Below are 115343 nucleotides of genomic sequence, written 5' to 3' on the forward strand. Positions count from 1 at the left end.
CCGCTGGACCGCCGCGCCCGCGCCGTGGCCATCAACGACTCGCTCCGCGTGATCTCCCGCGTCATCGTCCATCCCGCCTACCGCGGGCGCGGCATCGCGCGACGGCTCGTCCGGACCTACCTCGACCACCCGCTCACGCCCCGCACCGAGTCGCTCGCGGCGATGGGCTGCGCGTGCCCCTTCTTCCGCGCCGCGGGCATGCGCGAACTGGACCCGGGTGAGTCACGCCGGGACCGGTCGCTGCGACACACGCTCGCGGCGGTGGGAATCGAGCCATGGCGGCTCTCCGACGCCGGCGCGATCGATGCCGGCCAACTCGACCACCCCAGCGTGGAGCGGGCGCTCCGCGCCTGGGCCCGCGACTCGCGCGCGACCTCGCGCCACGCCGCGGCGGACCCGCGCTCACTTCTCCGCCTGGCAGGCGAATCACTGGAACGGGGCATGAGGGTCTACGTCAGCGGCTGAAAGCCGCATTTCAAACCAAAGGGGGGAACCAATGACCAGCCAGCCGATGCTTGAACCCGTCGATACCGACCTCGGGCCGCCGCCCGCGACGCCAGACGCTCTGCACGAATGGCTCGAAGTGCACGCGGGCGTGAGCGTGCCGCGCCGGGCCCTGCTCGCCGCGAGCGACGCCCCCTTCGACTACCTGCTGCACACGTACTTCGAGGGACGGACGTTCCCGTCCGAATCCGGCCCGTCCGACGCGGACGGCGCGAGCCACCTCACCGAGCCCGCCCCCGCTCGCGGCCCGGCGGACTGCGTCGTCTGGGCCAGCCGCGGCGGGGGCAAGACCTTCCTCGGTGCCGTCGCGACGATGCTCGACCTCGTGCACAAGCCCAGCATCCAGGTCCGCATCCTCGCGGGGAGCGTGGAGCAGGCCCAGCGGATGCACACCCACCTGCGTGCCCTCTTCGAACGCCCCGCCCTCGCCCGCCTCGTGGAGGGCAAACTCACCTCCCGGCGCATCGCCCTGACCAACGGCTCGTGCGCCGAGGTGATGGCCTCGTCGCAGGCCTCCGTGCGTGGCACCCGCGTGCAGAAGGTCCGGTGCGACGAGGTAGACCTGTTCGACCGCGACGTCTGGACCGCCGCCCAGTTGACGACCATGTCCAAGGCCATCCCCGGCCCCTGGGGCCGGCGCGTCCGGGGCTCCGTCGAAGCCCTCAGCACCATGCACATCCCGATGGGGCTCATGTGGCACGTCGTGGCCGACGCCGCCCGCGCGGGCGACACCCCGCACCGCCAGCGCCGGCTGCTTCGCTGGGGTGTGGTAGACGTGCTGGAGCACTGCGGCGACGAGCACCGCTGCGAGTCCTGCCCGCTCTTCGAGGAGTGCGGCGGCGCGGCCAAGCCCGGGCGAGGCGTCGGCCGCGGGTCCGGACACCTGCCGGTGCACGATGCGATCGTGATGAAGTCCCGCGTCAGCCGGGAGACCTGGGAAGCAGAGATGCTCTGCCTCCGCCCCTGCCGCTCCGGCTGCGTCTACGAGGAGTTCGATCCCGAGGCGCACACCTACGACGACGGCGCTCCCGCGCCCGGGCCCGTCGAGTCCGCGACGACGATCGTCGCCGGCATGGATTTCGGTTTCCGCGCCCCCACGGTGGTCCTGCTCGGCGCCGTCGATCAAGCCGGCGTGCTGCGCATCTTCGATGAACACATCGCCGCGGGCCTGACGCTGGACCGTCACATCGATCTGCTGCGGGGCGGCCGCTGGCCCCGGATCGACTGGATCGGCGCCGACCCGGCGGGCAACCAGACCAACGACCAGACCGGCGTCAGCAACGTCTCGCTCCTTCGGCGCGCCGGGCTGCGCATCCGGGCCCGGCGCTCCGGCCTCCACGAGGGGCTCCTGCTCGTCAAGGCCCGCCTCAGGCCCGCCCTGGGCCCAGCCCGCCTGCTCGTCCACCGCCGCTGCACCGGCCTGATCGAGTCGCTCGCGAAGTACCACTACCCGCCCGACCGGCCCGAGGCGACCGCGCCGGAAAAGGACGGCAGCGACCACGCGGCCGATGCGCTGCGGTACCTCGTCCTCAACCTCGATGCGCCCTTCAGGACCACCGTGCGGAGTTACCTGTGAGCCAGACCACTCCGGTGCCAGCGCCAGCCCGCGGGCTCAGCCCTCGAGTTTCGCGTCCAGCGAGATCTTGGTGTTCAGCACCTTCGAGACCGGGCAGTTCGCCTTCGCCTCGCTCGCGATCGCCTGGAACTTCGCCTGGTCGATCTTCGGAATCGAGGCCGTCAGGTCGAGGTGGATCGCCGTGATCGCCCACCCGCCGCCCACCTGGTCCAGCGACAGGTTCGCCGTGGTGGCGAGCTTCGTCGGCGTGAAGCCGGTGCCCGACAGCGCATGGGCCAGCGCCATCGTGAAGCACCCCGCGTGCGCGGCGGCGATCAACTCCTCCGGGTTCGTGCCCGCGCCCGACTCGAACCGGCTCGAGAACGAATACGGCGTCGACTTGAGGACCCCGCCCGGGGCGGAGAGGGTGCCGGATCCCGACTTGAGGTCGCCCGACCACTGTGCGGAAGCGGTGCGCTTCATGGCTGTCTCCTGTGTTGAATGCGGCCGACCGCAGTCTATGCGACCCCCTACACGAGTAGCGCACAGATCGAGACAAGCCGCGAGCCATACCGTTCCGCATGGACTGGGCCAAGTGGATTGCGATCCAGGTCTTGGTGGCCCTTGCTTGCATTGTGCTCGGGACGGTCGTGTTGAAGTGGCACCGGCGCGGGTTCTACCGGCGCTGGAATCGAGACTGATCCCGGCAGCAGCGTTCAAAGCACGGCACCATCGTCGGCCTCCCACCACCAGCCAACCGTCTCCCTTCCATACCATCCCGCGTGGCGACCCACGACCATACAACAATCCCCAACCCCGGCGAGCCGCGCCGCACCGGCCCGCGCGCCGCGGAGCCGATCGACTCGCTCGTGGGCCAGACGATCGGCGTCTACCACGTCATCGGAGCCCTCGGCGAGGGTGGTTTCGGCGCCGTCTACCTCGCGGAACAGAGCCAGCCCGTGCGCCGGCGCGTGGCGCTCAAGGTGATCCGCGCCGGCATGGACAGCCGCTCGGTCCTCGCGCGGTTCGAGGCCGAGCAGCAGGCCCTCGCCCTCATGGACCACTCCGGCGTGGCCAAGGTCTTCGACGCCGGCGTCACCCCCCCGTCCCTCGGCGCCCGCCCCTTCTTCGTCATGGAGTACGTGAAGGGCGTCCCCATCACCGCCTTCTGCGCCAGCGAGCACCTCGGCCTCGACGAGCGCGTCGCCCTCATGATCCAGGTCTGCGCCGCGGTGCAGCACGCCCACATGAAGGGCGTCATCCACCGCGACCTCAAGCCCAGCAACATCCTCGTCGAGCTCGAGGACGACCGCCCCCACGCGACGATCATCGACTTCGGCGTCGCCAAGGCCCTCAGCCACCGGCTCTCCGATACCACGCTCTACACCGAGCAGGGGCAGATGATCGGCACGCTGGAGTACATGGCCCCCGAGCAGGCCCGCGGCACGGCCGTCGATGTGGACACGCGCTCGGACGTCTACTCCCTCGGCGCGATCCTCTACGAACTCCTCTCCGGCCACACCCCCCTCGACAGCGCCGCCCTCCGGTCCGCCGGCTACCGCGAGGCCCAGCGCCTGATCGAGGAGCAGCAGCCCGCCCGCCCCAGCGAGCGCGTCACCCGTGCCGCCACCGTCGCCCCCGGCGCCACCCTCCCCGGCGACAGCCAGGCCCTCTCCCGCTCGCTCCGCGGCGACCTGGACTGGATCGTCATGAAGTGCCTTGAGAAGGAGCGATCCCGCCGCTACGACTCCGCCAGCGCCCTCGCCCGCGACCTGGAACGCTTCCTCCGCAACGAGCCCGTCGAGGCCGGCCCACCCAGCGCGGCATACCGCGCCTCCAAGTTCATCCGCCGCCACCGCGCCGCCGTCGCCACGGCGCTGATCGTCGCGGGCGCCGTGCTCGCCGCGGTCGCGGGCACGTCGTGGGGCCTTGCCTGGGCCCTGCGTGAACGCGAACGCGCGGAGACGCAGGCTGCCGCGGCGGAAAAAGCCCGCGACGAGGCCGAGGCCGTCACCGCCTTCCTCTCGAACATGCTCGATTCGGTCGACCCCGCGCAGCACGGCAAGGACGTCCGCGTCCGCGAGGTGCTCGACAAGGCCTCCCTGACGATCGGCACGGAAATGGCGGACCGGCCCCTGGTCGAGTCCCGCCTGCGCCAGACCATCGGGAACTCCTACCGCTCCCTGGGGATGTACGACCAGGCCGAACTGCACCTCCCTATCGCCGCGGAAATCCGCAAGCGGGAACTCGGCGAGAGCGACCCCGCGACGGTGCAGGTGATCGCGAACGTCGCCGGGCTGCGGCACCAGCAGGGCAACTACGCCGAGGCCGAGGCCGTCAGCCTGCGGGCCCTCGACGCCCTCAAGCGCGCCGGCCGCGAGAACGACCCCGTCGCCCTGGGCCTGATGAACAACCTCGCCCAGACCTACTCAAGACAGGGGCGGCTCGCGGAGGCGATGGAACTCCAGCAGCGGACGGCCCAGTTGTACGAGGAGACCCGTGGCCCCGACCACGCGGACACCCTCGGCGCCATGGTGAACCTGGCGCTGCTGCACGAATCGCTGGGCCAATCCGCCCGGGCCGAGGCCGTCTTGCTCAAGGCAGTCGAGGGCTGGACCCGCGCCTTTGGCCCCAGCCACCCGGGAACACTGCTGGCGCAGAACAACCTGGGCACGCTGTACATGGCGACCCGCCGCCCGGACAAGGCCGAGCCGCTGCTGCGCCTCGTCGTACGCGAACGCGCCCGCGTCCTGGGTGAGGAGCACCCGGACACCGCCAGGGCGATGATCAACCTCGGCCTCGCGCTCTGGCGGCTGAGCCGCGTCGACGAATCCGCGCGGGTGTACGAGCAGGCGTGGGACGCCGCGGCCAAGTCCCTCGGCGAGACGCACGAGGACACGCTGACGGTCGCGCTCAACCTGATGTCCGCCTACGAGACCCAGGGGTGGCCCGCCTCGACCGCCGCCCGCTCCGCCCGGCTGGTGGCGGCGCTCAAGGCGGTGATCAAGCGTCCGGACGCAACCCCGGCGCAGTTCAACAGCTGCGCATGGATCCTGCTCACCGTCCAACCCGAGTCGCTCCGCGACCCCGCGGCCGCGCTGCATGCCTCAAAGCGGGCCTGCGACGGCGAGCGGGCCGCGGGCGGGCCCGACCTCTGGCAGTACCTGGACACGCGCGCCCTGGCCCAGTCGCGAACGGGCGACCACGCCGGCGCCGCGACGACGCAGCGTGAAGCCATCAGCCTCATCCCCGAGCAGGGGGAGGCGTACCGGGCCGAGATGCAGGAACGTCTGGAGCAGTTCGAGGCCGCGGCTGGCAAGCGGGACTAGCTCTTCCGGCCGATCGCCCAGCCGATGAGTCCGCACACCAGGATGATCGCCGCGCTCCCGCCGATCCACACCAGCGGGAAGTTGCTCGTCAACGCCTCGACCAGCGGGCTGTTGTGCATCCCGACCAGCCCGAGGATCGCCACCGCGATCGACACCATCGCCACGGCGACCACGCCCAGCGCCAGACCGCCGGAAAGACCGGACCACGTGCCGTCGAAGGGCTCCGCGGCGACCATCATCATGCCCGCCCCGGCCATGGCCGAGGAGGAGACATCGCTCGCCGCGCCGGTGGTCTCGAACAGGCCGGAGGTGCCGCCGGTCTCGGCCGGGGCGCCCTCGCCGCCCGCCACGCCCTCCAGCAGGTCGGCGCCCAGCGAGGTGTCGTCGGCCTCGCGAGTGAGGTCCAGCAGACCCGACCCCGAGCCCACGGACTCGACCGTGATATCACCCGCCCCGCCCGCGCCTGTGGTGACCTGCGTCACGGCGGAGGGGTCGGCCTCTTCCAACTGGTCGGAATCGAAGATGCTGATGCCCGAGCGCTCCTTGGGGCTCTCGGTGATGGGGCTCTCGGCCGGACCCGAATCGTCCTTGGCCAGGCCGAGCCCGGAACCCGAGCCGCCGATGTCGGCCAGCGGGATCATGCTCGAACCGCCCAGTTCGGCCTCGCTGCCGCCGGAGATGAGTTCGACCTGCTCGACCTTGAACATCAGGCGGTCGCGGTCGCGGAACTCCTGCAGGCGGCCCTGCGTCACCATGTCGCGGACTTCGGAGGGAGTCACGCCCAGCTTCTGGGCCGTTTCCTCGAGGCTGTAGAACATCTTGGCCATCACGCACCTTCCCTTCAGCGGACACTTCGCGCCGGGGCCTTCGTGCCCCCGGGCGGGATCAACCGGCGTTTCCGAATCCTTGGCCTGAATCCTTGCGGAATCAGGACTTGCGGTTCGGGGACGAAGGATACCACGAACCCGCCCCTCCCGCACCCCCCCTCCCCCCCCCTCCTTCCCCCGGGAGGCATTCCATATACACACCCTGCCGGCCTGTTCGCTAGCCTCTGGACGGCTGTTCCCGTGGGCCGGCCAACGGGATCCCGGGCTTCTGGAGGGTGCGATGAGTCCATCCGGCATCAGGACAGGGCGGGCAACGGGCGAGGCGGCGACCGCCTTCCGCCGGCCGATCGCCCCCTGGCCGATCGAGCGGTACGAGATCCCCCACCCGGCCCTGCCGCCCGCCCTGGACGGGCTCACCGTGCTGCACCTCTCCGACCTGCACGCCCGGAGCCACCCGCACGCGAGGCTGCCGTTCACCTTCGGATCCCTGCTGGCGGCGATGTGCACGGTCACGGTCGACGTCGTCGCGCTGACCGGCGACTTCATGCACGCGCCGGGCCACGAGCGGGGCGCGATCAAGGCGCTGGAGCTCATCGCGGGGGTGCTGGCGGAGCGGCCGGCGCGGATCGGGGCGTACGGCGTGTTCGGCAACCACGACACCCCGGGGCTGATCCGCGAGGCGGTGCGGATCGCGGGGATCACATGGCTGGCGAAGGCGGACCGGCCGCACCAGCCGCGGATCGTGGATGAGCCGAGCAACGGCCTGCGCGTGATCGGGCTGAACTGGCCGGAGGACACGGCCGGACTCGGGCTCCAACTCCAGGAGGGGCCGGCGCGGCCGGGGGTGTTCCCGCTCACGCTCGCGCACATGCCGACGACGATCGTCAGCGCGGCGCAGCTCGGACTGCCGCTGATCCTCGCCGGGCACACGCACGCCGGACAGGTAAGGCTGCACGCGCGGCACGCGCCCTACACCTCGTCGGACCTGCCGCCGGACAAGGCGTCGGGGGTGCTGCGGCTGCGGGAGACGCTCTGCTGCATCTCGCGCGGGCTGGGGGACTCGGTCTTCCCCGGGCTGCGGTTCAACTGTCGGCACCACGCGCCGCTGTACACGCTGCGGTCGGCGCCGCTGCCGGCGCTGGGCTTCGGCGCGGACCCGCGGTACATCTCGCAGGTCATTCCGTGGTAGAGCTCGGTCAGTTCAGTCGCTGGCGCCAGGCGATGAGCCGGGCGCCAACGGCGATCGCGAGCGCGGCCTTGAGAACATCACCGACGGCGTAGGGCCAGACCATCATCGCGGCGGCGTCCGCGAGGCTCATCCCGGCGACGGCCACGAGGCCCGCGAGGCCGAGCAGGTGGATCGTGGCGTGGGCCGCGACAACGCCCAGCGCGATCCGGCCCGTGCCGGCGCGGGGCGCCGAACCGATGACCGCGCCCATGACCATCGGCGCCGCGGCGAACCCGAGCAGGTAGCCCACCGTGGCGCCGGCGAAGACCTGCGCTCCGCCCGAAAGGTCGGCAAAGACGGGCAGCCCCGCCAGACCCGCAAGGAGGTACACCCCCATCGAGGCCGCTCCGAGGCGCGGACCAAGCGCGAGGCCGCAGAGCACCACGGCGAGCGTCTGGAGTGTGATGGGAACCGGCGAGCCGGGGACGGGGATCGCGACCTGCGCCGCCGCGGCGGTGAGGACCGCGAAGAAGAGGACCGCGCCGAGGCGCCGGGCGGCCGGGGTGGAGAGGATCGTTGCTGCTGGTGATGCGGCGGTCGCGGTGTTGGGGTCGGTGGGGATCATGGCAATGGACTCCGGGTCACGGCTGAGTGTTCGGCCGCATGGTACCCGATGATGGCAGGGTGCGACGCCCTGTACGATCCTTGCCGAAGGAGCGCCGTATGCCCTTGGTGCTTGATCCTCCCACCCGAGCCTTCCTTGAGGCTCTCGCGGCGCTTCCACCCATCGAGCAAGTCTCTGTGGATTATGCCCGTGCCGGAACCCGCCTGGGGCAGGCGGGTGGGGCGCGTGCGCCGGCCGAGATCGCCGATCGCGTCATCCCTGCCGGGCCGCACGGAGAGTTGAAGATCCGCGTCATCCGTCCGGTTGGCGCCGTTGGGCCGCTGCCGGGCGTGGTGTATTTCCATGGCGGCGGGTGGGTTGTTGGGGATGCGGAGTCGTACGACCGCTTCGCACGGGAGATCGCCGTGGGCTCAGGCGCGGCGGTGGTCTTCGTGGACTACAAGCGGGCGCCCGAGGCTCGCTTCCCCGCGATCCACGAGGAGGCCTACGCCGCCGTGGAATGGGTCCGCGACAACGGGGCAGAGATCGGCGTGCGCGGCGACCGGCTGGCGCTGGCGGGTGACAGCGCCGGCGGGAACATCGCCGCGAGCGTGGCTCGCCTGTGCGGGATCAGGGCCGGGCCGCGGCTGCTCCTTCAGGTTTTGTTGTGCCCGAACACCAGCGCCTCGTTCGACTTTCCTTCGCACCGGGAGTTCGCGAAGGGACCGTTCGTAACTCGCGCGGCGATGGACTGGTTTCTCGACCATTACCAGCCGGATGTGTCCGCGCGGGCGGACCCCATCCTGTCGCCGCTGGAGTCGCCCCTCGCCGACCTGCGCGGCCTTGCGCCGGCGTTGGTGGTCACGGCGGAGTACGACGCGCTCCGCGACGAGGGGGAGGCGTACGCCCGCCGGCTCGTCGAGGCCGGTGTTCCGGTGACAGCGACCCGTTACCTGAGCACCATCCACACGTTCATGGTGGAGAACCAACTGGCCGGCACCACGCCGAGCCGCGCGGCGACGGAGCAGATCTGCTCGGCGTTGCGGGCCGCGCTGGCGGACGATCATGGCGCCCAGACCGCCACAGCGCCACGTCACGCCCCACTCGGATTCATGGCCAGCGATGCCGAGTTCCTGCGCGAGTTTGAGTCCCAGCGGTGGCCGCTGGAGAGGTGGCGACACCGCGACCACGTGCGGCTGGCGTATCTCTGCCTCCGCGCGGGAACGTTTGCGGCCGCCGCGGACCGGGTCCGATCAGGGATCAAGGCTCACAACGCGGCGCACGGCGTACCGGATGGGCCGGTATCGGGGTACCACGAGACGATGACGATCGCGTGGCTGCGGCTCGTCGAGGTGGCGTTGGCGGAGTACGGCCCCGAGGCCACCGCCGATGCGTTCTGCGACGCCCATCCGGAGCTGATGGAAAAGAAGTCCCTGCGGCTGTTCTATTCGCGGGACCTGTTCATGTCCGAGCAGGCCAAGCGGGAGTTCGTCGAGCCCGACCTGGCGCCGCTGCCCGTAGCGAGGGCCCTGAGGCGTGCTGCGCAGCACGATTCACGCGAGGGCGCCCGGTAGATCAGGCCCCGGCGCCGGCCTGCTGCATCCGCGGCATGTGCCGCCCGATCAGGTCGAGCACGGTTGGCCGCACCATGCGGGCCGCATCGTCGCGATCGTGGACCTGGCGGAGCACCAGCGTCCCCTCGACCAGGATGGTGAACTGATCGGCGAACGTATCGGGGTCCGTGGCTCCGGCCCGCGTGGCGAGTTCGCGGAAGTGGTCCCGGCTCTTGCGCTTGTGTTCGGCGGCGGCGCGGTGGATGGGATCGCGGGGATCGGAGAACTCCGCCGCGGCATTGATGAACATGCAGCCGCGGAACTCGGCGTCGTTGAACCAGGTGTCGAGCACATCGAAGAACGCGACCAGCTGGGCCCGCGGATCATCGCCGGCGAGCAGCCGGACGGCCCGGTCCCACGCCTGCTTCTCCCAGGCGTCGCGGGTCTCGACGCAGGCGAGAACGAAGTCGTCCTTCCCTTCGAAGTGCTTGTAGAACGTCGTCTTCGTCACGCCGGCGTGCTCGATGACCCGGTCCAGGCCGATGGCCTGGAAGCCGTGGCGGTAGAACAGGTCGATGCCGGCGGCGACGAGACGGTCGCGCCCGGTCTGCGGCGGGGGCGGGTTCCCGAAGAGTTCACTGACCGACTTGGGCTTCATGCATGCTGCTCCGCGGCGGAGGGCGGGTGCACCTCGAGTACACCGGGGGTGCACCGCAAGTCAACTGTTCGCGTGTTCCGACGAGGGCATCATAAACCCGTGCGAGCCAACGGGGCTCGCCGAGCACCGGATTCTCAAGGAGAACTCTCATGTCGACTCTCACTACTCGTTCCAAGCCCACGCCCGCCGCGTCGTCCTCCGTCGTCAACGGCATCGACGTGGCGCACCTGCAGGCCTCGATCGAGGCGATCAAGGCCGAGCCAGCCAAGGGCAAGACCACGTGGCACATCAACAGCTCCTGGGTCGGGGGCACGAGGACGGACCACCACGTCAAGGGCTTCAGCATCGGCGGCGACTTTGTCGAAAGGGCGTTCGTCATCAACATCGACGAGCCGCGCGAGCTGGAGGGGACCAACCGGTTCGCCAACCCGCAGGAGCACCTGCTGGCCGCGCTCAACGCGTGCATGATGGTCGGATACTCCGCCGTCGCCGCGCTGATGGGGATCACGCTCACCAAGCTGGAGGTGGAAACCACGGGGGACATCGATCTCCGTGGTTTCCTCGGGATCAGCGACCGCGTCGCGCCGGGGTACGTCGAACTGGACCAGGTGGTGCGGATCGCGGGGAACGCCACCGCCGAACAGTTCACACGGCTGCACGAGATCGTGCGGTCGACGAGCCCGAACTTCTTCAACATCACGCGGGCGATCCCGACGAACTCGCGGATGATCGTTGAGTGAGATCACGCGGGGTGCGCGGGCATCCCTCGATGGGCAGGCCGTCGTGCGTGTATCCGCACGGCGGCCTGTCCGTTTCCGGTTCGCACGGTGCGGTCACAGGTCCCGGTGCATCACGTGCAGGTCCACCAGCCGGCCGTCGGCGTGCCGGAACGCGCGCGGCAGCGTGCCGATGATCGTGAAACCCAGCCCCTGCCAGAGCGCCACGGCATGCGTGTTGGTACCGACCACCGCGTTGAACTGCATCGCGGCAAAGCCGAGGCGCCGGGCTTCCGCCAGCGAGTGCTCCCCCAGGCGCCGGCCCAGGCCGAGCCCACGCGAGTCGGGAGCGACCATGTACGCGGCGTTGGCGGTGTGCGAGCCGCGGCCGGGCTGGTTCGGCCGCAGCACATAGCCGCCGACCACGCGGCCGTCGTGCACGGCGACGTACGCAGCCGTGAACGCGGCGAGATAGCCCGCAAAGTCGGATGCGGAGAGCGGCGCGTCGTAGACAAACGCGTCGCCGCGATCGACGATGTGGTTGAAGATCGCCCGCAGCGGCTCACGATCGGAGTCGAGATAAGGGCGGATCTCGATCATCGGCGAAAGGGTACGGGGCCGCGCGGGCTCAGCCGGGAACTTCGGGGCCGCGGCCGCCCTTCTCGACGGCCCGGCCGCCGACGGTCAGCGTCGCGCGGCGCTCGCCGCGGCGCCGCCTGAGGCGCTTGCTCAGCCACGGAACGGGGATCACCTCGCGGAACAGCCACCAGAGAGCCACGCCAAAGACCGCGGTGGCGGCCCAGAACTGCCAATCGCCGACCGGGAGCCAGAACCCCCTTGTGGGGGGCGGCGCGGCGGACAGGCTAAGGCACAGCGAACACAGCACACCGGCTCCCGGGGTTACCCCTCCCGCCGCAGCGTTCATCCCTCGCGCCTCACGACGCGACCCAGAACGCTATCAGCGCCGCCGCGTACGCGACCGCGCTCATCCAGGCCAACTGCAGCCACGCCCACCTGGCCCCTCCCGCCTCCTTGGCGGTGACGGCCAGCGTCGGGAGGCACTGCATCGCGAGGACGTAGAAGACCAGCAACGACCACGCGGTGGGCTTGTTGAAGATCGCTCCGCCGTCGTCCCGCCTGGCCTGCGCAACCTGTTCGAGCACGCCCTCGTCCTCCGGCTCGTCGCGGCCGGTGGTGACCACCGCCATCGTCGACACGAAGACCTCCCGCGCGGCGAACGACGAGAGGACGCCGATCGTGAGTTGCCAGTCGAACCCCAACGGGCGGAAGACCGGCTCGAGGGCCCGGCCGGCCATGCCCGCAAAGGAGTTGGCCCGGGCGTGGCGGTGCTCGATGCTGTCGGCCTGCGCCAGGAGTTCGGCGGCCTCGGCCTCGCCGGCTTCCCCGGCGGAGGAATGCTCGACCAGGGCGGCGCGGGCCCGGAGGTCCACGGACTCCTGCGGCGGGGGGACGTGCGGGTAGGCGCTGAGCCACCAGAGCACGATGCAGATGACCAGGATGTTTGTGCCCGCGTTCCTCACGAAGACCATGGCGCGGTCGTAGGTGGTGATCGCCGCGGTCCGCAGGCTGGGCCGCTTGTAGGAGGGAAGTTCCAGGGCCATGGCGCGACTGGCACCCTTGAGGATCGTCCGGCGGGCCAGCAGCGCCGAGCCCACGCCCGCGGCGATGCCCAGCGCGTAGCACCCGACGAACGCGAGCGCCCCCCGCACGGGCTGGTCGCGGAAGAGGATGGAGATGAGCAGCACGTAGACGGGCAGGCGTGCCGAGCAGGTCATGAAGGGGGCGACGAGGATCGTCGCGAGCCGCTCCCGGCGATCGGGGATCGTGCGCGTCGCCATGATCCCGGGCAGGGCGCACGCGTGGCTGGAGAGCAGCGGCACGAAGGAGTGGCCCGGGAGGCCGAAGGGGCGCAGCACGCGGTCCATGACGAACGCCGCGCGGGCGAGGTAGCCAGTGTCCTCCAGCAGTGCGATGAGGAAGAAGAGCAGGCAGATCTGCGGCAGGAAGATCACGGTGGCGCCGACGCCGCGGACGATCCCGTCGGCGAGCAGTTCCCGCAGCACGCCGCCGGGGATCACGCGCTTGAGCCAGTCGCCCAGGCCGGTAAAGAGCCAGTCGATGCCGTCCATCGGGTACTTGGCGAGGGCGAAGAGGGCGTAGAACACCACGCCCATGATCAGCGCGAACGCGATCGACCCGAGCACCGGGTGGGTGAACGCGCGGTCCATCCGGTCCGAGAGGCTCTCGGCGCTCGCAGACCGCTGCTCGCCCGCGGGGAGCGTCGCCGCGGCGATGAAGGCGCGGTCGGCCCACTCGCGCAGGGCGGCGTCATTGGCCCCGGGGGTGATGTTGGGGATCCGGGCGCGGGCGAGCGCGGCGCGGAGATCGCCCAGGCCCTCGCCGGTGCGGGCCGAGACGTTGACCACCTCGCATCCCACGGCCTCGCCGAGCCGGGCCGGGTCGATCCGAAGACCCTGGCGGTGGGCGAGGTCGATCATGTTCACCGCGACGACCGTCGGCAGGCGGCGGCGGAGCACCTCGCCCACGAGCAGCAGGTTGCGGGCCAGGTTCGTCGCATCGATGACGACGCAGATCGCCTCCGGCGGCGCCGCGCGATCGCCCTTGGCGGCCGCCGCGCCCGCGAGGACATCGCGACAGAGCGTGGATTCGAGTTGCTCCAACTCCAGCGAGTAGACGCCGGGGAGATCGATCAGCGCGGCGTCGTGCGCGGCGGAGGGAGCCTGCCGCGGCGAAGGGTCGCAGCAGTCCGGCGACGAGGTGTCGTGCTCGATCGGATCCGACGGCGCGGGCATCGCGCGGCCGCTCCCGATCGACAGCCGCCCGAAGCGGGCCTCGACGGTCGTGCCCGGGAAGTTCGCCGTGCGGTGCCGGAGCCCGGTCAGGCGGTTGAAGAGCGTGGTCTTGCCGGTGTTGGGATTGCCGACGAGCGCGATGCGCTGCAGGCCCGTGCGGCCGGTCAGGGGATCGACGCGGGCGGGAGTGGCTGAGCCGGCTTGAGTCATGGTGGGTCAGTGACGGCCGAGCGTCGGGGGCGAGTGCCCCGCGTGGCCGCGGGCCGGGCCGGTTCAGGCATCGAGGAGCACGATGATCCGCTCGGCCAGCGGGCGGGCCAGGCCAATCCGGCCTCCCCCCCACAGGTCGCGGAGGGTTCCTCCCTCGCCGTCCGCCGCGTGCTCGCGGCAAACGCAGCCGAGGGCGACAATGCACGGCTGCCCGGCGCGGCAGAGCCGGATGCGGGCGGCGATCCCCAGGCCCATCGCGCGGAGCATCGAGGCGTCGTCATCGCTCAAGGCGCACTCGCAAATCGTGCCCGTCTGCCCCGGCGTGAGCGAGGCCAGCGGGGCCTGCCGACGAACGGGCCGCGCGTCAGCCTGGCCAGTGCACGCGGCGGGATTCCCGCAGCAGCCGGCGGCGGGGCTGGCTTTGTCCGAGTTTGCGGTCGCCGAGGGGTCGAGAATCAAAGGGAACCTCCGGGTGCGATCGTACCCCTATTGAGACTCAATCGCAAAGGAGAGCCGTGCGGGCCTATACAGGACTATATTGTCCAGTATATCGCGGAGGTGACGCGGTGCAAGGCGGCAAGCGGGACGGCGAGCCGGTGGATAACTGGACGCAGGTCGGACGCCCGGATCGCCGCGCACCCGGAGGTTCGGTAATGCCGTGGTTCCCGGCGAGCGGGATCGGCCCAGCCCCGACAACCGGGCGGGTCGGTGGGTTCGGTCGAGTCGGGACGTGGCGGGTGGCGGTCGCAGTTCGCATCTTCTTCCGTGCTGGTCCGCGGCGGCTTGGCCGTGGGGTGGCGGTTCGGGCGGGTGGGGGCCGGTGTCCACGGAGGGACGCCGAACAGGAGGCCGAATGGTGGGTGACTTTCTACCGCAAAGCGTGGTCGAGGATGCCCTTGTCTTTGCTGAGGAGGACCAGGGGGTGATGGTGGCGAGCATCGGATGCCAGACGGTGCGGGAGTGGCAGGCGGCGATGATCCGCGGGCGGCTTGAGCAGGTGGCGGGGGCATGCGCGGGGCGCGTCGCGCTCTCGCTGGCGGGGGTCACCGGGGTGGGCTCGGCGTTCGTGCGGGACCTCATCAGGCTGACGGATCACTGCAGCACCCTCGGGGGGAGACTGGTTCTGTACTCGCTCTCGAGCGAGGTGCAGGCCCTGTTCAAGACCGCGGGGTTTGATCAGAAGTTGCACATGGCCCAGACGCGCGAGGAGGCGATCAGCGCCGTGACGAGCGGCGCCCGCCGGCGCGGGTTCTTCGGGAGATTGATGGGGCGTCACGCCGCGTGATGATCGCGCCGGCGGCGCGCAGCGCCCAGGAGCATGGCGGCCCCGAGGGCCGCGGCGGCGCCCGGCGCCGGGACGAGGGTGAACGCTCCGCCCGGCTGCCCGCTGGCGTCCGCGGCGGAGGCGTACTGCCAGACCACCGATGCATGAAGGGGGCGGGCCGTCAAGCCGGCGCTGGAAGTCACCTGCGTCCACACCGACGTGTCGACTCCGGTGTGCAGCAGCGTGATGGCGCGCCCGGTGCAGATCGCGAAGGCGAACTCCGCGGGGAGGTCGGAGTCAGGGCGGCTCAGCACGGGGGGCTCGGCGGGTGCTTGTGTTGCCGGCTGCACCGAGGCGCCGTCATCGCCGTTCAGGCCGGCGGGTTCGAGAAGCTCGGGAGCGAGCCAGCGGCTGGTTGGCGCGGGCGCGGAGGCCGCGACGAGCGGTGGAGTCGTGGCGGACGACTGCGGCGCGGCGAGGACCAGCGTTGCGATGACAAGCGTTGCCATGAGAGCCTCCTTCGAGGGGTCGGCCGCGTCGGAGCGCGCCGGCCCGCACGAGTTGTCTCTCTGCCCGTCTCTCTCTGGCGTGGTGAGCGGTCGCGCGATGGTTGCATGGCGCGATGCGGCTCGCTCCATGCTACCCGCGGGCGGAGGGAACACAAGGCCCTGGCTGGGGATTGAGGAGGCGAACCGGGGTCCGAAAACCTCGATTCAGCCGGCAGAGCCGACGAGGGCGGCATTGGTGGGGAACCGCTGGAGCGCGGCGAGGAGCTGCTCGACCTGCATCGGCGGCGGCATGGCCATCAGGCGGCGCCGCAGGGCGGAGACGGTCTTGAGTTCCGTCTCCTCCATCAGCAGGTTCTCCTTGCGGGTGCCGCTGGCGGCGAGGTTGATCGCCGGGAAGAGGCGCCGCTCGGAGATCTTGCGGTCGAGGATCAGCTCCATGTTGCCCGTGCCCTTGAACTCCTCGAAAATCAACTGGTCGCCCTGCGAGCCGGTGTCGACCAGGCACGAGGCGATGATCGTCAGGCTGCCGGCCTCCTCGGTATTGCGGGCGGCGCCGAAGATCTGCTTGGGGACTTCGAGGGCTCGGGAATCGATGCCGCCCGACATGGTTCGGCCGCTGGAGGCATGACGGCGCGAGCGGTTGAACGCCCGGCCCAGCCGCGTGAGCGAGTCGAGCATCATCACCACGTGGCGCCCCGCCTCGACCGCCCGCTTGCAGCGGTCGATCGTGGTGGTCGCGATGGCGATGTGCTGCTCGACATCGTTGTCGTTGCTCGAGGCGACCACCTGGCAGCGCGACGGGGCGACCGTCGCCGTCAGACCCGGCGGATCGTCGCCGCCGGCCGACGCGGCGGAGGTGGACGCCAGCACTTCGTCGAACGTCCGCCGGAAGTCGGTGACCTCCTCCGGTCGCTCGTCCACCAGCAGCAGCACGACCTCGACGTCGTGGTGGTTCCGCAGGATCGCGGTCGCGATGTCCTTGAGCAGCGTCGTCTTGCCCGCCTTGGGGGGCGAGACGATGAGCCCGCGCTGGCCGCGGCCAATGGGGCAGAACAGGTCGATGAGCCGGCAGGAGGGCGGGCAGCCGGGGTACTCAAGGGTGAGGCGGGGCTGAGGATCGATCGAGGTCAGGTCGCCGAACGCCTTGCAGGAGGAGAACTCGCCGGGGGCCATCCCCTCGATCTCGATGAACTGCTCAACGACGGGTCGGGGCGGGCCCTGCTGCCCGCGGTTGCGGCCGCGCCGGCGGCGGCGCGATCGTCGCACCGCGACCTCGACCTTCACCCGCAGACCGTCGCGGAGCTTGTACCGCTCGCCCCAGACCAGCGGAACGAAGGGGTCGTCGTCGCGCGTGACCACCCGGGACCCGTTGAGTTGCCGCACTCGGCCCTCGGCGCGCACCGGCCACTCCAGGATGCCCGACAACGTCACCACGCTGTTCGTGTCGTTCAGATGCATGCGCACGACGGCGGCAAGGCGCAGCCGTCCGATCCGAGATCGATGTCGTCCACCCCGCCTCCCCAGGACCCCGTCCCCCGATTCCTCCTTGAATCCGGTCCAGAAACCCCATGGGCCCGGGCGCCACTGGCCCGGCCTTCCCCTCCTCCCGTGTCCTCATCATACGCGATGAACGGGCCCGCGGCAGGTGGGGATCAAGGGCCGTTTGGCTATCATCGACCCGAGGGGATTGCCGCGTGCATCGCTCGTGCGGGTACCGGCGGTCTGCCCCCGTGCGGGAAACCCCCAGCCCGCCTGGATCTGCGTTGTCGTATGCGCCCGGTGCAGGCGTGTCTGACCGGGCCGGAGACGGAATGGAGTCGATCAAGGGCATCGCGGTTTCGCCCGGCGTGATTATCGGGCGGGTGTTCATCCTCGACGACGAGCACGCCCGGATTGCGCGCCGGACCGTCCCGCCGGAGGCGACAGGCCGGGAGATCCAGCGGCTCGACGCCGCGATGGACCGGTCGGTGGTCGAGCTGGCCCAGCTCAAGGACCAGACGCGGGTCGAACTCGGCGAGGAAGCGGCCAAGATCTTCGCGTTCCACCTCGGGATGCTCTGCGACCCATCGCTGACCACGCCGATGAAGGCGATGATCCAGACCCAGCGCGTCACCGCGGAATACGCGGCGTGGCGGACGATGGCGGATCTGGCCCACCGGTTCGAGTCGATGCCCAACGTGGCGTTCAAGACCAAGGTCGACGACGTGCGGGACCTCTCGTCCCGCGTGCTGCGGCACCTGATCGGCGAGCACTCGAGCCGCCTCAAGGACCTGGACCACCGGGCGGTGGTGGTGGCCCGCGACCTGACGCCGTCGCAGGCGGCGATGTTCGACCGCAGCCACGTGATCGGGTTCGCGACCGACTTCGGCGGGCCGACGTCGCACACCGCGATCTTCGCCCGGGCCCTGGGCATCCCCGCCGTGGTGGGGTGCGGCACCATCACGGACCTGGCCTCGGATGGCACCCCGATCGTCATCGACGGCGACCGGGGCGTGGTGATCCTCGACCCGACCGAGGAGCAGATCGCCGAGTACACCTCGACGATCGAGCAGCAGAAGCTCTTCCGGCTTACGCTGGCGGACCTGTCGTCGCTCCCTTCCGTCACCCGGGACGGGGTGGACATCGAGCTGCTGGCCAACATCGAGTTCCCCGAGGAGGTCCCGATCGCGGTCGATTGCGGCGCGACGGGCGTGGGGCTGTACCGCACGGAATACCTGTACCTGACGTCCACCCGCGAGCCCACGGAGACCGACCACTACGAGGCGTACGCCAAGGCGGTGTCGCTGCTCGGCGGACGGACGCTGACCATCCGAACCGTGGACCTGGGGGCGGACAAGTACACCCAGCAGCGGGCCCAGACCCCCGAGCGGAACCCCTTCCTGGGCCTGCGGTCGATCCGCTACTGCCTCCAGTCACTGCCCATGTTCCGCACGCAGCTGCGGGCGATTCTGCGGGCTTCGGCGCACGGGCCGATCAAGATCATGTTCCCGCTGATCACGACGGTGGGCGAGCTGCGGCAGGCCAAGTTCCTGCTCAACGACGTGATGGAGGACCTGGACGAGGAGGGCATCGCCTACGACCGCAACGTGCCGGTGGGGATGATGGTCGAGGTGCCCGCCGCGGCCCTGATGGCCGACACGTTCGCCCGCGAGTCGGAGTTCTTCTCGATCGGGACCAACGACCTGGTGCAGTACACCCTGGCGGTGGACCGGACCAACGAGCGAGTCGCCGCGATGTACAACCCGGCCCACCCGGCGGTGATCCAGTTGATCCAGATGGTGGTCAAGGCCGCCCGGAGCGCCCGCGGGCACGCCCACCAGGGGTCGGGCCCTGGGATCCCGGTCTCCTGCTGCGGTGAATCGGCCGGGGACCTGGGCTTTGCAATGTTGCTGATCGGGCTGGGTTTGCGTACGCTGTCGGTGACCAGTTCCAGCATCCCGCCCCTGAAGCGGCTGGTGCGGTCGGTCACGGTGGCGAACTGCGAGGAGATCGCCGAGAAGGCGTTGTCGCTCGATTCGGATACAGCGGTTGCCGCGTTCCTGCGGAACCAGGCACGAAAGACACTTCCCGAGGCGTTCGACGGGCGTTCCGCCGAGTACTAGGCCACGGGAAACAAGACGATCGGTCGGCGCCCAGGGCGGCTGGCCGGAACGAACCTCGGGCTCCGCGGATCCGCGGCGCGCGGATCAGCCGCATGGCTGCTCCCGCCGCGGGCCGGTATTCGGAGCCAGCATCGAGCGCCCCCGGGCCGTGCCGCGCGACTTTCGCGGCGGGCGGGCGGGAGCGGGACCGCACCCCGAACGGGCGCTGGTCCGGGCGCACGAGGGCGAGGCCTTCCGCCGTCAACCAATCGGGGCGCCGCCCGGGACTTTCCCCGGACAGCGGTTGACTACCTCCGTCCAGAACGATCCTTCAACAGCCGCCGCGACGCGGGTGCGATCTCATCGCCCGCCGGCGCACCATTGCGGGATCTCCAGGCGGGCCGCGGGCCCGCCGAAAGGTGACCATGGCCAAGTGTGAGATGGTGATTAACTACGTGCCCGGCGACGAGTGCCGGGTCGCGGTTCTTGAAGACGGCGTGCTGGAAGAGTTCCACCTGGAGCGCGCCGACGCGGTGAGCCACGTCGGCAACATCTATCTGGGCACGGTGGTGAACGTCGAGCCGGCGATCCAGGCGGCGTTCGTCGACTTCGGGCTCGACTCGTCGGGGTTCCTGCACGTCTCGGACCTGCACCCCCGCTACTTCCCCGGCGAGGACTCCGAGACGACCGAGATGGTCGGCAAGAAGACGCCGCGGCGCGAACGCCCGCCGATCCAGCAGTGCCTCCGGCGCGGGCAGGAGATCGCGGTGCAGGTGCTGAAGGAGGGCGTCGGCACCAAGGGCCCGACGGTCACCTCGTACCTCTCGATCCCCGGCCGCTTCCTGGTGATGATGCCCCTGATGGACAAGGTGGGGGTGTCGCGGAAGGTCGAGGACGAGGACACGCGCCGCCAGATGCGGGAGATCCTTGACCAGCTCGACCTTCCCGAGGGCTTCGGCTTCATCCTCCGCACCGCCGGCCTGGAACGGACCAAGGCGGAACTCAAGCGGGACCTGGCCTACCTGCTGCGCCTGTGGCGGGACATGGAGAAACGCTGGAAGCAGGGCGCCCGGCCCCGCCTGCTCTACAGCGAGTCGGACCTGCTCGTCCGCGCCCTGCGCGACATGCTCTCCGGGGAGATCGACCGGATCATCATCGACAACGAGGCCGCGCTGAACCGCGCGGCGAGGTTCCTCAAGATCGTCGCCCCCCGGTCCGCCGCCAACCTGGTGCACTACACCGGCAAGACCCCGGTCTTCCACGCCATGGGCGTCGAGCCGCAGATCCACACGATCCACTCGCGCGAGGTGCCCCTCAAATCCGGCGGCCGGCTCGTGATCGACGAGACCGAGGCTCTGGTCGCGATCGACGTGAACTCGGGCAAGTCGCGCGAGGCCCGCGACGCCGAGACGAACGCCTACGAGACCAACCTCGAGGCGGTCGACGAGATCTGCCGCCAGCTCCGCCTGCGCGACGTCGGCGGCATCATCGTCAACGACCTCATCGATATGCGATCGGCCAAGCACCGGCGCGACGTCGAGACGCGGATGAAGGACAACCTCAAGAAGGACCGCGCCCGCACCACCCTCGCGCCCATCTCCCCGTTCGGGATCCTGGAGATGACGCGCCAGCGGATGCGCGGCAGCCAGGAGAGCCAGCACTTTGCCGACTGCCCCGTCTGCCGCGGGCGGGGCCTGGTGCAGAAGCCCGACTCGGTCGCCGACGATGCGATCCGCGAACTGGCGACCGTGCTGCAGAACAGCCGCGTGCACCGCGTCGAGATGGTCGTCGCCCCGCGTCTGGCGGGCGAACTGCTCTCCGACAAGCGGCACACGCTCTCGCGCCTGGAACGCACCGCGGGGAAGAACGTGCACGTGCGGGTCTCCGAGGCGATCCCGGTCGACCGCATCTCGTTCTACGCCTACGACGACCGCGGCGCGGACATCGATGTCGCCCGCCTGCCGGCGCCCAAGGCCAACACCGAGGATCTCGTTCCGTTTGTCGACACCACCCAGCCCGGCCAGGACTGGGCCGTGGACACCGAGGAGGAGGCCAAGGCGGTCGCGGCGAGCGAGGCCGCCGAGGAGCCCGCAGCGCCGGAGGACACCGGCCCGGACTTCCTCTCCTCCGACGACTCCGACAGCACCGACGACATCACCAACCCTGCCGAACTGGCCGGCTCCCCCGCGAGCAAGCGACGCCGACGACGACGCGGGCGCGGCGGCCGCGACCGCGCTCAGGACTCCGAAGGCCAGGGTCGGGGAGAGGCGCAGGAGCAGGGCAGCGGCCAGCGACGCTCGGGCCGTTCTTCCAACGGCGACGACCGGCGATCCCGGCCGGATGCCGACGCGCCCTCACGATCCTCCCGCGGCGAAGAGGGCGAGCAGCCTCCCGCACACGCCGACGCCGCGGGTGAATCCGCTCCCGAAAGCGATGGCGAGGGTGGGCGGCGCCGACGACGCCGGCGCCGACGACGCGGCGGGCGCGGCCGCGGCGAACAGGGCGGCGCCGAGAACGGCCAGCCGGCCGAGGGCGAGGCCACCGAAGCAGCGCCGGAGGCCTCGCCGGATTCCAGCGTTCACGCGCACGCCCGCGGCGGAACCTATGAGATCCTGGGCACACCAGAGGGCGGCGCGGAGAGTGAGCCACCAGCAGCCGAGCCCGGCGGCGACGATCCCGAATCCGCCGAGCACCCCGACACGGCCGAGGGCGGCGCCCCCGGCGAGCAAGGAGAAGGCGCCGGGCGGCGGCGGCGGCGGCGGCGCCGACGCGGCCGCGGCGGTCGTGGCGGCGGCGGATCGGGCGAGGGTGAAGGAAACGGCGGCGGCGGGAATGCCGGCGGCCAGGGCGAGGCCCCGAGGCCGCGCCAGCAGCAACAGCAGCGCCGCGAACCGGATCGCCCGCCAGCGCCCCCGGCCTCGGCGCCGCCCAAGCCGGCCCTGCCGCGCACGCTCTATGCCTTCCGCCGCAAGCTCTCCCCGAGCGAACGGGCCAGGATCAAGCCGGAGTGATTTCCACGCCGCTGCGGCGGCACCGCGTCCAGCGCCAAGGAACAATCGTCCATGCCATCGGGTGACCCCAACGAGTGCCGCGTGATCCTGCTCGGATCGACGGGGTCGATCGGGACGCAGACGCTCGACGTGATCGAGCACCTCAATCGCCTGCACGAGCAGCGGCTGTATCCCATGCGCTTCCGCGTCGTCGGCCTCGCCGCCGGCCGCAACGGCGCGGCGCTGGCGGACCAGGCCAGGAGGTTCGATTCCGCCGCGATCGCCCTCGCCGACGAGAACGCGGACGACTGCCCGCCGCGGGCGATGCGCGGCGGCGACTCGGCCCTGCGCCTCGTGCAGAGCGTGGAGTGCGATGTCGTGCTCGCCGCGATGGTGGGCGCGGCGGGCCTCCCGGCCACGCTGGAGGCCGCGCGCCTGGGGCGGAACATCGCCCTGGCGAACAAGGAGACGCTGGTCGCCGCCGGGGAGCTCGTCGTGCCGGCCGCCGTGGAATCCGGCTCGCGGCTGCTGCCGGTGGATTCCGAGCACGCCGCGCTGTGGCAGTGCCTGCAGGGGCTCTCTCCGGACGGCGGGGCGTCGGCGTGCCCGCCGCTCGCCGAGCCCCCGGCCATCGCACGGGCCGTGATCACCGCCTCGGGCGGTTCATTCCGCACGTGGACTCGCGAGGAGACCTACCACGCGACCGTGGAGCAGGCCCTCAAGCACCCGACGTGGTCGATGGGGCCGAAGGTCACGATCGATTCGGCCTCGCTCACCAACAAAGCCCTGGAGGTGATCGAGGCCCACTGGCTCTTCAACCTCCCTGGGGAGAAGATCGGGGTCCTCGTCCACCCGCAGTCGATCGTCCACGCCATGGTCGAGCACCACGACGGCTCGATCATTGCCCAGCTCGCCGCACCGGACATGCGCAACCCGATCCAGTACGCCCTGACGTGGCCGCACCGCCCGCCCGGCGTCGCCCGCCGCATGGATTTCAGGGCGTTTGCCTCGCTGGAGTTCAGCGAGCCCGACACCGACCGCTTCCCCGCGCTGAAACTCGCCTACCAGGTCATCGAACGCGGCGGCACCACCGGCGCCACCTTCAACGCCGCCAACGAGGCGGCCGTCGAAGCGTTCCTCGCGCGGCGCATCCCCTTTGGCCGCATCCCCGAACTCTCCGGGCAGGCCCTGCTCGACCTCGGCTCCTCGCCCGTTCGCGACCTCGCCGACGTCCAGGCCGCGGACCGCGAGGCGCGGCGCTACGTCGCCTCGAAACTCGGGGCCTGATGCGAACGGGCCGCAGGGCGGGGAGCGCCGCTATTCTCCTCTCGTGCACGCCCCGAACCCAGTCATCGCCGACACGGTTCACGCCCGCACGAGCCCGCTCCGCGCCGGGGTGAGGCATGGCTGACGCCGCGTCCATCGCGACCCAGGCCCGCGGCATGGCCGCGACCGGCCGCGTGGACCAGGCCCGCGCCCTCCTCGCCCGCGCGCTGGCCAAGCAGGGCGGCAACGCCGAGCTCAACCTTGCGATGAGCGCGGTATGCCTCGCCGCCGGCCAGCGCGACCAGGCCGCGTTCTACTCGGACCGCGCCGCCAAGGCCCGGCCGGACAACGCCCCGACCCTGCTCGAACACGCCGGGGTGCTGATCGCCGCCTCCCGCCTCGCCGATGCGGAGGCCGCTTATGCCCGCGCCGTCGCCCTCGCGCCCCGCCACCCGCAGGCCCTGGCAAACTACGCCGCGTGCCTGGTGCTGCGCGAGAAGTACGCCACCGCGATGGCCCAGTGCCGCGCCGCCGCCCGGGCCGGCCTGGAGCACCCCAACCTCACGGCGACGCACGCCTCGGCCCTCCGCTGCATGGGGCTCGTCGAGGAGGCCGTCGGCGTGATCCGCGACGGCGCCCGCCGGTGGCCCGACGACCTCACGCTCGCCGAGGCGCACGCCACCGTGCTCAACTACGTGCCCGACGCGGAGCTGCCCGAACTGCTCGCGGCGCACAAGCGCTGGGCCATGATGGTGGAGCGCGCCGCTCTGGCCCAGGGCGGACGCCTTCCCGAGGTCGTCCTCTCCGCCGCCGACGCCGGGCGCGGGCTGCGCGTCGGCGCGATGTCGCCGGACTTCCGCGAGCACGCCGTGGTCTCGTTCTGCGAGGCCGTGCTCACGCACCTCCCGCGCGACCGCTTCGAGGTCACCGCCTACTTCACCACCAACACCCACGACCACGAGAGCGACCGCCTCGCCCGTCTCGTCGACCGTTGGCGCGAGTGCGGCTCTCTCGACAACCGCGCCCTCGCCAAGCAGATCCGCGCCGACGGCATCGACATCCTCATCGAACTCAGCGGCCTCACCCGCGGCCAGCGACTCGGCGCCGTCGCCCTCCGCCCCGCCCCGGTCCAGGTGACCTACATCGGCTACCCCAACACCACCGGCCTCGCCGCGATCGACTGGCGGCTCATCGACGCCCACACCGACCCGCCGGGCGCCGAACGCTGGTGCGTCGAGCGTCTCGCCCGTCTTGACCCCTGCTTCCTCTGCTACACCGCGCCGCAGAGCACCCCCGCGGAGTTCTCCCGCATCGACGACGGCGACGACACGATCGTCTTCGGATCGTTCAACAACCTCCAGAAGATCACCAGCCGCGTCATGGCCGTCTGGGCGAGCCTCCTCAAGGAGGTCCCGCGATCCCGGCTCATGCTCAAGAGCCCCGGGCTGCGCGAGGAGGAGGTCCGCTCCGAGGTGCTCGCCCGCTTCGAGCACCTCGGCGTCGATCGCTCCCGCATCGAGACTATGCCCCCCACCGATCGCATCGCCGACCACCTCCAGCAGTATCGCCGCATGGACATCGCCCTCGACACCTTCCCCTACAACGGCACCACGACCACCGGCGAGGCCCTGTACATGAGCGTCCCTGTCGTCACGCTCGAGGGCGTCGGCCACCCGGCCCGCGTCGGCGAGAGCATGCTCCGGGCCGCCGGGCTCCCGGAACTCGTCGCCGCCGACGAGGCCGGCTACGTCCGCGTCGCCGCGGCCCTCGCGGCGGACCGCCCACGACTCGCCGACCTGCGGGCCAATCTCCGGGACCGCGTCCGCCGCAGCCCCCTCTGCGATGGCCCCCGATACGGCGCCCAGCTCGGTGCCGCCCTGGAAAAGATGTGGGCCCAGCGCTGCGAGACCCCCCCGCCGCCACCCCACGGGGACATCGCGTGAGCCGCGCCAGCATCAACCCCGCGGCGATCGATGCGATGCTCCGCGCCGGGCAGGCGGAGGCCGCGCGGGCCCAGCTCGCCCGCCACCTCCAGCGCCACCCGGCTGACGCCGACGCCGCCGCGATGATGAGCGGCGCCCTCGCACGGCTCAAGCAGGAGCAGCAGGCCGCGTTCTACGCCCAGCGCGCCGTCGAGATCGCGGGCAACGACCCCGCCCGCCTCGTCGGCGTCGGCGCCATCCTCGCCGGCCTGCGACGCACCGCCGATGCCGCGGTCGCCTACCAGCGAGCCGCCCGCGCACGCCCGCAGGATCTTGATATCCGTCTCGCGCTGCTCAACCACCTCTACCTCACCGGCGCCCTGGCCGATGCCGCCTCGAGCGCCGAGCAGGCCCAGGGCGAGATCGACCGGCCCCAGATCCCCCTCCTGCGTTCCTTCGCCCTCTCCGCCATGGGCCGCGCCGACGAGGCCGAGCGCGTCCTCGCCGAATCACTCGCCCGATTCCCGGGCGACCAGCCCCTCACGACCGCTCGCGCGGCGAACGCGAACTACTGCGAGCACCTCGCCGCTCCCGAGGTCTTCCAGCGACACGCGGACTACGGCCGGCTCCTGCAGACCGCCCACCCCACAACGCCACCCCCGTTCCGCAACAGCCGCGAGCCCGATCGTCGCCTGCGCATCGGCATCGTCTCGGCCGACCTTAGGACGCACTCGATCACGTTCTACATCGAGGCCTTCATGCGGCACGCCGACCGCGCAGCGGTCGAGATCGTCTGCTACTCCACGCTCAACGTCGAGGACTCCATCACCGCCCGCCTGAAGACCTATGCCTCTCTCTGGCGCGACGCCTCGTCCATGAACGACCGCGAACTCGCCGAGCAGATGCGCCGCGACAACATCGACATCGCCCTCGACCTCATGGGCCACTGCTACCGCCACTCGCTCCGCGCCTTTCACCTCCACGCCGCCCCGGTCCAGGCCTCCTACATGGGCTACCCCAACACCACGGGCGTCCCCGCCGTCGACGCCCGCATCGTCGACTCCCTCACCGACCCGCCCGGCGCCGAGGCCCTCGCCACCGAGCGGCTCATCCGCATCGACCCCTGTTTCCTCTGCTACACGCCGCCCCCCGCGGCCCCGCCCGTCTCCGATCGGCCCGGCGATGCGCCGGTCGTCTTCGGCTCGTTCAACAACCTCGCGAAGATCGGCGACCGCGCGATCGCCCTGTGGACCCGCGTGCTCGACGCTGTCCCCGCCTCACGCCTGGTCATCAAAAACCTCTCGCTCCGCGACGCCGGTGTCCGCGAGATGCTCCGCGAGCGCCTCGCCGGCCACGGCGTGCCAATGGACCGCCTCGAACTCCTCGAACCCCCCGAGATCGTCGAGGACCACCTCAAGGTCTACTCGCAGGTCGATATTGCCCTCGACACCTTCCCCTACAACGGCACCACCACCACCTGCGAAGCCCTGTGGATGGGCGTCCCCGTCGTCGCGCTCGAAGGCCCGCCGGCCCCCGATGGGGGCCACGCCGGCCGCGTCGGGCTCACCCTCCTGAGCGCCGTCGGCCGGCGCGAGTGGGTCGGCGCAACCCCCGACGACTACGCCGCCATCGCCGCGGCCCTCGCCTCCGACCGCGGCTCGCTCGCCTCGATCCGCCGATCGCTCCGCGCCCAGGTCGCCGCCAGCGTGCTCTGCGACGGCCCCGCCTTCGCCCAGCGGTTCAGCGGCGCCCTCCGTGCCCTGTGGCGAGACTGGTGCGCCGGCCCGCCCCAATCATGATGAGGTAGGCTTACCCGACGATGGACCAGACCCGTGAAAGGCTCCGATCCGCCGAAGACCTCGCGCGCCAGGGCCGGCTCGCCGAGGCGAGGTCCATGGCCGCCGAGATCCTCCGCGCCCACCCCGCGAACGCCGACGCCCACTGCCTCCTCTGCTTCATCCTCACCAAGCTTGGCGACTACCCCGCCGCCATCTCCCACATCCGCGAGGCCCTCGCCCACGCCCCCGACGACGCCAACTACCTCTCCAACCTCGGCAAACTCCTGCTGCTCACCAGCGACAAGCCCCAGGCCGAGCAGGTCCTCCGCCGCACCCTCTCACTCCAGCCCGCCAGCGTCAACGCCAGCATCGACCTCGGTCACCTCCTCGAGGGTCTGCGCCGCTACGCCGACCAGCGCGAGGCCCTCCGCCGCGGCCTTGTCTACAACCCCAACCACCCGCTGCTCACTTCCAACTACGCCCTGGGCGCCATCGCCATGGGCGATGTCGACCACGCCGTCCGCGTCCTCCGGCGCTGCGCCACGGAAAACCCCGACCACCTGAACGTCGCCACCTCCCTCGCCAGCGCCCTCAACTACGCCGCCGGCGTCCCGCGCGAAGAACTCTTCGCCGCCCACACCCGCATCGGCGCCCTCTCCGACCGCTACGTCCGCGGCACCCTTGGCCCATTCTCCAACGATCGCACCCCGGACCGCCGCATCCGTCTCGGCTTGGTCTCACCGGACTTCCGCGAGCATTCCGTCGCCCACTTCGTCGAGCCGCTCCTGGCGAACCTCGACCGCTCCGACCCTGGCGGCTTCGAGGTCTTCTGCTACGACACCCTCGCCCGACGCGACTCAACTACCGACCGCCTGGAGCGCCTCGCCGACCACTGGCGCGATGCCTCCACCATCGGCGACCTGGACCTGGCCACCTCCATCCGGCGCGACGGCGTCGACGTCCTTGTCGACCTCGCGGGCCTCACCCTCGGCAACCGCCTCCCCGCGTTCCACGTCCGTGCCGCCCCGGTCCAGGTCACCTGGTGCGGCTACCCGAACACCACCGGCCTGCGGGAGATGGACTACCGCATCGTCGATGCCACCACCGACCCCGCGGGCAGCGAGCCGTGGTCCGTCGAGTCGCTCCTGCGCCTCGACCCTTGCTTCCTCTGCTTCCGCCCCCCCACCCAGGCCCCCGAGCCCGCCTCGCCGCCCCCCGACCTCCCGCCGACGTTCGTCTCCTTCAACGCGCTCCAGAAGATGAACGACCACGTCGTGGACCTCTGGGCACGCCTGCTCGACCGCGTCCCCGGCTCGCGCCTCCTGCTCAAGAACCTCGCCCTCAAGGACTCCCCCGTCCGCGAAGCCACCCTCGCCCGCTTCGTGCGTGCCGGCGTCTCCCCCGACCGGCTCGAACTCATCGGCTGGACCGACTCGCTCGCCGACCACCTCGCCCTCTACTCCCGCGCCCACGTCGCCCTCGACACCTTCCCCTACAACGGCACCACCACCACCTGCGAGGCCCTCTGGATGGGCGTCCCCGTCGTCACGCTCCGCGGCGACCGCCACGCGGGCCGCGTCGGCGAGAGCCTCCTGCTCGCCGCGGGCGCCCCCGCCGGCGATAACCCGCTCGGCTGGCTCGTCGCCGACACCGAAGAGGCATACCTCCAGATCGCCGCGGACCTCGCGACCGACCGCGCCCGCCTGAAGTCGCTCCGCGCCTCACTCCGCGCCGCGATGCAGTCATCACCCCTGCGGGATGAAGCCGGCTTCGCCGCCCGCTTCGGCGCCGCGCTCCGCAGCGCCTGGCACGCCTGGTGCGCCGGCACGCAGCGCGTCCTTCCCCCCGGCCCACCTGCCCCATCCCCGCGCCCCGCGCCCCCGCCGTCGCGCCCGGAGATCAGCGCCGCTCTCCGCGACGCCCAGGCGAGCATCAACTCCGGCCGATTCGATGCCGCGAAGGCAACGCTGCTGCGCGCCGCCCAGCGATTCCCGAAGGAAGGAGCGCTGCTCAACTCCCTCTCGGGCCTCCTGCTGCACATGGGCGAATCCGGCCCCGCCCTGTACTACGCCGAGCAGGGCGTCGCCCTCTTCCCCGATGACCCCGGCCTGCTCGCGACCCTTGGCCACGCCTTCACGCTCACCGGCAAAGGCGAACGGGCCATCGCCACGCTCCGGCGCGCCGTCGCGCTCGACCCCGGACTCCCCGAAGCCGCCGGCGCTCTCGTGGAACTCCTCCTCCTTTCGTCCTCCCCCGCCAGCGCCGCCCGTGTCTGCCGGCACGCGCTCGACGCCCACAACGGCCCCGGCCACCGCGAACTCACGATCGCATACGCCACGGCGCTGCTCGCCACCGGACGCCCCGCCGCCGCGCGGGCCCGCCTCCGCCCCATCGCCGATGCGAGCCACGCCGACCCCAAGACCATGGAGATCTGGGCCTCGACGCTCAACTACGACCCCACGGCCACCGCCGAAGAAAAAGCCGGCGCCCACTTCCAGTTCGGTGAGTCGCTCACGAACGCCCTCGCGGGCATCCGCATGCCCCCGCCGCCGGCGCCCAAGCCCGCCGACGCCGCGCGCCGCCTCCGCATCGGCCTCCTCTCCCCCGACTTCCGCGCCCACGCCGTCGCCACCTTCATCGAGCCCTGGCTCACCCACCACGACCGCGAGCAGTTCGAGATCACCTGCTACTCCAGCGGCGGCGCCGAGGACGACGTCACCGCGCGATTCAAGAAACTCGCCGCGCGGTGGCGCCCCGCGACCGAGCCCGACCACGCCGCCCTCGCCCGCAGGATCCGCGCCGACGGCATCGACATCCTCTTCGAACTCAGCGGCCTGACCCAGCTCAACCGCCTCGCCTCCATCGCCCTCCGCGCGGCGCCAATGCAGATCTCCGCGATCGGCTACCCCAACACCACCGGCCTGCGCCAGGTCGACTACCGCCTCGTCGATTCCCTCACCGACCCCGCCGGCGCCGAACTGCTGCACACCGAGCGGCTGCTCCGCCTCGATCCCTGCTTCACCTGCTTCCGGCCGCCGGATTCCCCGCCCGACGTCGCCGACCGCTCCGCCGCCGGAGCGGTGGTCTTCGGCTGCTTCGGCTCCATGCTCAAGATCAACGACCAGATGGTCCGCCTCTGGTCCCGCGTGCTCGAGGCCACGCCCGGCTCCCGCCTGCTCATCAAGAACCACGCCCTCTCCGAGCCCGCGATGCGCGACGAACTCGCCGAACGGTTCGAGATGCTCGGCGTGGGCCGCGACCGCCTCTCCCTGGTTCCCCCCGCCCCGGGCTACTCCGGCCACCTCGCGGCGTACTCCGAGGTGGACATCGCCCTCGACACCTTCCCCTACAACGGCACCACCACCACCTGCGAGGCCTCCCTCATGGGCGTCCCGACGGTCACCCTCGTGGGCGACGTCCACGCCGCCCGCGTCGGCCTCACCCTGCTCGCCTCCCTGCGACAGCGCGACCTCGCGGCGGCCAGCGAAGACCAGTACATCGCGCTCGCATCAGCCCTCGCCGCGGACGGTCCGCGCCGGGCCGATCTGCGCCGCTCGCTCCGCGGCGCGCTCCTCGCCAGCCCCCTGTGCAACGGCGAGGCCTACTCCAAACGCCTCGAATCGGCCCTGCGGAGCGCCTGGGCCGAGCTGTGCGGATCCACGGTGCAGCCATGCCCTCCCCACGCGTAGAACAGGCTCTGGCGCAGTTCAACGCCGGCAAGCGCGAGCAGGCGCGGGCCTCGCTCCTCGCCCTGGTCCAGCGATCGCCGACCGACTTCGCCGCCCAGCGTGCCCTCGCGTGGGTGCTCCTCCAACTCGGCCAGCCCGGTCAGGCCGCGTTCATCGGCGAGCGCGTCCGCGCCCTGGCCAAGCCCACCCGCGACGACCTCGCCGGGCTCATCGAGATCGGCTGGACCTTCCACGACGGCGGCCGCAGAGCCGACGGCGAAGCGTGCGCCCGGCGCGCCTGCACGCTCGCCCCCTCCGATCCCGCCGCACTCGAGGCGCTCCTGCTGATGCTCCAGGCCCGCTTTGCCTACCCCGAGATGGAGGCCCACTGCCGCGCCATGATCGCCGCCACCGGCCCCACGCCCCTCCTCCAGACCCACCTCGCCAACGCCCTCCTTGCCATGGGCGAGTCCGAGGCCGCGGCTGCCCTCGCCCGTGAAGTCCTCGCCGCAGACCCCGCCAGCGTCGCCGCCGCGCACGCCCTCGCCGCCACCCTCAACTACGTCGACAGCGCCACCCCCGACCAGATCCTCGAGTCCCACACCCACTTCGGCCGCCTGCTCACGGCGGGCATCAAGCCCCTTGCCCCACGCCCACCGGGCCCCTCCGACGCCGATCGCCCCCCGCGCCTCGGCCTGGTCTCCCCCGACTTCCGCGCCCATTCCGTCGCCTCGTTCGTCGAGTCATTCCTGCCGCACCTCAAGGGCCGCCTCGACGTCGTGTGCTACTACACCGGATTCACCGTCGACGACTCCACCCGCCGCATCGCCGCCGCTGCGGGCCTCTGGCATCACGTCAACACCCTCGGCGACGCCGACCTCGCCTCGCTCATCCGCGAAGACCGCATCGACGTCCTCATCGACCTCTGCGGCCTCTTCGCCCGCGGCCGCCTCCGCGTCTTCCAGATGCGCCCCGCCCCGGTGCAGGCGACCTACATCGGATACCCCAACACCACCGGGCTCACCGCCATCGACTACCGCCTCGTCGATTCCCACACCGACCCGCCCGGCTCCGAGCGTCTCGCGACCGAGTCCCTCCGACGCCTCGATCCCTGCTTCCTCTGCTACGCCCCCCCGGCCAATCCGCCCCCCGTGGAACGCCTCACCACCGACGACCCCGGCGGCGTCGTCTTCGGCTCGTTCAACAACCTGCAGAAGTTCACCGACTCCACTCTCGCGATGTGGAGCCGCGTGATCGCCGCCGTCCCGGGCTCCCGGCTCCTTCTGAAAAACAACGCCTTCACTGATGAGAGCGTCCGCGCCCGCATCCGCGCGGCCCTCGACCGGCACGGCCTCCGCCTCGAGAGCATCGAGATCCTCGGCCGCATCGACGATCCCATGCAGCACCTGACCGCCTACCGCCGAATCGACATCGCCCTCGACACCTTCCCCTACAACGGCACCACCACCACCTGCGAGGCCCTGCTGATGGGCGTCCCCGTCGTCACCCTCGCCGGCGACCGCCACGCCGCCCGCGTCGGCGTCAGCCTCCTCGCGGCCGTCGGTCTCGACTCCCTCGTCGCCGCCACCCCCGATCAGTTCGTCGCCATCGCGACCGCTCTCGCCGCCGACACCGACCGCCGCCGCGCCTTCCGCAGCTCCCTCCGCCCCACTCTCCTCGCCTCCCCGCTCTGCGACGCCGCCGGCTTCGCCCGCCGGTTCGAAGAGGCCGTCACGGCGATGTGGCGCCAGGCCGTCGCCGCCCGCGCCCCGGCGGCGGCCCCGCCCAGCCCCCAATAGAAAACGGGACGCCCCTTCAAGGGAGCGTCCCGTCGTCATTCACTCATTCAGCACGCGGCCGACCGCGGCTTGCGTGCCTACTTGTTCAGGTAGTCATCCGGCTGCCTCTCGACCGGGCTCTGCCGCCCTCCGTCGGGCTCGCGGAAGTAGAACCCGCCGAACATCCCGCCGAAACTCGGCGCGTTGTACACGTACGAGGCCTCCAGCGCCTTGTCGATGCGCACCGCCGCCTCGGCCAGGTGGGCGCTCGTGTATGGATCAATCCGTGAGGCCCCGTCGCCCTCGTTCACGGACTTGATCTTCCCGCGGATCTCCTTGAGTTTCGCCACCGCAAGGTTCGAGATCGGCTTGCTCGAAGCCCCGTACATCGTGCCGGGGAAGGTCAGGTCGATCAGCCGGTCCAGGTGCTCGCGCTGCAGGTTCCGCCGCAGCGACGACACCATCGGCTGGCGCGAGGTGAACTTGCCCGACGGCTTCGTGTACACCTCCGTCCAGATCGCCGACGACACCGCGTCCATCAGCTCCGGCAGCGTCAGCGCGTCCTGGTCCGCCGGGATCCGGAACTCGTTGTCGTACACCCGCTTGAGCGTCGTCGGGTTCAGCATCATCGTCAGCACCGACGCCTGAATGCCCATCACGCGGTCGTGCACCGGCCACGTCGCGTCCTCCATGATCGAGCCCATGCCGCCGTCGTCCCACCACTTGTCCACGGTCATGTACTTCAGCAGGTCCGCGTTCAGCCCGAACGCCTCGTCTGTGAACGTGTTCTCGATCAGGAACTTCATCGCCGCCCGCTGCTTCGCCGCGGGGACCACGTCGATCGGGGCGCGGCCGTTCGGGTCGCCCTTCTTGTCGCGGTACACGTGCGCCCCGCCCACCCAGCGCGACATCATCGCCAGCATCTGGGTCTGCGTGCTCAGCGAGATCGCGTACCCGCGCCGGGCCTTCGACCACGACTGCCCTTCCTTCACGAACTTGTCCGTGATCTTCGCCCGCAGCGCCTTCACCAGCTTCATCCGCGACGCCGCGAAGTCCAGTGGGTCCGCCGAGAAGTCGTACCGCTGCGCCAGCGGGTCGGGCCCGAACGTGTCTTCGTCCGTCCCGAACTGGTGCTCCGGGTCCGCCACCGTCTCCAGCACCTTCTTCGGGTCGCCCGACGTGTAGCCGTACTCGATCGCCCAGAAGTCGTACGGGCCGATGTTCGACATGTTGTAGTCGCCCTGGATCGGGCCGTCGTCCATGTTGATGTTCACCGGCGTGTAGTCCATCACCGACGTCGTGAACGGCTTCTTCCCCTTGAACTCGTCGGAGTTGATCTGCTTGAGCGTGTACGCCGACGACGCCTTGAAGTTGTGACGCAGCCCCAGCGTGTGGCCCACCTCGTGCGCCACCAGGTCCGCCAGCGCCGGGCCCACGAACCACTCGGGGATCCCGTCGAGCGTCTCTTCCTTCTCCTTCTCTTTGTCCTTGTCCTTCTTCTCGTCCTTCTTCGCGTCCTTCGCCTCGGCCTCGTCCTCCGGCGGGTCGTTCAGCATGTCCATGATCATCATGTTCATGCCCATCAGCGCCATGTCGTTGGCCTTCCCCTGCGCCGCGAGGCACAGGCCGTTCACCTGCGACACGCGCCCCTTGAGCCCGTCGAACTCCTGCTGGCCCAGCATGTCCTGCGGCGTCTGCGCCGCCGGGTGCCCGCCGTACCGCACCACCCCGCGCGACGCCCGCTGCGCCAGCAGGTAGTCACGCTCCCCGGGGGGCGCCATCCGCACCCGCGGGTCCCAGTTCGGATGGCTGTCCAGCCACGCGATCGTCTCAGGCGTGAACGCCTCCATCGCCGTCGACGCCGGGATCAGCTCGTTGGTCGTGTACCAGAAGTACCGGATCCACCCGTCCGTCAGCACCACGTCCGCGTCCAGGATCTCCCCCGTCAGCGGATTCACGCGCGACGGACCGATCGCCGTCCCCACGTCGTTCGTCAGCCACCGGATGAAGTTGTACCGCACATCCTCCGGGTCCTTGTCCATGTTCGCGCCGCTCGCCTTGTCCTGGTACCGGACCTCGATCGCGTCGCGGATCCCGACCTTCTCGAACGCCGCGTTCCAGTAGTCGATCCCCTGCTTCACGTACGCCCGGTACCGCACCGGCACCGTGTGCTCCACGTAGAACACGATGGGCTCTTTCGGCGGGCTCAGCTTCAACTTCGGGTCCCGCTTCTCCAGGGACCACCGGTTCACATACCGCACCCACTTCTCGTCGTCCCGGAACTTTCCAAGGTCCCGGTACACCGTCGTGAAGTACCCGATCCGCTCATCCGCCGCCCGCGGCTGGTACCCCGGGGTCCCCTCCATCAGGCTCACCGAGTAGTGGAACTGCTTCAGCCGCCCGCCCGCCGTCGGTAACTCGTACGAGATCTCCACGTTCTTCGGGAACGCCTTCGCCTCCTTCACCACCGCCAGGTTCGCGTTCGCGCCCGCGGCCGAGTAGCCGAAGAACTTCTGCGCCTGCCCCGCCATCAGCGCCTTGAGATCGATCACCGGCTGCCCGCTCGGGCCCATGCACACGATCGGCACGTCCAGCACCACCCGGTCCGTGAACAGCCGCTCCACCCCGGACTTGGACTCCTGGTCCCCCGTCGACCGCGTCGCGATCTCAGGCTCGATCAACGCCAGCCGCTTGTCGAACCGCTTCCAGTAGCAGTACAACTCCCCCGCCTGCAGCCCCGCGTACGACTCCCCCGATGCCACCGTCAGCGCGATGAAGTGCCGCTGGTTCTCGAAGCCCCGCGGCAGCTCCGCCAGCATCGAGCCGTCCTTCTCCTTCACCCACAGCGTGTAGAACGACTTCTCCCCGTCCGCCGTCGACACCACCTTGGTGAAGTCCTTCGACACGTCGGCAAACTTGGGAAACTCCGGCTTCTCCTCCGCCGGGGACTTGGAATCCGGTGCCGGCTGGGCCACCGCAACAGTGAGAGGCATCGAGATGCAAAGACCTGCCGCGGCAATCAACGCGCACAGGGAGGCGGAAGACCGAACCATGCTGCTCATACGGACTCCTTCGTAGAAGAATCGTGGACGCCATCGGGCCGCCCGGGACAGAACCGCCGCGGGCTGGACCCTGGCCTCATTGCGCAAGCCTCGCCCCGGCTTCATCTTACGAATCCGACACCCGGGGGTTCTCCGGAGATACCGATCCGGCCCGCGGAAGTTTCACGCCCCCGGCGGCCATGACCCGCCCGCGGCGACCCCGTAGATCGGCCCGCCAGCCCGCCAGAGGCGAAGATCCGCCCCTCCCCGCACTCCCTAAACAGGGTATGGGGCCCGCATCGCCAAGATCAGCACCAACGTGATCGTCGCAAACGCCACGAACGAAAGTTGGAACGGCCGGTCCCGCATCGCCAGTTCGGTCGGATCGTCGTAGTCCCCCCGCTCCAAGATCACGATGCACCGCAGGAGGCAGTACGTCGCCGGCACCATGGTGATCCACAGCAGGTTCACCCCCCCGCCCACCCGCACGCCATCCCACGCCAGCACGTAGTCCGATTCGTGAGCGGTTACATACCCCGCATACGTAATCAGCGTCGCAACCCCCGTCACCACCACCATCATCCGCAGCAATTCATCGGTGTACGCCGATTGCACCGCCCGCACCGTCGACGCCGCCTCGGCCGATCCCATCGTCCTTCGCTCGCCCAACCGCTTCCCAAACGCCAGGAACATCGCCAGGAACAGCGTGCTGTTCAGCAGCCACGACGACGGCACTACCCCGACCGCCGCGCACCCGCCGAACACCCGGATCACGAACCCCAGCGACAGCCCCATCACATCCGCCAGCACCACGTGCTTGAGCCACATCGAGTACAGGTTTACGTTCACCACGTACGCCACCACCCACAGCCCCACGCCCCACATCGCCTCCGCCGTCGGCAGCATCGCCACCGCGGCCACCGCGCCCACGAGCAGAGCCAGCGCAAACCCCGCCGCCTGCCCCGGCGACACCTCGCCCGACGCGATCGGCCTGTTCCGCTTCCGCGGGTGCGACCGGTCCGCCGGCGCATCCAGGATGTCGTTCACCACGTACGAGGCGCTCGACACCAGCGCGAACGCCACCGCCGCCAGCCCCGCGGCGAACGCCACCGGCTTCCACGCCCCCGGACGGTCCGCCAGCGACGAATACCCGTAGAACGGCCCCACGAGCACGAACGCGCTCTTGGCCCACTGCGTCGGCCGCGCCAGTCGGACAAAGCGACCGATCACCGGCTCGCCCTCGCCGGAGCACCGCAGATGGTTGAATGGCCCCGAATCACCCGCTCCGTGCTCCGATCCCGGCCGACGCCGGATTTGGCCCAGTATACCAACACCCGCTCGATCACCTGATCAGCCGGCCCGTCACCGGCGTGAACTCCTTCGTCTTCACGCTCCACACCAGCGTCACGTCGAACCGCGACGAGTCCACGCGGCTCAGGCTCCCCACGATCAACTGCGTGGTCCGCAGGTGCGCCTCGGGCCGGTACCAGTCCAATGACGCCGCGTCGTACAGCGGCAGTTCATCGGGCATCTTGTACACCGAGTAGCCCCGGTCCCGCTGGATCTCGCTCCGCAGGAAGACCAGCCCGATCCGGCGATCCACCGCGTTGGGCGCCAGGTACGACAGGATCTGCCGCGCCTGGTGCTCCGCCATGCGACCGCACTCGTTCGTCGCCGCGATCTTCATCTGCACCACCACCACCGCCGCCACCACCCACGCCCCGGCCCCGAGCGCCGCGGTGACCCGAGCGCCCCACGACATCGACCGGTACCCATCCGCCGCGAGCCCGCACAGCAGCGCCAGCACCACCAGCGGCGCCACCACGTACACCTCCGACACCTTCAGCAGCACGTTGTTGGGGAACGTCGCCGCCACGAACGCCGCCAGCAGGAACACCATCCACCCCGCCGGCGACTGCTCGAACGATCCGTATCGCACCGCCCGATGCGGCTCCCGGCTCGCCCGCCACTGCGTCCACAACCCCAGCGTCAGCCATGTCGCCGTCGCCACGCCGCCAAGCCCGGCCGCCCCGAGCACGAACAGGTTCGACCGGTTGATGAACACCCAGACCGTGTTCACCGGCAGCAGCAGCGCACTCGCGTACAGCGCAAAGTTGTATGGAAGGTACTGCGGCCCGGCCTTGGGCATCTCTGGTACATCCACAGGCGAGGTGAACCTCCTCGCCCACAGCAGCGTCAGCATGACCGCGCTCAGCACCAGCCCCGTCACGATCGCGCTCACCCACCGCCGCTGCTCGCGGAAGTACAGCATGATCCACGGCGCCATCAGCACCAGCGCGAACGCGTACTCCTTGGTCAGCGCCGCCACCACGAACAGCGGAACCGTCACCACCAGCATGAGCACCGCCCGGTGCCGCAGGTGGTACACCCCCAGCGCCATCAGCCACATCATCGCCGGCGCCAGCGTCGACGACCATGTGTCCAGCCCCACCATCACCGCTGCGAACGCCGGGTGCAGCGTCGCCACCAGCCCCGCCGCCCCCACCCCGACCCTCGTCAGCGGCATCGCCCTCGCCCACAGCAGCACCGCCAGCACGTACACCGCCGCGCTCACGAGGTTGAGCACGTGCTGGTGCAGCGTGCGCTCCTCCGTGGTCCCCCCGATGTTCCCCACCGCCCACACCACCAGCGACTGCAGCGGCCTGTAGTTCTTCCCCTGCAGCGGCTTGGAGAACAGCGACATCACCCCGAACTCGTTCCCCCGCTGGATCTCCGACAGCGCCGGGTAATCATCCCCGGCCGGGGGAATATCAAGTGAGTTCCAATACAGCGCCGTCATCACCAGCATCAGCACCGCGAACGCAATACAACAAAACCGCAGCGACACATGCGTCGCCGGCGGTGCTGTCGGGCCGTTGGGCAGTGTCGGCATGAGGTCCTCGGCCCCGGGGTCGGAATCGACGGGGGCAAGCGGCGATTCGCGGAGAGTCTTCTATCGGTTTCCCGCCCGCATATCGGCTCCCTCGTGAAGCCGAATCGCCGATTCCAGGTACCGAGCGTCCCCGCCACCCACTTCCTGATCCCCATCAAGATCGGCCGGAGATCCAAACAAAGTCCAGAGATCTTCGATATCAATCGCGCCGTCACCATTTCGATCGAAGCGGAGCGCCTCCAACGACGCCGGATCGAACGGCGCCGACAGCACATCCATCTCGCTGCACGTTACATACCCACCGACCGGTAACCCGCTGATCCGCACCCCCATCACCATCACGGGAACCGCCAGCCGCAGATCAAGAATCTGAAACGGCACGCCCGGGTCCGGCGCTTCGGACAGGGTCCCCGTCGGCGCCGCCCACTGCCCGCCCGCGAGCACCTCGAACAGCACCGATTGCATCGCCCCGCCAACCGCCCCGCCATCGGTCCCATCGAAGTGCTCCCCCTCGACCAGCCTGAGCGTGTGCGCCAGGACCGGCCGGTCGTACGTCACCGTGAGCGTTACCGGACCCGGCGGCGCACCGGAGCCTTCGCTGGAGTAATACGTCGCATCGATCCGGTCCACACCGGAGAAGTCCGTCTCGCGCCCATCGCAGAACAGCGATGCCGCGCCGCCGCCGCGCCCCCACGCCGGGCTCCCCGCCGGCGCACTCGCCGTTACCACGCCGCCCTCGCGCCGAACGCGGTTGTTCGCACTCCGCGCATCCTCGTGCTCCAGGGGGTTGAAGGCCCGACGCCCGCCAACCGCCGGCACCGACCGGGCCGGCGGCAGCACCCACCGCCCAGTCGGCCCGTCGATCCCTCCGCCCTCGGCGATCACTACCTGTTCCACCACCGGGATCGCCCGCGCCGCCAGCATCGCCAGCGTGTCGTCCGCCTCCGCATCCCCCGGCAGGTAGTCGGGCAGGTTGTCGCGGGTCCGCCCGATCCAGAACCGGTCCGAGAGGCTCCGGCCCGGGAACTCGGCGCGGACCCACTCCGCGCCGTGCATCAGCCCGAGCAACCCCCCCATCGTCGCGGTGCCGTTGTCCGAATCCCACCCCGACAGCGTCCCAATCTGGATCGTGCGCTGCAGGCTTCCCTCCCCGTACAAGAGCGCCATCACTCCCGTCGCCAGATTGATCGGCGACTCGTACCAGTTTCGGTACGTAAACCCGTTCGCCGCCGCGTTCAACTGGTACCGCTGATACACCTTGTCCCGCGTCGACTCCCAGTCGCCGACATCCGGGTTCGCCAGGTAGTCCGCCAGCACGAAGTCGATCACATCCGACGCCTTCGATGCGTCCGGCAGGTACGACCTCGCGCGCGACACCATCCACAGGATCCGCCCCCGCGCCCCGAGCGCCGGATCGGCCTCCGCGGCGAGCGAATACAGCAGCACGTAGAACTGCGCCGCGTGCGCTGCAAACCCGTGCGCGGTGGTCCGGATCGGCAAGTCGGCCAGCGCCAACGCCCGATCGGGCATCCCCGGCGCCAGCGCGCCGAAGACCTCCGACGTCAACTGCGCATCGATCTGCAGCGCCGCGGGGTTCGCCGCGGGCAGCGACGTCGCCGGCGGCGACAGCCCCCGCCCGATCAGCGCCCGTGCCTGCGCGTTCGAGACCCAGATGAACCTGTTGATGTGATCGGTCCACCCCTGCGCCACGTCCGCGGGCGTCAGCAGCGGCCGCCCGAGCGTCGAGATCAGGTGCACGTAGACGTACTCGATGTCCGTGTCGTCATCGGCCTGCCACGGATCCTGCTGCGTGACAAAGTCCACCAGCCGCCCATCCACCACCTGGCCCCAGTTTGAGTCGGTCAGGAACGGCGGCGCCGTCCGGATCCCCTCGGTTCGCAGCCCCGTCCAGTTGGCGATGCACTGCGCGAGCCACATCCCGTGCAGGCGGTCCGTGTACTCCGCCCGCTCGAGCACGCGCACCGGCTGAGCCGCCACCGGTTCCGCCGCGGCGGCGAGCCACCACCCGGCGGCCACCGCCGCCACCCGCCCCAGGATGTCCGGATACCTCTTCATACAGCTTCTTGCATCGCGCAATCCCGACCCATTCAACTCTACAGCCGCCGCGGGGATTCACCAGCCTCTACGATCCCCCTCCACAAGCAGGAAACCGGGCCGTCGACGCTGGGTCGGGGCCGCGATCACGCCGATACGGTCTCCACTTCATGTACTGCATGGGGGGAGGGGGGCCCTCCCCGGGGATCAAGGACGAGCACGCCGAATGACTGAACACGCACCCGGCACCCGACGAGCACTGGTCACCGGCATCACCGGGCAGGACGGGTCCTACCTCGCCGAACTGCTGCTCTCCAAGGGCTACGAGGTCCACGGCATCATCCGCCGCTCCTCCTCTTTCAACACCGAGCGTATCGACCACCTTTACCGCGACCCGCACCTGCAGCAGGCCGGCGGCGGCCGGATGGTCCTGCACTACGGCGACCTCTGCGACGCCAACGTCCTCTCCAAGCTCATGCGCGAGGTCCGCCCGACGGAGGTCTACAACCTCGGCGCCCAGTCCCACGTCCGCGTCTCCTTCGACATGCCGATCTACACCGCCGACTCGGTCGCCACCGGCGCCCTCAAACTCCTCGAGGCCGTCCGCGTCCACCAGCAGGAGTCCGGCGGAAAGATCCGCTACTACCAGGCCAGTTCCAGCGAGCAGTACGGCAAGGTCGTCGAGACCCCCCAGACCGAGCGCACCCCCTTCTACCCGCGCTCCCCTTACGCCTGCTCCAAGGTGATGGCCCACTGGTGCACCGTCAACTACCGCGAGAGCTACGGCATGCACGCCTCCTGCGGCATCCTCTTCAACCACGAAAGCCCCCGCCGCGGCGAGACCTTCGTCACCCGCAAGATCACCCGCGCCGTCGGCCGCATCAAGATGGGCCTGCAGGAAAAGCTCTACCTGGGCAACCTCGACGCCAAGCGCGACTGGGGCTTCGCCGGCGACTACGTCCACGCCATGTGGCTCATGCTCCAGCAGGACGAGCCCGACGACTACGTCGTCGCCACCGGCCGCACGATCAGCGTCCGCGAGTTCTGCGACCTCGCGTTCACCATGGCGGGCCTGGACTACAACGACTTCGTCGCGGTCGACCCGCGCTACTTCCGCCCCGCCGAGGTCGACGTCCTGCTGGGCGATGCGTCCAAGGCGCGGCAGCGCCTGAACTGGCAGCCCAGGGTCACCGTCGAGCGCCTCGCGCACATGATGGTCGAGGCCGACCTGGAACTGGCCCGCCAGGAGCGAACCCTCCGCGACGCGGGCCACCGGGTGCCGGACTCCAAGGGCCACGATCAATAGGTCGCGGCGCCCCTGGCTCCGCCCGGCTCCGGTCGAGGCAGCGCCAACACCCGCCGCAACGGCGCCGAGAGACGGTCCGGCGCCAGCTCGAGCAGGTCCTTCAACGACCCGACGAACGCCGTTCGCAGGAGCGCCGCGAGCAGGAATCCGCCCGCGCCGGCCACGATGACGCAGCGGACAGCCGGGTGCAGACCGACTAGCCAATAGACATCCGCGGCGACGACCGCCGCGGAAACCGCGGTGAGCAAGGTTGCCGCCGGCGCGAGCGACGCGAGCACCTCGCGTGCGGAAATGGACTCGAACGCGAGCCCGCGAACGATCATCCAGACCCCCGCGATGACGGAGAAGACGCCGGTCCCCGCGGTGATCCACAGCGCGGTGCCGCCCACCCACGCGGAGACCCCGGCGCTGATTGTCATTCCGGCGCCCACCGCGAGCATGAACATCGCGGTGTACCTGAACCTCCCGGAGCCCATGAGCACGGCGCGGGGCAGCACGTGGAGCACGAACAGCGGGTACGTGCCGGCCATGATCCACACGCAGGGAACCGTGCTCTCCCACCTCCCGCGCCAGATCAGCGCCTCCACCGGTCCGTAGATGATCCCGACAAAGAGGCTCAGCGGGATGCAGCTGATGGTCATCGCGTGCAGCGCCCGGATCACCGCCCGCCGACGGCGGTCCGGGTCGTGCTGCAGCCGGGCGATCGACGGCAGCAGGACGCTCTCGAACTGCGCCGCCAGAACCTGACCCGACTGCGTCAGGATCGCGAACGCGAACGAATAGACCCCCACAACCTCCTTGGAGACAAACAGGCCCATCGAGCCGTACATCCCGTAGTAGATGAGCGACACGGCCAGGAGCTGCGCGATGGCCCACTTGCCCTGTGCGAAGAGCGAGGACCACATCGGCATGTTGGGGGGGCGGCTCCACGAGCGGTCGCGGGCAAAGGCGTACAGGCCGGCGGTCTCGAAGACCGTCACGACCATCAGGGCGTAGACCATGCTCAACGGCCCGGCGCCCAGCCACGCTGCGAGGATCGTCACGCTGTAGCGGATCATGGCCGACCAGAACGCCAGCGACGCGATGACCTTGAACCGAAGGTCGAGGCGGAGGCGCGTGTCGCACATCATCTGGACGGTCGTAAACGGCGCGGTCGAGGCGATCAGCAGCAGCATGACGGCGAGCCGCCGGTCGTCGTAGATCGCCGCCACCACGGGGGCCGACGCGGCGAGCAGGAGGGCCGTGGCGACGTTGAACGCCATCGACATCCAGAACACCGGGCCGCTGATGCGCTCGTACTCCGATGGCCCCCGGTGGATCAGCACGAAGCGGAGCCCTCCGTCGCGGAATATCTGGATCAGGCTCGCGGCAGCCATCGCGATGGCGTAGATGCCAAAGTCCGACTTGGTCAGGAGGAACGCGAGCACGCCCTGCGCGACCAGGGCCACGCCCCGGCTGGCGAGGACCGACATGACCATGAAGATCATGCCCGCGCCGACGCGCTTCCCCATGGCCGCCTGACGCGAGTCCTGCCTCGGGGCTGCGGAGGACGCCGGGGGCTCGTGTTCGTTCGAGGTGGCCGTGGTCATGGATCCCCGGTGTCGCGACGCTGCGCCAAGCAACCAGATCGGCTCGGCGCGGCCGGCGCCTTGTGCGGCTTGCCCGCACAAACGAAAGCGGGGGGCGGTGCGGGCCGATGAATGACGGTACGGCCCACGCCGAAAAGCGGGGATGTCTACGATCGGTCCCCCGAGGAGTTCGGCGATGAACGGCGGCGGTGCGGAACACGAGAACAACGGCGGGAAGCCGGGACTGAGGAGGTTTGTTCCTCCGGTTCTGATTTCGTTCTGGGAGCGGGCGTTCATGCCCGCCTCGGGCCGCGTGATCGTGGATTCGAAGGCACCGTTGAGGGCGTATATCCACCCCCACACGCACCTGGGTCGGAATCTGTTGCAGACAGGCCGGTACGAGGTCGAGACGGAGGAGATCATCCGCCGCGAGGTGCACGCTGGGGACGTCTTCCTAGATATCGGGGCCAACGAGGGCTTTCTGTCTGCGTTTGCCGGGACGCTGGTGGGGCCGCAGGGACTGGTGATCGCGATCGAACCGCAGTCGCGTCTGCAGGCGATCATCGAGATCAACCTGCGGCTCAACGACGTGAGGCGATTCCGGATATTTCACCGGGCGATCGGCGAGTCGTCGTCGAGCACGGCGTCGATCAACCTGTACCCGGAGATCAACACCGGGCAGTCGAGCCTGCTGAAGAAGCCCCGATTCGGGTGGACGACGGTGCGGCGCGCGACCGAGGAGATCCGGTTTATCGCGCCCCAGGAGATCCTGGCTCAGTGCGGCGTCGACCGCTTCGACATGATCAAGGTCGACGTGGAGGGGTTCGAGTACAAGGTCGTGGACGCGCTGCTGCCGATTGTCCGGGAGGGCAAGGTCCGGAAACTGCTGCTGGACTATCACGCGTCGATCCTCGCCAAGTTCGGCATCGACGCCGCCGACATCCACCGTAAGTTGCTCGACGCGGGGATGCGCGTGGTAGAGGGCGATACGTCGCGGCTTGAGTCGTATCTGCTGTACTACCACTCGTCGATCGGCGCCGATCGGTAGTCTTGCCGAGCCGGCGCGACCCCGGCGGCGCGGGCCACGATGCGGATTCTCTCGATCACACACATGCTGGGTCCGGGGGGGCTGGAGCGTGCGGTGCAGAACTGCGCGCTCGAGTACCGGCGACGCGGGCACGAGTCGGCGGTGCTGTCGTACGAGGCCGGCGGGGTGCGGGCAGAGGCGATCCGGGCGGGAGGGGTCGAGGTGTTCCTTCCCGATCCGGATCTCGAGAGCGCGCTGGAGCGGGCGCGGGCCTGGCGGCCGGACGTGGTGCACGCGCACCGGATCGGGATTGCGCAGCCGGTGTGGGACAGGGTTCTCGGCGCGCTGCGCACGGGGAGCGAGCGGCTGCCCGTGGTCGAAACGAATCACTTCGCACGCGTGGACTACTCGCCGGGACGCCTCGCGATCGACGTGCACATGCACCTGTCGCGGTGGTGCCTGTGGAAGTGGCGCGGCTGGTCGCGGTGGCAGCGGCCGGCCCCGGTCGGCGTGGTGGTGCCGCACATAGTGGACGAGGGATCGTTCTACCCGGAGACAGGTGAGGAGCGGCTCGCGTTCCGGCGCGAGCACGGGCTGCCGGAGGGTGCGATCGTCTTCGGGCGAGTCGGGCAGGCGGATCCGGGGAAGTGGCTGCCCGCGATCTTCGGCGCGTTCGCGGCCGTCGCAGAGCAGAACCCCGAAGCGTGGCTGCTGCTGGTGGGGCTGCCGGCGGTGCTTCGCCCGGACCTGGAGCGGCTGCCCGCGGGCGCGCGGGCGCGGGTGGTCACGATCGACCCGCTGCGCGGCGATGACCTGCTGCGGCGGTGCTACAGCGCGATGGATGTGTTTGTTCATGCCTCGATGCTCGGCGAGTCGTTCGGCTTCGTGCTGTGCGAGTCGATGCTGTGCGGGACGCCGGTGGTCACGCTCAGCCGACCGCTGAAGGACAACAGCCAGCTTGAGGTGGTCGGGCATCTCCGCGGCGGGCTGGTGGTGTGCGACGAGGTGTCGATGGCCGAGGCGATGCGGAGGCTGGCGTCGGATCCGGCCTTGCGGACGCGGCTCGGCGAGGGCGGGCGCCGGTGGGTGATGGAGCAGTACAGCCGCGGGCGGGTTGGGGATGAACTTGAGCGGGTGCTGGCAGCGACGGTTGGGGCGGGGGGCGATCGGCGGCGGCTGGGGGAGGCGCTGGCGGACCTTTCGCCGCGGGTGAGCACGGGGTCGATCCGGGAACTCGCCAGCGAGTGCATCGGGCGGCCGTCGTGGCGGGAGCGGTTGATGCTCCCGATCGTGAGCAACCCGGTGGTGTACCGTGCGTGGAGCGGGATCAAGTTCCGGGGACGCTCGTCGCGGCGGAGGGATGGGCGGCGGGTCCAGTAGAATCCGGGCTCACACGGGGCGACTCCGCGATCATGCGCATCCTCACCATCATCCATGGGCTCGGGCCGGGCGGCATGGAGCGCGTGGCTCAGAACTGTGCGCTGGCGTACGCGAAGGGCGGGCACGACTCGGCGGTGTTCTCGCACTCGCATGACGGCCATCGGCGGGCGATCCTCGAGCGGGCGGGAGTGCCTGTGTTTGTCGGCGGCGAAAGCGAGGCGGAGCGGGTTCGCGGGGCGCGGGAGGCGTGGGCGTGGGGGCCGGACGTGGTGCATATCCACCGGTTCGGTTACCCCGAGCCCGCCGCGGGGCATGTGCTGCGGGTTCTGCGGGAGAGCGCGGAGGCCCGGGGTGGGAGGGAGGGGCAGGGAGGGCGGCTGCCGGTGGTGGAGACGAATCACTTTGCGCGCGCGGACGCGACGGCGGATCGACTGCTGATCGATGCGCACATCCAGATTTCACGCTGGTGCATGTGGCAGTGGCGGAGGTGGTCGAGGGGACTGCGCCCCGAGGCGGTCGGGGTGCTCGTTCCGCACATGGTCAAGGCGGATGTGTTCCGGCGCGCCGCGGAGGATCGCATCAGGGCGTTCCGGGCCGAGTTCGGGGTGCCGGAGGACGCAGTGCTGTTCGGGCGGGTCGGCCAGACGACACCGAGCATCTGGCCGCCGACGCTGATCGACGTCTTCGAGGAAGTGGCCCGCGGCGACGGGCGGGCGTGGCTGATGGTCGTCGGCTCGCCGGACTCGCTGATCCCGCGGATCGAGCGACTGCCGGAGGACGTGCGGCGGCGGGTGGTGCGCGTGCCGTTCATCGTCGGCGACGAGCGGCTCGTGGAGTGCTACAGCGCGATGGATGTGTTCCTGCACGTCACGCTGATCGGTGACTCCTTCGGGCTTGTGCTGTGCGAGGCGATGCTCTGCGGGACTCCCGTGATCACGCTGTCCACCCCTTGCAGGGGCAACTCGCAGGTGGAGGTCGTCGGCCACCGGCGGGGCGGGCTGGTGTGCGCCGATATCGGGTCGATCCCCGGGGCCATGCGGACCCTGATGGACGACGCTGGGCTGCGGCGGCGCTATGGGCTGCAGGGTGGCGAGTTCGTGCGGCGGGAGTTCGATCCCGAGCGGATCACGGGGATGCTGCTGCGGGTGCTCGCAGCCGTGCGCCGGCATGAGTCTCGTGAGGAACTGCGGATCGCCCTGGCCGAGGATCCGGCGATGGTCCGCGGAGTTGGGTGGAAGGAGATCAGGGGGCTGCGGGACGATGCACTCGGGCGGACTCCTCTTTCCCAGCGGCTCCTGATGCACATCGTGGGGCAGCCGTGGATCTACAGGCTGATCCGATTGGTGCGGCGGCCGCCGAAGGAGGGTTACTCCGATCCCGGGTTGGCACCTCGAGGGGCTGGGGCCGGGGCCCATTGAGGCATCGCGCGGGGTGCCACGCGGAGTGTCCTTGTAGCGGCGCGGGCCTGGGGTGAAGTTGGCGAGGCGAAGCAGGAGGGCGGCGGCGCGGCGGGCGGTTTCCCGGGAGCGGCGGCGGAGTTCTAACCCTCGCTGGTCGCCGGGGCGGACTGGGAAGTGGGCTTCGTCGGCGTTGTGCTCGTCGATGGAGCGGCCCAGGGCGATGGTGGCCGCGGGGAGGAAGTTGCTGGCGACGATGCGGGTGCGGCGGGCGATGGTGGACTCGATCTGGTCGAGGCGTTCAGCGATCTCGGGCTCGGCGAACCAGAGGACGAGGGCTTCGACGGTGGTGTGGTGAAGGTCGGCGACGTCGCGGAGGGTGAGGGTGGGGTCGGTGACGGAATCGAGGATCTTGGCCGCGAGGTCGGGGGAGGGGTTGAAGGAGGGGAGGTTGAGCATGCCCCGAGCAGGATACGGGTTTTTGACGGTGTGTCAATAGGGTTTTGATAGGATTTTCAGAAATGCTGTAAGTCTAGTGATTCTCGGATGTTGGAGATTTCCGTAGTCGTCGTGCGTAGGCCGCGATGTTGGCGCGAGGTGCTGGACGAGAGACGGAGCGTGTGGGGCCGATTGTGAAGGGGTCTGGCGCCAGCGATCCGCCGTGATCGTGTTCCATGCGTTCGTAGGTTGCTGTCGGCTCTCGCAGTCGCAAGCGCCACGGGAACGCGCCCAGCACGCCGTTAGACTTCGCTCATGGCCGAGGCGCCCAGCACGCTCACTGTTCAGGGCCTGAGCAAGACCTACGGCACGCTCGTCGCCGTGAGCGGCGTCTCCTTCGATCTCAATCCTGGCGACATCCTCGCGCTCGTCGGGCCGAACGGCGCGGGCAAGACGACCACGATGCGCGCTGTGTGCGGCATCATCTCCCCGACTGCCGGCGCCATCACGATCGCCGGGCACAGCCTCAAGGACGACCCGATCGCCGCGAAGGCCGCCCTGGCGTACGTCCCCGATGATCCCAAGCTCTTCGACGCGCTGACGGTCTGGGAGCACCTGCAGTTCATCGCCGCGGCGTACAACGTTGCCGACTGGCAACCGGCGGCGGAGGCGCTCCTCGAGGCGTTCGATCTTGTCCCCAAGCGGACCGCGCTCGCGATGGAGCTTTCCCGCGGCATGCGGCAGAAGGTCGCCATCGCGTGCGCTTACCTGCACAACCCGGCCCTCATCCTTCTTGACGAGCCGCTGACCGGACTCGACCCCGTCGGCATCCGCACGATGAAGGACTCGATCCGTGCCCGCGCCGAGGCGGGTGCGGCGGTCGTGCTGTCGTCGCACCTGTTGGGGCTGGTGCAGGACCTGTGCACGCGCGTGCTGATCATGAAGGGCGGCGTCCTGCGTTTCGCCGGGACGATCGCCGAGGCGCGGGATCGATTCGCCGCGGGCGCGGCCGGCGCTTCGCTCGAGGAGGTCTTCTTCTCTGCCACCTCCGGTGATGTATCGGGCACGGAATCGACTCCCGAGGCGAAGCCGTGAACCAGGACGGCGCGCTGCCCCCACCACCGCCCCCTCCGCCCACCCCTCCCCGGGGCGTCCGCGCGCACGCGGCCGCGGCGCCGGTCGCGCGACGGCCGGCACGCGGCCTGCTCCCGCGTGGGCTGGTGGTCCTGATCCTGCTGCGCTACCGGTCCGTCATCCGGCGCATGGTCCGCGGCAGCGGCAAACGCCGCGGGTTCGCCATCCTCGGCCTGGTCATCATGGCCCTGGGGCTCATGCCGGCGCTGCTCACGCGGGCCCGGGGGCGACCGGCTGCTCCCCCGTTTGATCCCGAGGCTCTCAGCCTCTGGCTCCCGCTGGCGCTGCTCGGGATGGTGGGCCTGCAGGTCATGGCCCGCAAGACGAGGAGCCCGTCCATATTCCAGCCCGCGGACCTCGACATGGTCGTGCCGGGCCCGTTCTCCCGGCGCCAACTGATCCTGTATCAACTGGCGTACCAGTCGGCGCCGCTCGTGCTGATGGGCTTCTGGTTCGGCCTGTTCATCCGCGGCCAGAGTTACCCATGCACGGTCGCCGGGGTTGCGCTTGCCGGCTACCTCATCATGCTGCTGGCCTGGATCATCGCGGCGGCGAGCGGGATCCTGCGGGCGCGCCTGCGGTGGCTCCTGCCTGTCGTCGCGATCTCGGCGGTGGCGTTTGTTGTCTTTGCCGCGCGGATCGCCCCCTCTCCGAGCACCGCCGACTCGGCGCAGTGGATCGCCTGGCTCACCGAGATCCGACGGTGGCCGGTCGTCGAGGGGCTGCTGCTGCCGCTGCGTCCCTACGTGCAGGTCCTTACCGCGCCGTCGCTGGCGGAGGCATCGATCGACCTGATCAGCGCGGTGCTGATCAGCGCGGCCCTGACCGTGCTCCTGGTCGCCCTGGACCGCGGCGAGGTCGAGGCCCTGGTGCTGGAGGCCCAGCGCCAACTGGAACACGCCGATCGCGTCAAGCGCGGGGCGCTCCCGGCGGGCGAGGTGGCGGCGAAGCGGCGCCTGGGCATGTTCCCTCGCCTCGGCGGGGCGGGGCCCATGGCGTGGAGGCAGTTGACGGGTGTCTACCGCGCCGGTCCGTCGTGGGTCTTCGCGCTGACGCCCGTGGTCATCATCGTCGGCGTCGCGGCGCTCTGGCGGATGATGGACCACGTCGACGCCCTGGTCGCGATGGCGATTGCCGGGTTCGCGTGCCCGCTGGCGCTGGCCATGATCTTCCGCTGCGACTTCCGCTCCGACCTTGACCACATGCCGCTGCTGAAGACCCTGCCGATGTCGCCCGCCGCGATCGTGGCGGGCCAACTGGCGGCTCCGATCATTCTCATCGCGGGCATCATGCTCTGCGTCATGGGCGGCTTGGCGCTGGGCGCGGGGCGGCCGTGGCTGCTGCCGGCGGGCCTGGGTATCGGCGTGGGCTGCCTGCCGGTCACCGTGGCGATGGTGGCGATCGACAACACTGTCTTCCTGATCGCACCGACGCGGGCCTACCGGCAGGCGGCGCCGGCGGGATTCGATCCGACCCTGGTCGGCCGGCAGGTGGTGCTGTCGCTGGTCCGAGCGGCGTTCCTGATCGGGACGGGGCTGCTGGTGGGCGCTCCGGTGGCGGTGGTCCTCGTGCTGGGCGGGCCGCTGCCGGTGGCCATCGGCCTTGGCTGGTGCGCGCTGACCTTCGCCGCGGCGGCGATGCTCGTGGCGTGCACGTGGGCGTACAAAGCGTTCGATGTCACGGAGGACCTCCCCGCCTGACCGCGGGGCCACCTCACCCACTCAATACTACTTCCCCTTCCCTCGTCGTCTTTCTCGGCCAACTCCCGGCGGGAGCGTCGCCGCGGCGGTTACTTTTTGTAGTAGTCGAGGTTCAACTGGATGTACTTGTTCCACTCCCCCGGCAGGTCCTCCTGGGGGAAGATCGCCTTGACGGGGCACTCATCGACGCACAAGCCGCAATCGATGCAGGTGTCGGGGTCGATGAAGAGTTGGTCGGCGGTCTCGAACTGCTGTTCGTTCTTGGTCGGGTGGATGCAGTCGACAGGGCAGACCTCGACGCAGGAGGTGTCCTTGGTGCCGATGCAGGGCTCGGCGATGATGTGGGGCATGGTTCGTCCCTGAAAAAACGTGCGTGAAGGCGATGATAGCCGCCCACCCCGGACGCCTGTCGACCGCCGGGATTCGGGGGCTGGGGACGCCGGCCGGCAGGGACCTGCCAGCGGCCGCTCCCCGACCTAGCACCCCCCCTGCAGGGCGGCCAGCCACGCCTGCACGAACGCGGCGATGTCCACGGGAGTGACCACGCGATCGGCGTTGAAATCGGCGTCCAGCGTTCCGGTCGAAAGCGACGCCATGAAGAGTTGGATGAACACGGCGATGTCGGCCGGGTTGACCTCTCCCGAAGCGTCGATGTCCGCCGGGCACGCTGGGCAGCCGGTGAGCACTCCGAACGACCGGGCCGGGACCCCGCCCGTCGATATGAACGAGCCGCCGAGCATGAGGCGTGCGGGTCCGCGGGACGAGGGAGGAGCGGAGACGATGGCGTTCACCACAGGCGCACCCGAGCCGAAGCCGACAAGCGTGGGGGTCGCCCCAGGGAGGGCGGACCAACTGGTTCCGTCGAACGCGGCGACACCGGCGAGCGGAAGAGCCCCGACCGAGGGGAACTCGCCTCCGACGATCAACTGCGGCCTCGCTGGGCCTGCCGGACCGTCGGCATCGTGTACGCGGAGCGTGAACACCTTGCCCGACGGGAAGTCGGGGAACGGCCACTCCCACTGGGATCCATTCCACCTCGCGATGTTGCGCGCGTCGGACCCCGGTACCTCGAAATCGCCCGCAGCGTAGAGCCTGGGCGGGTTGGCGCCGGCGGGGCCATCATCATCGAATACCGCCAGCGAGTAGACCAGCGGCGACGTGATCTCGGCCCCCGGAGGCAGCCCGCCCATGGGCTCCCAGGACGCTCCATTCCAGGCGGCGACGTTCGCGACCTCGACCGCTCCGGAGTGATCAAAGCGGCCCGCCGCGATCAAGCGGGCGGGCGAGCCGCTGCCATCATCAAACATGGTTACGGCGCGGACCAATCCGTATGGAAGTGTGCTTGAGAACCCGGCGCCGAGCGGGAGCCAGTTGGTGCCGTCGAAGACACCGATGCGGGAGAGGGGGACCGATCCCGCGGCGGAGAAGTACCCGCCCGCGACGAGCACGGGAGCGGAGAAGCCGGGTGGGGTGAGTCGCTCGATGACCCACACGTAGTTGTTGACTCTGCCTGCACCGACCCTCAGCCATTGCGCCCCGTCGAATCGGATCGCCTTTTCAAAGTCCTGCCCCATCACCAGCTCAATAAACGCTCCTCCAACTACTACCTGCGGCTGTGACTCGCCCGGAAACGTGTACCAGGATTGGGCCAACACTGACGCCAAATTGCCGAGCGCCGGCAGGAACTTCCACCCGTGCGGTCCCAGGCGAACGACAAGCGGAACCGTGGCTAGGTCCCGCTCTAGGGCGGCGTATAGTGATTCATCCTCGGCGAGCGTCAGACACCGAATGCTCTTGGGAATGCCGTGGTCCAACGCCACCCATTGGTCGCCGCGCCGCACGGCAACATTCCCTGTGATCGAGTCGTCGACATAGTTGAAGCGACCTGCCGCAAGGATGGCAGGGGCCTCAGACTCATCGATCGTCGCGAGTACTGACACGGATGCGGAAGTGATGCCCCCCGGAGGAACGCCCCAGGGGACTCCAATCGCGGAGGCAGCCCACGCGGATCCCGTCCATTTGGCCAGGCAAACGTTCCCGATTCCTGTGACTGAGCTCGTAGAGCACCCAACATAGAGACTGGGGCCATCGCGGTCCTCGATCGTCGCGAGTACCACGGCGGAGCCCGAAGTGTTCGAAAAGCCGGGGCCGATGCTTGACCACGCGGCGCCATCCCATCGCGCCACGGTGCCACTGGGCGTGGAAGTTGGCGCGACAAACAGCCGCGGCGGGTTGGGCCCTGCACCATCCTCATCGAAGACCGCCATCGAGGTGATGCTCCCCGAGAGCGTGCTCCCGCCGATGAGGCGGCTCCATGCGCCGTTCTCCAGCCGATAGACCCCTGCACTCCCGCCTGCAAAGAGCGCCGGAGACTCTGGGCCCGGGCCGTCAAGATCGAGCACCTTCAGGCACGTAATCGTGCCCGAGAAATTTGCGCCAGACCACGCGACGCCGTTGAACTTGGCAATTGTGCCGAGCGGCCCATCGGCGGACGTGATCGGGGAGAAGCTACTGCCGGACATGTAGAGCTGCGGCCCCCCGCCCAAGCCGTCGTCGAAGACAGCCGCGCCCTGACTTCCGCCGCTGATGTCGACACCATTCGGCAGTTCCCAGGTATTCGAGGCAGGGTCAAGGCGACGGACTGAAGAACTGATACTGATGCCATCTTGCTGAAAGGAGCCCACCGCGTACAGCCGCGGGTATGGCGCCGAGCCGTCGTCGAACAGAACGAGATGCCTCACGGAGATCGGATACACCGCCCCCTGGCCCGGGAGCGGACCAACACGTTGCCATGACGAACCCGTCCACTTCGCAGCACCGGGCGAATCCACACCCCCTGCCTGGGTGAACTGCCCGCCAATATATAGCGCCGGCTGGTTCGGCCCGGGTCCATCATCGTCGTACATGACGGCGGACAAGATCAAGGATGTCCCGGTCCCGGGCGGCGCGAAGTCGCTGCTCCACGACGGGTCGCAGGGCTGGGCGAGAGCACCCCACGCGCAGGCCGTCGCCAACAACCCTGCCGCGACTGCACGTGCGATACCCATACGTCTTCCTGTTGTGAGATTACCCCGGTGTATTGTCGCACGACCATCGCCCGGCTGTCAAGCCCTTTGTGCGATATGCGTACGGGTCCGCTTCGTTACAAGGCCATCATCTGTCAGGCGCACCCCGCCGGGAGTCCACCCGCCCGACGTGTGACGACCAGGAGCAGAGAGGAAGCGTCCTGAGTTCGCGCCTGACCGCGTCCACAGCAGGACCGGCAACGTCACGCGATCAGCCGGAGGCACGCGGGGTAGCGGTAGATCTCGCCGCGGTTGGCCGCGAAGGCGGCGAGGATCGGGCCGACGATGGTCAGCACGAAGGTGGCGCCGATCACCAGGAAGCCCAGGCCGCAGACGGCGACCAGCAAAAGCCCCACCAGGTAGTAAATGATGATCGAGATATTGAAGTTGATCGCTTCCTTGCCGTGGTCGCTGATGTAGAGGGATTCGTTGCGCTTGATGAGCCAGAGCACCAGCGGGGCGACGAGGGGGACGCCGATGGCGAACATCAGGAAGGTGGAGAGGTGGACGAACGTGGCGTAGGTCCGCTGGTCCGCCGTGGCGCCTTCATCGATCACGCGGCGGCGGGGCGGGGGGGCGTTGGTGGTGAAGAATTCGTCCATGGAGATTCCGGCCTGGTGCACGCGCATGGTCGCCTCCCAGACGTGATTGGGCAAGCGGGGGGCGGAGTTTCGCGCGAGGGGGGAGCGAGGGGCGGCGGGTGCTGAATCGGGGCGCCGCGAGCTCCTGTTTCTTTCAGTCCAGGGCGCGGGTCGACCGCTCGCCCCCGTTTCGGGCGTCTCGGCGCGGCCGGGACAGCCACATCACGATCCGGCGTTCCAGCACACAAATGACCGTGGCGCCGGCAAGGAAACTGGCGAAGAACACCAGGATGAGGCGTGCCAAGTTGAACCCGAAAAACGACTCCCAACTCTGTTCAAGCAGCCGCCCGGACACCGTCAGGGCGATCAATGGAAACGACGCCCCGACCAGGAACACCATGAAGAGCACCAGCGCCGACAGCCGCAGGATGCACCGCAGCCGGTACCGCTCAAGCGCGATGGCGGCATTGGGGGTCATGCCGCGGCTCCCGAATCACCCACTCCGCTTTTTTCCGGGCCGCCAAGCAACTCCGCCGCGAGCTCCAAGCCGCACTCTGGACACCGCGTCGTCGTGAGTTCCCGGAGGTGGTAGCCGCACTGCGGGCACAGGTTCTCCGGGAGCGGCAGGAGCCAGACGACGAGCCTTCGCTGCATGACGCACAGGAATGCCGCCCCCACCAGGAAGTTGCCCGGCACGCTGGCCACCTGGCGGAGAATCTCCAGCAGGCGCATCCCATCGAACACCCTGCCCGTGATGAGGAGATCCATCAACGGCGCCGAAGTGCCGATCAGGAACACCATGAAGAGCGCAAGCGCCGCGAAGCGGATGTTCCGCCTCATCCTGTAGCGCTTGCGAACGATCGAGCCCGTATCGAGGATCATGGGTCAGTGCCCGAACAGGTTCTTCTGCCCGAACATCCCCTGCGCCTCGAAGTACGCCAGCGCCTCGGGCACCGAGCTGAAGATCTTCGTCGCCGTCTCCGTAATGAAGGGCGACGGGGACTTCTTCGGCTTCCAGACGATGTAGACCTCTTTGGTGTGCTCGAAGGCGTGCTGCAGTTCCCGCTCCACGCCCGACGACAGCCCGGGCACGCCGCCGGGGAGTTCCGGGATCAGGCTCACGATCATGTCGGACTGATCGATGAGTTTGAAGTCCCGCATGTAGATCTGGCCGTCGATGTCCCCCGCGATGTCCAGCACCTCGCGCACCCGCACCCGGATCGCCCCCATCCCCCCACCACCCCCCGCACCCGTCATCGCGCCGCCGAATGAGTGCGGGGCAACCTCCAGGAACTCTTTTCCCTCGCGCGCCGCCGCGATCGCCCGCTCCAGCAGCAGTTTCTCGTCGACATCGCCGGGATCGAAGGTGATGAAGTGCCCCGCCAGCGCGGCGCGGAACTCGTCGATCTCCGCCAGCACATCGGGCATGTCAACCACGTGCGACATGGGGAACGACGGGTACACCTTCTTCATGTCCGGCCGGCACACCAGCCGGAAGAGCGTCTGGCGCGTGTCCGTATGCCGCCCGCGGCTGAGGATGTAGAACCGCGATCCCGCCACCGCCTGCGACAGCAGCTCCGTCGCGAGGATCTCCTCCTCGCGCCACACCATGCAGTCTTTCAGCGTCGCATCGATCTGGTGCTCCAGGTGCAGCCGATGGTGGACCACCTCGATGTTGTCGACCAGGCACACCAGGAGGTCCGGCTCCAGCGCTCGCACCTGGTCGAAATCGAAGGCCGAGAAGAGCCCGTGCCTCCAGCGGAAGGTCGCGTGCGTGTTCACCACCAGGTTCTTCTGGCCGCGGGTGCTGGAGATGACGTCCTTGAACGCCGCCCGGCGCAGCGAGGTCAGTCGGGACAGCGGCAGGTCGAGGATCTTCCCGGGCCGGATGTCCCGCGCCTCGGCGTACATCAGGTCACCGATGTGGTGCACCTCCAGGGACTCCCCCTGGTCGCCCGCAAAGGCCTGGACGCCCTGCAGGTACGGCTTCTTGTCCATCCCGACCTGGCCTGTGACGATCGCTCGCATGGGACCACAGGGTAGGAGCCACCACTCCGCCGCCCCAGCCTGCTGTACCCGCCGCCCCGACGTCCGTACCCTTGGGCCCTATGGCCATCCTCGTCAACGCCGACACCCGCGTCATCTGTCAGGGCATCACCGGTTCCTTCGGCGCCCAACACACCAGGGGCTGCCTGCACTACGGCACCCGCCTGGTCGGCGGCGTCACCCCCGGCAAGGGGGGCACCAAGGACCCCAACGGCCTCCCCATCTTCGATACCGTCGAGCAGGCCGTGAAGGCCACCGGCGCCACCGCCACCATGATCTTCGTCCCCCCGGCCTTCGCGGGCGATGCCATCCTCGAGGCCGCCGCGGCGGACCTCACGCTGGTCTGCTGCATCACCGAGGGGGTCCCGGTGCAGGACATGATCCGCGTCCGCTCGATCCTCGATGAGATGAACATCACGGCCCCCGCCGGCGAGCAGACCATTCTCATCGGCCCCAACTGCCCCGGCATCATCACACCGGGCAAGAAGACCGGCTCCGGGGAATCCCCCGCGGATCCGTACACCTCCGCGACCAAGTCCGGCGGTGGCTGCAAGATCGGCATCATGCCCGGCTACATCCATACCCACATCTCGGAGAGCAAGTCCGGCAAGGCCGTCGGCATCGTCTCTCGCTCGGGCACCCTCACCTACGAGGCCGTCTGGCAGACCAGCCGCCTGGGCCTGGGGCAGTCCACCTGCGTCGGCATCGGCGGCGATCCGGTCCGCGGCGTCAACCACATCGATTGCCTCAAGCTCTTCGAGGCGGACCCCGACACGCACGGCATCCTCATGATCGGCGAGATCGGCGGCAGCGACGAGGAGGCCGCGGCGGAGTACATCCGCGCCCACGTCAAGAAGCCCGTCGCCGCCTTCATCGCGGGCCGCACCGCGCCCCCCGGCCGCCGCATGGGCCACGCCGGCGCCATCATCGAGAGCGGCGGCCAGGGCACCGCGGAGGGGAAGATCAAGGCCCTCGAGGCCGCGGGCGTCACCGTCGCCATGAGCCCCGCGGAAATGGGCGACGCCATGATGAAGGCCATGAAGCTCGCCTGATCGCGGCATGGCCGCGGCGGACGGCGGCGGCGATTCACTGCCGAATCAGCTCCCGCACATCCGCGTACTCGAACACCTCTTCGGGCTTCTTCAAGCCCCGGCTCACCTGCCAGGTGCACCATTCGCGCCGCACCATCTCGTATTCGTCGTCCAGCGCGCGGGCGCGGATCACGAGGTTCTCCACCGTGATGCTCTGGTTGGTCCTGCCCGTTTCGTCGAACATGTCCAGCGAGCGACAGAGCGAATCGGCGTGCGCCGCGAGGATCTGCGCCCGGGCCCTGATGTCCGCCTTCTCCGCCTCCGGGACCGGGGCGGCGTCCACGTCCACCTGAACCCAGTGCGCCAGGTGGCGAGAGACCCCGATGCTGCCCGCTACGGGCAGCGTCGCCATCAACGCCGCGGTCTCTTTCGATGACGACGTCTGGCACCCTGCCGAAGCGACCAGCACGCCACACACCAGAACGATCATGCACGCGGGGCGCATCGTCGACCCTCCGGGAGGCACCGCCACAGAATACCCCGCCGCGCCGCCCCTCCGTCAAGCCCCCGCCGGCGCAAAGAGCGTCGCCCCCGACCCTTCCAAATCCAGCAGGAACCGCTTGCGGTGCAGCCCGCCGGCGTACCCATGCAGCCCGCCCTGCGAATCGATCACCCGGTGGCACGGGACGACGACCGCGATCGGGTTGGCGCCGTTCGCCGCCCCCACCGCTCTCGATGCCCCCGCATCACCCAGCCGCCGCGCGATCGCGCCGTACGTCGTCGTCGCCCCGTGCGGAATCCGCAGCAACTCCCCCCACACCCGCCGCTGAAACGCCGTCCCCCGCGCCGCCAGCGGCACGGTGAACTCGACGCGTCCGCCGCGGAAGTACTCCTCCAGTTCCCCGGCCAGCGCATCGGTGATCGGCGTCGCCCGCCGCTCCACGGCAGCAGCCACCCCAGCGCCCGCGGCGATCCCCTCGATCGCCCGCTCCACCGGCCCGTCCACGAACCACGCGTGCGTCACGCCCGCATCCGTCGCCCCCAGCACCATCTCGCCGATGGGCGACTCGCACACACGCACCGCGATCTCGTTCACGGCTCCATTCATCTCGATCACCTCCGCCGCGCCAGCGTGTACCACGCGAACAGGTCCGCAGCGACCTCCTCGCGCGTCTTGCCCTCGCTGAAGCCGAGCGCCATCCAGTAGTCGATCGCCGCATCCGTATCCACGACGTCGTACGCGAGCACCTCGAACCCCGCCTTCTCCATCTCTTCTTTCGCGAACGGGCACTGTCCATCCGCGTGCGGCAGGTAGGGCTGATCCGGGGGGGCCTGGGCCGGCGACAGGTTGTAGATCAGGAACAGCCCCCCGGGCCGCAGCGCATCGTGCACCGCCTTGAGATACTCCGCATCGCTCACCCCAAGGTGCACCAGCCGCCTTGGGTCCGCCTCGCGCGCTGGGTGGATGTAGCCGCGCTTCAGCACGTTCTTCGATACGAACAGGTCGTATTCGCCTCCCTCCGCCACCGCTTCGACAATCCCCTCCTGCGCCGGCCACTGCCCCAGCAGCAACCTCAAGCGCCCCGCCGGAGCCCCGCCGACGCCGGCGACCTCCCCCGTGTCCCCCGGCCCCGAGTACAACGCCGCGAGCACCGGCTCCACCTCCACCCCGGTCACATCCGCACCCAGCGACGCCAGCATCCGCAGGTGCCCGATCGACCCGTACCCGAAGTCAAGCACGCGATTCCCCGCCGGAACAAATCCGTGTTCCGCTGCCACATCCAGCGGTCTCGCGTACATCAGGGGCGAGCCGTACGCCGTGTAGTAGAAGAACCGCGGATCGCACACCCGCGCGGTCAGTCCTTCGCGCTTCCCCTCCGCCATCGCCTCGTACTGCTCCTCCGTCACCGCCACGCCCCGGTCCCGGTCGCGGTACACCACCCGCATCGGCGTCCGCGGCAGCGACCCCGCCGCGTCCAGGAACGACCGCGCCGCCTCCGTTTTCGCCAGCGGCTTCAGCGCCCGGGCCTCGCGCACCAGGCTCTCGTGAACCTCCTCCGGCGTCGGGGCCGCCGGCTGGCTCGCTGCGGCCGGTTTGGAGGGCGTGGCGGGCGGCGCCGACGAGGGCTGCGCCACGCTCATCAGACCCGCCAGCAGTGCCACGACTGTGTTCATGAGGTCACTCCGATCACTCCCCGAAGGCTACCCCGCCGCCACCGCGTCCGCCTCGATCTCGATCAGCATCCCCGGATCGATCAAGGCACTCACCTGCACCATCGCTGTTGCCGGCGGGTGCGCGGCGAACGCCTCCCGGTGCGCCCGCGCAAACTCCTCTCACCGCGAGATATCCGTGACATACATCCGCGTCCGCACCACCCGCGACTGGTCCGCCCCGAGCCCCTCCAGCGCCACTCGGATGATCTCGATGCACCGCCGCGCCTGCAGGTATCCATCCCCCGGGCTCGTCGCCGTCCGCGGCGACACCACCCGCCCATCCTCCCCGATCCCGGTCGTCCCCGTCACCGCGATCAGCCCGCCGCCCGCCCCAGCGACCTTGATCGCGCGGCAGTACCCCACCTTCTCCTCCCACGGAGCACCCGACGACACACGCTGGAACGTCTCCATGGGACCTCCATTTCGAGCCGGCTCATGACTTGTGAACCAAAGTCTTCGTGCCGTGCTCTCATCGGACGACGGACAGTACATCAAGAGAAGGCACGGCAGCATGCCCCGAGTGCGGCGCGGAGCGATAGGGCGCCGTCCTTGCCGCCTGCGCCTGCAATCCCGCATCCGCGACCCGGTATACCGCCATGACCGCCCTTCGGTCATCCGAGCCCTCCCGTGCCCCACGACCCTCCATGCCCCGCCCGCCGGCCGCCCCCGCGGTGGCCCATCCCGGTCATGCTCTCGCTGGGCATCTCGCTCCTTACGATCATGGCCTTCGCAGCACTTCAGGCGCGCGTGGTCGAGCATGCAGCCTTGAACTCCGAGCAACTCGAACAGGGCACAACCCTGCCGAGTCCATCCTGGATCGGCGCTCGCGTGCAGCGTCTGGCCCCGGTTGTCGGCTCAAGCTACGGCAGGCGCCCGAAGTTCCCTTCCGCCGACCTCCGCGACCACCTCGCCCGGCATTTCGTCTGCATCGAGCCCGCATGCGGGCGAATGTGGCAGCCGCACGACCCGACCAAGACCGTGTGGATCTATCGCCCTCGCGCAGGCGAGCTGGACACCCTGGGCGTCCCCCTCCTCGCCGGCGCCGCCGGGGCCTGGGTCGGTCTCTGGACATCCCGGCGGCTCCGACCCAGCCGCGCCAGACCTGCAACGCTCGTCGCCTTCCTTGCCGCTCTCCTCTTCGGAGCCGTCGGCTGGTACCTCTCCTTTGATCGTTCCCTCGCGACCATGCTCGATCCTTCCGCGATTGCCCCGTCGCCATGGCTTGCATTCATCCTCGGGCTCCTGAGCGTTCTCTCCGGATTGGGAGTGGTCTTGCTGGTCGTCCGCGTATTCCGTCGTGCGCCGCGCGTCCGCACGCACTGCCCGGCCTGCCGGCACCCGCTCGCCGCTCCGTCGCACCCCGGCGCGGCGGTCATCTGCTTCGAATGCGGGCTCGATCCGGCCGCGTGGCCGAGCCTCCCTCGGCGGCTGGTCGCGACCGCTGTCGCCGGTCTGGGCTTGTGGTGGATCCGCATCTGGCTCTGGACCCTGGCTGGCGTCGTAGCCGCGGCGGCCATCTGGTCCGCGATGCACGACCGAGGCTACTGGCCGAAGACCCTGCCCACACTGACGCGTCACTGGGAGGCATTCAGGGCATGGACGCTGTGGGACGCTGCAACCTCCAGCCAGGTTCGCCAATGGCCGGGCGTGCCCAGCATGTCCATCCTGATCTGGCCCGAGCAATTGTGCGTGCTCGCCGCCGGGGAATCGCCGCCATCGGTCGCCACTCCGCGGGAGGTTCGAGTCATCACCGGCGCCTGCCCGCGAACCTCGGACCCGACCGTGCCCGGCAACTGGACGTTTCAGCCGCTGATCATCAGCGCCGCGCGCAAGACGATCTCAGTGTCCCCTGGCGCCCCCATCACCATCTGGCTCCAAGACAACCCTACTCATACGTGGAGCCACGAGGGCCCACTCGAACTGGTACTCCTGAACGACCTGCCGGGCAGCGGCCCCCTGGCCGCGCACATTGCCCAACTTCTCGATTCCGAGCCCGCCGAGCAGCCGCCTAGTCCCGCCGCGCCCGCTTCGCCCTGAACTTTGCCTGCAGCGTCTCCGCATCGAAGTCCGCCGACACCTGCCCCGTCGCCGCGTAGCGGTAGATCGCCGCGAGGATGATCCCTCCCAGCGCCGACAGGATCAGCCCCGTCGCCACCATCAGGACCAGCGACACCGCGGCGCCGATGATGACGGGCACCGCCGAGTTCATCGCCACGCTCCCCGCGATTCCCAGCCCCAGCGGGAGCAGTGCGATCAGGTACCCCAGCATCCCCGCCACGCCCAGCCCCACGTTCGCCACCAGCGATTCCCCCCACGTCTTGCGGATCACCGCCGTCGACCGCTTCACCGCCTCGATCGGCCCCAATCCCTCCACCACCAGCACCGGCACCACGAAGTACGTCGCCACCGCCCACGCCATCCCCACCAGCGAGATCACCAGTTTCCCCAGGAACCCCGCCCGCTCCGAGATCATCTTCAACACCACCCCCACCGTCGCGGCGACCAGCGCCCATCCAAGGATCTGCGGCAGCCGCGCCACCGCCACCCGCATCCCATCCCCGAACGACGTCTCCTCGCCGTTCATCCGGTGGATGGCGCACGCCACCAGCCCCGCGTTGAAGAACGAGATCACGAAGAAGTTCGCGAAGTAGAACAGGAACACCCCGAGGTAGTAGACCGGGTTCTGCGCCGCGGCTTCCCGCTGCTGCCGCGTTGTCTCGCCCGCCGCGGAGAAGTCGATTGTCAGCAGCACCGGGATCGCGAACGATGCCAGCACCAGCAGGCACGCCACCGACGAAACGATCGGGAAGAGCAGCAACTGCTTGTCCCGCCGAAGCACCCGCGCGCTCTGCTTGGTCAACGCCCACGACCGTGCCATTCGCTCGAACATTCGCCATCCTCCACGCACGCCCCCCGGCCACACAGAGTACCCGATCATTGGTACGGCACCCGTCGGGGTTTTATGCACACAAATCGGCCGATCACCTTGACCATCTGGAACTGGACGATATAGTTGTTGCAACGACTATTGGTCCGGAGCCGGAACAATGACCCCCTCCACCCCCACCTCCCTCCAGCACGAACTCGGCAAGCGGGCCCCCTTCGACTCGCCCGCCCACGAGGCCGCCCTCAACATCGTCCGCACCGCCGCGGCTCTCTCGTGCGACTTCGCCCGCCTCTTCAAGCAGTTCGGCCTCTCCGCCGCCTCCTACAACGTCCTTCGCATCCTCCGCGGCCACCACCCCGCCGGCATCGCCTCCCAGCAGATCGGCCCCATGATGGTCGCCTCCGTCCCCGATGTCACCCGCCTGGTCGACCGCCTGGCCGACGCCGGCCTCGCCGAACGCTGCCGCACCGAGCAGGACCGCCGCGTCGTCATCGTCCGGATCACCCGCAAGGGCCTCGACCTCCTGGCCCGCCTCGACAAGCCCGTCCACGCCATGCACGAATCGCAGCTCGGCCACATGACCCACTCCCAACTCGCCACCCTCAGCGACCTGCTCGTCATGGCCCGGCAGGCCCCCGGCGCCGGCGAGCCCGACACCACCCGCGAACCCTGAATGACCCCTGATCCCCCCGTCGCCAACGCCCGTATCGCCATCGCAGCATATAGTTGTTTGAACAACTACTGAAGGAGACCCATCATGATCCAGATCCGCAAGAGCGCCGACCGCGGCCACTTCGACCACGGCTGGCTCAACACCTACCACACCTTCTCGTTCGGCCGCTATGTCGACCGCGACCACATGGGCTTCCGCTCCCTCCGCGTCATCAACGACGACGTCGTCGCCCCGGGCCAGGGATTCGGCGAGCACCCGCACGAGGACATGGAGATCCTCACCTACATCATCTCCGGCCAGCTCGCCCACAAGGACAGCACCGGCACCGCCGAGGTCATCCGCCCCGGCGACGTCCAGTACATGTCCGCCGGCACCGGCATCCGACACAGCGAGTTCAACGCCTCCACCACCGACCCGGTCCACCTCATTCAGATCTGGATCCTCCCCGACCGCGTCGGCCACACCCCCGCCTACGGCCAGAAGCACTTCCCCGTCGAGCAGCGCCGCAACCGCCTCCGGCTCGTCGCCTCGCCCGACGGCGCCGACGGTTCCATCACCATCAACCAGGACGCCCGCGTCTACGCCGGCCTCCTCTCGGCGGGATCGACCATCGAGCACCCGATCGCGGCGGGCCGCGCCGCCTGGGCGCACCTCATCAAGGGCTCGGTCGCCGTCAACGGCCTGGTCCTCTCCCCCGGCGACGCCGCCGCGATCGAGGCCGAGCCCGCCGCCAGGATCGTGGCCGAAAACAACGCCGAACTGCTGGTCTTCGACGTCAAATGACCGCTGTTTCGCGAACATCGGGCCAGGTTTCCCCCGCCGCGGGCCTCCCCCAACGCATCATAAGAAGAACCGGGCACCCGCCCCATACACAAGGACAACCGCCATGGCAGCCAACATCCGCAGCCGCGTCGAGAGCCTCCAGGAGTGGATCAAGCAGGGCAAGATCCTCGAGGCCATGAACGAGTTCTACGACCCCGACGTCTCCATGCAGGAGAACGCCGGAGCCCCCACCGTCGGCCTCACCGCCAACATCGAACGGGAGAAGCAGTTCCTCGCCCAGGTCAAGAAGTGGAAGGGGTACACCGTCACCGCCCTGGGCGTCGGCGACAACACTACGTTCGTCGAGAACATCATCGAGTTCGTCAACACCGCCGGCCAGGATGTCCGCCAGATGCAGGTTGCCGTGCAGCGGTGGAACGACGCCGGCAAGATCACCAGCGAGCACTTCTACTACGACGCCTCGAAGAAGTAACGCGTCGTGCATCCAGCGCTGCCCCCGGCAGTACAGTCCACTCCGCGTCCGGCACGGTGTCGGGCCCGTTTCCACGAACATCCCCGCATCCCGCAAGGAGTCCTCAGACCATGAACAAGGCACTGCTGATCGTTCCCGTCCTCTCGCTCGCCGCTGCCGGCGCCATGCTCGCCGGAGCCGGCTCACCCGCCGCCCCGGCGGCCCCCGCCACGACCGGATCCGCTGAGGCCTTCAACGTCGACCCCGTCCATTCGACGGCGATCTACCGCGTCAAGCACCTCGGCACCTCCTACTCCTACGGCCGCTTCACCGACATCTCCGGCACCTTCCTCCTCGACCCCGAGAACCCCGACAAGAGCGTGATCGACGTCACCATCAACACCGAGAGCATCGACAGCGGCAACCAGGGCCGCGACAAGCACCTCCGCTCCCCCGACTTCTTCTCCGCCAAGGAGTTCCCCACCATCACCTTCAAGAGCACCGGCGTGAAGAAGACCGGCGATACTTCCTTCGATGTCTCCGGCGACCTCACCCTCCGCGGCCAGACCAAGCCCGTCACCGTCTCCGTCGACCTCACCGGCACCGGCAAGGGGATGCGCGGCGGCGAACTCGCCGGTGTTGAATCCAAGTTCACCGTCAAGCGCTCCGACTACGGCATGACCTTCCTCCCCGAGGCCGTCGGCGACGAGGTCTCCCTCATCGTCTCCCTCGAGGGCGGCCGCAAGTAGGTCTCGCCCCCACTCGACCCACCGCGCCGGCCGGGGCAAACCGCCCCCGCCGTCGCTTCTTTGAGCCTCCGGAGCGCCCATGGACCCACAGATTCTCAAGCAGATCGCCCTCGGCATCGTGCCCCCCGGCCTCGCCGGCGCTGCGCTCTTCCTCGCCCTGTTCCTCCCCACAGCCCGGGCCCCCAAGGCCGCCCGCTGGCAATACGCGGCCGCCTCGATCGGGCTTGCCGTGCTCTACATCGCCTTCCATGCCTGGCTCCTGGGCGGTGTGAACCTCCCGCCGGCCCGGTCCACCGACTGGCTCGCCATCTCCGCCATCGCGGCCGCGGTCGCCGCGCTCCCATCCGCCCTCGGTGCGCCGGGCCTCGCCTCGTGGCCGACCAGGATCGCCGCCCTCGCGCTGATCGGCTTCGTCAGCGCCCGGGGCGTGACCGACTCCTGGCCCATCGGTCAGCGCATCGCCCTCATCGCCGCCTTCGCCGCGGCGGCCTGCGTCGTCCTCTGGCTCCTGGAATGGACCGACCGCAGGATCCGCGGCCCCGTTCCGGTCATGCTCGTCTCGCTGCTGGCCCTCGGCGCCAACCAGGTGCTGGTGCTCGGATTCCACAGCCTGCTGCTCTCGCAGTCCGCCGGGCTCTGCGCGGCGCTGATGGGCGGCGCAGCGCTGGTCGCGCTGCTGCTCACCTCCATCTCGCTCGCCGGGGGCATCGCGGTGGTGCCCGTCATGATCACTGCCGCGTCCCTGTTCCACGGCCTGCTCTTCACCGAGACCGACCACGGCCTCCTGCTGGCGGGCCTTGTCGCCGCGTCCCCGCTGGGTGCTGCTATCGGCTGCCTCGGCAGGCTCGGGCGGATCAAGGGAATCGGCGGCGGACTGATGCGACTGGCGTTCGCCGCCGCGCCGATCGGCGCCGCGATGATCATCATCCTGCTCACCCAGGAATCGCCGCAGTACTGACGGGCTAGCGCGTGCAGCGATACACGAACGCGGGGGGAACGTTGGCCCAGACGACTTCGGAGATATCCACCCTCGCGAACAGCCGGCGCACCTCGCGCCGGAAGTGCCGCCCGCCGGGGACCAGCGGGGTAAGGTGATACGCGAATGTCACCAACTGCCCGCCGGGCCTGAGCGCGCGGTGCGCGGCCTCGAGGATCGTCGTGCGCAGCGAGTCGCTGAACACCGTCCACGGAAGCCCGGAGAGGATGTAGTCCACCCCGCCGCGACCGGCGGCGTCCCCCACGCCCAGCGCCTTGCAGATCTTCTCGATGTGCGCCGCGTCCTCGACGATCACGTTTGCCGCGGGGCACCGCGACCGGACGACCTCAGCGAGTTCCGGCTGCCGTTCCACGGCGAAGAACCGCGTGTGCGGGCCGATCGAGTCCAGGATCTGCCGGGTGAACACGCCCGTGCCGGGCCCGAACTCGACGACCGCTGAGGCATTCTTCAGATCAAGCCCCGAGACCATGCGTTTGGCCAACCGGGTGGACGATGGGGCGATCGCGCCGACCACGTTCGGGCGGCGGAGGAACTCGGCCAGGAACCGCCGCTTCCCTCCGCGGGGCTTCGCACCCGGCTTTGTGGACTTGGGGTGCGCGGCGGCGTGGTGCGATGGCGGCTTGGTCGACGTGGTCACCTCATGGAACTCCTGGCGGGAAGGGCTAAGCGTAGCGGATGGCGTTTGCCCGTGTGCGGCCGCGGGCCGGATGGTCTTGGTTTGTTGGGACCATGGGCAACCTGGTTGCGGTCAGGCCGGATCATGGGGGTCCCGGCGGGCCGCGGCGGCCGTGGCCGAGGGATCCATCGAGATCGCCGCATCGGCCGGCAGGATGACGGTGAACGTAGCGCCCCGCCCCTCGCTGGACTCCACGCGGATGCGGCCGTGGTGCTCGTCGATGATCCGCTTCGTTACCGCCAGCCCCAGCCCGGTGCCGCGGAGCCCCTTGGTGGTAAAGAACGGCTCGAAGATCTTGCGGTGATTCTCCGCCGGGATTCCCGGCCCGTTGTCGATGACACTGATGTGCACCTCGGGCCGCCCCGCGCCGCCCCCCGCGGCCCCTGCGCCCTCGCCTGGACGCGGCCCCGCGCTCCCGGCGTGGTGGTAGGTTGCGCGGACCGTGACGGCGCCCCGCTTGGTCTCCACCGCCTCGACCGCGTTGCCCATGAGGTTGATCAGCGCCTGGTGGATCAGGTGCGGGTCGAGCGCGATCGGCGGGATCTCCGGGTCGGCGTCGACGATGAGCGCCACACCCTTCGCGACGCACTGGTCCGTGAGCAGCTGCGCGCACTCGTCGAGCAGCGCGGCGACCTTCGTGAGCTCGAACTCGGGCCGGCGCTGGCGCGAGTAGGTGAGCATGTTGAGCGTGAGCCCCATGATCCGCTCGAGGTTGCGCTTCAGGATCCCCCAACCCCCCTTGGCCACCTTGAGGTCGTCCTTCTTGAACCCCAGCTCGACAACGTCCGCTCCGCCGCGCATCCCCTGCAAGATGTTCTTGATGGAGTGCGACAGACTGGCGACCGTCTCGCCCATGGCCGCGAGCCGCTCGGCCTGAAGGTTGTGCGAGAACAGCTCCAGGTTGGCGAGCGCCAGCCCGGCGTGCTGTCCGATCGCGTTCATCAGCGCCAGCTGCTCGGGGGTGAACGTGTAGTTGGCGATCGAGGAGTCGATGTAGATGACCCCGAAGTTCCGCTCGCGGAAGCGGATCGGCGAGCAGATGGCCGAGCGGATCGCGAACCGCTGCACGCTGTCGCCCGCCGCGAAGCGCCGGTCCTGCATCGCGTTGCTGGAGAGGACGCCCTCGTTGCGGCGCAGCGCGTGCTGCAGGATCGTCCGCGAGACCTCGATCTTCGCGTCGTCTTTGTGCGCGGGCCGCGTGGCGTACTTGACCACCGAGGGGCGCGGGCCATTGGGGGCCGAGATCCCGTCCTCGAGAACGATGAACCCTCGCTCCGGCCGGAACTCGTTGAAGACCAGCTCCATGACGCCGGTCAGCAGCGAGTCGCGGTCCAGCGACTGGCTGGTGAGGGTCGTGAGCTGGTAGATGACGCGCAGGTGGTGCACCGCCGCGGATCGCGGCTCGGGCTCGGCGAGGATGACCGAGTCCTCGTTGGACGCCATGACCCGCTCGACGTTCGACTCCATCGCGTCGGGGCGGAGGATGCGGATGACGTCGATCGGCTCCTCGTCGCCCGGACCCGCCCGGCCGAAGACAAACAGCGTCGAGCCGGTGCGGACCTGGTCGCCCGGCTTGAGCCGCGTCCGCTCGCGGATCCGCACGCCGTTGACCCACGTGCCGTTCTGCGACTGCAGGTCGCGGATGAACCACTCGCCCGAGTCGGGCGTCAGCTCGGCGTGCCGTCGCGACACGGTCGTGTCGATGAGCGGGAGCGCCTCCGAGGATCGCCCCACGAGCTGCGGCTCGTTGGGCGGAAGCTCGAACTTCTTGCCCTTGTCGGGGCCCTGGATGACGGTGAGAACGAGCACGCGGAGTACCGTAGCGGGGATGTGGGCGCGGGATCAGCGATGCCGAGGATTGTCGTCCATGCTCGGGGGAAGCAGGCGCAGCCGGCGGAACAGGTACAGCGCCACGACGGCGATCACGACCAGCACCGCGCAGAGGACCGCGAACCCCCACGTCGAGTTCACGCCCGGGATACCGCCGACGTTGACCCCCAGCAGGCCGGTGATGAACCCCAGCGGAAGGAACAGGCCGGCAAACAGCGAAAGCATGTACATGTTGCGGTTGAGCTGCTCCGCGAGGCGGCCGACCAGTTCCTCGTGGATCACGACCTCGCGGTCGCGGAGTTCGTCCAGGTCCTCGACCAGCCGCGTGACCCGGTCGGCGGACTCTCGGAAGTGGGACCGCTGCAGGTCCGTCATCCACGCCGACTGCTCGGCCGCAAGCGCGAGCAGGGCGTCACGCTGGGGCGCCAGGTAGCGCCGGATGGCGATGACGCGGCGCTTGAGCCCGGCGATCCGGGAGCGCAGGCCGTCCACGGGCCTGGTGGAGACCTCTTCCTCCAGGTCGTCCGTTTCCTGGTCGATCCGGTCCAGCACCGGCGCGATGCGGTCGGTGAGCCCCGCGGCCAGCTCGACCAGGGCCTCGCCGGGGCTCCCGGGGCCGTCGCCGGCCTCGATCTCCGTCCTCATGGCGTGGATGGTCTGGACGTGGGGCGTGCGCAGCGTGATGAACCGCCGCGAGTCGCACCAGACGCGGACCGAGATCATGTCCTCGGGCTCGGCGCCCGCGTTGAGATTGACCCCGCGGAAGACGACGACGATCCCATCCTTGCGGCGGAGCACCCGCGGGCGGGCGTCCTCGACCAGCAAGGCCTGGAGAGCGATCTCATCGATCGCGGCGGAGTCGGCGAGCCAATCGTGCGTCCGGGGGTGGCGGAGTTCGCGGTGGTGCCAGGTCCATTCGCCGTCGGCTAGAGACGAGGGCGGCCCGGCGTGGTCGGCATCGCGGCACGATCCGTCGGGCCCGATGCGCATCTCGAAGATCCGACCGTCGGCGGACGCGGGGGCGGCGTCGTTCACGTGGCCTCCCTCGCGTTTCCATGCCGCAGCGTCCTTCTGATGGCGACCACGGCGACAATGACTACCGGCGAACCGATCGTGTGGGGGCGATTCTCGATCTGGACGAAGGGGAAGTCCCGGATCCGGCGGAGCGTCTCGACCACCGAGTTCGTCGCGGATTCGACGGAGACCGCGGGGGCTGGGCTCATGGTTGGACTGTATGCGGAAGAGGCGCCGCGGCGTGCCCGGCGGTGCGCCGGGCGCAGCGCCCGCCGCGCGCGATCGCGCTAGACAAGCACCAGGCTGACCTCGTCGCACGCGAGGTACCGGTCCGTCTCCGGAGAGGATCGCGTGCCCGTGATGACAAAGCCGTTGCCGGTGAGCACGCGGATCGAGGCGGTGTTCGTCGCCGCCGCGGTGGCGTGCAACGGACGCAGTGACACACCCTCGCTCTCGGCCTCGGCCAGCAGCAGCGCGAGGGCTCGGGTCGCGATCCCGCGGCCCCAGTGCGCGCGGCCCAGGCCGTAGCCCACCTGGCGGTGGCCGTCGCGGAGGTGGCACCCGATCGATCCGCAGAGGACGCCCCCCCGCCCGTCCCCTTCATCCGCGAGGATCACTTTCCGGAAGAGGTCCGGCCCGGCACCCGCCGCGCGATCGTGAAAGATCTTCTCCCAGATCGCGTCGAAGGCCTCCCGGGTGCGGGGTTTGACCATCGCCATCGCGCACCAGGCGGGATCGCTCTCGAACGCAAAGAGGGTCGCGACGTCCTCCGGCTGGGCATCGCGAAGCGTCACGATGCACCGGGGCGCGGGCTGGCGGACATGTTGCGGGGTGCCGGGAGCGGGCATGGCGGCGCGAGTGTACGCGCCCGCGGCGCCGGGCCGGGAGCGGGACCATATAAAGCGGGGAGCGCCCGCTACGCCGCATCGCGCGAGCGCGAACGGGGAACCTCGGGGTGGCCGGGCTTGCTGCGGACGCCGCTGGCGGTGTCGGGCTTCTCGAGCCAGTCCTCGGCGTTGCTGAGGTTGAGTTCGCTGGGCATCGTCTTGCGGTAGCCCAGCAGGCGGACGACCTCGAGGACGTCGGTCCACGTGGGGAACATGCGCCCGTTGGCCTTCTTGAAGGCGTCGATGGCCATGATGAACAGGAACTGCTCGCTGGTCATCTCGCCTTCTTCGGCGGACTTGGTGAAATCGGTGCGGCGGCGGCCGGGTCCGCGGCGGCGCTCCAGGCCGGTGTCGGGCTCAGCGCCGGCGGGGACGCCCGCCATGCCGCCCGCCTGCTCGACTTCGAGCTGTCGGCGGTCAAGGCCCAGCCGGCGGTCGACCACGCTGCCCCAGGGGGCGACGTCCTTGCCGGACGAGGGCGAAACGGCGGGCGTCGCCGGTGCGGCGCGGCGTTCGCGGCGGACGTCGGCGCAGGCGCCGGAGCACTTGCCGTTGGACTTGTTGGTGCAGTTCCCGGACCCACCGGAGGACGTTTCGCGACCCATCAGCGCGGCTCCCTGCTTCCCGCCGCGTCCGGGGCTCCTCCCCCCCACTCACCCGCCCATTCACCCGGGCGGGCAACCCCCGGGATCGGGGGCAGCCCACGATGTGGGCTCAGAGATGGCGTGGACGCGGCCTAGAAGTCGTCGTCGTCCTCATCATCGTCCACGTCCTTGTCGAACGACTCCTCATCGTCGTCGTCTTCGAGGAAATCATCCTCCTCGTCGTCAATGTCGGAGTCTTCGTCAAACTCGGCATCCTCATCGCCGGCCCCGTCGTCGGCGAATCCCTCGTCCCCATCTTCCTCGTCGTCGTCGCGTCCCATGACGGGGACGGCGACGCCGATCGACCACTCGTTCGGCGCGACCTCGGAGCAGGTTTCGCGGAGCAACCCGAGCTCCGACTCCGTTGCCGTCAGCATCGCACTGGCCATGATCACACCCTCGTTTCCTTCGGACTTCGGCTCGTGAACGGGCATATCCGGGCCCGTCGCACCGAGTGTTCCCAGCGGCCGCCTCACCGACTGTCCCACCAGTCGGCGGCGTCCCGCCCCAGAATGGCGGTACACTACTCCCCTGCACGCCGGTGTCAACACGCCACCCGCCCTCCGTTGCGTTTTCCACGAACCGCCCACGAACCCCGCCGCGGGCCCCCGGCTCGCCCGATTCGATACCTCCTCAGATGATGCAAGGCTCCCCTTCAGCCTCGGCGCCGCCCTTGCCCCCCGAGGAGTTTCAGCCGGTGGCGTGCGTGCTGGCATTCCTGATCCCCGGGGCGGGGCACGCGTACCTGGGGATGTACCGCCGGGCGGCTCTGATCTTCGTAGGGGTGCTGGGGCTGTTTTTCGGGGGGATGCTGATCGGGGGGATCAACACGGTGGACAGGCGGGAAAACTTCGTGTGGTTCCTGGGGCAGTCGTTCGTGGGGCCGATCGCCTTCGGGGTGGACTACCTGCACGACACCGCTTTCAAGGTGTACGACCAGCACGCCCCCTTCGGGCGCAGGGCGGCCTACCCGTTTGAGATCCGCGACCCCCGCAGCGGGAACCCGGTGGTCGTGCGCGACCCGGTCACCCTGGCGCCGCGGGAGTTTGTCGACCCCGCAACCGGGCAGCGGCGAACGACGGCGGACACGGATCGCCCGCCGTACATCAAGTCGCTGGGGCGGATCAACGAGATCGGCACGCTCTACGCGACGATCGCGGGGATGATGAACCTCATCTGCATCATCGATGCGGTGTACCACCGCTCTCGACGCGCGGGCGCAGGGGGTGGGTTCTGAGCCTCGCCTTGATCACGCTCGCCCAGGCGGCCGGCGCGGCGGCGGCGCCCGAATGGGGGTGGCGGCCGTTCATCGATCCCATCGGGGCACACGGGTCGCTGTGGGGCGGATGGGTGTTCCTGCTGATCCCGCTGGCGGTGGGCATCGCGGTCGTCTACCGCGCGGTGCGGCAGCAGGACCTGGAATCACCCGGGACGATGCGCGACTACGTCGCCAACGTGCTGGCGCTGACGGCCCAGATCGTGGTGGCCATGTTCGCGCTCGGAGCGGCGACGTTCGTGCTCATCGAGGTGTACGTGCGGTTCATGGCGGACCACGCCTAGGCCATCGCACGCGCGGTCGGTCGTTCAGCCCGGACGGGCCGCGGGGTGGTCAGAGATCCCGGCGCTGGGCGAGGACTTCGTGACCAGCGGGCTTCGGGCGTAGAGCACCTCCCCATGCTCGCCGGTCCGCATGGTCAGGCCAAGCAGCCCGGGGATATCAACGTGGGTGAGCCGACGCGCCGCATCGAGCACGATGCGCACCTCTCCGGGGCCGACACGGGCGAGCACTTCGCAATCCTCGCCGGGATGCGGCCCCACGACCCGGCGCAGCAGGGCGTGCGCACCGGCGCCGCCGGGCTCGATCGTCCACTCCAGTCGCGCCGAGCCGGGCTGGCCCGCCTCGCCGATCTCCCAGGACACCCTCAGGCGCGGCAGGATGCCCGGCGCGAACGTCTGCCGCTCGATCGGGGCGCTGGAGTGGTGCGGCGCGGTGGTCATCACGGTTCCCTCAGGACACCCTCGACAGCAAGGTGGCGGCAAGCTGAAGGCCCTTGGCGTCCGCACCCACGAATCGCTCGGCAAGGCGGTCGATCGTCTGGAGCAACTCCAGCAGGGTGTCGAGCCGCTCGTTGTGCTCCGCGACGTCCGGCACGGGGGCGGGCCCGTCGGTCGCGGCGGCCCCGGTCGAGGCGGACCTGATCTGCATCGCCGCCGCCGCGCCCGGCGTCGTCAACTCGCGGATCTCGAAGAGCGACGCAAGGACAGGGTGGACCTCGCGGCGGAGCCGCTCGCGGATGATCTGGCGCGCGATGGCCCACACATCCTGCTCGGCCTGGAAGTACTCCTTGCGGTCGCCACGCTTGTGGAGCCGCGAGACGATCGACCAGTCCAGCAGCGCACGGAGCGACATCGACGCGTTGCCGCGGGAAATGTTGAGCCGCTCCATCACCTCGTCCGTGTTCATCGGCCGGCCGGTGATGTAGAGCAGCGCGTGGATCTCCGCCATCGTGCGCGAGATCCCCCACGTGGACCCCATCTGGCCCCACGCGGCGATCAGTCGGTCCTGCGCCTGGGTGAGGGTCGCGACAGAAACGTCGGAGCCGGCGGGCGTCATGCTCTCATGGTACTGGTGCGGAGCCGCAAGACAATCGATTTTCAGAAATATCTGAAAATATTGACCAATCGCGCAAGCCCTTATTCAAACGGATCTTAGACGACATCAAAAGATCGTCAGATCGGCGATTCCCGCCGCCCCAAGGACGCACGACACCACGCCGTTGAGCGTGAAGAACGCCATCTCCAGGCCCGCCTTGCCGCGGCGTTGAAGGACCACGTGCTCCGCCACCAGCAGGGCACCGACGAGCGCCACGCCGACCCCGAAGACAGGCCCGAGCCGCGCATCGCTCCGCCAGGCCCCGATGAGGCACGCGAGCGCACCGGCGTGGAGTGACCGCGACACCCAGATCGCCCGCGCCGAGCCGAGCCGGGCCGGGATGGAATGCAGGCGGTGCTCGCGGTCAAAGTCGACATCCTGCAGGGCGTAGATGACGTCGAACCCCGCGACCCACAGCAGCACCATCGCCGCGAGATAGAAGACCGCCGGCGTGTGGGCGAGCGCCGCGGGGTTCACCGCGAGCGCCGCGGCGATCGGCGACGCGGCGAGAGCGCCGCCAAGAAAGAGATGGCAGAGCGCCGTGAATCGCTTCGTGAAGGAGTAGAAGGCAATCCACGCCAGAACGGGAACGCAGAGCGCGAGCGGCCATGGGTTGCCGAAGGCCACCCAGAAGAGAGAACAGGCGCCGATGAACGCGGCCGCCGCCGCGAGAGTGAACAGCATGGCGTCGCGGAGCGGGAGGCGCCCGGAGGCCACGGCCCGCCGGGCAGTGCGCGGGTTTGCAGCGTCGATGCGGCGGTCGGCAATGCGATTGATCATCATCGCCCAGGTGCGCGCAAAGACCATGCAGACGACGACGAGGCCGAGTTGGAGCGAGAACGACTCCCAATGGATACGGGGGGAGGGGGCGTAGGCCGGGCCGAGCGCGGCCATGTCGTTGAGAGCGGTGCTGCCTGCCACTTCGTCCTCGCCCAGTTTCACAATGCGGTGTGGCGCGACGAGGAAGGCGCCGAGCAGGGCGAAGGGAAGGGCGAAGACAGAGTGCGCGAGTTTGATGTCCGCGGCGGCGAGGCGAAGACGGTCGAGGATGCTGGTGGTGGGAACGTGTGAAAGCGAGGTCATTGCCCAGCAGAATACGGGGTGTGGCCTCTCGACGCGCGCACTCAAAGCGACGTGCAAGTAGAGTGCTTGCGTGAGGCGTGTTTCCCAAGCGATGGCCGAGGGTGGAGCCTGATGATGCCTCGCCGCGGGATCACGCGGGTTGTGTTGCCGTTGCTGGCGGTGGGCGCGGCGGGCTATTGCGCAGGGCGACTATTCCTCCGGCCGTGAGGGGCGGATTTGTTAAACGGGCCTGGATGGCGGTTTTCGAGTTGTGACTCGGTTGCGACGGCAGGCGGGACGCCTGCCCCACCTGTGTTGCGGCCGGGGCGGCGGGGGTCCTGCACTGCGGGCAGGGATGGGCTGCGATCGCCACGCGAGGGTCGCGCTTGCCCAGGGAGGCTCATCGAGGCTGGTCGTTGTTCCGCACTGCGGATGCGCGCGGTGCGATGAGGGGGCTCTATTGGGATACGCGGGATGTGTGGCGGGTGTCGACTTTGAACGTGCGGCTTGGCATGTTGTACCTTCCTCCCTATCTGATCCTTCTGTTTTATTGGTTGTGTTTTCTCGTTTGGCACCGCCTCTTCAAGCTCGCACTCCTTTGCGGCTACTTGGTAGCGATGTCTGTGTTCATTCTGTACAGCACCGCCTCGAGGATGCGGAAATCATCTGGAGATCTCGCCGCGGAGCGGGTTCGGCGCGGCGTGTGTCCGGCGTGCGGGTATCGGATTGCCGGCCTGGGGCGCGAGGACGATGGGTGTGTGGAGTGCCCGGAGTGTGGGGGTGCGTGGGCGGGTGTGGGGGTCGCGGCGGGGTGACCGGGAGGCTCGGGCTTACGACGTTGGACCCGCTCTGGGGAGCGGGGGCCAGAGGATCCAGTCGCCGCGGGCGGTGTCGAGTTGTTCGAGTTCGTCGGGGGAGAGCGGCAGGGCGGCGCGGAACTTCTTGAGCAGGTACAGATCGTGGACGGCGGAGCGGCCGCGTTCGGTAGCGGGGGCGGCGGCGCCGTTGTCGGCCTGGTCGGCGCCGACGGAGTAGATGAGTGGAAGATCGCGGCCGGGGGTCGGGGGGAGGTAGCGCAGGGGTTGGCCGTCGAAGGGATCAATCGGGAGCGCGGGGAGGTAGGAGGGGACAACGTCGCTGAGCGCGGCGGGCCACTGGCCGGTGGCGAGGCGGGAGGAGGCGGCGGCGAGGAGGGCGAGCGCGGCGTCGCGGCGGGCGAGGAAGAGGTCGCGAGAGGCGAAGACGGAGGTGGCGGGGTGTCCGTCGATGCTCACGAGGGACGCGAGGAAGGGGACGGCGGTCGCGATGCCGGAGTTCATCAGGTCGGCGTACGCGCGGTCGCTGGTGCGCTGGTCGTGGCGCCAGGGCGAGAGCGAGTCGTCGACGGCGGCGGCGGCGACGAAGAGCCTGGCCTTGTCCATGATCTGGGCACGCGAGGGCATGATCGCGCTCTGGATGGGCTGGACGGCTTTGAGGAGCGGGAAGCCCCTGGGGCGGGCGACGCCGAAGTCGTCGTAGAGCCGGTCCATCGCGGGGCCGCCGATGAAGTGGCCGTCGCCGCGGCCGTTGTCGCTGAAGAAGCGCTGGAGGATGTCGTCGATGAAGAGGAGTTCAGGGGAGAGGTCGATCGGGATGCGGCCGCCGCCGCCGAACGCGGCGATGGAGTGCGCGAGGGCGCGGAGGTCGGCGCGGGAGAGCAGGCCGGGGCTGGCGGCGTGCTTCAGGACGGTGTCGACGGCGAGATCAGCGATGACGATTCCGACGCGCTTGCTGATCTGGAACTGCTCCTGCATCGCGTGCGTGGCAATGCCGAGGAGCGCCTCGATGTCGGCGAGGAAGCGGGCGCTGTCTTTGCGGGAGGCGGCGAGGGCGGCATCGGAGCGGAGCCAGCGGGCATCTCGTCGCATCTCGCCCAGGTGGGGGAGGAGGATGCCGACGACCAAAGGGTTCTCGGATTGGGGCTCGACGGAGGGATCGAAGGTGTAGGTGGGGTTGCTGACTTCCAGGGCCTTGCCGTAGTCGGGGTCCATGCCGGCGGAGTAGGTGCAACCGAGGACGGGGCGGGCCGCGGCTTCGCGGAGGGTGGCGAGGGCGGGGGCGTGGGCGTCGAGCCAGGCGACCATCAGGTCCCAGTTCTTCTCGCCGGGGCCGGAGGGGTCGCCGCCGTCGGCATCGGACATGAACTCGGGGATGGCGCCGAACTCCTTCTTGGCCTGGATGTAGAGGGGCCAGGCGCGCTCGGCGACGGGGGAACGGGTGACCTGAGCATTAAGTTCGCCCGCGATGTTGCGGGTGACATTGGGCGAGACGAGGAAGAAGCGGGCGCACAGGAGGGCATAGGTGACGGCGCAGGCGAGGAGGAACCACGCGGCGGCGCGGAGGGCGGCGCGGGAGGTGCGCCACCAGAGGGGGCGCAGGCGCTTGCGGGCGGCGGTGATGAGGCGGGCGGCGCGGCGCGGGTCGCCGAAGGTCGAGGCGAGATCGGCGGGGGAGGCGCCGGCGTCGATGCCGTCGAGGAAGTGGGCGCAGAGTTCGCGGGCGACCTCGGCGCGTTCGGTGTTCCAGAGGCGGCAGGCGGCGGTGACGGCGAGGACGAGGTCGGCGAGGGGCGCGGGGAGGGTGGAGGCGTGGACGATGGCCGCGGCGGAGTTGTCGGCGGGGCGGCGCTGGGCATCATCCGCGGCGGGGGCGGCGGTGGTGTTCATGCGGTCGCTCCGGGGGCGAGGCGGGCGGGGTCGAGGATGCCGAGGTTGGCCATGGCCTCGGCGAGGGCCTGCCACTGTCTGATGTCGGCGGCGAGGCGTTTGCGGCCCTTGTCTGTGAGGCGGTAGTACTTGCGGTCGCGGCCGGACTCGGCCTCGCGCCATGCGGCTTCGACGAGGCCCTTGGCCTCGAGGTTGTAGAGGAGTGGGTAGAGGGTGGACTGGCCCATGGCGAGGACGCCGTCGCTGCGCTGTGAGAGGGCCTCGACGAGCTGGTAGCCGTACATCTCGCCGCGGTGGAGGAGCTTGAGGACGGCGACGGGGCCGGCGCCGCGCATGAGTTCGCGTTCGATTCGCATGGGTGGGGTTCCGAGGGGGACGGTCGGGGTGTGGCCGCACATACTATGTGTAACGGGGTATATGAGTGGGATGCCGCGGGGTTGCGGGGGTTTCCCGGGAGGCGGAGGTCGGCTTGAATGGGAAGGAGGGGGCTCTGTAGGGGCGTGGCGAGGGGAGCGGGGTACAGCGGCGGGGTGTGATGGCCGATTCTGGGAGCGTCGCGGGCGGATTGGGGAGTTCTTGTTGGGCGCGGGGGCGATAACGTCGTGCTCGCGGTGCTACAAATCGATCGCGATGGGATGGGTGCGGGGGTGGAGTCGATGTTGGCCCACCTGTTCACGGAGCGGTGTTGACATGAGCAAGGACCTGACGATTGTCGTGACCGGGGCCGGCGGCTTTATCGGCGGCCACTTGGTGGATCACTTCCGGAAGATGGGGGTGAAGCGGATCAAGGCCGCGGACATCAAGCCGCTGGACGAGTGGTACCAGGTGTTCCGGGATGTGGAGAACCACGCGGGTCCGGGGTCTCCCAAGGGCGGCGGCGGGGACTGCCGGGACTTCAAGACGTGCCGGGCGCTGTGCCAGGGCGCGGACGAGGTGTACCAGCTGGCGGCGGACATGGGTGGGATGGGATTCATCGAGAACAACAAGGCGCTGTGCATGCTGAGCGTGATGACGAACACGCACATGCTGCTGGCGGCGCAGGAGGCGGGGGTGAAGAACTTCTTCTACTCCTCGTCGGCGTGCGTGTACAACGCGGAGAAGCAGAAGGACCCGCGGGTGACGGCGCTGAAGGAGGCGGATGCGTACCCGGGTCTGCCGGAGGACGGGTACGGGTGGGAGAAACTGTTCTCGGAGCGGATGTGCCGGCACTTCCGGGAGGACTTCGGGCTCAAGACGCGGGTGGCGCGGTTCCACAACGTGTACGGGCCGAACGGGACGTGGGAGGGTGGCCGGGAGAAGGCGCCCGCGGCGATCTGCCGGAAGGTGATCGCGGCGGTGGTATCGGGGCAGCACGAGATCGAGATCTGGGGTGACGGGACGCAGACGCGGTCGTTCATGTACATCGATGACTGCGTGAAGGGGATCAACCTGATCACGCACTCGGGGATCCTGGAGCCGATCAACCTCGGGTCGTCGGAGCTGGTGACGATCAACCAGCTGGTGGACATCGCGGAGAAGATCGCGGGGATCCGTCTGAACCGGACGTACAAGCTTGATGCGCCGCGGGGCGTGGCGGGGCGGAACAGCGACAACAAGAAGATCGTCGGGTACCTGGGGTGGGAGCCGGACACGCGCCTGCGGGACGGGATGGAGCGGACGTACCGGTGGATCTACGACGAGTTCACGGCGAAGTACAACGCGAAGTCGGCGCGGACGGTATCGGTGAGCACGTTCAGCCACGGGGCGAAGGCGATCCCGGGCGACGGGTACAACGCCGAGAGCCGGAACATGGACACGTGGCGGCAGGGGATCCCCGCCGGGTACGGCAGCGCCAAGGAGGCGAAGGCCAAGGCGAAGAAGGGCAAGCCGACGAAGGCGAAGTCGAACGGGAAGGCGGCGAGCGGCTCGAAGAAGGGTGCTCGCCGGGTGTCGAGCCGCAAGCGGGTCACGCGGCGGTAGCCCCCCGCGCCCCCACCACACCCCCTTGGATGTGACGGCCCCGCGGGCGTATTCGCGCGGGGGTTGTCGCGTTGGGCGGGGCCGGGCGGGGTGTGAGGGGGATGCAAGGATTCCCGGGCGGTTGCAGGCGGGGGAGGCGGCACAAACTGCACAGAGTCTCGGGGCTTCCAGGGCCGTGCATGGTCCCGCTTCCGTATGGATAGGAATATTGGGGGGATGGGAGGCTCGGCGGTCGGCGCGGGTTCCCAGCGGAGGTTGCACATGATCGGACGCACGCGGCTGGTGATGATGACGGTGGTGGCGGCGGCCGCAATGGCGGTGGGGTCGACGGCGGCGCGTGGGCAGACGGTGGGACAGGCGCAGAGCGCTGGGGAGCGTCCGTTCTCGTTGTACTGGCTGACCGGGTCGATCCAAGATGATGCGTGGGCGAACCGGATCGACTTCCGAGGGCTGCCGATGCGGCTGGATATCCGGTGCCTGGACCAGGGGGTGCTCGGGTACTACCCGTTCCCTGGGCCGCACCTGATTGACCAGGATCCCAACTACATGGCGCGGCACCTGCCGAAGGTGCGCGAGTGGACGCAGCGGCTGATCCCGGACCCCAACTACGACGGCCTTGTGTGGATTGACTACGAGATCTGGTGGCCGGTGTGGGAGTGGACGCCGGATGAGCCGAGTTCACCGGATCCGCTGGCCTACGACTATGACATCAAGTCGGATTGGCGCGAGCACATGCGCCAGAACCACGCAAACTTGCTGGCGGGGCTGAGCGCGGAGCAGCAGGAGCAGGTGATCATCGACCGGTACGAGCAGGTATGCAAGATGTTCTGGACGCAGACCATCCGCGAGGTCAAGATGATGCGGCCGCGGGCGAAGGTGGGGTTCTATTCGGCGCCGCCGGTGGGCTTTTTCTGGGCACTGAACGAGCCGGAACGGGTGCGGGAGATCAACGACACGAAGCTGGCGTGGCTGTGGGAAGAGTGCGATGTGCTGTTCCCGTCCATCTACCAGGGATGGGAGGCCGTCGAGCGGCCTGACGGTACCGCCTACGAGCGGGACCGGTTTATCGCGAATACGAACAAGGTACCGGCGATTGACAACGAACGGTGGATGCGGTTTCTCGTGGAAGAATGCAAGCGAGTCGCACGAGGCAAGCCGGTGTACGCGGTGATCTGGTCGAAGTACAACGGGCGGGATCCCGTGAATAACCCGCAGTTTGTCGCGGAGACGAACCTGAAGCAGATGGTCGAGATCCCCAAGGATGTCGGGGCGGACGGCATCGTTGTCTGGGACTACTTCTACAACTGGCAGCAGTTCCTGGACTTCCGGGAGTTCTGGAACACCAAGTATGGCCCTCGCCTGCTCTCAGTACTGGCGCCCGCCGAACGGGCGAATGTGAACTTCCGGTTCGACATGATCCACCGCACCTCGGAAGGCCGGACGCTGATCCTGCGCGATGCCGGCGCGCCGGCGCCGACTCCCGAGCCGCCGCCGGCGGGACCAGACGGGATGGTTCCGACTCGACTGGACCCGCAGAAGTTGAACCACTCAGCGCATCCTGGGAAGGTGGACACGCGCGTTCCCCAGCGGAGCACCCCGGGTGCGACCGCGCCTGTCGGCGCGGCGCCGCTGCCGACATCGGCTACCGGGGGCGGAGTGGATCGACCGCCAGTGGTGGTGCCCGCGAGTTCGCCGCGGCCGGCGGGGGATACGCCGCCCAAAGCCGGGCCTGTAGTGGTGGTGCCCGGGCAGACGAGCAAGGATTCGCTGCTGATCGGCCCGCTGGCCGGTGCAGACGGCCAGGTGACGATCGTCAAGCCGTAGCGGACCGGCACGGATTGCAATGGAAATGGCCGTTCGCGCGGGCGCGTGTACACTCAGCCGATGCCCGGGGCATTTGATTGGTCATCTCGGCGGGTGATTGTGACCGGGGGCGCGGGGTTCCTGGGGCGCGAGGTGTGCCGGCTGCTGCGCGAGCGGGGGCTGCCGGAAGCAAGCCTGGTGGTGCCCCGGCGGCGCGATTTCGACCTGACCTCCGAGGCGGCGGTGGGGCGGCTATACGCGGCGGCGTTCGGCGGCAGGCCGGCGGACATGGTGCTGCACATGGCCGCGGAGGTGGGAGGGATCGGGGCGAACCGGGACAACCCGGGGCGGTACTTCTTCGCGAACATGGCGATGGCGCTGCACCTGATCGAGCAGGCGCGGGCGGGAGGCCTGGAAGCGGGACGGGGGAAGTTCGTGCAGGTGGGGAGTATCTGCGCCTACCCTAAGTTCACACCAGTGCCGTTCCGCGAGGAGGAGTTGTGGAACGGGTACCCGGAGGAGACCAACGCGCCGTACGGGGTGGCGAAGAAGGCGGCGTGGCAGATGCTGGATGCGTACCACCGGCAGTACGGGATGCGGTGTGCTTATGTACTGCCGGTGAACCTGTACGGGCCGCACGACAACTTTGATCTGCACTCCTCGCACGTGATCCCCGCGCTGGTCCGCAAGTGCGTGGAGGCGAAGCGGCGCGGCGACAGGGGCATCACGGTGTGGGGGACGGGCGCCGCGTCGCGGGAGTTCCTGTACGTGGACGACGCGGCGGAGGCGATCGTACGGGCAGCGGAGGTGATGGACGATCCGACGCCGATCAACATCGGGGCGTCGTTCGAAATCACGATCCGGGACCTGGTGGGGCTGATCGTGCGGCTGACGGGGTTCGAAGGCGAGGTACGGTGGGACGCGAGCAAGCCGGATGGGCAGCCGCGGCGGTGCCTGGATACCAGCCGGGCGAAGTCGCTGTTGGGGTGGCAGGCGCGGGTGTCGTTCGAGGAGGGGCTCAAGCGGACGATCGAGTGGTACGAGCAGCGAGGATCGGCGGCAACCTGATGTGGTCCTGATGGACCGGAGACGGGACATGGCCAGTGTCGAGACGGGCTCTCGTTCGAAGGCGGATCAGGCATCGCCGAGTACGGCGATCCCAACGTTTGAGGAGTTGAGCCGGTCGTACAACTTCCAGACGTTGCCGAGCCGCCAGTTTGTGTTTGTCAAGCTGCTCCGCGACGAGATGGCGTTGCGAACGCGGCCGGTGCGGGCGTTGGACGTCGGGTGTGGCAAGGGCATACACCTGGACGCCGGGCTGTCCAAGCAGGTACGGGAGTCGGCGGACGAGTTGTACGGCATCGAGCCGGACCCAACGATCACGCCGGAGACGGGGTTGTTCGACCACTTCCAGCACGCCCGAATGGAGGATGCCGCGTTGCCGGCGGACCACTTTGATGTTGTGTTTTCGTCGATGGTCATGGAGCACGTTACCGATCCGGAGACCTTTCTCCGAGCGGCCCGGCGGTGCCTGAAGCCGGGTGGCGTGTTCATGTTCCTCACGATTAACGGCTCGCACTATTTTGCACGGCTGGCGAACCTTGCGCGGTCGATGCGGCTGGAGGAGGTTGTGCTGCGGCTGGTGCGCGGGCGCCAGGAAGTAGAGAGTTACCACTACCCGACGGCGTACCGGTTCAATCGCGCCAGTCAGATCGAGCCGGTGGCGCGGGGCCTCGGGTTCGAAGATCCGGAGTATGTGTTTGTGGAAGGGAACGGGCCGATCCACTACCTGCCGGGCCCGTTGCGGCTGTTGCTGTACGTGATGCATTCGAAGCGCCGGATCGTCCGCGATCCGCGGTGTCTTATGGAACTGATCTGCCGGATCCGGCGGCCCAAGTAGGTGCGGCCATTGGCTCGGTTGGTGCATTAGCGCGGGAGCGCGCGGCATCTTGCGCCTCTCGCTACGGAGACGCAGCCGTGCGAGCGATTGCCGATGAGGGCGCAAAGGCTCCAGCAGAGTCGTTTTAAACCAATCTAATACCGAGCGGGCCTTTACCTGGCTACTTCAGAGCATTCTTCTTCCCGCGCATCATCATAGATTTGGCATCGCGGTCCATGTGCCAGGCGAGCCCGCGGCGGTGCACATCCAGCCAATCGGGGATCCGGTGGTGGGTGCGCTATTCGTCACCATATCGCCGACCACCCACGCACCGGATGCGGGGGCCGCGGTATCAAAGTACGCCTTCTTCGGGAATATCGACGTCGCCATCTTCAGCCTTGCTGCCGTGCCTCCTCCCACATTGATGGTGTTTCCACTATACCAGTTCTGTAGACTGAATCCATATCTGTCAGGGCTAGACGAGAAATTCACACTAACGCCCGTGGTGCATCGAGTAATCGTGTTCTGAGCAAACAACAGGTCGCCGTGCGTAGCATCTGATATTGTTGTGCCGAATCGTACGCCTACCGCATGATCTGCAATTACATTATTAGTGAACACTCCCACCAGTGGTCGATCGCAGGTAAACCCGTACGTGCCAGCCGCCCCTTCCCCCACGCCGACGATCTCGTTGTCCGACAGGATGACGCGAGTAAATACTTCCTCGCTCCAGCCAACTGCATAAATGCCAGACGAATCCACTCCATCTCCAATTATTCTATTTCCAGTAATAATAATACTCTCTGGATTTACTGTGTCCTCTCCAGATATACAAATCTGTCTGTCGCCATTAGACCGGAACACACAGTCCTTCACAGTAAGCCGGTCGCAACGAATAAACCATGCCGCCCCACTCCTGCACTTCTCAACAACATTGCCAATCAGTATGGGTTCCGAGCCATCGTTGACCAGAATCCCGGGCACATTTGTCGTGACCAACTCGCTTTCCGCGATTCTTCGGACCAGGTTGTTTGCGATCAGGATAGAGCCGTGAGCGCCATTGATTACAATACCGCCATTTGTGCCATCACCCGGGGCAACGTCACAGCACTGATCCACGATATTTGCCTCGATAACCACCGCACCTCCACCCGTTCTGTTTGGCAGATTTGGCGAGTTCATGTATATGCCGGATTGGCCGTTGTTTGTCACTATATTGTTGGCTACAAGCGTATTCAGCGGCGGTATCAGGCCGGTAGTGTACGCGATCATAATCCCGTGTCGCGTGTGATTCTTCGAGATGTTCCCGAGAATGGAAACGCGCCCTTTAGGGTCGCCGGATGCGGCGTTAACACTAATCCCTTGAGAGTTTGGGCTTAGACAGAAATTGTTGGAAATCACTGCATTGCCACTATTCTGATACAGCAGTATATCAGTTGTCTCCCCGGCGGTTGTGCCTACTCCGTCGCTGATAACATTGCCATCTATCAACAGATACTCTGAGTTGTTTGTACAGACAATCGCCGCGCCGACATACGGCGACTGGACTTGGCCGAATGTTCGGAAGTAGCACCCGCGTATTGTGATACGACTGCTGTTGCTGACGTATACCCCTGCCGAATCAAATACATCCGTTCCGTATTCATTGCCTTCAAGGGCGAGCCGTTCAATAACAATATCATCGACCTGATCAGCAACGATCATGCTGAAGGCTGATTTGGTTTTCGTTATTACCGATGAGCGCCCCTCGCCGACCAGCCTCTGCTCGCTCTTTATGACCAGACTGTCGCTGATCATGTAGGTGCCGGGAGGAAAGTACACACCATTGAACTTGGCGAGCGCGTTGTTGATGGCAACTGTATCGTCTGTCGCACCATCGCCTGTAGCGCCGTAGTCCTTTACACTCACCGTTGTAATCGCCTGTGGCATCTGGTTTTTCCTTGTGTGGTGCTTGATGTGTAACCGCTGATTCTCTCCTTGTCAATTGTGTTGTTAGTTGGTTTTTGTGGCGGCACGGAAGTGTGGTGAATGTTGCGACCACGGCTGTTCTCTGTAAAAACTGCAAGTATGCAAATGCCGCACAGCAAGGCACTTGCGCATTTGATTTGGATGGGCGTGCTGCGTGATATTGCACATTACTGTGGGATGCGGATCCTTGTCGCGAGAGTTATCCACATTCTGGGGGCGAGCACGCTGGATCCCCGGGCGGCCTCCGGGGGGGTAGGATTGGGTCGAGGACATAATTCATGGCAAGTGATCTTGATCGTCTGTATTCCCAGTACTATTCGACCGCGCGGGAGCTCGAGTGGTATGCAATATGCGCCGAGGACAAAGCCCAGAACATCCGTGATCTGTGCAGCGCGGTGCCTCATTCCTCGATCATCGAGATCGGGGCTGGGGACGGCGCGATCCTGAACCTGCTTGACGCCCAGGGGTTTGGGGAGCGGCTGCACGCGCTCGAGATTTCGGAGTCCGGGCTGGAGGCTTTCGGCAAGAAATCCTGGCAGCGGCTTGTGGAGGTCAAACGGTTTGACGGGTATCACGCGCCGTACCCGGACGACGCGTTCGACCTTGCCATCCTGAGTCACGTCGTCGAGCACGTCGAGCACCCACGGATGCTGCTGTACGAGGCCGCGCGGATCGCCAGGCACGTCTTTGTCGAGGTGCCGCTGGAGTGTCACTCGGGCAACACCCACCTGCGGCGCGACTTTGTGCTCGACTCAACGGGCCACATCAATTTTTACAACGCTGACCTGATCCGCCTGTTGCTTCAAACATCGGGGCTGCGGGTGCTCGACCAGAAGGTCTCGATCCAGTCGCCGAAGGTGTACGCGTTTGCAAGCGGGGCAAAGGGACGCGTGCGGCACGCCATCAAGAGCACGCTGCTCCGCCTGGCCCCACGGCTGGCCCAGAGGCGGTTCACCTATCACTGCTCGGTGGTGTGCGCTAGGGCAACGGAAGGGATGGGCGCCAAACCCGTGTCGGGCTGAGCGGCCCGCAGATTCGTTACCGCTCCTGCGCTGCACCCGAACTCTGGAGAGCGGCTTCGCCGATGGGCGAGGCCGCCGCGGTGGACATCGCGCGGGCCCAATGCTCAAGTACGAGGATCTTCTGCAGCGCATCGCGCCAGGGGCTGAAGCGGCCCCGCGGGCGAACCAGACGGGCCATCACTTCGGCCCTCATCGCTCCGCAACCGACGAGGTAGCCGTCGGCAAGGTCCGGCGCGTACTTTGTCTGGAGCGCTGCGCCCCACTCCTGCCAGGGGGGAGCGAAGCCGCGCTTACGGCGGTTGCGCACGAACTCGGGCACGACATCGGAGATGGCGTCCTTGAACCAGGTCTTGGGGGGCATCTGATGGTCGGGGTGTGCCTTTCGAAGGCCGATGACGGTCTCGACGAGGCGGTAGTCGACGAGGGGGAGGCGCAGTTCGACGGAGTTGGCCATCGCCAGGCGGTCCCCCTGGGCCATGCCGTTCTCGAGCATGTACCCCTCGCTGATCAGTTTGGTCATCGCGACGCCCAGGCCGGCAAAGCCGCCACCGAGCCATGGACGCGGGAGCGTGAAGAAGTCGGCGGGGTTGTGCGCGATGGCCCGCTCACCGAAGCGCGGCGTGTAGAGGCGCGGCGCGGTATAGGCGCCGGCCTGCCAGGTCTTGTGGACGTTGAAGAAGACGAGCTGCTCGGGCGGCGAGCCGCGGTCGGGCATGAGACGCCCCCATCCCTGCACGGCGCCGGCCATGGAGTAGGCATAATCGACGAGGTGGTTACGGGTGCCGCCCTTGGGCAGGAGAGACTTGAGGAGCGAGGGGTCGCCGCAGCCGCTGCTGCCTCCGACAAGGCCGGCCTTCTGGGCCGAGGCGAGCATGGCGGCGTTGACCCAGGGGTAGCCGCGGAAGAGTTCGTCGCCACCCTGGCCCTGGAGGAGGACGGGGACGCCGTGGGCGCGGGCCTCTCGCGAGACGGCCCAGTAGCCGTGGCCGGCGAGGTCGTCGATGGGGTCGTCGCGCATGCCGCAGAGGCTGGGGAAGGTGTCGACGACCTCGTCGACGTCGACCTCGATCTCGTGGATGGGGAGGCGGAGGTGGTCGGCGAGTTCGCGGGCCATGCCGCGCTCGTCCTGGCGCGGGCGGCCCTTGTAGCCGACGGTGAAGGCATGCATGGTGCCGGGGTACTTGGCCGCGGCGAGGGCGGCGATGGCGCTGGAATCAAGCCCGCCGCTGAGGGCGACGCCGACGGGGACATCGGAGCGGATGATCAGTTCGCTGATGTGGTTGAGCTGCTCGCGGATGAGCGAGCCGGGGGTATGGCCGTCGCGGAGTTCGATCGGGGGCGCATCCTCCATGCGCCAGTAGCAGCGCTGCTCGACGCGCCAGGGATCGGTGTCCACGATCAGCATGTGGCCGGCGGGGAGTTTGCGGACGCCGGCGACGGCGGTGCGCGGCTCGGGGACCCACTGGAAGTGCATGAAGTCGTGCACGCCCGCGGGATCGAGTCCGAAGGGGATGAGACCGCCGCTGAGCAGCGACTTCATCTCGGAGGCGAAGTGGATCTCGCGGGCCCCGCCGGGGGCGGTGCGCTCGTGCAGATAGACCGGCTTCTCGCCCATGCGGTCGCGGACGATGACGAGGCGCTTGCGGCGGGAATCCCACAGGGCGATGGCGTACATGCCGCGGAGGTGGTGGACGAAGTCGAGGCCGTGCTCCTCGTAGAGGTGCAGGACGGTCTCGCAGTCGCTCTTGGTGCGGAACTGGTGGCCGCGGGCCTCGAGGGCGGTTCGCAGTTCGACGAAGTTGTAGACCTCGCCGTTGGCGACCAGGGCGAGGGACTCGTCCTCGTTGTAGAGGGGCTGCCAGCCGCCGGTGAGATCGATGATCGCGAGGCGCCGCATCGCGAGGCGGACCGGGCCGGCGGCGAAGGCGCCGTCGCCGTCTGGGCCGCGGTGGGTCATGGTGCCGGTCATGGCGCGCACCGCGGCCTCGGACCGGGGCGAGATGCCCGCCGACGACACAATCCCACAGATCCCGCACATGCGCGACCGCTCCTCCCCCCGCCCCTCTCCCCTCCGCCCACGAGAAGACCCCTGGAAGGGAATCCTTATCGGCTCGATGGCTCCGGGCCTGTCGCGAGGCACAATGATTCGGTTATCAAACGGCCACCAGACGAGCGGATACGCCGGGCTGTTCGGCGGTGGCGGACCTATGTTGGTCTGGAGGCCTGATGACCATCCCCGGCACGCCCGATCCTTCGCCCGCGCTCGCGGCGGTCCTGCGGGCCGTGGGCGCGGCGTGCGCGGTGTGCCGGCAGCTCCAGGCGACACTGGACCTTTCGCTCCCGATTGTGAAACGAGATGGGACGCCGGTGACCGCGGCGGACATGGCGACGCAGGGGCTGTTGCTGCACCTTCTCGGACCTGTGATCGGGCCGACGCCGGTGCTCGCCGAGGAATCGTCGGCGCCGCTGCGCGAGGCGAGCGCGGCGAGACACCTGGGGCTGGCACTCGAGGCGCTCGAGCCGTTCTGGCCGGGGGTAACGGCGGGGGCGTTGTTCGAGGCGATCGACCGGGCTGGGGTGTGGGCTGGGGGTGCCCCGCCGCGGACGTACTGGACGCTGGACCCGATCGATGGCACGCGGGGGTTTCTGCGGGGCCAGCAGTTCGCGATCTGCCTGGCGCAGGTGCACGAGGGTCGCGCGGTGCTGAGTGCGCTGGGGTGCCCGAACCTGGCGCCGGTGCTTGGGGTCGATGCGAACTCGGTGGATGGGCACGGGCAGGTGTTCGGCGCGGTTCTGGGGGAACAGCCAGCGGCGGTGGTGTTGCCAGCGGATGAGCCGGAGGCGTTGCCGCGAGCGGTGCGGGCGGCCGTGGATTGGCCGGAACATCGGCCGCTGGTGCTGGTGACGTCGCGGAACCTCTCGGAAGCAGGGCTGGGGCGGATCGAGCGGGTGATCGCGGCGATGGGGAGGCCGGCGCGGCTGGTGAGGATCGACAGCCAGTGCAAGTACGCGGTGGTGGCGCGGGGGGAAGCGGATGGGTTTCTGCGCATTCCGGGGCATCCGGACACGCGGTATCACGTGTGGGACCATGCGCCGGGGGCGGCGCTGGCGACGGCGGCGGGGTGCATCACGACGGATGTGCGGGGGCGGGAACTGGACCTGACGACGGGGGCGATGCTGACCGCGAACCTGGGGATCGTGTCTGCGGCGCCGTGGCTGCATGGCGACCTTGTGCGTGCGATCGAGCGGGCTGGGGTGGCGCCGGGGTAGCGCGAGGGACCGGAAACCGGGGGTGCGCGGCAATCTCGGCTGATACTGTCTCACGGCACGAACCCGGCGGACCGAACACGAATAAACTGGCGGCGAGTACCTGGGGGCCAGGGGTTTTCCCTGGGCAATCGGAGAGCACGGCGTGAAGGTCCTCACAACGGGCGGGTCGGGGTTCATCGGGCGGTACTTCGTGGAGTCCATGCTCGCGCAGGGGGACGAGGTGGTGATCCTCGACCTGGTGCGGCCGGAGTGGGACATCGGAAGGGCGGAGTTTGTCGCGGGCGACATCCGGGACCCGGCGGCGGTGCGCGCGGCGATGGGCGGGTGCGACGCGGTGCTGCACCTGGCGGCGGCGCACCACGACTTCGGGATCGAGGAGGGGACGTACTACAGCGTGAACGAGGATGGGGCGCGGGTGATCTGCGACGAGGCGGACGCGGCGGGGGTGAAGAACATCTGCTTCTACTCGACGGTGGCGGTGTTCGGCGATGCGCCCGAGCCGCACCACGAGGACTCGCCCAAGCACCCGGTGTCGCCGTACGGCGGGTCGAAACTGGCGGGGGAGGCGGTGTTCGCGGAGTGGGCGGCGAAGGGGGGCTCGCGCCGGTGCCTGGTGATCCGGCCGACGGTGACGTTCGGGCCGCGGAACTTCGCGAACATGTACTCGCTGATTCGGCAGATCCACTCTGGGCGGTTCCTGGACGTCGGTGACGGGACGAACGTGAAGAGCCTTTCGTACGTCGAGAACATCGTGGATGCGACGCTGTGGGTGTGGCGGCGGGAGGCGGCGTCGGCGTTCGAGATCTACAACTACATCGACAAGCCGGACCTGAGCGCGGCGCAGATCAGCGCGACGATCTCGAGGGCGCTGGGGCGCAAGCCGTCGAAACTCCGGGTGCCGCTGGGGCTGGCGTGCCTGCTGGCGCTGCCGTTTGACGTGGTGATCAAGCTGACGGGCAAGAACCTGCCGGTGTCGAGCGCGCGGATCCGCAAGTTGTGCACGCAGACCAAGTTCGAGGCGGACAAGATCATGAGGGCGGGGTACAAGGCCAAAGTGCCGCTGAGCGAGGGGATCGAGCAGATGGTGAAGTGGTACCTGGCGGAGGGGCAGAGGCAGCAGGCGGTGTGGCACGTGCCGCCGGCGCAGGTCCGTCGCGCGGGGGCGGGCGAGCCGCCGGCGCGTCAGGCCGTGGCGGCGACGGGCGAGGCGTAAGAGAGACGGGGCAGGAGACTCAGGCGACGCGGGCGGGGGCCGGTTGGGCCTGCGCCAGCGAGGCGTCGAGCACGTGGGCGACCGTGGTCCACTCGAAGTCGCGCAGCAACGCATCGAAGCGCGAGCCGCAGCGATCGAGGTTGACGTAGTGGCGGAAGGCGTGGGAGCGCTTCATGCCGGTGAGGCGGGGCTGTCCGGCGTCGATCTCCCAGGGGTGGATGTAGAAGACGTAGGGCTTGCCCGAGGCGAGGATCCGGCGGACGCCGGCGCGGAAGAGGCCATAGGGGATCAGGCGGAAGTACCCGCCGCCGCCCCAAGGGACGCCCTTGCCCGCGAGGTTGAGGCAGGAGACGCAGACCTCGTGGAACCCGGGGCGGAGTTCCTGGATCGGCACACCGGCGTGAATACCGGAGAGTTTACCGTAGCGGTCGTGGGCGACGACGGGGAACGAGGAGGAGTCGTACTCGAATCCCTGCTCCTGGAGGATGTCGATGGCCCAGTCGGTGATGGAGAAACTCGGGGCGCGGTAGCCGCGGATTTGGGCGCCGGTGAGGTCCTGGAGGGCCTTGGTGGAGCGGTCGATGTCGGCGCGGAACGCGTCGTGGGAGATGGAGTAGATGAGTTCGTGGCCGTAGCCGTGGGAGGCGATCTCGTGCCCGGCCTGGGCGATGCGGCGGACGAGCGCGGGGGCCTTGTCGGCGACCCACCCGAGGATGAAGCAGGTGGCCTTGATGCCGCGGTCGGCCATGGACTGGAGCATGCGGTCGGTGTTGGCCTCGACGCGGAGTTCTCGCTGGTCCCAGGAGTCGCGGGCGACGACGGACTTGAGGTTCTCGACCTGGAACCAGTCCTCGACGTCGATGGACATCGCGGCGAGGGGTCGGGGTGGCGTGGGGGCGGGGGTCATGCCGTAGGGGAATCGTACGAGCGGCTAGATGAGGCGGTGGCCCCGCTCGCGCAGGCGGCGGACGTCCTCGGGCTTGGGGAAGGAGAAGTAGCCGACGCCGTCCATGTTGACGGGGGTGCGGGTGGCGGCGCCGTCCTGGATCTGCGAGAGGACGCGGATCATCAGCCGGGCGCCCTCGCGCTTGGTCTCGGTGATGACGCGGTCGAGGGTGTCGCGTTCGCGGATGGCGAACTCGAGGGTGCCCAGCACGGCGCCGGCGTCGAGCTTGGGGACCATCTCGTGGACGGTGACGGTGGCGTGGGATTCGCCGTGGAGCATCTGCCAGAAGTTGGGCATCATGCCGCGGTACTTGGGGAGGCGGCCGGAGTGGATGTTGACGCAGCCCAGGCGTGCGGAGGCGAGGATGTCCTTGCGGAAGATCTCGGGCGCGGCGACGGAGACGATGACGTCGGGCTTCATGGAGCGGACGCGCTCGATGTAGGCGGCGTCGTTGACGGACGAGGAGGGGGCCATGTCGAGCATGGGGATGCCGGTGCAGCGCGCGAGCGAGCCGATCGACCGGCCCGAGAGTTTCGCCGCGGCGAAGCGGGCGAGCATGCGGGCGAAGCCGGCGGGGCCGTAGAAGCGGAGGATGCGCCGGGCGGTCTTGATCTTGCTCTCGTGGAACGCGGCGTCGATGGTGATGCCGATGATCTCGAAGCGGTCGCGCGGGAACTCCGCGAAGAAGACCTCGAAGAAGCGGATGACGTAGAGCGGGTCGTCCTCGGTGACGAACAGGACGCGGAGCCTTGGTGCGGGCGAGTCGCTCATGGTCGCTTCCCGCCGTTTCGGGCCGCGAGTTCGAGGATTTCGGCGTAGCGGGCGACGGAGACCTGGCGGGTGTACTTGCGTTCGAACAGGGCACGGGCCTTGAGGCCCTGGCGGTTCATGCGGTCCTTCTCACGCATCATGGAGCGGATGCCCTCGGCGAGCCCGGCGGCGTCGCCGACCGGGTGCCACTGACCGACGTCCTCGCCGACCACCTCGCGCTGGAGGTCCGATCCGTCCTCGGAGATGGCGAGGATGGGGCGGCCGACGGCAAGAGCGGAATAGAGCTTCGAGGGGTAGCTGATGCCCTCGATTCCCTTGGCGATGGTGACCAGGGAGGTGTCGCAGGCGGTGAGGGAGTCGGGGAGTTCGCTGCTGGGGACGTAGGGGAGCAGCATGGTGTTGGTAAGGCCGCGCTTCTTGATCTGCTCGCCGAGCCAGGCCTTCTTGCCGCCGGCGCCGATGAAGACGAGGCGGAAGTTCTCGTCCTTGAGCAGGGCGGCGGCGCCCAGGAGCGTCTCGTACTCGTAGTAGAGCCCGAGGTTGCCCGAGTAGAGCGCGACGAAGGGATCGACGAGGTTGTGCTTCATGGCGAAGCGGCTCTCGGCCTTGGGTTTGGACTTGAGCTGGTCGCCGTCGGCCCAGTTGGAGACCTCGTGCACGCGGGCCGGGTCGGCGCCATAGGTCTCGACCACGAGGCGCTTGGAGGCGGGGCAGATGACGATCGTCTCGGTGGCGCGCCGATAGGCGACCTTGTTCATCCAGTGCCACACCCGCTCGATGAGCCCGCCTTTGCTGATCTTGCCGACCCAGACGGCCAGTTGCGGGTAGGAGTCCTGCAGCACGAGGACGTAGCGGTGGCGGCGCAGCAGCGAGACCATCGCGCTGACGCCGACGATGAACGGGGGGTTCATCACGTACATGTAGACGGTGTCGCGCCGGGAGGTGAACAGCATTTTGAGAAAGAGCTGGGCCAGGTAGGTGCCGGAGTTGAGGGCGCGGCCGATGAGGCGGTCCTTGGACTTGCGCGTGGTGAGCATTCGCGTCACCTTGACGCCGTCGCGGATCTCCTTCAGAGGGGCGGGCTGCCAGGTCTCGGGCGGGCCGTAGCTCGGGCGGGTGCTGATCACCTCGACCTCGAAGCCGTTCTTGACCAGGTCCGAGCCCAGGTCGTGCAGCAACTGCCCCGTAGAGGCCACATCGGGCACGTAGAACTGGTGCATGATGACCACGCGCGGGGGGCGGCCGGTGGTGGCTCCGTGGGCAGACGCGGTTCCTGCTTCCGACATGATCGCTCCGGCGTTTCGGGGGCGGGGGGCGGAAGTATATCGGCACGTGGGGGCCGCCCCTCGGACCCCTTACGCGCCCGGGTCGCGGAGATTCGTTCTAGGACCCGAACCCGCCGGTTCAGGGCACGGTACCTTCCTCACCCCGCACACGGTCAACACCCGATTGATCCATCGACGCCATGCCCCGCCCGCTCGACGCGATTACCGACTCATGGACCGGCCCCCGCCCCACGGTGTCGGTGGTCATCCTCACGCTCAACGAGGAGATCAACATCGCGGACTGCCTGGCCTCCTGCGCCTGGTCGGACGATGTGCACGTGCTCGACTCGGGCTCGACGGACAGGACGGCGGAGATCGCGCGGTCCCGCGGCGTGCCGGTGAGCGTGCACGCCTTCGAGTCCTTTGGGGCGCAGCGCAACTGGGCGATCGATCACATCCCGCTCAGGCACGACTGGGTGTTCCATCTTGATGCGGACGAGCGATTCACGGCGCCGCTTGTCGAGGAGATGCAGCGGGTCGTCGCGGCCGGCCCCGTGCACGCGGGGTACTACGTCGCCAACCAGATGATCTTCATGGGCGAGTGGATCCGGCGGGCCCAGGGGTACCCGAACTACCAGATGCGGCTGTTCCACAAGGCCCGCGTCCGCTTCGAGGACCACGGGCACGGTCAGCGCGAGACGCCGGGCGCCTCGATCGGGACGCTCGGGGCGCCGTACCTCCACCACAACTTCTCGAAGGGGCTTGATGACTGGTTCGCGCGGCACAACCGGTACAGCACGCTCGAGGCCCTCGAGATCCTCCGGCGCGAGGGCGAGCCACTGGGTCTGTCGGGCCTGCTCTCGCGCGATCGCACGGCGCGGCGACGGGTGCTGAAGCGACTCGCCGCGGGCGTGCCCTGTCGGCCCACGCTGCGGCGGCTGCACATGCTGCTGGTGCAGGGGGCGATCCTCGATGGACGTGCCGGACGGGCGTATGCGTCGCTCATCGGCACATACGAGCGGATGATCGCGGCGAAGGTGCTCTCGCTCCGGGCCGAGCGGGACCGTGCGGGCCGGGCGTAGCGATTACCGGGCGGCCCCTGCGGCGGCGGGCGCGACCAGGTGCTGCAGCCCCTCCTCGAAACCGACGACCGGCTCGTAGGCCAGCATGTCGCGGGCGAGCGAGATGTCGGCGACTGAGTCTCGCACATCACCGGCCCGCGGCGGGGCGAACACGGGGTCGGCCTTGACGCCCATGAGCTGCGACATGACCTCGAGCACGGTGAGCAGCGTGGTGCGATGGCCGGTGCCGATGTTGAAGATCTCGCCGCGGAGCTCGCGGGGGGACGCGGCGGCGAGGAGGTTGGCGAGCACGATGTTGGCGACGGGGATGAAATCGCGCGTCTGGAGGCCGTCGCCGAAGATGATCGGCCGTGCGCCTCGGGAGAGGGCGCTGAAGAACGCGGAGATCGCCGCGGCGTACCCGGAGTTTGGGCTCTGGCGCGGGCCGAAGACGTTGAAGTAGCGAAGGCTCGCGGTGCTGAGGCCGTAGCTGTGCGCGAAGGCACGGAGCAACTGCTCTCCGGCGACCTTGCTCGCCGCGTATGGGGACCTGCAGTCGGGGGCGTGTCGCTCGGAACTGGGGAGTGTGGGGGTATCGCCGTACGCGGCGGCCGAGGCGGCGAAGACGACGCGTTTCACGCCGGCGTCGCGGGCGGCCAGGAGCACGCGGTGCGTCCCCTCGATGTTCACCTTCCGGCACTGTTCCGGCTGCTCGACGCTGAGCGGCACACTGACCATTGCGGCCTCGTGGAAGACCACGGCGCAGCCGGCGATGGCGCTGGCTAGGAGCGAGTCATCGAGGATGGAACCGGCGAAGAGATCGATCGGAGCCCCAGCGAGGTTATCGGACGACCCTGTCGAAAGATCGTCGATCACCGAGACCTTCGCCCCGAGGTCGGCCATCGTGCGAGCCAGGTGGCTGCCGATGAACCCTGCACCGCCGGTCACGAGGACGCGGCGGCCCGCGTAGAACGGCCGCATGGCGTTCAGTTGAGGTAGCACGCCGGAGCGTAGCCGCGACACGGCGTGGGATCGCCTTCCTTGGACACTGAACGGCCCCACCGGACCCTTCGTACCATGCCAACCGTGAGCGCCACGCTGCTTGAAGATCTGAGATCGAGGATCGATTCCCAAGCCGCGCGCGTAGCGGTGCTCGGACTTGGGTACGTAGGGCTGCCGATCCTCGCCGCGTTCCACGACGCCGGGTACCCGGTTCTTGGGTTCGACACGGACCCGGGGAAGATCTCTCAACTCAAGGCGGGGCGGAACTACCTGCCGCACCTAGGGCCGGGCCTGGCGCAGCGGCTCGCCGCGAGCGCGCGGTTTGAGGCAACGAGCGATGCGGCGGCGCTGGCGAGGGCGGACGTGTTTCTGATCTGCGTGCCGACGCCGCTCGGGCCGCATCAGGAGCCGGACCTCTCATTTGTGCTGGAGACCGCGCGGGCGATCGGCGCGAATCTCCCGGCCGGCCGGGCGTCGCTGGTGGTGCTCGAGTCCAGCACCTATCCCGGGACGACGCGCGACGAGTTGGCGCCGGCGATTCTGAGCGCCGCGGACAACGGCCGGGGCACCCCCCCACCCTCCCCCCCGCTCCCCGCTGGCTCACCGGCCTCTACGGGTTCCGCCGCGCGGCCCGTGCTGGGGGAGACCCTCTTCGTCGCCTTCTCGCCCGAGCGCGAGGACCCGGGGAGCACGACTTACACGACGCGGACGATCCCGAAGCTTGTCGGAGGGCTCGACGGGGCGTCGCGTGATCTCGCCGCGGCGCTGTACAGCGCGGCGGTGGAGATGGTGGTGCCGGTGTCGAGCGCGGAGGTGGCCGAGTCGGCGAAGTTGCTGGAGAACATCTACCGCGCCGTGAACATCGCGCTGGCGAACGAGATGAAGACGGTGCTCGATGGCCTGGGGATTGATGTGTGGGAGGTGATCGAGGCGGCGTCGACCAAGCCCTTCGGCTTCATGCCCTTCTACCCCGGCCCGGGCCTAGGGGGGCACTGCATCCCGGTGGACCCGTTCTACCTTTCCTGGAAGGCGCGCGAAGCGGGGATCCCTGCGCGGTTCATCGAACTGGCGGGCGAGATCAACCACGCGATGCCGGGGTATGTCGTCGCGCGTGTCAGCCGGGCCCTCAACGCCAGCGGGAGGGCGGTCAAGGGCGCGCGGGTGCTGGTGATGGGACTGGCGTACAAGCCCGACGTGGCGGATGTTCGCGAGTCGCCGTCGTTCGAGTTGATCGAGCTGCTGCTGGACCTGGGCGCGCTGGTGTCGTACGCCGACCCCTTCGTGAAGCGGACGCCGCCGATGCGGCGGTGGCGGATCGACCTGGAGGCCGTGGAGCCCGATGCGGCAACGCTCGCGACGCAGGACTGCGTGCTGATCTCCACCGCGCACTCGTCGTTCGACTACGCCGCGATCGCCAGGCACGCCCGCCTGGTGGTGGACACGCGCAACGCGATGCGCCCGCACGCCGCCGAAATGGGCGATCGCCTGGTCAGGGCGTGACGGTGTTCCGCCGCCTCTCCCGCGTCGGCTCGCTCGCCGCCTCGGCGCTGTCGCTCGCGGTTACCGCGGCGTGGATCGCCGGGCGCGTGGCGACAGACCGGTGGCTGCTCACGCAACTGGTCTTCTGGGTGCCGTCGCTGTGGATGCTCGGCGCGGCGGCGGTCCTCGCCGGGGTGGCGCTGCTTGCAGCGCGGCTCGGGCGGGAGCCGCGGCGGGAGGCGATCCGGCGGGAGCGCGGACGGCTTGGCTTGCGCGCGGCGCGGATTGCGCTGGGCGCGGCGATGATCTGCATCGTGGCGCTGGGCGCCGGGTCCTGGAGGCTGTGGCGGTGGGCGTGGCCGCCGGCGGCGCCGCCGCCAGAGCGAACGTTCACGATGCTGCACTGGAACCTCAGTGCCGTCAGCAAGGACTTCGACGCCGGCGTGCTCGCGGACCTTCCCGGCGCCGGCCGCGCGGACCTGCTGCTGCTGACGAGCGTGGTGGACCCGCTACGTCTTGGCGAGGCGGTCGAACGGCTCGATCCGGCGTACCGCTTCTCGCGGATCGGCCCTTTCAACGTGGCCAGCCGCGTGGAGGTGCGGGACACCCGGCTGATCTCGCTGAAGCTGCCCACGGCGGACGCGATCCTGAGCGGCGAGACCTCGTCCGACGCGCCGCCGAAGCCGCGGGGACGGAGGCAGAAGTTCTACAACGAGTTGATGCGATCGATCGGCGTGCGGATGCGGCCGGTGGACACGACGTACCCCGGATACCTGCTGTCGTTCACGGCGGACACCACGGCGACGCTGGGGCGGCCGATCACCGTGTGGTTCATCGACCTGCCGTCGAGCCCGCTGGCCCCGCGGTACGCGATCGCGGAGATCGCGGCGAGGGCGATCGCGGAGCTGCCGGGCCCGCCGGACGTGCTGGTCGGCGACTTCAACATCCCGCGCGGCTCGGCGTCGTTGTCGCTGCTGTCGAGCGGGATGAGGCACGCGTACGACGACGCGGCGTACGGGCCGTTCGCCTCGTGGCCGCGGGCGGACCCGCTGTTCCAGATCGATCACGTCTTCCTCGGCCCGGGGCTACGGGCGGTCGAGTACGACTTGGTGGACCCGGGGGTATCGGAGCACTGGGCGCAGGAGATTGTCGTCGCGGATCAGGCCGGGAGGTGAACGCCGCTCGCAGAGTCAGGCCGCGGTCGTGGCGGGCTCGGCGGGCTGGTCCTGCTCGGTGTATTCCTCGTAGTGCTCGATGAGGGGAGCGTGGGGCATCATCGAAGCCTCGTTGATCCGTTCGCTCTTGTCGATGTAGGCGACGACCATCCACCAATAGAAGGGCGCGGGGAGACCAAGGATGCAGCCCTGCTTGAACGAGAGGAGCAGGGAGTAGGTCGAGATCGCGATGAGGATGGTCGCTGCAGCTCGCAGGCCCGGATCCTCTTTCACGCGGGCCCAGATGCGGACCCCCGCCCGATAGGAAAAGTACAGACCGATGGTGTACAGCGTAGCGCCGACGAGGCCGTACTCGCACAGGGCCTCCGCGGCGGTGTTGTGCACGTAGTCGGCCGCACCGCCGGTCGTCCGGATGAGCGATGAAAACGCGTTTGCTCCAAGTCCGAAGAGCCACGCGGTGGGCTGTGAAGCCCAAGCATCGAGCAGCACGAGCACCCGCTCGAGACGGTCCTGCACGCCGATTGTCATCTGTGTGGCATTGAACCGGGACTGGTTCTGGCTCCAGAGAAACAGATCGAACGCGAGGTAGATGCCCCCGCCCACGATCCCAACGCTGAGGGCAAGCAGGACGAACTGCTTGAGGTTCTTCACCTGCCTGGCCATGGGGAAGAACAGGAGCGAGACGATCGCAGCAGAGAAGACTTGGCCGCGCGTGCCGCTGGCGATGCCGAGACCCAGACCCACCAGGAACGCCGCGATGCGTACAAGGTTCAGGATCTTCGAGGCGCCGCCATACCACATGAGGGCGGCGACGACGGCGAGCATGCCGCCGAGCTCGGCAATGGCCAGCGGGTTGCCGGACTTATCGCTCCGCCCGATCACGCTCAGAACCATGCGAGTGCCGAGGAAGCCGGTCGCGGGACTCAAGAAGATGAAAACCGACAAGGCAAGTCCGACGCACAGGATCGCGGTCAGTGAGCTGCGAAAATCGCCTACGCCCCGCAGCAGCAGCGGCAGGACCAGCATCATCAGAATGTAGTACGGCCACGATTCCTTCAGCAGAACGGTGGCCCCCTCAATCGCAGGCGTATACGAGAAACTCGTCAGCACGAGCAGGTACATCGCGAGAACGCTGATACTCACCACGTTGACAAATGGGGCAACGACCCGCTCCCCCTTGATCACCCGCGCAAGCACCGCAAAGCCGGCAACACCCGCGACGGCGATATTGACGCCATATCCGCTTACGCCCCGGATCGACGGGATATACGCCTGGAGCGTCTGCTTGAGCGGGAACATCATCGTGACAAGCACGAACGCCCACCGCGGACGCATGAGCACAAACAGCAGGCCGCCAAGCCCACCCAAGAGAAGCAAGATGGCCAGAACTTGCTGAATCGCTCTGCTCCACTCTGCGGCCGACCCGCCCCGGCTCTACCTATCGGCCCAACGATCGGCCGGGTTCGTCCTGACCGGCGCCCTCGGGGTCATTCGGGACCGGAATTGAGGGGCACGAGCAGTTCGGTTCTCACCGCGTGGTGGTCGGACCCCCCACTTCCTAACACCCCCCAATTCAGGGTTCGAATTCCGTCGCTCACCGCCGCGTCATCGATCGCGACTGTAAACGGCCAGAAGCTGGCTGAAGGGTAGGTCCCGACCAGGCGGGTCGCCGGCATGCACCGCCTCAGGCCCGCTTCGACGAGCAGCCCGGCCCGGTGACCCGATGGCGTTCCGTTGAAGTCGGCCAGCAGGACGACCTCGAGCCCCGCCTCACGCATCCGCCGTGCGACCGCCCCGGCGATCTCGGTTTCGGCGTTTCCTTTGATCCACCGGGTGGTCGACCTCGGAGAAGCAGGACGCATGACCAGCAGCCCAAACCGCCCGCCCGGCCTGAGCACCACGCACGCCATGGGATGGAGCCCCTCTCGTTCCTCGTCCGTAAGCACAAACGGCTCGGTGGGCCACTTGGAGAGCACCCAGTAGCCGAACCATGGAGCGTTGAGCTCCATCTCGGCGTGGTAGGGGTACCGAACCGCCAGCGCCTGGGTCAGCGTGCCCGGCTCCTTGTACAGCTCCGGCAGAGCACCGAGCAGGCCGACGACATCCGCGTTGCTCGACAGGATCTCACGACGACCGGGGTCGAGCTTGTCGAGCCAGATCTTCGCGTTGTAGGTGAGCACGGTGATCCGGCGCGGATCGGCGGGGTCGACGCCCGCTTCCCATGCCGCCCGCCCGGGCACGATCGCTCCGAGCGCGAGCAGCAGGCCCGCGCCCGCGGCCGCCGCGCACCGCCACCGCCTCCACAGCGCCCACCACGCGGCCCCGATCACGCACGCCAGCGCCGCCTGAACGGCCAGGTTGCCGGCAAGATCGATCAGCCAGGCCCATGACGAAACGTACGGACACGCAGCCCACGCCACGAGCCCCGCGGCCACAACCGTTCTTGTCCGGCGGCAGACGGTCTGCCAACGGCTCGGCGCGACAGGCTCACTCGACATGGACCGGCCTCACACTCCGTGCTCCCGCATCCACGCCCACTGCCGAGCAATGCCCTCCGGTGGCCTCGTCGTCGGATGAAATCCCAGTTCGGCACTCGCCCTGGTGAGGTCGGCGAACGTCCGCTCGACATCCCCTGGCGCCATGGGCTTGCGGTTCACGATCGCCTCTCGGCCGACGGTCTCGCTCACCAGCCGCACCAGGTCGTGCAGCATCACCGGCTCGTGCCCGCCGAGGTTCCACACGCGGTAGCCATGGGACGGGACACGTTCGTACGCCGCGAGCACGCCCGTAACGATGTCGTCGATGAACGTGTAGTCCCGGCTCGAGGTGCCGTCGCCGAACATGTCGATGGGCTCGCCACGGGAGACCTTCGCGAGGAACCCCCTGATCGCGAGGTCCGGTCGCTGCCGCGGCCCGTAGACGGTGAAGAACCGGAGGCAGCCGGTGGGCATGCCGGTGAGGCGCCAGTGCGTGTAGGCGATGAGTTCGCAGGCGCGCTTGGTCGCCGCGTAGGGCGAGATCGGCTCGCTCACATCAAGGCCCTCGCCAAACGGCGTTCCGGCGGGCACGCGGCAGTTGCCGTACACGGAACTCGACGAGGCGATGATCACCCGCGAGCACGCCGCGGCCGCGGCGGCGTCGAGCACCGAGGCGGTGCCGCCGACGTTCACGCGGGCGTACGCGGTCGGGTCGGCGATGCTCGGACGCACGCCCGCCTTCGCGGCAAGGTGGATGACCCCCTCGGGCCGGACCTGCGCCATCAGATCTCGCAGCCGCGCGGTGTCGCAGATGTCGGCCTCGATGAACTCGAACCCGCCGCCCGATGAGGATGCGGCGGCGCGCACCGCGGCGAGATTCTGCTCCTTGAGGGCCCGCGGATAGAACGGGTCCTTGTTGTCGACCCCCACCACGCGTCGTCCCTCGGCCACCAGGCGCTGCGAAACGTGCGAGCCGATGAAGCCCGCGGAGCCGGTCACCAGGATTGCCGCCGTCGCCTCGCTCATCCGTTCTGCGGTCCCTCTTGGTGCGCCATGCTCGCCATCTCTCCCATCTTCCCAGCGATCATCATTGCCGCCCCGCCGGCGAGGGCCCAAAAAACAAGCAGGGCGCCATCGCTAGACAGCGCCCCGCTGGAGGAGAGAGAGATCTACGTTGAGTGTACTCGATATCGGTAGATCGAGTCCACAGTTCTGCAAACTTCAAATGTCAGGGCCCACGCCCCGTGGTACACCCCATCTAGGCGTCGCAGCCGGAATAGCGGGGCCACGAGCCTACTCGGGCGGGAGCAACTTGCAGGACCGCCATTTTATACGAGCCCCGAGGTCCGGAGGTTCGACCAGCGATTTTCGACTCGGGCGCTCCTTGGACTCCCACCAGATCGGGTGAAAATCGCCACTCCAACGACCGATAAGCGAACCGGACGTTAGATGCCTCCTAGGTTGTGTTCGGTCGCCGCGGCGGCCCCGCGCACTCAGTCCATGGGGCGGAGTTGGGTCGGCGCAGTGCCGGCTCCGGCGCCTCGTGTCGCGCGGCGCCGTTGCTCCAACCGGTCCAGGATCCGCTCCTGCTCCTCGACCGGCAGTTGCTCGAAGGCGCGGATCAACCGGTCTCTCCTCGCGCTGATCGACTCGGCGCCGACGGCTCGTTCTCGTGATGGCGCCACACCCGGGCTCGTCGGCCGATTCGCGCCGGGGCGTGCGGGCGTGGTCGGCTTGGCGCCGCCATCCGCCGCGGCCCCGGGCGCCTTGCGCCCGACTCGCTCTCGCACGTACCGCTCCTCGCGCTCCTTGGCGGCGCGCTGCCGCCACTCGTCGAGACGAGCATCGACCGCCTGACGCTGCGGCACGCTGAGTTGTTCCCAGACCCGCGTATACAAGTCCTCAACTTTCGGCGAGCTCTTTTCCAGCTCGCGTAGCTTCTCGATCGCGGCCTGACGCTCCTTCGAAGCCGGGGCCTGACCCGCGGCTGGCGCCTCGTTCATCGCATCGCCCTCGGCGGCCGGACGCCGCACCGGACGATCTGCGCCCTGACCGCTGCTCTGCCGCAGCGATCGCAGTTCGTCGCGGTGGTTCACGGCAAACGCCCGCCGATCCGCCTCGAACTTCTGGATCTCACCCTTGATCTTGGCTTCCAGTTCCGCGGAGACGCGGATGTCGCTCGGCGCGCTGTCGCCCTGGATCGCCTTGAGCGCGTCGATGAACACCGGCATCGGCATCCTGATCTGCCGCATCCCCTTGCCCTGCTGCTCGCCATCGGAGAACTGCTCTCGGACTCCCGGCACCTCGCGGTCCTTCACCTGCGGGCCCTTGAGCGCCGGCTCGGACTGGGCCAAGGCCCCGCTAGCTGCGATCATCGAAATACAAACCGCCGCCACCAGTTCGCGAGACATCCGAACGGCCATGGTGAGACTCCTGCAAACACCCCCGACTCGGCCCGGGATCGTTCCCAACCCCAAAGAGGCGAACGCCGTCAGTCGCGCCGGATTGCCCGACGGACGCCCTAGGAACGGGCCATCCGGGCCGGGCACTAACATCCACCGGAGACACATTCCCGCGGCCGGCGCCTCCTCTTTCCATACCATCGACCGGAGGATCCGTTCCGCATGCCCCTGACGAAAGATGACGTTCGAAACGCCCTCGGGCGAATCACCCACCCGCTGCTCGCAGTCGGGCTCCTCGAAACCGACGCGGTTCGCAAGGTCGCCTACTGCGATGGCTACGCGAGCCTCACCCTCGCCGGCGGCGGTCTGAGCCAGGATCAGCGCGCGGCGGTCGGGCAGCAGGCGTCCGCCGCGGTCCGCCTGGCAGGGAAGACGATCGGCGAGGCGATTCACGATGTGCATGTCGAGTTTGTCGATGCGCCGGCGGCCCGGACCGGCACAGCGACGCCGAGCGCTGCGGCCGCCTCGCCCGGTCAAGCAGGCCCCGCGAAGAGGCTGTTGCCGAACGTCAAGCACATCGTTGCGGTGGGAGCCGGAAAGGGGGGCGTCGGCAAGTCCACGATCGCCGTGAACCTGGCCGTGGGCCTGGCGCGGAAGGGCCACGCGGTCGGCCTGCTCGACGGCGATATCTATGGGCCGTCGATCCCGACCATGCTCGGACTGGGTTCGCTGGACACCGCCGTGCTGCAGGGACGGCTGCAGCCGTTTGCCGTGCACGGCATCAAGGCAATGACCATCGGGAAACTCGTCGAGCCGGACAAGCCGCTGATCTGGCGCGGCCCGATGGCGCACTCGGCCTTCCGCCAGCTCGTGGACCAGACGGACTGGGGCGAACTCGACTACCTCATCATCGACCTGCCCCCGGGCACGGGCGACGTCGCCCTCACAATGGCCCAGAGCCTGACGCTCACCGGCGCCGTGGTCGTCTGCACGCCCCAGCGCGTGGCGCAGGACGATGCCGTCCGCGCCGCGCGGATGTTCCAGCAGCTCCGGATCGAGGTGCTGGGCGTCGTCGAGAACATGTCCTACTTCGTCGCCGATGACGTCTCGCCGCCCCGCGAGTACGACCTCTTCGGGCGCGGCGGGGCGGAGTACATGGCCCAGCGGCTCGGGGTTCCGTTCCTCGGCGAGGTCCCGATCACGGTGGCACTCCGCCAGAACTCGGACCAGGGAGACCCCGTGGCCAACTTCGGCGAGAGCCCCCTGCGCGCCTCGCTCGAGACACTGGTAAACACCCTTGAGAGCCAGATCGCGCTCGCCTCGTTCCGCTCCGGCGCGTCGGCGCCGACGCTCACGATCTCCTGATCAATCGCTTGGATCCCCCGTTCGAGCGGGGGCGTGTGCGTGGTTTCGTGCGCGGTTTCTGCGCTCCCTCGGTTTTGCGGAGAGATCTCGGACCATCGTTCATGGCCGGTTCCGCCGAGGCCGATACCTCGCGCAGGACCGTTGCTGTGTTGATTCTGCGCGATCCACCAGGAGGCAACCGCATGTCCACCCTTCCTTCGCTCGACTCCACGTTCCGCACGCTGCTCCCGGTGGGACATGTCCGCCCGCTGGCGGGCGCCCCATCGTCACTCGCGGGGGCCCTCGACGCCGCCGCCACCGATGAGCCGCCGGCCCCTGGCGCCCCACCCCGCCAGCCCGACACCCGCGACACGCAGGACCCCGCCGCGCGCCAGCTTCTTTCCCGGCTCCAGGGGTACATCAGCGACATCCGCGCCCACCTGGAGCGCGTCGCCGCGGACTTCGATCCCACCGGCGCCCACGCCGACCAGATCGCCGAACTCCGCGAGCAGTACGAGCGGACCATCCTCGGCGCCGCCGACAAGGCCATCGCAAATGGGCAGACCGGGTACTCCGCAGAGCTCTCCTCGGTCGTCCGCAATGCCCGCCAAACGCTGCGGGTCGGACTGCAGTCGTTCCTGACCGCCGCGGCGGACAACCCCAACATCAACCCCGCCCGCCCGCCGACCCCGACCCCGGCGCCCGCACCGGCGCCGAGCGAGACCAAGTCCGCCGCCACGCTCACATTCAGCACGGGCGAGCCGCTGCCGGTCGGCGAGAAGACGCCGGTCGTCGCCCCGCCACCCACGGCGCCGACCCCTCCCACTCCCGCTCCCCAGCCGGCCGAGAGCGCCGAGGCCCGCGCACTGCGTGAGCGGATTCAGGGATACATCAACGACATCCGCGCCCACGTCGACCGCGTCGCCGCCGACTACGACCCGACTGGCGCCCACGCCAAGCAGATCGCCGAGGCCCGGGAGCAGTACGAGAACGCCCTCCTCGACGCGGTGAACAAGTCCATCGCCAGCGGCCAGACGGCGTACAACGCCGACCTCTCGGCTGTCGTCCGCACCGCCCGCCTGGATCTGCGGTCCAACCTGCAGTCGTTCCTGACCGCCGCGGCGGACAACCCGAACGTGAACCCGGCCCAGCCGTCACCCGTGCCGGCACCCCCGCTCGAAATCCCTCGTGGGCAGGACCCGGTGGTCGTCGCGGGAGAAGATCCCGTCGCGTCGCCCACGGTCCCCGCAGCCGCCGAGCCCGAGTCGGCGCCGGTTCCGACCGCGCCCCCGACGGTCCCCGCCGAGCCCCGCTTCCAGCACCGCGCCGAGCAGGCGCTGTCGCAGCTGGATCGCCGGCTCGACCGCCTGATCTCTCGCCTGGGTGACACCCAGGCGACCCGCAAGTCGATCGCGGCGATCCGCGAGCGGTTCGTCGGCTCCATCGGCGACCTCGCGGCGCCCGCCAACGGCAAGACCGCCGATGTGCGCGAGTTCAACCGCTCCCTGCGGCTGGCGCGCCGCGAGGCGGGCGAGCAGTTGCGGGAACTGGTCGCCCAGGCGCCGCGCCGCTCGCGCAGCACCGCCGCGACCACCGCATCGGTCACCGAGGTTGACACGGCGTCCAGCGCCCGGGCCCGGCAGGTCTACTCCAAGGTGGCCTCCGCCGACGTTCTCGGGACCGACAAGCTCGGCTGATCGGCAGGCCCGGGACCGGCTTCACAGATCGCTACCCTCTTCGCCGGCGGACCAACTCCGCCGGTTTTTTCTTGCCCGGAGCGATTGACGGGCGGGAGGCTCGGTGCGGCTGGCGATCGCCATCATTCTGGTCGCGGTGATCGGCATGGGCGCCGTCGTGGTGTGGCGTTCGCCGAACGCACAGACCGCCGCGGTCATCCTCGCCGCGATGGTCATCGTGGTGATCATGGGCGCGGCGCCGGTTGTCGTCGGGGCGCTCACCCGCCGCAACAGCCGCGAGCACAGGAAGCCCGAGTCGAACGAGGATGTCCGGGTCATCCGCCAGACCCGCCCGGAAGACCGCCCGCCGCCGGACTCCGGCGCGCCGAACCGCTAATCTGACGCGGGCCATGACCAGCCACGATCACCTCATCCCGCGGCTCACCCTTGCCAGCCCCGCCACCGTCCGCGGCACCACGCTGTTTACCGCGGCGGACACCGCCGTCACGCTCCACCCGGCGCCGGCGGGCCATGCGATGGTGATCCGCCGCGCGGACCTTCCGGGGGCCCCGGAGTTCCCCGCGATCGCCGAGCACGTGGCGCCCGACTCCCGGCACACCGTGATCGCGGCGGACCCATCGGCCAAGCCCGCGCCCGCTTCCGCGTGCGTGCACACCACCGAGCACGTGCTCTCCGCGCTCGCCGGGCTCGGGATCACCGATGCGCTGATCGAGGTGCGCGGGCCGGAGATCCCCATCGGCGACGGCTCGGCGGCGCCCTTTGTGGAGGCCATCCTTGGCGCAGGGATTTCGCCGGCCCGGCCCGACGACCGGTTTGCGGAGACGCCTCGCGCGATCGTCATCCCGCGGCCGCTCTCGGTGCGCGACGGCGCCGCGATGATCGAGGCGTTCCCGCCCGCCAGCACGGACGGGGCGCCCGTGCTCGATATCGAATACCGCCTCGACTACGGCCCGGGCTCGCCGATCCCGGCCCAGCAGGCTCGCCTGCGGATCGACCACTCCAATCCATCGGTGAGCGGGTACGGCGCGGACATCGCCCCCGCCCGCACGTTCTGCCTGGCGAAGGAGGCCGAGGCGATGCGCGCCATGGGTTTGTTCCTGCACCTGACGCCCCGGCAGATGCTGGTCATCGGCGCGGACGGGGCGCCGATCGACAACTCGCTCCGATTCGCCGACGAGCCCGCGCGTCACAAACTGCTCGACGTGTTGGGCGACCTTGCCTTGGTCGGGGCGCCCCTTGTCGGGCGCATCGTGGCAACCCGGTCGGGCCATGCGCTGAACCACACCATGTCCCGGGCGATCCTGGAAGCCGTTGCTCCCTGAAGCTCGGCTACCCTGGCGTCCCGGAATGCCAACAGAATCCGGACAACACGCAACCAAATAGCCGATGGGTGGTTAATATCCATTCCTGGGCCACTCTCGGGTGAGGGCGTCTGGTGTGGAGGTGCGTCCAAGCGTGGGTCGAGGTGTGCAACAACACGTGAGTCGTCGCGCGGCGTTCACGCTGATCGAACTGCTGGTCGTCATCAGCATCATCTCGGTGCTGGTCGGCCTGCTGTTGCCGGCGCTCGCATCGGTGCGCGCCCAATCCCGGCGCGTGAAGTGCATGGCGAACCTCCACGGCTGGGGGGTCGGCTTCCAGTTGTACTACAACGACTTCAAGGAGACGCTCCCCTACGTGCTCCCGTTCTACGACATCGGGCCCGCGGGCATTCCGCCGCCGCCGCCGGACGACTCCAACCGGGTCGGCATCGTCGAACTGATGGACGGGTACATGGATGTGCCGGCGCCGCACTACGACGCCAACAACGTGCTGCAGGTGTACGAGCCGTACCTGTGCCCCTCCGACAAGGACGCGGACGCCGGACGCGCGACCGGGCTCTCGTACCAGTACTGGCCCGGCGGGCTGATGCTGCTGCGGGAACTCTTCCGCGACGAGCGGCACCCCGAGCGGACCGTGACCCGCTTCTACGAGCAGACGCCCGACTTCCCCTTTATGGTGGATGCGCGCCCGTGGCACCCGGGGGGGCCGAAGTACGATCAGAACGCGCTCTACTTCGGGGATTGGCACACCGACTGGCTGTACATCGACCCCGCGGACTCCGGCTCGCCGCGCCCCTGACCGGCGCCGCCGTTCATCGCTTCCCGAGGCCCGCATGAGCACCAAAGCCCCGAGCAGCCTGGCCGACCTGCCCCCTCTCGTTGATGAGAGCCCGGCCGCCTCTGGGCCGCAGGAGACGCGCCTGAACGCGCTGATGGCCCGCCTCCGCTCGCACGAGGATCGCAAGTGGCTGGTGCGTGTCGCGGTCGCGTCGGTCGTCGTGCTCGGGATCGGCGGCGCCGCGTGGGCCGCGATCGAGTTCTGGCCGCGGCGCCAGCCCGACTACCTCGCCGACCCCATGGACGAGGTGCTGGACTTCACGCTGCTCACCACCGACTTCAACAAGCTGCCCATCGACAAGCGGCTGTCGCTGATCAAGGACCTGATCAGCCGCCTCAAGAACATGACCCCGCAGGACGCCGCCCTGATGGCCGCGTTCGCAACGAGGCTGCAGGAGGAGGCGCGGCGGCAACTCGAAGAGAACGCCAAGCGGCTCGCCCTCGACGTGCTGGACACCTACGCCGACGACTACCGGAACGTCCCCGAGGAGGAGCGGGCCCGGTTCATGGACCAGAAACTCCTCGAGTTCACCCGAATGATGGAGGACCTCGCCGGCGACCGCATCGGCCTGAGCGAGAACGACGACGAACGGCTCGCGCAGCTCAAGCGGCAGGCGAAGCGGGACCAGGAGCGTCTGCGCGAGGGCGGAGCCCCGCCGATCCGCGCCGACCGCGTCAGCCAGTTGATCGTGGACATGCAGCGCGACGCCCACCTGACCTCCCCGCTTCAGCAGGCCCAGATGACCCGGTTCATGCGCGACATGGTCCGGCACGTGCGGGGAGAGAGCATCGATGGCTCCCCCCCGCCCCCCCCAGCCCCTGTCCCGGAGCCCAGCGAGAAAACGAAGGGTTCTGGAGGTCGCGGGTAAGCCGGTCGGTGAATTCCCGGATTTTTATTGACGGCCCCTCCATCAGGGTGTAAACCACTGGTCGCGGGGCGTTCTGCGCCCGCGACTTCCACAATCGGAGCAGAGGGACTCAACCGACCCCGGCGGCGTCGCTGCGGTCAAGGTGTTGCGTTTGAGGAGCCCTCCCGATGCGTTGTGAAGCCCTCTCGTTCCTCGCCGTGTCCTTCGCCGTGACCGTCCCGGCTTTCTCCCAGGTCAACTGGGAGACCCGGGTGCGGTACCTCGTCAACGGCTCGCCGACAACCAGCGTGATGCTGACCGAGAGCGACAGCCCGAGCGTGGACATCACCGTCCAGGCCGGCATCTTCAACGTCACCGGCCTTGGTGCCGGCCAGGCCAATCACGGCTTGAGCATGTGGTCCGGACGGATCGAGAGCACGATCCCGGGCCTCAGCGTGGACCCCGCCACCTCTCGCGTGCCGGTCTACAACTTCGGCCCGGCGACCGTGTTCGGCGGGTTCGTCACCGGAAGCGGCACGCGGATCGAGGGGACAGACTCGCCCGGCTCCGAGGTCTACTCCGCTCGCGCGATCGCGCCGACCGAGCCGGTCGTGTGGAACTCGCCCGACCCGATACCGACCTCTCCCCCTGAATACGGTGTCGAGTCGTATGTCAGCGTGTTCCGCTACCGATACACGTTCCCGAACGGCGTCTTTGCGCAGACCGTGCTCTCCACCACCGGTCAAGGCGGACCCATCATCCAGTGGCAGGCGCTCACGGTGACGCCGCCTGAGGGCGGCACTCCAGGCGAGGTGAGTTTCATCGGAATCTCGCCGAGCCAGATTTTGCTCAACTACTCGGCGCCCACGCTTACGATCACGCGCCTTCCCGCTCCGGCGAGCGGCTTGCTCGCCGCGCTTGCCGGCTTGGCGATCGCACGCCGGCGTCGATAGCGAGCATACGCACTGAGAACAGTCTCGCCCTCGCTCGCGCTCTCCGCTTCCGGCCAAGCGGACGAGTTTCTCTCTATATCTCCCTTCTTTCGGCGAACCTCGCCGCGGCCGAACCCCGTACTTCCGCTCGCGATAAACGGACGTGGCACAATGAGTTACTGCGCCCGTGAGTGGTTTCGCGCACCCAGAGGGTTAGACTCCCTGGTACCGCCGTGTGTTTCTCGCCGGCACCCCCCATTTGTGCCGACTTCCAACCGCGAGGAGCCCTTGTTGCGCTCAATCTTGCACTCAATCCGCATGGCCACCGCGGCGATGGTGTGTGTCGTTGCCGCATCGTTCACATACGCCCAGCCCTGTGCCGCCTGGCAGCAGGATGTCCTGGCCCCCACCGCCCGCAACCAGCAGGCGATGACGTTCGACAGCGGCCGAAACGTCGCCGTGCTCTTCGGCGGCTTTGACGGTCGGCGCGTTAGCGACACGTGGGAGTTCGACGGCACCGGCTGGACGCGACGCAACGTAACCGGGCCCTCGGCCCGCGTGCAATCCACGCTCGCCTACGACGCAGCGCGAGGGAAGTGCATCCTCTTCGGCGGCGACATGGGAGCCGGGGTCGCGAGCGGGGAGACTTGGGAGTGGGATGGCACCGCGTGGACGCTCCGCAACGTCCCCGGCCCCTCGGCGCGCTACCGGCACGTCATGGCCTACGACTCCGTGCGCCAGGTCATCGTGCTCTACGGCGGCTTCAACGGCACGACGCGCCTCGACGACACCTGGGAGTGGGACGGCACGGGGTGGACGCAGCGCCCGGTGACCGGGCCGCCCGCCCGATCCACGCCGTCCATGGCCTTCGATTCCGCGCGCCAGCGCATGGTGCTCTTCGGCGGCTTCGACGGCGCTACATGGTCGAGCGACACGTGGGAGTTCGACGGCGCCGCGTGGACCCAGAACCCCGCCGTGGGCCCGTCGCCCCGCAGCCTCGCGTCCGCCGCGTACGACGCGTCGCGTGGCGTGGTCGTCCTCGTGGCGGGTGAGACCGGGTTCGGCACCGACAGCGACGAGGTGTGGGAGTTCGACGGCACGCTGTGGACGCTCCGCGCCAGCGGCCTCGGGCTCTCCGCGCGCCAGTCCGCGGCGATGTGCTACGACTCGACGCGGCACCTGTCCGTTCTCGTGGGCGGCTCCACCGGGCTGACGCTCCTCGGGGAGACGCTCGAATGGAGCGGCGCCGGCTGGACGCTCAAGACCGTCAGCGGCCCGCCGCCGCGCACTGACGCCGCCGGCGCGTTTGACAGCGATCGCGCGGCGACCGTCGTCTTCGGCGGCCGGATCGGCCCCTCCGCGTACCTCGGAGACACCTGGGAGCGCACCGGCTCGTTGTGGGCCCACCGCACTGTCGCGGGTCCGCCCGCCCGCGACCGGCACGCGCTGGTCTTTGATTCCGCCCGTGGCCTGTCCATCCTCTTCGGCGGCCGCGATTCGATGGGCCGCCTCAGCGACACCTGGGAGTACGACGGCGTCGCCTGGAGCCAATCCGCCGCGGCGGGCCCGTCGGCTCGCTCCGACCACGCGATGGCCTTCGATTCGCTGCGCGGGGTCACCGTGCTCTTCGGCGGATCCACCGACGGCGGCAGCGACGGCCAGACGTGGGAGTTCAACGGCGTGGCATGGACGCAGCGCGTCGCCCCGGGTCCAGTCGCCAGGTTCGGGCACGCGATGGCCTTCGACGCAGCACGCGGCCGGACAGTCCTCTACGGTGGCCGCACCGGCACCGGGCTCAGCGCCTCGACCTGGGAGTGGGACGGCACCGCGTGGACACAGGTTGGGCTGGCCGGCCCCCCGGCGCTCGAATATCACGCGCTGGTGTACGACTCGGACCGGCACGTCGTCGTCCTCTTCGGAGGACAGACCGCGACCGCGGCGAACGGCCAGACGTGGGACTACGACGGGACTGCGTGGACGCAGCGGCTGGTCGGCGGCCCGTCGGCCCGCATCGAGCAGGCGATGGCGTTCGATTCCTCGCGGCAGGTGATCGTGCTCTTCGGCGGCACGTCCGCCGGCGGCACCAACGGCGAAACCTGGGAGTTCAACTCCGGCAGCGCCCCGATCATCGCGCAGCAGCCCGGCGGATCCTCGGCGTGCGACGGACAGAACGTCGTGCTCAGCACCGAGGCCTCCGGGGCCGAGCCGCTGGTCTTCCAGTGGCGGCGCAACCTGGCCCCCATCTCCGACGGCCCATCGTTCACGGGCACGAGTACGCCCACGCTCACGATCCTGGCTTCCGCGGCGACGGCGGGCAGTTACGACCTCGTGGTCACCAGCCCGTGCGGGAGCGCGACCAGCGCCCCGGCCGCGGTCACCGTCGGCGCCGGCCCCACCATCACGCAGGATCCCCAGGGTGTCGACGCGTGCTCCGGCGCCAGCGCCTCGTTCACCGTCGTCGCCTCGGCTGCGGGGACGATCTCGTACCAGTGGCGCAAGGGTGGCGTGAACCTCGCGAACGGCGACGGCATCTCCGGCGTGACCGGGCCGGTGCTGTCCATCACGAATCTCACGACGAATCACGCGGGCAGCTACGACGTCGTCGCGAGCACCGCGTGCGGCAGCACGCCCAGCCAGCCCGCCGCGCTGACCATCGGCCCCGGGCCAAACATCACGCAGCAACCCGTCCCGGTCGAGGCGGGCTCGGGCGGCGCCGCGACGTTCACCGTGGTCGTCGGCGGGTCGGGGCTCGGGTACCAGTGGCGCAAGGGCGGCGCGCCGCTGAGCGACGCGGGATCGATCTCCGGATCGACCACGACCACGCTCCAGATCTCGCCGCTGACCAGCGCCGATGCGGGCTCGTACGACGTCGTCATCTCCAGCGACTGCGGCGGCACGACCAGCGACGCCGCGTCGCTCGTGGTCTTCTGCAGCAGCGACATCGACCGCAACGGGATCATCGAGCCCGTGGATATCGCCGCGTTCATCCAGGCGTGGTTCGGCTCGATCCAGGGCGGCACGCTCGAGGGCGACTTCGACCACAGCGGCATCGTCGACCCGGTCGACATCGCGGCGTTTATCCAGGCGTGGTTCTTCCAGATCGGCTCGGGGTGCTGACCTCTACTGGATGAGGTGCGCCGGCTCGGGCGTCTCCTCGCTGATCTTCTGCTTGCGGAAGCCGCCGCCACCGCCGTCGGGGTCCGGGAGCGAGTCGACGCTGAGTAGCACCATGTCGTCGTCGAGCCGCAGTTGGAGGTGCACCGGGCGGCCCCAGATCGCGCGGATGGCGTTCAGGACCTCCCTGGCCTTGGCGACATCGACCTCCAGGCCGTTGAACTGGTGCGCGAGGTACAGCTCGCCGCGGTTGAGGTAGTTGCCGTCAACGACATAGATGAACGGCTGGCCCATGTTGGTGATCTGGTACAGCAGCGCCTGCTTGATGCGGCCCACGTCGCGGGAGACGATCTTGAGCTGGCCGCTCTGCGGGTCGCGCCGGTACTGGTACATCTTGTGGCGGTCGACGAAGTCCTGGGTGAGGAACTCGTCGATGAAGTTGACGTCGTTGTAGATGCGGCGGACCTCGAAGATCTTGTCCCGCCCCTTCATCGACTTGTCGTCGAAGGCCTCGCGGGCGCCCGCGGCCTCGAGCCGCTCCCAGTCGGCGCCGTGCCGGCCGGTGTCCCAACGCCGCTCGATCTCCTTCCACAGCTCGACGCCGATCTTGTAGGGGTTGAACCCGCCCGGGGGCATGTGTACCACGCCCGAGTGCTGCTCGGCGTAGTCGACGATCTCGCTGGCCTCGACGAAGTGATGGGTCATCAGCTTGGAGTGCCAGTAGGTCGCCCACCCCTCGTTCATGACCTTCGTCATGGCCTGGGGCGAGAAGTAGTACGCCTCGTCCCGGATCAGGCCGAGGATGTCCTGCTGCCACTCGTCGAGGGGCGCCTCGCGCATCAGGAACTGCAGCACGTCGCGCGTCGGGCGCACCGGCACGCGGTGCCGGGCCGAGGCCTTCTTCTTGTCGAACTCCTCCCGCTGGCGCTTCAGCTCGCTCGCGGGGTTGATGAACGGGTCCATGTAGTCCTTGGCGGGAAGCCGGTCGGGCGTGAAGGACTCGCCATCTCCCGCATCGCCCCCCTCGCGACGCATGAACATCGAGTGCGGGTCGATCAGGTGCTCGATGCACAGGCAGGTGTCGATGAACCGCTCCACCGACTCGTGCCCGTGACGCTCCGCGTGCCGGCGGACGCGGGTGGCGTGGTTCGCCATCTCGTCCATCATCTTGCGGTTGGTCTTGCTGAACCAGAAGTTGTTCTTGAAGAAATCGGCGTGCCCGTAGACGTGCGCCATGACCAGCTTCTGGTCGAGCACGCTGTTGGACTCCTGCAGGTAGGCGTAGCAGGGGTCGTTGTTGATCACCATCTCGTAGATGCGCCCGAGGCCGTAGGCGTCTCGCTTCGAGAGCTTTTCGTACTCCATCCCCCACCGCCAGTGCGGGTAGCGCGTGGGAAACCCGCCGTACGCGGCGATCTGGTTCATGACGTCGAACGGCAGCACCTCGAAGACGACCTCGAAGAAGTCGAGCCCGTACTGGCTCGCCCGCGCCTTGATCGCCTGCATGTGCTCGACCAGTTCCGGCGACAGATCGGTGCTGGGGGCGTTAGGAGGCATAATGGTATATCGGCCCGGGGCCCACCCGGACATACGCCTCTCCGCCGGCCCGGGATCGATCCGGCCCGCCGGAAGTGGGCGGTTCGCGCAGGATTGCGAACAAATGGGTGATCGGTGTGCACCGACTCAGACGAGCCCCACCGCCCACGCCGCCGCCGAAAGACCCGCTGCGCCCACCACAAACCACCCGAGCCGTCGCTGGACTTCGGGCGATCGCTGGCAGATCCACGGCCGCAGCACCGACCACGCAATCAGGATGACCGGCGGCGCCGCCGCGCTGATGGTGCACAACACCGCACCCCAACCGGGCCGGCCCGACCACTTGAGCGCCGCCGCGGCGACGGCCAGCGTCACGCCGATCACGGCGATCGCCCGCAGGCTCGAGAGCGTGCGCATGTA

General features: G+C 69.0%; 98 protein-coding genes (2 of these 98 running past the window's edge). 48 read left to right on the forward strand and 50 right to left on the reverse strand.

Annotated elements, in window-relative coordinates:
- Together KF745_08855 and KF745_08860 are read left to right on the forward strand one after the other, a co-directional pair.
- Nucleotides 1-465: the end of a GNAT family N-acetyltransferase gene (locus tag KF745_08855; protein ID MBX3358525.1), read on the forward strand. Its footprint begins 900 nt before the window's first position; only the last 465 of its 1365 coding nucleotides appear in the window; its start codon lies beyond the left edge, outside the window; its stop codon occupies nucleotides 463-465.
- Nucleotides 466-496: 31 nt separating this feature from the next.
- Nucleotides 497-2080 carry a hypothetical protein gene (locus KF745_08860; GenBank protein ID MBX3358526.1) on the forward strand — a complete coding sequence of 528 codons (1584 nt, stop codon included), beginning with the start codon at nucleotides 497-499 and terminating at the stop codon, nucleotides 2078-2080.
- Between the two features lie 36 nt (nucleotides 2081-2116).
- On the opposite strand, the gene KF745_08865 is transcribed toward KF745_08860, so the two are convergent.
- Entirely contained in the window at nucleotides 2117-2542 is a 426-nt protein-coding gene (locus KF745_08865; GenBank protein ID MBX3358527.1) for an OsmC family protein, read from the reverse strand.
- Nucleotides 2543-2841: 299 nt separating this feature from the next.
- Here KF745_08865 and KF745_08870 point away from each other — a divergent pair, with 299 nt between their 5' ends.
- Nucleotides 2842-5388: a serine/threonine protein kinase gene (locus tag KF745_08870; protein ID MBX3358528.1), complete on the forward strand. Its 2547-nt coding sequence runs from the start codon at nucleotides 2842-2844 to the stop codon at nucleotides 5386-5388.
- Here KF745_08870 and KF745_08875 read toward each other — a convergent pair.
- A complete protein-coding gene (locus KF745_08875) occupies nucleotides 5385-6215 on the reverse strand; it encodes a hypothetical protein (protein MBX3358529.1) in 831 nt (276 codons plus the stop codon). The genes KF745_08870 and KF745_08875 overlap by 4 nt on opposite strands.
- Before the next feature lie 280 nt (nucleotides 6216-6495).
- Between KF745_08875 and KF745_08880 the strand changes: the two genes are divergently transcribed.
- Nucleotides 6496-7404 carry a metallophosphoesterase gene (locus KF745_08880; protein MBX3358530.1) on the forward strand — a complete coding sequence of 303 codons (909 nt, stop codon included), beginning with the start codon at nucleotides 6496-6498 and terminating at the stop codon, nucleotides 7402-7404.
- 7 nt (nucleotides 7405-7411) lie between these two features.
- On the opposite strand, the gene KF745_08885 is transcribed toward KF745_08880, so the two are convergent.
- Entirely contained in the window at nucleotides 7412-8008 is a 597-nt protein-coding gene (locus KF745_08885; GenBank protein ID MBX3358531.1) for a biotin transporter BioY, read from the reverse strand.
- Between the two features lie 98 nt (nucleotides 8009-8106).
- Here KF745_08885 and KF745_08890 point away from each other — a divergent pair, with 98 nt between their 5' ends.
- Nucleotides 8107-9561 (forward strand): alpha/beta hydrolase fold domain-containing protein, encoded by a 1455-nt coding sequence (locus KF745_08890; GenBank protein ID MBX3358532.1) that lies wholly within the window; start codon nucleotides 8107-8109, stop codon nucleotides 9559-9561.
- Between the two features lies 1 nt (nucleotide 9562).
- Here KF745_08890 and KF745_08895 read toward each other — a convergent pair whose 3' ends face one another.
- The gene (locus KF745_08895; GenBank protein ID MBX3358533.1) at nucleotides 9563-10198 is read right to left on the reverse strand and encodes a TetR/AcrR family transcriptional regulator; all 636 of its coding nucleotides are present in this window, start codon (nucleotides 10196-10198) and stop codon (nucleotides 9563-9565) included.
- A gap of 149 nt (nucleotides 10199-10347) precedes the next feature.
- Here KF745_08895 and KF745_08900 point away from each other — a divergent pair, with 149 nt between their 5' ends.
- Nucleotides 10348-10938, forward strand: coding sequence for an OsmC family protein (locus KF745_08900; protein MBX3358534.1), 591 nt, complete (start codon nucleotides 10348-10350; stop codon nucleotides 10936-10938).
- Between the two features lie 93 nt (nucleotides 10939-11031).
- On the opposite strand, the gene KF745_08905 is transcribed toward KF745_08900, so the two are convergent.
- From KF745_08905 to KF745_08920, 4 genes are all read right to left on the reverse strand, one after another.
- Nucleotides 11032-11514 (reverse strand): GNAT family N-acetyltransferase, encoded by a 483-nt coding sequence (locus KF745_08905; GenBank protein ID MBX3358535.1) that lies wholly within the window; start codon nucleotides 11512-11514, stop codon nucleotides 11032-11034.
- Between the two features lie 28 nt (nucleotides 11515-11542).
- A complete protein-coding gene (locus KF745_08910; GenBank protein MBX3358536.1) occupies nucleotides 11543-11800 on the reverse strand; it encodes a hypothetical protein in 258 nt (85 codons plus the stop codon).
- A gap of 49 nt (nucleotides 11801-11849) precedes the next feature.
- The gene (locus KF745_08915; protein ID MBX3358537.1) at nucleotides 11850-13958 is read right to left on the reverse strand and encodes a ferrous iron transporter B; all 2109 of its coding nucleotides are present in this window, start codon (nucleotides 13956-13958) and stop codon (nucleotides 11850-11852) included.
- Between the two features lie 63 nt (nucleotides 13959-14021).
- Nucleotides 14022-14417 (reverse strand): ferrous iron transport protein A, encoded by a 396-nt coding sequence (locus KF745_08920; GenBank protein MBX3358538.1) that lies wholly within the window; start codon nucleotides 14415-14417, stop codon nucleotides 14022-14024.
- 397 nt (nucleotides 14418-14814) lie between these two features.
- Here KF745_08920 and KF745_08925 point away from each other — a divergent pair, with 397 nt between their 5' ends.
- Entirely contained in the window at nucleotides 14815-15243 is a 429-nt protein-coding gene (locus KF745_08925) for an STAS domain-containing protein (GenBank protein ID MBX3358539.1), read from the forward strand.
- On the opposite strand, the gene KF745_08930 is transcribed toward KF745_08925, so the two are convergent.
- Nucleotides 15231-15731, reverse strand: coding sequence for a hypothetical protein (locus KF745_08930; GenBank protein MBX3358540.1), 501 nt, complete (start codon nucleotides 15729-15731; stop codon nucleotides 15231-15233). The genes KF745_08925 and KF745_08930 overlap by 13 nt on opposite strands.
- A gap of 204 nt (nucleotides 15732-15935) precedes the next feature.
- Nucleotides 15936-17195, reverse strand: a complete 1260-nt coding sequence (gene rho / locus KF745_08935) for a transcription termination factor Rho (GenBank protein MBX3358541.1) — start codon at nucleotides 17193-17195, stop codon at nucleotides 15936-15938.
- 347 nt (nucleotides 17196-17542) lie between these two features.
- Between rho and ptsP the strand changes: the two genes are divergently transcribed.
- The 7 genes from ptsP (at nucleotide 17543) to KF745_08970 (ending at nucleotide 32735) form a co-directional block, all read left to right on the forward strand.
- Complete coding sequence (ptsP, locus tag KF745_08940; GenBank protein MBX3358542.1) at nucleotides 17543-19333, forward strand: phosphoenolpyruvate--protein phosphotransferase; 1791 nt, start codon at nucleotides 17543-17545, stop codon at nucleotides 19331-19333.
- A gap of 404 nt (nucleotides 19334-19737) precedes the next feature.
- Nucleotides 19738-22323 carry an Rne/Rng family ribonuclease gene (locus KF745_08945; GenBank protein ID MBX3358543.1) on the forward strand — a complete coding sequence of 862 codons (2586 nt, stop codon included), beginning with the start codon at nucleotides 19738-19740 and terminating at the stop codon, nucleotides 22321-22323.
- A gap of 51 nt (nucleotides 22324-22374) precedes the next feature.
- Nucleotides 22375-23589, forward strand: coding sequence for a 1-deoxy-D-xylulose-5-phosphate reductoisomerase (gene dxr / locus KF745_08950; protein MBX3358544.1), 1215 nt, complete (start codon nucleotides 22375-22377; stop codon nucleotides 23587-23589).
- 116 nt (nucleotides 23590-23705) lie between these two features.
- Nucleotides 23706-25511, forward strand: coding sequence for a hypothetical protein (locus tag KF745_08955; GenBank protein MBX3358545.1), 1806 nt, complete (start codon nucleotides 23706-23708; stop codon nucleotides 25509-25511).
- Nucleotides 25508-27289 carry a hypothetical protein gene (locus KF745_08960; GenBank protein ID MBX3358546.1) on the forward strand — a complete coding sequence of 594 codons (1782 nt, stop codon included), beginning with the start codon at nucleotides 25508-25510 and terminating at the stop codon, nucleotides 27287-27289. The genes KF745_08955 and KF745_08960 overlap by 4 nt, the downstream gene beginning before the upstream one ends.
- 20 nt (nucleotides 27290-27309) lie before the next feature.
- A complete protein-coding gene (locus KF745_08965; GenBank protein ID MBX3358547.1) occupies nucleotides 27310-30957 on the forward strand; it encodes a tetratricopeptide repeat protein in 3648 nt (1215 codons plus the stop codon).
- Entirely contained in the window at nucleotides 30939-32735 is a 1797-nt protein-coding gene (locus KF745_08970; protein ID MBX3358548.1) for a hypothetical protein, read from the forward strand. The genes KF745_08965 and KF745_08970 overlap by 19 nt, the downstream gene beginning before the upstream one ends.
- Before the next feature lie 77 nt (nucleotides 32736-32812).
- On the opposite strand, the gene KF745_08975 is transcribed toward KF745_08970, so the two are convergent.
- The 4 genes from KF745_08975 to KF745_08990 form a co-directional block, all read right to left on the reverse strand.
- Nucleotides 32813-35776 carry a zinc-dependent metalloprotease gene (locus KF745_08975; protein MBX3358549.1) on the reverse strand — a complete coding sequence of 988 codons (2964 nt, stop codon included), beginning with the start codon at nucleotides 35774-35776 and terminating at the stop codon, nucleotides 32813-32815.
- A 255-nt stretch (nucleotides 35777-36031) separates the two neighbouring features.
- Nucleotides 36032-36985, reverse strand: coding sequence for a UbiA family prenyltransferase (locus tag KF745_08980; GenBank protein ID MBX3358550.1), 954 nt, complete (start codon nucleotides 36983-36985; stop codon nucleotides 36032-36034).
- 112 nt (nucleotides 36986-37097) lie between these two features.
- Complete coding sequence (locus KF745_08985) at nucleotides 37098-38648, reverse strand: hypothetical protein (protein MBX3358551.1); 1551 nt, start codon at nucleotides 38646-38648, stop codon at nucleotides 37098-37100.
- A 60-nt stretch (nucleotides 38649-38708) separates the two neighbouring features.
- Nucleotides 38709-40724 carry an ADP-ribosylglycohydrolase family protein gene (locus KF745_08990; GenBank protein ID MBX3358552.1) on the reverse strand — a complete coding sequence of 672 codons (2016 nt, stop codon included), beginning with the start codon at nucleotides 40722-40724 and terminating at the stop codon, nucleotides 38709-38711.
- 205 nt (nucleotides 40725-40929) lie between these two features.
- Here KF745_08990 and gmd point away from each other — a divergent pair, with 205 nt between their 5' ends.
- Nucleotides 40930-42009: a GDP-mannose 4,6-dehydratase gene (gene gmd / locus KF745_08995; GenBank protein ID MBX3358553.1), complete on the forward strand. Its 1080-nt coding sequence runs from the start codon at nucleotides 40930-40932 to the stop codon at nucleotides 42007-42009.
- Here gmd and KF745_09000 read toward each other — a convergent pair.
- Nucleotides 42003-43598 carry an oligosaccharide flippase family protein gene (locus tag KF745_09000; protein MBX3358554.1) on the reverse strand — a complete coding sequence of 532 codons (1596 nt, stop codon included), beginning with the start codon at nucleotides 43596-43598 and terminating at the stop codon, nucleotides 42003-42005. The two genes, gmd and KF745_09000, sit on opposite strands and share 7 nt — an antisense overlap.
- A 175-nt stretch (nucleotides 43599-43773) precedes the next feature.
- Between KF745_09000 and KF745_09005 the strand changes: the two genes are divergently transcribed.
- From KF745_09005 to KF745_09030, 6 genes are all read left to right on the forward strand, one after another.
- Nucleotides 43774-44625, forward strand: coding sequence for an FkbM family methyltransferase (locus KF745_09005; GenBank protein MBX3358555.1), 852 nt, complete (start codon nucleotides 43774-43776; stop codon nucleotides 44623-44625).
- Between the two features lie 39 nt (nucleotides 44626-44664).
- On the forward strand, nucleotides 44665-45984 hold the full coding sequence (locus KF745_09010) for a glycosyltransferase family 4 protein (GenBank protein ID MBX3358556.1): 1320 nt from the start codon (nucleotides 44665-44667) through the stop codon (nucleotides 45982-45984).
- Between the two features lie 32 nt (nucleotides 45985-46016).
- Entirely contained in the window at nucleotides 46017-47402 is a 1386-nt protein-coding gene (locus KF745_09015) for a glycosyltransferase family 4 protein (protein ID MBX3358557.1), read from the forward strand.
- Between the two features lie 156 nt (nucleotides 47403-47558).
- Nucleotides 47559-47888 (forward strand): hypothetical protein, encoded by a 330-nt coding sequence (locus tag KF745_09020; protein ID MBX3358558.1) that lies wholly within the window; start codon nucleotides 47559-47561, stop codon nucleotides 47886-47888.
- A 246-nt stretch (nucleotides 47889-48134) separates the two neighbouring features.
- A complete protein-coding gene (locus KF745_09025; GenBank protein ID MBX3358559.1) occupies nucleotides 48135-48914 on the forward strand; it encodes an ABC transporter ATP-binding protein in 780 nt (259 codons plus the stop codon).
- Nucleotides 48911-50653, forward strand: a complete 1743-nt coding sequence (locus KF745_09030; GenBank protein ID MBX3358560.1) for a hypothetical protein — start codon at nucleotides 48911-48913, stop codon at nucleotides 50651-50653. The genes KF745_09025 and KF745_09030 overlap by 4 nt, the downstream gene beginning before the upstream one ends.
- Nucleotides 50654-50742: 89 nt before the next feature.
- On the opposite strand, the gene KF745_09035 is transcribed toward KF745_09030, so the two are convergent.
- The 6 genes from KF745_09035 to KF745_09060 all read right to left on the reverse strand — a co-directional run bounded on the left by KF745_09035 (nucleotide 50743) and on the right by KF745_09060 (nucleotide 56327).
- Nucleotides 50743-51003 carry a ferredoxin family protein gene (locus tag KF745_09035; protein ID MBX3358561.1) on the reverse strand — a complete coding sequence of 87 codons (261 nt, stop codon included), beginning with the start codon at nucleotides 51001-51003 and terminating at the stop codon, nucleotides 50743-50745.
- Nucleotides 51004-51129: 126 nt separating this feature from the next.
- Nucleotides 51130-53394 (reverse strand): hypothetical protein, encoded by a 2265-nt coding sequence (locus KF745_09040; GenBank protein MBX3358562.1) that lies wholly within the window; start codon nucleotides 53392-53394, stop codon nucleotides 51130-51132.
- 527 nt (nucleotides 53395-53921) lie between these two features.
- Nucleotides 53922-54347, reverse strand: a complete 426-nt coding sequence (locus tag KF745_09045) for a DUF4870 domain-containing protein (GenBank protein ID MBX3358563.1) — start codon at nucleotides 54345-54347, stop codon at nucleotides 53922-53924.
- A gap of 106 nt (nucleotides 54348-54453) precedes the next feature.
- The gene (locus KF745_09050) at nucleotides 54454-54777 is read right to left on the reverse strand and encodes a hypothetical protein (protein ID MBX3358564.1); all 324 of its coding nucleotides are present in this window, start codon (nucleotides 54775-54777) and stop codon (nucleotides 54454-54456) included.
- A complete protein-coding gene (locus KF745_09055; GenBank protein MBX3358565.1) occupies nucleotides 54774-55181 on the reverse strand; it encodes a hypothetical protein in 408 nt (135 codons plus the stop codon). Before KF745_09055 ends, KF745_09050 begins: the two co-directional genes overlap by 4 nt.
- A gap of 3 nt (nucleotides 55182-55184) precedes the next feature.
- The gene (locus tag KF745_09060) at nucleotides 55185-56327 is read right to left on the reverse strand and encodes an AAA family ATPase (protein ID MBX3358566.1); all 1143 of its coding nucleotides are present in this window, start codon (nucleotides 56325-56327) and stop codon (nucleotides 55185-55187) included.
- Nucleotides 56328-56407: 80 nt separating this feature from the next.
- Here KF745_09060 and sucD point away from each other — a divergent pair, with 80 nt between their 5' ends.
- On the forward strand, nucleotides 56408-57397 hold the full coding sequence (gene sucD, locus KF745_09065; GenBank protein ID MBX3358567.1) for a succinate--CoA ligase subunit alpha: 990 nt from the start codon (nucleotides 56408-56410) through the stop codon (nucleotides 57395-57397).
- 34 nt (nucleotides 57398-57431) lie between these two features.
- Here the strand turns inward: sucD and KF745_09070 are convergent, their stop codons facing one another.
- The 4 genes from KF745_09070 to KF745_09085 form a co-directional block, all read right to left on the reverse strand.
- Nucleotides 57432-57881 (reverse strand): hypothetical protein, encoded by a 450-nt coding sequence (locus KF745_09070; protein ID MBX3358568.1) that lies wholly within the window; start codon nucleotides 57879-57881, stop codon nucleotides 57432-57434.
- A gap of 54 nt (nucleotides 57882-57935) precedes the next feature.
- Nucleotides 57936-58427, reverse strand: a complete 492-nt coding sequence (locus tag KF745_09075) for a methylated-DNA--[protein]-cysteine S-methyltransferase (protein ID MBX3358569.1) — start codon at nucleotides 58425-58427, stop codon at nucleotides 57936-57938.
- A gap of 62 nt (nucleotides 58428-58489) precedes the next feature.
- On the reverse strand, nucleotides 58490-59551 hold the full coding sequence (locus tag KF745_09080) for a hypothetical protein (GenBank protein ID MBX3358570.1): 1062 nt from the start codon (nucleotides 59549-59551) through the stop codon (nucleotides 58490-58492).
- A 159-nt stretch (nucleotides 59552-59710) separates the two neighbouring features.
- The gene (locus tag KF745_09085) at nucleotides 59711-60001 is read right to left on the reverse strand and encodes a hypothetical protein (protein MBX3358571.1); all 291 of its coding nucleotides are present in this window, start codon (nucleotides 59999-60001) and stop codon (nucleotides 59711-59713) included.
- A 216-nt stretch (nucleotides 60002-60217) separates the two neighbouring features.
- Here KF745_09085 and KF745_09090 point away from each other — a divergent pair, with 216 nt between their 5' ends.
- Nucleotides 60218-61627, forward strand: coding sequence for a hypothetical protein (locus KF745_09090; GenBank protein ID MBX3358572.1), 1410 nt, complete (start codon nucleotides 60218-60220; stop codon nucleotides 61625-61627).
- Here KF745_09090 and KF745_09095 read toward each other — a convergent pair.
- The gene (locus KF745_09095; GenBank protein MBX3358573.1) at nucleotides 61599-62480 is read right to left on the reverse strand and encodes a hypothetical protein; all 882 of its coding nucleotides are present in this window, start codon (nucleotides 62478-62480) and stop codon (nucleotides 61599-61601) included. The two genes, KF745_09090 and KF745_09095, sit on opposite strands and share 29 nt — an antisense overlap.
- Before the next feature lie 157 nt (nucleotides 62481-62637).
- On the opposite strand from KF745_09095, the gene KF745_09100 reads away from it, so the two are divergent.
- The 5 genes from KF745_09100 (at nucleotide 62638) to KF745_09120 (ending at nucleotide 66091) form a co-directional block, all read left to right on the forward strand.
- Complete coding sequence (locus tag KF745_09100; GenBank protein ID MBX3358574.1) at nucleotides 62638-63150, forward strand: MarR family transcriptional regulator; 513 nt, start codon at nucleotides 62638-62640, stop codon at nucleotides 63148-63150.
- Nucleotides 63151-63234: 84 nt separating this feature from the next.
- Nucleotides 63235-63933 (forward strand): pirin family protein, encoded by a 699-nt coding sequence (locus KF745_09105; GenBank protein ID MBX3358575.1) that lies wholly within the window; start codon nucleotides 63235-63237, stop codon nucleotides 63931-63933.
- A 103-nt stretch (nucleotides 63934-64036) separates the two neighbouring features.
- A complete protein-coding gene (locus KF745_09110; GenBank protein ID MBX3358576.1) occupies nucleotides 64037-64405 on the forward strand; it encodes a hypothetical protein in 369 nt (122 codons plus the stop codon).
- A 110-nt stretch (nucleotides 64406-64515) separates the two neighbouring features.
- Nucleotides 64516-65133, forward strand: a complete 618-nt coding sequence (locus KF745_09115) for a YceI family protein (protein ID MBX3358577.1) — start codon at nucleotides 64516-64518, stop codon at nucleotides 65131-65133.
- A 79-nt stretch (nucleotides 65134-65212) separates the two neighbouring features.
- Nucleotides 65213-66091, forward strand: a complete 879-nt coding sequence (locus KF745_09120) for a hypothetical protein (GenBank protein MBX3358578.1) — start codon at nucleotides 65213-65215, stop codon at nucleotides 66089-66091.
- A 4-nt stretch (nucleotides 66092-66095) separates the two neighbouring features.
- On the opposite strand, the gene KF745_09125 is transcribed toward KF745_09120, so the two are convergent.
- The 7 genes from KF745_09125 to KF745_09155 all read right to left on the reverse strand — a co-directional run bounded on the left by KF745_09125 (nucleotide 66096) and on the right by KF745_09155 (nucleotide 71570).
- Nucleotides 66096-66767, reverse strand: coding sequence for a methyltransferase domain-containing protein (locus KF745_09125; protein MBX3358579.1), 672 nt, complete (start codon nucleotides 66765-66767; stop codon nucleotides 66096-66098).
- 111 nt (nucleotides 66768-66878) lie between these two features.
- Nucleotides 66879-68615, reverse strand: a complete 1737-nt coding sequence (locus KF745_09130; GenBank protein MBX3358580.1) for an FHA domain-containing protein — start codon at nucleotides 68613-68615, stop codon at nucleotides 66879-66881.
- Between the two features lie 33 nt (nucleotides 68616-68648).
- Nucleotides 68649-69671: a zinc transporter ZntB gene (locus tag KF745_09135; protein ID MBX3358581.1), complete on the reverse strand. Its 1023-nt coding sequence runs from the start codon at nucleotides 69669-69671 to the stop codon at nucleotides 68649-68651.
- Nucleotides 69668-69859 (reverse strand): hypothetical protein, encoded by a 192-nt coding sequence (locus tag KF745_09140; GenBank protein ID MBX3358582.1) that lies wholly within the window; start codon nucleotides 69857-69859, stop codon nucleotides 69668-69670. Before KF745_09140 ends, KF745_09135 begins: the two co-directional genes overlap by 4 nt.
- A gap of 78 nt (nucleotides 69860-69937) precedes the next feature.
- Nucleotides 69938-70498, reverse strand: a complete 561-nt coding sequence (locus KF745_09145) for a GNAT family N-acetyltransferase (GenBank protein ID MBX3358583.1) — start codon at nucleotides 70496-70498, stop codon at nucleotides 69938-69940.
- Nucleotides 70499-70566: 68 nt separating this feature from the next.
- Nucleotides 70567-71142, reverse strand: a complete 576-nt coding sequence (locus tag KF745_09150; GenBank protein MBX3358584.1) for a hypothetical protein — start codon at nucleotides 71140-71142, stop codon at nucleotides 70567-70569.
- A 131-nt stretch (nucleotides 71143-71273) separates the two neighbouring features.
- On the reverse strand, nucleotides 71274-71570 hold the full coding sequence (locus KF745_09155) for a hypothetical protein (GenBank protein MBX3358585.1): 297 nt from the start codon (nucleotides 71568-71570) through the stop codon (nucleotides 71274-71276).
- 248 nt (nucleotides 71571-71818) lie between these two features.
- Here KF745_09155 and KF745_09160 point away from each other — a divergent pair, with 248 nt between their 5' ends.
- Both KF745_09160 and KF745_09165 read left to right on the forward strand, forming a co-directional pair.
- Nucleotides 71819-72418: a hypothetical protein gene (locus KF745_09160; GenBank protein ID MBX3358586.1), complete on the forward strand. Its 600-nt coding sequence runs from the start codon at nucleotides 71819-71821 to the stop codon at nucleotides 72416-72418.
- 8 nt (nucleotides 72419-72426) lie between these two features.
- Nucleotides 72427-72741 carry a hypothetical protein gene (locus KF745_09165; protein MBX3358587.1) on the forward strand — a complete coding sequence of 105 codons (315 nt, stop codon included), beginning with the start codon at nucleotides 72427-72429 and terminating at the stop codon, nucleotides 72739-72741.
- A 24-nt stretch (nucleotides 72742-72765) separates the two neighbouring features.
- On the opposite strand, the gene KF745_09170 is transcribed toward KF745_09165, so the two are convergent.
- The 5 genes from KF745_09170 to KF745_09190 all read right to left on the reverse strand — a co-directional run bounded on the left by KF745_09170 (nucleotide 72766) and on the right by KF745_09190 (nucleotide 77957).
- The gene (locus KF745_09170; GenBank protein ID MBX3358588.1) at nucleotides 72766-73179 is read right to left on the reverse strand and encodes a hypothetical protein; all 414 of its coding nucleotides are present in this window, start codon (nucleotides 73177-73179) and stop codon (nucleotides 72766-72768) included.
- 10 nt (nucleotides 73180-73189) lie between these two features.
- Nucleotides 73190-73795, reverse strand: coding sequence for a hypothetical protein (locus KF745_09175; protein MBX3358589.1), 606 nt, complete (start codon nucleotides 73793-73795; stop codon nucleotides 73190-73192).
- A gap of 105 nt (nucleotides 73796-73900) precedes the next feature.
- Nucleotides 73901-74917, reverse strand: a complete 1017-nt coding sequence (gene ubiA, locus KF745_09180; GenBank protein ID MBX3358590.1) for a putative 4-hydroxybenzoate polyprenyltransferase — start codon at nucleotides 74915-74917, stop codon at nucleotides 73901-73903.
- An 809-nt stretch (nucleotides 74918-75726) separates the two neighbouring features.
- A complete protein-coding gene (locus KF745_09185; protein MBX3358591.1) occupies nucleotides 75727-77601 on the reverse strand; it encodes a hypothetical protein in 1875 nt (624 codons plus the stop codon).
- Complete coding sequence (locus KF745_09190) at nucleotides 77598-77957, reverse strand: helix-turn-helix transcriptional regulator (protein ID MBX3358592.1); 360 nt, start codon at nucleotides 77955-77957, stop codon at nucleotides 77598-77600. The genes KF745_09185 and KF745_09190 overlap by 4 nt, the downstream gene beginning before the upstream one ends.
- Nucleotides 77958-78291: 334 nt before the next feature.
- On the opposite strand from KF745_09190, the gene KF745_09195 reads away from it, so the two are divergent.
- The 4 genes from KF745_09195 to KF745_09210 all read left to right on the forward strand — a co-directional run bounded on the left by KF745_09195 (nucleotide 78292) and on the right by KF745_09210 (nucleotide 83263).
- A complete protein-coding gene (locus tag KF745_09195; GenBank protein ID MBX3358593.1) occupies nucleotides 78292-79560 on the forward strand; it encodes an NAD-dependent epimerase/dehydratase family protein in 1269 nt (422 codons plus the stop codon).
- A gap of 261 nt (nucleotides 79561-79821) precedes the next feature.
- Complete coding sequence (locus KF745_09200; protein ID MBX3358594.1) at nucleotides 79822-81384, forward strand: hypothetical protein; 1563 nt, start codon at nucleotides 79822-79824, stop codon at nucleotides 81382-81384.
- 60 nt (nucleotides 81385-81444) lie between these two features.
- A complete protein-coding gene (locus tag KF745_09205; GenBank protein ID MBX3358595.1) occupies nucleotides 81445-82431 on the forward strand; it encodes a GDP-L-fucose synthase in 987 nt (328 codons plus the stop codon).
- Between the two features lie 28 nt (nucleotides 82432-82459).
- Nucleotides 82460-83263, forward strand: coding sequence for a class I SAM-dependent methyltransferase (locus KF745_09210; protein MBX3358596.1), 804 nt, complete (start codon nucleotides 82460-82462; stop codon nucleotides 83261-83263).
- Between the two features lie 192 nt (nucleotides 83264-83455).
- On the opposite strand, the gene KF745_09215 is transcribed toward KF745_09210, so the two are convergent.
- Nucleotides 83456-85171, reverse strand: coding sequence for a right-handed parallel beta-helix repeat-containing protein (locus tag KF745_09215; protein ID MBX3358597.1), 1716 nt, complete (start codon nucleotides 85169-85171; stop codon nucleotides 83456-83458).
- 317 nt (nucleotides 85172-85488) lie between these two features.
- On the opposite strand from KF745_09215, the gene KF745_09220 reads away from it, so the two are divergent.
- Nucleotides 85489-86232: a class I SAM-dependent methyltransferase gene (locus KF745_09220; GenBank protein MBX3358598.1), complete on the forward strand. Its 744-nt coding sequence runs from the start codon at nucleotides 85489-85491 to the stop codon at nucleotides 86230-86232.
- Nucleotides 86233-86248: 16 nt separating this feature from the next.
- On the opposite strand, the gene asnB is transcribed toward KF745_09220, so the two are convergent.
- A complete protein-coding gene (gene asnB, locus KF745_09225; protein MBX3358599.1) occupies nucleotides 86249-88270 on the reverse strand; it encodes an asparagine synthase (glutamine-hydrolyzing) in 2022 nt (673 codons plus the stop codon).
- A gap of 188 nt (nucleotides 88271-88458) precedes the next feature.
- On the opposite strand from asnB, the gene KF745_09230 reads away from it, so the two are divergent.
- The gene (locus tag KF745_09230; GenBank protein MBX3358600.1) at nucleotides 88459-89502 is read left to right on the forward strand and encodes a hypothetical protein; all 1044 of its coding nucleotides are present in this window, start codon (nucleotides 88459-88461) and stop codon (nucleotides 89500-89502) included.
- Between the two features lie 142 nt (nucleotides 89503-89644).
- Entirely contained in the window at nucleotides 89645-90715 is a 1071-nt protein-coding gene (locus tag KF745_09235) for an NAD(P)-dependent oxidoreductase (GenBank protein MBX3358601.1), read from the forward strand.
- A 19-nt stretch (nucleotides 90716-90734) separates the two neighbouring features.
- Here KF745_09235 and KF745_09240 read toward each other — a convergent pair whose 3' ends face one another.
- Genes KF745_09240 through KF745_09250 form a run of 3 tightly spaced genes read right to left on the reverse strand, consistent with a single transcriptional unit; the run spans nucleotide 90735 to nucleotide 93718 of the window.
- Nucleotides 90735-91622, reverse strand: coding sequence for a DUF3473 domain-containing protein (locus KF745_09240; GenBank protein ID MBX3358602.1), 888 nt, complete (start codon nucleotides 91620-91622; stop codon nucleotides 90735-90737).
- Between the two features lie 24 nt (nucleotides 91623-91646).
- Nucleotides 91647-92432 carry a hypothetical protein gene (locus tag KF745_09245; GenBank protein MBX3358603.1) on the reverse strand — a complete coding sequence of 262 codons (786 nt, stop codon included), beginning with the start codon at nucleotides 92430-92432 and terminating at the stop codon, nucleotides 91647-91649.
- Nucleotides 92429-93718 (reverse strand): glycosyltransferase family 4 protein, encoded by a 1290-nt coding sequence (locus tag KF745_09250; GenBank protein MBX3358604.1) that lies wholly within the window; start codon nucleotides 93716-93718, stop codon nucleotides 92429-92431. The genes KF745_09245 and KF745_09250 overlap by 4 nt, the downstream gene beginning before the upstream one ends.
- A gap of 179 nt (nucleotides 93719-93897) precedes the next feature.
- Between KF745_09250 and KF745_09255 the strand changes: the two genes are divergently transcribed.
- Complete coding sequence (locus tag KF745_09255) at nucleotides 93898-94779, forward strand: glycosyltransferase family 2 protein (protein MBX3358605.1); 882 nt, start codon at nucleotides 93898-93900, stop codon at nucleotides 94777-94779.
- A gap of 3 nt (nucleotides 94780-94782) precedes the next feature.
- On the opposite strand, the gene KF745_09260 is transcribed toward KF745_09255, so the two are convergent.
- A complete protein-coding gene (locus KF745_09260; GenBank protein MBX3358606.1) occupies nucleotides 94783-95760 on the reverse strand; it encodes an NAD-dependent epimerase/dehydratase family protein in 978 nt (325 codons plus the stop codon).
- A gap of 75 nt (nucleotides 95761-95835) precedes the next feature.
- On the opposite strand from KF745_09260, the gene KF745_09265 reads away from it, so the two are divergent.
- Both KF745_09265 and KF745_09270 read left to right on the forward strand, forming a co-directional pair.
- Nucleotides 95836-97260, forward strand: a complete 1425-nt coding sequence (locus KF745_09265; GenBank protein ID MBX3358607.1) for a nucleotide sugar dehydrogenase — start codon at nucleotides 95836-95838, stop codon at nucleotides 97258-97260.
- Entirely contained in the window at nucleotides 97257-98414 is a 1158-nt protein-coding gene (locus KF745_09270) for a hypothetical protein (GenBank protein MBX3358608.1), read from the forward strand. The genes KF745_09265 and KF745_09270 overlap by 4 nt, the downstream gene beginning before the upstream one ends.
- A gap of 15 nt (nucleotides 98415-98429) precedes the next feature.
- On the opposite strand, the gene KF745_09275 is transcribed toward KF745_09270, so the two are convergent.
- From KF745_09275 to KF745_09290, 4 genes are all read right to left on the reverse strand, one after another.
- Nucleotides 98430-99791: an O-antigen ligase family protein gene (locus KF745_09275; GenBank protein ID MBX3358609.1), complete on the reverse strand. Its 1362-nt coding sequence runs from the start codon at nucleotides 99789-99791 to the stop codon at nucleotides 98430-98432.
- A gap of 110 nt (nucleotides 99792-99901) precedes the next feature.
- The gene (locus KF745_09280; protein MBX3358610.1) at nucleotides 99902-100912 is read right to left on the reverse strand and encodes an endonuclease/exonuclease/phosphatase family protein; all 1011 of its coding nucleotides are present in this window, start codon (nucleotides 100910-100912) and stop codon (nucleotides 99902-99904) included.
- A 9-nt stretch (nucleotides 100913-100921) separates the two neighbouring features.
- Nucleotides 100922-101917 carry a GDP-mannose 4,6-dehydratase gene (locus tag KF745_09285; protein MBX3358611.1) on the reverse strand — a complete coding sequence of 332 codons (996 nt, stop codon included), beginning with the start codon at nucleotides 101915-101917 and terminating at the stop codon, nucleotides 100922-100924.
- 467 nt (nucleotides 101918-102384) lie between these two features.
- A complete protein-coding gene (locus KF745_09290) occupies nucleotides 102385-103314 on the reverse strand; it encodes a hypothetical protein (GenBank protein ID MBX3358612.1) in 930 nt (309 codons plus the stop codon).
- A gap of 201 nt (nucleotides 103315-103515) precedes the next feature.
- Here KF745_09290 and KF745_09295 point away from each other — a divergent pair, with 201 nt between their 5' ends.
- From KF745_09295 to KF745_09330, 8 genes are all read left to right on the forward strand, one after another.
- Nucleotides 103516-104658: an Mrp/NBP35 family ATP-binding protein gene (locus tag KF745_09295; GenBank protein ID MBX3358613.1), complete on the forward strand. Its 1143-nt coding sequence runs from the start codon at nucleotides 103516-103518 to the stop codon at nucleotides 104656-104658.
- A 182-nt stretch (nucleotides 104659-104840) separates the two neighbouring features.
- A complete protein-coding gene (locus tag KF745_09300) occupies nucleotides 104841-106334 on the forward strand; it encodes a hypothetical protein (GenBank protein ID MBX3358614.1) in 1494 nt (497 codons plus the stop codon).
- Nucleotides 106335-106437: 103 nt separating this feature from the next.
- Nucleotides 106438-106710 carry a hypothetical protein gene (locus KF745_09305; protein MBX3358615.1) on the forward strand — a complete coding sequence of 91 codons (273 nt, stop codon included), beginning with the start codon at nucleotides 106438-106440 and terminating at the stop codon, nucleotides 106708-106710.
- Nucleotides 106711-106723: 13 nt separating this feature from the next.
- Nucleotides 106724-107656, forward strand: a complete 933-nt coding sequence (locus tag KF745_09310) for a UDP-3-O-acyl-N-acetylglucosamine deacetylase (protein ID MBX3358616.1) — start codon at nucleotides 106724-106726, stop codon at nucleotides 107654-107656.
- Nucleotides 107657-107789: 133 nt separating this feature from the next.
- Complete coding sequence (locus tag KF745_09315; protein ID MBX3358617.1) at nucleotides 107790-108455, forward strand: type II secretion system protein; 666 nt, start codon at nucleotides 107790-107792, stop codon at nucleotides 108453-108455.
- A gap of 34 nt (nucleotides 108456-108489) precedes the next feature.
- Nucleotides 108490-109362, forward strand: coding sequence for a hypothetical protein (locus KF745_09320; protein MBX3358618.1), 873 nt, complete (start codon nucleotides 108490-108492; stop codon nucleotides 109360-109362).
- 167 nt (nucleotides 109363-109529) lie between these two features.
- Nucleotides 109530-110294: a hypothetical protein gene (locus tag KF745_09325; protein ID MBX3358619.1), complete on the forward strand. Its 765-nt coding sequence runs from the start codon at nucleotides 109530-109532 to the stop codon at nucleotides 110292-110294.
- Between the two features lie 297 nt (nucleotides 110295-110591).
- Nucleotides 110592-113390 carry a hypothetical protein gene (locus KF745_09330; GenBank protein ID MBX3358620.1) on the forward strand — a complete coding sequence of 933 codons (2799 nt, stop codon included), beginning with the start codon at nucleotides 110592-110594 and terminating at the stop codon, nucleotides 113388-113390.
- Nucleotides 113391-113393: 3 nt separating this feature from the next.
- Here KF745_09330 and KF745_09335 read toward each other — a convergent pair whose 3' ends face one another.
- A complete protein-coding gene (locus KF745_09335) occupies nucleotides 113394-114944 on the reverse strand; it encodes a SpoVR family protein (protein ID MBX3358621.1) in 1551 nt (516 codons plus the stop codon).
- Between the two features lie 126 nt (nucleotides 114945-115070).
- Nucleotides 115071-115343, reverse strand: the 3' portion of a protein-coding gene (locus KF745_09340; protein MBX3358622.1) for a hypothetical protein. 201 nt of this gene lie beyond the right edge of the window; only the last 273 of its 474 coding nucleotides appear in the window; its start codon lies off the right edge, out of view — the gene reads right to left on this strand; it ends in the stop codon at nucleotides 115071-115073.

The sequence above is a fragment of the Phycisphaeraceae bacterium genome, assembly GCA_019636655.1.
Classification (GTDB): domain Bacteria; phylum Planctomycetota; class Phycisphaerae; order Phycisphaerales; family UBA1924; genus JAHBXB01.

Excerpts from the sequence above, each read along its gene's own strand:
- KF745_08860 (MBX3358526.1), top strand. The coding sequence starts at position 497 with ATGACCAGCCAGCCGATGCTTGAACCCGTCGATACCGACCTCGGGCCG.
- KF745_08865 (MBX3358527.1), bottom strand. The coding sequence starts at position 2,542 with ATGAAGCGCACCGCTTCCGCACAGTGGTCGGGCGACCTCAAGTCGGGA.
- KF745_08875 (MBX3358529.1), bottom strand. The coding sequence starts at position 6,215 with ATGGCCAAGATGTTCTACAGCCTCGAGGAAACGGCCCAGAAGCTGGGC.
- KF745_08880 (MBX3358530.1), top strand. The coding sequence starts at position 6,496 with ATGAGTCCATCCGGCATCAGGACAGGGCGGGCAACGGGCGAGGCGGCG.
- KF745_08885 (MBX3358531.1), bottom strand. The coding sequence starts at position 8,008 with ATGATCCCCACCGACCCCAACACCGCGACCGCCGCATCACCAGCAGCA.
- KF745_08890 (MBX3358532.1), top strand. The coding sequence starts at position 8,107 with ATGCCCTTGGTGCTTGATCCTCCCACCCGAGCCTTCCTTGAGGCTCTC.
- KF745_08895 (MBX3358533.1), bottom strand. The coding sequence starts at position 10,198 with ATGAAGCCCAAGTCGGTCAGTGAACTCTTCGGGAACCCGCCCCCGCCG.
- KF745_08900 (MBX3358534.1), top strand. The coding sequence starts at position 10,348 with ATGTCGACTCTCACTACTCGTTCCAAGCCCACGCCCGCCGCGTCGTCC.
- KF745_08905 (MBX3358535.1), bottom strand. The coding sequence starts at position 11,514 with ATGATCGAGATCCGCCCTTATCTCGACTCCGATCGTGAGCCGCTGCGG.
- KF745_08915 (MBX3358537.1), bottom strand. The coding sequence starts at position 13,958 with ATGACTCAAGCCGGCTCAGCCACTCCCGCCCGCGTCGATCCCCTGACC.
- KF745_08930 (MBX3358540.1), bottom strand. The coding sequence starts at position 15,731 with ATGGCAACGCTTGTCATCGCAACGCTGGTCCTCGCCGCGCCGCAGTCG.
- ptsP (MBX3358542.1), top strand. The coding sequence starts at position 17,543 with ATGGAGTCGATCAAGGGCATCGCGGTTTCGCCCGGCGTGATTATCGGG.
- KF745_08945 (MBX3358543.1), top strand. The coding sequence starts at position 19,738 with ATGGCCAAGTGTGAGATGGTGATTAACTACGTGCCCGGCGACGAGTGC.
- dxr (MBX3358544.1), top strand. The coding sequence starts at position 22,375 with ATGCCATCGGGTGACCCCAACGAGTGCCGCGTGATCCTGCTCGGATCG.
- KF745_08955 (MBX3358545.1), top strand. The coding sequence starts at position 23,706 with ATGGCTGACGCCGCGTCCATCGCGACCCAGGCCCGCGGCATGGCCGCG.
- KF745_08965 (MBX3358547.1), top strand. The coding sequence starts at position 27,310 with ATGGACCAGACCCGTGAAAGGCTCCGATCCGCCGAAGACCTCGCGCGC.
- KF745_08970 (MBX3358548.1), top strand. The coding sequence starts at position 30,939 with ATGCCCTCCCCACGCGTAGAACAGGCTCTGGCGCAGTTCAACGCCGGC.
- KF745_08975 (MBX3358549.1), bottom strand. The coding sequence starts at position 35,776 with ATGAGCAGCATGGTTCGGTCTTCCGCCTCCCTGTGCGCGTTGATTGCC.
- KF745_08985 (MBX3358551.1), bottom strand. The coding sequence starts at position 38,648 with ATGCCGACACTGCCCAACGGCCCGACAGCACCGCCGGCGACGCATGTG.
- KF745_08990 (MBX3358552.1), bottom strand. The coding sequence starts at position 40,724 with ATGAAGAGGTATCCGGACATCCTGGGGCGGGTGGCGGCGGTGGCCGCC.
- gmd (MBX3358553.1), top strand. The coding sequence starts at position 40,930 with ATGACTGAACACGCACCCGGCACCCGACGAGCACTGGTCACCGGCATC.
- KF745_09000 (MBX3358554.1), bottom strand. The coding sequence starts at position 43,598 with ATGACCACGGCCACCTCGAACGAACACGAGCCCCCGGCGTCCTCCGCA.
- KF745_09005 (MBX3358555.1), top strand. The coding sequence starts at position 43,774 with ATGAACGGCGGCGGTGCGGAACACGAGAACAACGGCGGGAAGCCGGGA.
- KF745_09010 (MBX3358556.1), top strand. The coding sequence starts at position 44,665 with ATGCGGATTCTCTCGATCACACACATGCTGGGTCCGGGGGGGCTGGAG.
- KF745_09015 (MBX3358557.1), top strand. The coding sequence starts at position 46,017 with ATGCGCATCCTCACCATCATCCATGGGCTCGGGCCGGGCGGCATGGAG.
- KF745_09025 (MBX3358559.1), top strand. The coding sequence starts at position 48,135 with ATGGCCGAGGCGCCCAGCACGCTCACTGTTCAGGGCCTGAGCAAGACC.
- KF745_09035 (MBX3358561.1), bottom strand. The coding sequence starts at position 51,003 with ATGCCCCACATCATCGCCGAGCCCTGCATCGGCACCAAGGACACCTCC.
- KF745_09045 (MBX3358563.1), bottom strand. The coding sequence starts at position 54,347 with ATGCGCGTGCACCAGGCCGGAATCTCCATGGACGAATTCTTCACCACC.
- KF745_09050 (MBX3358564.1), bottom strand. The coding sequence starts at position 54,777 with ATGACCCCCAATGCCGCCATCGCGCTTGAGCGGTACCGGCTGCGGTGC.
- KF745_09055 (MBX3358565.1), bottom strand. The coding sequence starts at position 55,181 with ATGATCCTCGATACGGGCTCGATCGTTCGCAAGCGCTACAGGATGAGG.
- KF745_09060 (MBX3358566.1), bottom strand. The coding sequence starts at position 56,327 with ATGCGAGCGATCGTCACAGGCCAGGTCGGGATGGACAAGAAGCCGTAC.
- sucD (MBX3358567.1), top strand. The coding sequence starts at position 56,408 with ATGGCCATCCTCGTCAACGCCGACACCCGCGTCATCTGTCAGGGCATC.
- KF745_09070 (MBX3358568.1), bottom strand. The coding sequence starts at position 57,881 with ATGCGCCCCGCGTGCATGATCGTTCTGGTGTGTGGCGTGCTGGTCGCT.
- KF745_09075 (MBX3358569.1), bottom strand. The coding sequence starts at position 58,427 with ATGGTGCTGGGGGCGACGGATGCGGGCGTGACGCACGCGTGGTTCGTG.
- KF745_09080 (MBX3358570.1), bottom strand. The coding sequence starts at position 59,551 with ATGAACACAGTCGTGGCACTGCTGGCGGGTCTGATGAGCGTGGCGCAG.
- KF745_09085 (MBX3358571.1), bottom strand. The coding sequence starts at position 60,001 with ATGGAGACGTTCCAGCGTGTGTCGTCGGGTGCTCCGTGGGAGGAGAAG.
- KF745_09095 (MBX3358573.1), bottom strand. The coding sequence starts at position 62,480 with ATGTTCGAGCGAATGGCACGGTCGTGGGCGTTGACCAAGCAGAGCGCG.
- KF745_09100 (MBX3358574.1), top strand. The coding sequence starts at position 62,638 with ATGACCCCCTCCACCCCCACCTCCCTCCAGCACGAACTCGGCAAGCGG.
- KF745_09105 (MBX3358575.1), top strand. The coding sequence starts at position 63,235 with ATGATCCAGATCCGCAAGAGCGCCGACCGCGGCCACTTCGACCACGGC.
- KF745_09110 (MBX3358576.1), top strand. The coding sequence starts at position 64,037 with ATGGCAGCCAACATCCGCAGCCGCGTCGAGAGCCTCCAGGAGTGGATC.
- KF745_09115 (MBX3358577.1), top strand. The coding sequence starts at position 64,516 with ATGAACAAGGCACTGCTGATCGTTCCCGTCCTCTCGCTCGCCGCTGCC.
- KF745_09120 (MBX3358578.1), top strand. The coding sequence starts at position 65,213 with ATGGACCCACAGATTCTCAAGCAGATCGCCCTCGGCATCGTGCCCCCC.
- KF745_09140 (MBX3358582.1), bottom strand. The coding sequence starts at position 69,859 with ATGAGCCCAGCCCCCGCGGTCTCCGTCGAATCCGCGACGAACTCGGTG.
- KF745_09145 (MBX3358583.1), bottom strand. The coding sequence starts at position 70,498 with ATGCCCGCTCCCGGCACCCCGCAACATGTCCGCCAGCCCGCGCCCCGG.
- KF745_09150 (MBX3358584.1), bottom strand. The coding sequence starts at position 71,142 with ATGGGTCGCGAAACGTCCTCCGGTGGGTCCGGGAACTGCACCAACAAG.
- KF745_09155 (MBX3358585.1), bottom strand. The coding sequence starts at position 71,570 with ATGGCCAGTGCGATGCTGACGGCAACGGAGTCGGAGCTCGGGTTGCTC.
- KF745_09160 (MBX3358586.1), top strand. The coding sequence starts at position 71,819 with ATGATGCAAGGCTCCCCTTCAGCCTCGGCGCCGCCCTTGCCCCCCGAG.
- KF745_09170 (MBX3358588.1), bottom strand. The coding sequence starts at position 73,179 with ATGACCACCGCGCCGCACCACTCCAGCGCCCCGATCGAGCGGCAGACG.
- KF745_09175 (MBX3358589.1), bottom strand. The coding sequence starts at position 73,795 with ATGACGCCCGCCGGCTCCGACGTTTCTGTCGCGACCCTCACCCAGGCG.
- ubiA (MBX3358590.1), bottom strand. The coding sequence starts at position 74,917 with ATGACCTCGCTTTCACACGTTCCCACCACCAGCATCCTCGACCGTCTT.
- KF745_09185 (MBX3358591.1), bottom strand. The coding sequence starts at position 77,601 with ATGAACACCACCGCCGCCCCCGCCGCGGATGATGCCCAGCGCCGCCCC.
- KF745_09190 (MBX3358592.1), bottom strand. The coding sequence starts at position 77,957 with ATGCGAATCGAACGCGAACTCATGCGCGGCGCCGGCCCCGTCGCCGTC.
- KF745_09195 (MBX3358593.1), top strand. The coding sequence starts at position 78,292 with ATGAGCAAGGACCTGACGATTGTCGTGACCGGGGCCGGCGGCTTTATC.
- KF745_09200 (MBX3358594.1), top strand. The coding sequence starts at position 79,822 with ATGATCGGACGCACGCGGCTGGTGATGATGACGGTGGTGGCGGCGGCC.
- KF745_09205 (MBX3358595.1), top strand. The coding sequence starts at position 81,445 with ATGCCCGGGGCATTTGATTGGTCATCTCGGCGGGTGATTGTGACCGGG.
- KF745_09210 (MBX3358596.1), top strand. The coding sequence starts at position 82,460 with ATGGCCAGTGTCGAGACGGGCTCTCGTTCGAAGGCGGATCAGGCATCG.
- KF745_09215 (MBX3358597.1), bottom strand. The coding sequence starts at position 85,171 with ATGCCACAGGCGATTACAACGGTGAGTGTAAAGGACTACGGCGCTACA.
- KF745_09220 (MBX3358598.1), top strand. The coding sequence starts at position 85,489 with ATGGCAAGTGATCTTGATCGTCTGTATTCCCAGTACTATTCGACCGCG.
- asnB (MBX3358599.1), bottom strand. The coding sequence starts at position 88,270 with ATGTGCGGGATCTGTGGGATTGTGTCGTCGGCGGGCATCTCGCCCCGG.
- KF745_09230 (MBX3358600.1), top strand. The coding sequence starts at position 88,459 with ATGACCATCCCCGGCACGCCCGATCCTTCGCCCGCGCTCGCGGCGGTC.
- KF745_09240 (MBX3358602.1), bottom strand. The coding sequence starts at position 91,622 with ATGACCCCCGCCCCCACGCCACCCCGACCCCTCGCCGCGATGTCCATC.
- KF745_09245 (MBX3358603.1), bottom strand. The coding sequence starts at position 92,432 with ATGAGCGACTCGCCCGCACCAAGGCTCCGCGTCCTGTTCGTCACCGAG.
- KF745_09250 (MBX3358604.1), bottom strand. The coding sequence starts at position 93,718 with ATGTCGGAAGCAGGAACCGCGTCTGCCCACGGAGCCACCACCGGCCGC.
- KF745_09255 (MBX3358605.1), top strand. The coding sequence starts at position 93,898 with ATGCCCCGCCCGCTCGACGCGATTACCGACTCATGGACCGGCCCCCGC.
- KF745_09265 (MBX3358607.1), top strand. The coding sequence starts at position 95,836 with ATGCCAACCGTGAGCGCCACGCTGCTTGAAGATCTGAGATCGAGGATC.
- KF745_09280 (MBX3358610.1), bottom strand. The coding sequence starts at position 100,912 with ATGTCGAGTGAGCCTGTCGCGCCGAGCCGTTGGCAGACCGTCTGCCGC.
- KF745_09285 (MBX3358611.1), bottom strand. The coding sequence starts at position 101,917 with ATGAGCGAGGCGACGGCGGCAATCCTGGTGACCGGCTCCGCGGGCTTC.
- KF745_09290 (MBX3358612.1), bottom strand. The coding sequence starts at position 103,314 with ATGGCCGTTCGGATGTCTCGCGAACTGGTGGCGGCGGTTTGTATTTCG.
- KF745_09295 (MBX3358613.1), top strand. The coding sequence starts at position 103,516 with ATGCCCCTGACGAAAGATGACGTTCGAAACGCCCTCGGGCGAATCACC.
- KF745_09300 (MBX3358614.1), top strand. The coding sequence starts at position 104,841 with ATGTCCACCCTTCCTTCGCTCGACTCCACGTTCCGCACGCTGCTCCCG.
- KF745_09310 (MBX3358616.1), top strand. The coding sequence starts at position 106,724 with ATGACCAGCCACGATCACCTCATCCCGCGGCTCACCCTTGCCAGCCCC.
- KF745_09320 (MBX3358618.1), top strand. The coding sequence starts at position 108,490 with ATGAGCACCAAAGCCCCGAGCAGCCTGGCCGACCTGCCCCCTCTCGTT.
- KF745_09325 (MBX3358619.1), top strand. The coding sequence starts at position 109,530 with ATGCGTTGTGAAGCCCTCTCGTTCCTCGCCGTGTCCTTCGCCGTGACC.
- KF745_09330 (MBX3358620.1), top strand. The coding sequence starts at position 110,592 with ATGGCCACCGCGGCGATGGTGTGTGTCGTTGCCGCATCGTTCACATAC.
- KF745_09335 (MBX3358621.1), bottom strand. The coding sequence starts at position 114,944 with ATGCCTCCTAACGCCCCCAGCACCGATCTGTCGCCGGAACTGGTCGAG.